95 protein-coding genes, 1 other RNA gene and 1 other annotated feature (2 of these 97 cut by a window edge) are annotated in these 115,343 nt (G+C 45.6%); of the genes, 26 read left to right on the top strand and 70 right to left on the bottom strand.

Annotation, left to right across the window (positions count from 1 at the left end; all coding sequences use genetic code 11):
- From KO531_RS00710 to malQ, 8 genes are all read right to left on the bottom strand, one after another.
- On the bottom strand, window positions 1-455 hold the 5' end (the start) of the coding sequence (locus tag KO531_RS00710; RefSeq protein WP_131522993.1) for a DEAD/DEAH box helicase. Its footprint begins 964 nt before the window's first position; 455 of the gene's 1,419 nt are visible here — the first part of the coding sequence; the start codon lies at window positions 453-455; its stop codon lies beyond the left edge, outside the window.
- A gap of 129 nt (window positions 456-584) precedes the next feature.
- Window positions 585-3,632 (bottom strand): EAL domain-containing protein, encoded by a 3,048-nt coding sequence (locus KO531_RS00705; protein ID WP_219250125.1) that lies wholly within the window; start codon window positions 3,630-3,632, stop codon window positions 585-587.
- Window positions 3,633-3,760: 128 nt separating this feature from the next.
- Window positions 3,761-5,380: a glycogen/starch synthase gene (locus KO531_RS00700; protein ID WP_219250124.1), complete on the bottom strand. Its 1,620-nt coding sequence runs from the start codon at window positions 5,378-5,380 to the stop codon at window positions 3,761-3,763.
- 120 nt (window positions 5,381-5,500) lie between these two features.
- On the bottom strand, window positions 5,501-6,763 hold the full coding sequence (gene glgC, locus KO531_RS00695; RefSeq protein WP_006085131.1) for a glucose-1-phosphate adenylyltransferase: 1,263 nt from the start codon (window positions 6,761-6,763) through the stop codon (window positions 5,501-5,503).
- A gap of 190 nt (window positions 6,764-6,953) precedes the next feature.
- The gene (locus tag KO531_RS00690; RefSeq protein ID WP_219250123.1) at window positions 6,954-9,488 is read right to left on the bottom strand and encodes a glycogen/starch/alpha-glucan phosphorylase; all 2,535 of its coding nucleotides are present in this window, start codon (window positions 9,486-9,488) and stop codon (window positions 6,954-6,956) included.
- A complete protein-coding gene (gene glgX / locus KO531_RS00685; protein ID WP_219250122.1) occupies window positions 9,481-11,697 on the bottom strand; it encodes a glycogen debranching protein GlgX in 2,217 nt (738 codons plus the stop codon). Before glgX ends, KO531_RS00690 begins: the two co-directional genes overlap by 8 nt.
- Window position 11,698: 1 nt before the next feature.
- Window positions 11,699-13,930: a 1,4-alpha-glucan branching protein GlgB gene (gene glgB / locus KO531_RS00680; protein ID WP_219250121.1), complete on the bottom strand. Its 2,232-nt coding sequence runs from the start codon at window positions 13,928-13,930 to the stop codon at window positions 11,699-11,701.
- Between the two features lie 131 nt (window positions 13,931-14,061).
- On the bottom strand, window positions 14,062-16,488 hold the full coding sequence (gene malQ / locus KO531_RS00675; protein WP_219250120.1) for a 4-alpha-glucanotransferase: 2,427 nt from the start codon (window positions 16,486-16,488) through the stop codon (window positions 14,062-14,064).
- Window positions 16,489-17,053: 565 nt separating this feature from the next.
- On the opposite strand from malQ, the gene KO531_RS00670 reads away from it, so the two are divergent.
- Window positions 17,054-17,683: a peptidylprolyl isomerase gene (locus tag KO531_RS00670; RefSeq protein WP_028760712.1), complete on the top strand. Its 630-nt coding sequence runs from the start codon at window positions 17,054-17,056 to the stop codon at window positions 17,681-17,683.
- 87 nt (window positions 17,684-17,770) lie between these two features.
- Here KO531_RS00670 and KO531_RS00665 read toward each other — a convergent pair whose 3' ends face one another.
- The 6 genes from KO531_RS00665 to betI form a co-directional block, all read right to left on the bottom strand.
- Window positions 17,771-18,247, bottom strand: a complete 477-nt coding sequence (locus KO531_RS00665; RefSeq protein WP_006080852.1) for a MarR family transcriptional regulator — start codon at window positions 18,245-18,247, stop codon at window positions 17,771-17,773.
- A 102-nt stretch (window positions 18,248-18,349) separates the two neighbouring features.
- Window positions 18,350-19,054, bottom strand: a complete 705-nt coding sequence (locus KO531_RS00660) for a TorF family putative porin (RefSeq protein WP_173246025.1) — start codon at window positions 19,052-19,054, stop codon at window positions 18,350-18,352.
- Between the two features lie 14 nt (window positions 19,055-19,068).
- The gene (locus tag KO531_RS00655; protein ID WP_219250119.1) at window positions 19,069-20,286 is read right to left on the bottom strand and encodes a BCCT family transporter; all 1,218 of its coding nucleotides are present in this window, start codon (window positions 20,284-20,286) and stop codon (window positions 19,069-19,071) included.
- 363 nt (window positions 20,287-20,649) lie between these two features.
- The gene (betA, locus tag KO531_RS00650; protein WP_219250118.1) at window positions 20,650-22,335 is read right to left on the bottom strand and encodes a choline dehydrogenase; all 1,686 of its coding nucleotides are present in this window, start codon (window positions 22,333-22,335) and stop codon (window positions 20,650-20,652) included.
- 9 nt (window positions 22,336-22,344) lie between these two features.
- A complete protein-coding gene (gene betB / locus KO531_RS00645; RefSeq protein WP_219250117.1) occupies window positions 22,345-23,808 on the bottom strand; it encodes a betaine-aldehyde dehydrogenase in 1,464 nt (487 codons plus the stop codon).
- The gene (betI, locus tag KO531_RS00640; protein WP_006080847.1) at window positions 23,799-24,404 is read right to left on the bottom strand and encodes a transcriptional regulator BetI; all 606 of its coding nucleotides are present in this window, start codon (window positions 24,402-24,404) and stop codon (window positions 23,799-23,801) included. Before betI ends, betB begins: the two co-directional genes overlap by 10 nt.
- A 599-nt stretch (window positions 24,405-25,003) precedes the next feature.
- On the opposite strand from betI, the gene yiaY reads away from it, so the two are divergent.
- The 3 genes from yiaY to KO531_RS00625 all read left to right on the top strand — a co-directional run bounded on the left by yiaY (window position 25,004) and on the right by KO531_RS00625 (window position 28,143).
- Window positions 25,004-26,152 (top strand): L-threonine dehydrogenase, encoded by a 1,149-nt coding sequence (yiaY, locus tag KO531_RS00635; protein WP_028760717.1) that lies wholly within the window; start codon window positions 25,004-25,006, stop codon window positions 26,150-26,152.
- 1,130 nt (window positions 26,153-27,282) lie between these two features.
- The gene (locus KO531_RS00630; protein ID WP_028760718.1) at window positions 27,283-27,648 is read left to right on the top strand and encodes a hypothetical protein; all 366 of its coding nucleotides are present in this window, start codon (window positions 27,283-27,285) and stop codon (window positions 27,646-27,648) included.
- A gap of 288 nt (window positions 27,649-27,936) precedes the next feature.
- The gene (locus KO531_RS00625; RefSeq protein ID WP_028760719.1) at window positions 27,937-28,143 is read left to right on the top strand and encodes a hypothetical protein; all 207 of its coding nucleotides are present in this window, start codon (window positions 27,937-27,939) and stop codon (window positions 28,141-28,143) included.
- Window positions 28,144-28,223: 80 nt separating this feature from the next.
- On the opposite strand, the gene KO531_RS00620 is transcribed toward KO531_RS00625, so the two are convergent.
- The 3 genes from KO531_RS00620 to aceB all read right to left on the bottom strand — a co-directional run bounded on the left by KO531_RS00620 (window position 28,224) and on the right by aceB (window position 32,244).
- Window positions 28,224-28,592: a hotdog domain-containing protein gene (locus tag KO531_RS00620; protein WP_006080843.1), complete on the bottom strand. Its 369-nt coding sequence runs from the start codon at window positions 28,590-28,592 to the stop codon at window positions 28,224-28,226.
- A gap of 536 nt (window positions 28,593-29,128) precedes the next feature.
- Window positions 29,129-30,454, bottom strand: coding sequence for an isocitrate lyase (gene aceA / locus KO531_RS00615; protein ID WP_006080842.1), 1,326 nt, complete (start codon window positions 30,452-30,454; stop codon window positions 29,129-29,131).
- Window positions 30,455-30,594: 140 nt separating this feature from the next.
- Window positions 30,595-32,244 (bottom strand): malate synthase A, encoded by a 1,650-nt coding sequence (gene aceB, locus KO531_RS00610; protein ID WP_012588216.1) that lies wholly within the window; start codon window positions 32,242-32,244, stop codon window positions 30,595-30,597.
- An 860-nt stretch (window positions 32,245-33,104) separates the two neighbouring features.
- Here aceB and KO531_RS00605 point away from each other — a divergent pair.
- The gene (locus KO531_RS00605; protein WP_219250116.1) at window positions 33,105-35,549 is read left to right on the top strand and encodes a TonB-dependent receptor; all 2,445 of its coding nucleotides are present in this window, start codon (window positions 33,105-33,107) and stop codon (window positions 35,547-35,549) included.
- Between the two features lie 92 nt (window positions 35,550-35,641).
- Here the strand turns inward: KO531_RS00605 and KO531_RS00600 are convergent, their stop codons facing one another.
- From KO531_RS00600 to KO531_RS00585, 4 genes are all read right to left on the bottom strand, one after another.
- Window positions 35,642-37,411 (bottom strand): monovalent cation:proton antiporter-2 (CPA2) family protein, encoded by a 1,770-nt coding sequence (locus KO531_RS00600; protein WP_219250115.1) that lies wholly within the window; start codon window positions 37,409-37,411, stop codon window positions 35,642-35,644.
- Between the two features lie 332 nt (window positions 37,412-37,743).
- Window positions 37,744-39,477: a GGDEF domain-containing protein gene (locus KO531_RS00595; protein WP_219250260.1), complete on the bottom strand. Its 1,734-nt coding sequence runs from the start codon at window positions 39,475-39,477 to the stop codon at window positions 37,744-37,746.
- Between the two features lie 63 nt (window positions 39,478-39,540).
- Window positions 39,541-39,753 carry a hypothetical protein gene (locus KO531_RS00590; RefSeq protein ID WP_219250114.1) on the bottom strand — a complete coding sequence of 71 codons (213 nt, stop codon included), beginning with the start codon at window positions 39,751-39,753 and terminating at the stop codon, window positions 39,541-39,543.
- Between the two features lie 58 nt (window positions 39,754-39,811).
- Window positions 39,812-40,603, bottom strand: a complete 792-nt coding sequence (locus KO531_RS00585) for an SAM-dependent methyltransferase (RefSeq protein WP_219250113.1) — start codon at window positions 40,601-40,603, stop codon at window positions 39,812-39,814.
- Window positions 40,604-41,031: 428 nt separating this feature from the next.
- Between KO531_RS00585 and bamE the strand changes: the two genes are divergently transcribed.
- The gene (bamE, locus tag KO531_RS00580; RefSeq protein WP_028760727.1) at window positions 41,032-41,523 is read left to right on the top strand and encodes an outer membrane protein assembly factor BamE; all 492 of its coding nucleotides are present in this window, start codon (window positions 41,032-41,034) and stop codon (window positions 41,521-41,523) included.
- 89 nt (window positions 41,524-41,612) lie between these two features.
- Here bamE and KO531_RS00575 read toward each other — a convergent pair whose 3' ends face one another.
- Both KO531_RS00575 and KO531_RS00570 read right to left on the bottom strand, forming a co-directional pair.
- Entirely contained in the window at window positions 41,613-41,945 is a 333-nt protein-coding gene (locus KO531_RS00575) for an RnfH family protein (RefSeq protein ID WP_106651167.1), read from the bottom strand.
- Window positions 41,935-42,372, bottom strand: coding sequence for a type II toxin-antitoxin system RatA family toxin (locus tag KO531_RS00570; RefSeq protein ID WP_028760728.1), 438 nt, complete (start codon window positions 42,370-42,372; stop codon window positions 41,935-41,937). The genes KO531_RS00575 and KO531_RS00570 overlap by 11 nt, the downstream gene beginning before the upstream one ends.
- A gap of 278 nt (window positions 42,373-42,650) precedes the next feature.
- Between KO531_RS00570 and smpB the strand changes: the two genes are divergently transcribed.
- Together smpB and ssrA are read left to right on the top strand one after the other, a co-directional pair.
- A complete protein-coding gene (gene smpB / locus KO531_RS00565; RefSeq protein WP_006080832.1) occupies window positions 42,651-43,142 on the top strand; it encodes an SsrA-binding protein SmpB in 492 nt (163 codons plus the stop codon).
- Between the two features lie 71 nt (window positions 43,143-43,213).
- Window positions 43,214-43,569: a transfer-messenger RNA gene (gene ssrA / locus KO531_RS00560) on the top strand.
- A gap of 178 nt (window positions 43,570-43,747) precedes the next feature.
- On the opposite strand, the gene KO531_RS00555 is transcribed toward ssrA, so the two are convergent.
- Together KO531_RS00555 and KO531_RS00550 are read right to left on the bottom strand one after the other, a co-directional pair.
- Window positions 43,748-44,986, bottom strand: coding sequence for a DEAD/DEAH box helicase (locus tag KO531_RS00555; protein ID WP_219250112.1), 1,239 nt, complete (start codon window positions 44,984-44,986; stop codon window positions 43,748-43,750).
- A gap of 99 nt (window positions 44,987-45,085) precedes the next feature.
- The gene (locus KO531_RS00550) at window positions 45,086-47,806 is read right to left on the bottom strand and encodes a bifunctional diguanylate cyclase/phosphodiesterase (protein ID WP_219250111.1); all 2,721 of its coding nucleotides are present in this window, start codon (window positions 47,804-47,806) and stop codon (window positions 45,086-45,088) included.
- Between the two features lie 519 nt (window positions 47,807-48,325).
- Here KO531_RS00550 and KO531_RS00545 point away from each other — a divergent pair.
- Window positions 48,326-50,743: an ATP-binding protein gene (locus KO531_RS00545; protein ID WP_219250110.1), complete on the top strand. Its 2,418-nt coding sequence runs from the start codon at window positions 48,326-48,328 to the stop codon at window positions 50,741-50,743.
- 70 nt (window positions 50,744-50,813) lie between these two features.
- Here the strand turns inward: KO531_RS00545 and KO531_RS00540 are convergent, their stop codons facing one another.
- Window positions 50,814-51,881, bottom strand: coding sequence for an alkene reductase (locus tag KO531_RS00540; RefSeq protein ID WP_219250109.1), 1,068 nt, complete (start codon window positions 51,879-51,881; stop codon window positions 50,814-50,816).
- Window positions 51,882-52,014: 133 nt separating this feature from the next.
- On the opposite strand from KO531_RS00540, the gene KO531_RS00535 reads away from it, so the two are divergent.
- Entirely contained in the window at window positions 52,015-52,596 is a 582-nt protein-coding gene (locus tag KO531_RS00535; RefSeq protein WP_219250108.1) for a TetR/AcrR family transcriptional regulator, read from the top strand.
- Window positions 52,597-52,772: 176 nt separating this feature from the next.
- On the opposite strand, the gene KO531_RS00530 is transcribed toward KO531_RS00535, so the two are convergent.
- A complete protein-coding gene (locus KO531_RS00530; protein ID WP_028760777.1) occupies window positions 52,773-52,997 on the bottom strand; it encodes a TIGR02922 family protein in 225 nt (74 codons plus the stop codon).
- 332 nt (window positions 52,998-53,329) lie between these two features.
- Window positions 53,330-54,898, bottom strand: a complete 1,569-nt coding sequence (locus tag KO531_RS00525; protein ID WP_219250107.1) for a methyl-accepting chemotaxis protein — start codon at window positions 54,896-54,898, stop codon at window positions 53,330-53,332.
- Window positions 54,899-55,333: 435 nt separating this feature from the next.
- Here KO531_RS00525 and KO531_RS00520 point away from each other — a divergent pair, with 435 nt between their 5' ends.
- Window positions 55,334-56,056: a YebC/PmpR family DNA-binding transcriptional regulator gene (locus KO531_RS00520; protein WP_219250106.1), complete on the top strand. Its 723-nt coding sequence runs from the start codon at window positions 55,334-55,336 to the stop codon at window positions 56,054-56,056.
- 62 nt (window positions 56,057-56,118) lie between these two features.
- Here KO531_RS00520 and KO531_RS00515 read toward each other — a convergent pair whose 3' ends face one another.
- The gene (locus KO531_RS00515; protein WP_219250105.1) at window positions 56,119-57,777 is read right to left on the bottom strand and encodes a carotenoid oxygenase family protein; all 1,659 of its coding nucleotides are present in this window, start codon (window positions 57,775-57,777) and stop codon (window positions 56,119-56,121) included.
- Window positions 57,778-57,792: 15 nt separating this feature from the next.
- Entirely contained in the window at window positions 57,793-58,299 is a 507-nt protein-coding gene (locus KO531_RS00510) for a DUF2141 domain-containing protein (RefSeq protein ID WP_219250104.1), read from the bottom strand.
- Between the two features lie 183 nt (window positions 58,300-58,482).
- Between KO531_RS00510 and KO531_RS00505 the strand changes: the two genes are divergently transcribed.
- The gene (locus tag KO531_RS00505) at window positions 58,483-59,661 is read left to right on the top strand and encodes a histidine kinase (protein ID WP_219250103.1); all 1,179 of its coding nucleotides are present in this window, start codon (window positions 58,483-58,485) and stop codon (window positions 59,659-59,661) included.
- Between the two features lie 29 nt (window positions 59,662-59,690).
- Entirely contained in the window at window positions 59,691-60,341 is a 651-nt protein-coding gene (locus KO531_RS00500; protein WP_219250102.1) for a response regulator transcription factor, read from the top strand.
- Window positions 60,342-60,433: 92 nt separating this feature from the next.
- On the opposite strand, the gene raiA (KO531_RS00495) is transcribed toward KO531_RS00500, so the two are convergent.
- On the bottom strand, window positions 60,434-60,790 hold the full coding sequence (raiA, locus tag KO531_RS00495) for a ribosome-associated translation inhibitor RaiA (RefSeq protein ID WP_028760784.1): 357 nt from the start codon (window positions 60,788-60,790) through the stop codon (window positions 60,434-60,436).
- Between the two features lie 248 nt (window positions 60,791-61,038).
- Complete coding sequence (locus KO531_RS00490; RefSeq protein ID WP_219250101.1) at window positions 61,039-62,607, bottom strand: PAS domain-containing methyl-accepting chemotaxis protein; 1,569 nt, start codon at window positions 62,605-62,607, stop codon at window positions 61,039-61,041.
- A 428-nt stretch (window positions 62,608-63,035) separates the two neighbouring features.
- Here KO531_RS00490 and KO531_RS00485 point away from each other — a divergent pair, with 428 nt between their 5' ends.
- The 5 genes from KO531_RS00485 (at window position 63,036) to KO531_RS00465 (ending at window position 66,618) form a co-directional block, all read left to right on the top strand.
- Complete coding sequence (locus KO531_RS00485) at window positions 63,036-63,410, top strand: DUF3649 domain-containing protein (RefSeq protein ID WP_105249833.1); 375 nt, start codon at window positions 63,036-63,038, stop codon at window positions 63,408-63,410.
- Window position 63,411: 1 nt separating this feature from the next.
- On the top strand, window positions 63,412-65,082 hold the full coding sequence (locus KO531_RS00480; protein ID WP_219250100.1) for a PepSY-associated TM helix domain-containing protein: 1,671 nt from the start codon (window positions 63,412-63,414) through the stop codon (window positions 65,080-65,082).
- Complete coding sequence (locus tag KO531_RS00475; RefSeq protein ID WP_131523018.1) at window positions 65,079-65,429, top strand: DUF3325 domain-containing protein; 351 nt, start codon at window positions 65,079-65,081, stop codon at window positions 65,427-65,429. The genes KO531_RS00480 and KO531_RS00475 overlap by 4 nt, the downstream gene beginning before the upstream one ends.
- A gap of 87 nt (window positions 65,430-65,516) precedes the next feature.
- Window positions 65,517-65,954, top strand: coding sequence for an OsmC family protein (locus KO531_RS00470; protein WP_131523019.1), 438 nt, complete (start codon window positions 65,517-65,519; stop codon window positions 65,952-65,954).
- 211 nt (window positions 65,955-66,165) lie between these two features.
- On the top strand, window positions 66,166-66,618 hold the full coding sequence (locus KO531_RS00465) for a hypothetical protein (protein WP_251068796.1): 453 nt from the start codon (window positions 66,166-66,168) through the stop codon (window positions 66,616-66,618).
- Window positions 66,619-66,724: 106 nt separating this feature from the next.
- Here the strand turns inward: KO531_RS00465 and KO531_RS00460 are convergent, their stop codons facing one another.
- The 6 genes from KO531_RS00460 to thrA form a co-directional block, all read right to left on the bottom strand.
- Window positions 66,725-70,009 carry a S41 family peptidase gene (locus KO531_RS00460; RefSeq protein ID WP_219250099.1) on the bottom strand — a complete coding sequence of 1,095 codons (3,285 nt, stop codon included), beginning with the start codon at window positions 70,007-70,009 and terminating at the stop codon, window positions 66,725-66,727.
- 345 nt (window positions 70,010-70,354) lie between these two features.
- Window positions 70,355-71,212 carry a transporter substrate-binding domain-containing protein gene (locus KO531_RS00455; RefSeq protein WP_219250098.1) on the bottom strand — a complete coding sequence of 286 codons (858 nt, stop codon included), beginning with the start codon at window positions 71,210-71,212 and terminating at the stop codon, window positions 70,355-70,357.
- Between the two features lie 281 nt (window positions 71,213-71,493).
- A complete protein-coding gene (locus KO531_RS00450) occupies window positions 71,494-71,787 on the bottom strand; it encodes a hypothetical protein (RefSeq protein ID WP_113940650.1) in 294 nt (97 codons plus the stop codon).
- Between the two features lie 284 nt (window positions 71,788-72,071).
- Window positions 72,072-73,355 (bottom strand): threonine synthase, encoded by a 1,284-nt coding sequence (thrC, locus tag KO531_RS00445; protein ID WP_219250097.1) that lies wholly within the window; start codon window positions 73,353-73,355, stop codon window positions 72,072-72,074.
- Between the two features lie 70 nt (window positions 73,356-73,425).
- Window positions 73,426-74,388, bottom strand: coding sequence for a homoserine kinase (thrB, locus tag KO531_RS00440; protein ID WP_219250096.1), 963 nt, complete (start codon window positions 74,386-74,388; stop codon window positions 73,426-73,428).
- Complete coding sequence (thrA, locus tag KO531_RS00435) at window positions 74,385-76,853, bottom strand: bifunctional aspartate kinase/homoserine dehydrogenase I (protein ID WP_219250095.1); 2,469 nt, start codon at window positions 76,851-76,853, stop codon at window positions 74,385-74,387. The genes thrB and thrA overlap by 4 nt, the downstream gene beginning before the upstream one ends.
- A gap of 641 nt (window positions 76,854-77,494) precedes the next feature.
- Between thrA and slyD the strand changes: the two genes are divergently transcribed.
- Together slyD and KO531_RS00425 are read left to right on the top strand one after the other, a co-directional pair.
- Window positions 77,495-78,154, top strand: a complete 660-nt coding sequence (slyD, locus tag KO531_RS00430) for a peptidylprolyl isomerase (protein WP_219250094.1) — start codon at window positions 77,495-77,497, stop codon at window positions 78,152-78,154.
- A 236-nt stretch (window positions 78,155-78,390) separates the two neighbouring features.
- The gene (locus KO531_RS00425) at window positions 78,391-78,762 is read left to right on the top strand and encodes a hypothetical protein (protein ID WP_028760798.1); all 372 of its coding nucleotides are present in this window, start codon (window positions 78,391-78,393) and stop codon (window positions 78,760-78,762) included.
- A 56-nt stretch (window positions 78,763-78,818) separates the two neighbouring features.
- Here KO531_RS00425 and trpR read toward each other — a convergent pair whose 3' ends face one another.
- The gene (gene trpR, locus KO531_RS00420; RefSeq protein WP_028760799.1) at window positions 78,819-79,094 is read right to left on the bottom strand and encodes a trp operon repressor; all 276 of its coding nucleotides are present in this window, start codon (window positions 79,092-79,094) and stop codon (window positions 78,819-78,821) included.
- Window positions 79,095-79,284: 190 nt separating this feature from the next.
- Here trpR and KO531_RS00415 point away from each other — a divergent pair, with 190 nt between their 5' ends.
- On the top strand, window positions 79,285-79,734 hold the full coding sequence (locus tag KO531_RS00415) for a cytochrome c (RefSeq protein WP_219250093.1): 450 nt from the start codon (window positions 79,285-79,287) through the stop codon (window positions 79,732-79,734).
- A 73-nt stretch (window positions 79,735-79,807) separates the two neighbouring features.
- Here the strand turns inward: KO531_RS00415 and KO531_RS00410 are convergent, their stop codons facing one another.
- Complete coding sequence (locus KO531_RS00410; RefSeq protein ID WP_219250092.1) at window positions 79,808-80,500, bottom strand: cytochrome b/b6 domain-containing protein; 693 nt, start codon at window positions 80,498-80,500, stop codon at window positions 79,808-79,810.
- Between the two features lie 299 nt (window positions 80,501-80,799).
- On the opposite strand from KO531_RS00410, the gene raiA (KO531_RS00405) reads away from it, so the two are divergent.
- Window positions 80,800-81,156, top strand: coding sequence for a ribosome-associated translation inhibitor RaiA (gene raiA / locus KO531_RS00405; RefSeq protein ID WP_028760802.1), 357 nt, complete (start codon window positions 80,800-80,802; stop codon window positions 81,154-81,156).
- Between the two features lie 1,610 nt (window positions 81,157-82,766).
- Window positions 82,767-82,883, top strand: a sequence feature (Phe leader region).
- Window positions 82,884-82,924: 41 nt separating this feature from the next.
- The gene (locus KO531_RS00400) at window positions 82,925-84,919 is read left to right on the top strand and encodes a chorismate mutase (RefSeq protein ID WP_219250091.1); all 1,995 of its coding nucleotides are present in this window, start codon (window positions 82,925-82,927) and stop codon (window positions 84,917-84,919) included.
- Between the two features lie 174 nt (window positions 84,920-85,093).
- On the opposite strand, the gene KO531_RS00395 is transcribed toward KO531_RS00400, so the two are convergent.
- The 11 genes from KO531_RS00395 to ffh form a co-directional block, all read right to left on the bottom strand.
- On the bottom strand, window positions 85,094-86,389 hold the full coding sequence (locus KO531_RS00395; protein WP_173246106.1) for a sodium:proton antiporter: 1,296 nt from the start codon (window positions 86,387-86,389) through the stop codon (window positions 85,094-85,096).
- A gap of 43 nt (window positions 86,390-86,432) precedes the next feature.
- On the bottom strand, window positions 86,433-86,768 hold the full coding sequence (locus KO531_RS00390; RefSeq protein WP_219250090.1) for a hypothetical protein: 336 nt from the start codon (window positions 86,766-86,768) through the stop codon (window positions 86,433-86,435).
- A 156-nt stretch (window positions 86,769-86,924) separates the two neighbouring features.
- On the bottom strand, window positions 86,925-88,100 hold the full coding sequence (locus KO531_RS00385) for a hybrid-cluster NAD(P)-dependent oxidoreductase (RefSeq protein ID WP_173246109.1): 1,176 nt from the start codon (window positions 88,098-88,100) through the stop codon (window positions 86,925-86,927).
- 74 nt (window positions 88,101-88,174) lie between these two features.
- The gene (hcp, locus tag KO531_RS00380; protein WP_113940658.1) at window positions 88,175-89,839 is read right to left on the bottom strand and encodes a hydroxylamine reductase; all 1,665 of its coding nucleotides are present in this window, start codon (window positions 89,837-89,839) and stop codon (window positions 88,175-88,177) included.
- Between the two features lie 216 nt (window positions 89,840-90,055).
- The gene (gene tyrA / locus KO531_RS00375; RefSeq protein ID WP_219250089.1) at window positions 90,056-91,195 is read right to left on the bottom strand and encodes a bifunctional chorismate mutase/prephenate dehydrogenase; all 1,140 of its coding nucleotides are present in this window, start codon (window positions 91,193-91,195) and stop codon (window positions 90,056-90,058) included.
- A 27-nt stretch (window positions 91,196-91,222) separates the two neighbouring features.
- Complete coding sequence (locus KO531_RS00370; protein WP_173246114.1) at window positions 91,223-92,314, bottom strand: 3-deoxy-7-phosphoheptulonate synthase; 1,092 nt, start codon at window positions 92,312-92,314, stop codon at window positions 91,223-91,225.
- 260 nt (window positions 92,315-92,574) lie between these two features.
- Entirely contained in the window at window positions 92,575-92,928 is a 354-nt protein-coding gene (gene rplS / locus KO531_RS00365) for a 50S ribosomal protein L19 (RefSeq protein WP_006080791.1), read from the bottom strand.
- Window positions 92,929-92,962: 34 nt separating this feature from the next.
- Window positions 92,963-93,709: a tRNA (guanosine(37)-N1)-methyltransferase TrmD gene (trmD, locus tag KO531_RS00360; RefSeq protein WP_028760810.1), complete on the bottom strand. Its 747-nt coding sequence runs from the start codon at window positions 93,707-93,709 to the stop codon at window positions 92,963-92,965.
- 15 nt (window positions 93,710-93,724) lie between these two features.
- Window positions 93,725-94,255 (bottom strand): ribosome maturation factor RimM, encoded by a 531-nt coding sequence (gene rimM / locus KO531_RS00355; RefSeq protein WP_006080789.1) that lies wholly within the window; start codon window positions 94,253-94,255, stop codon window positions 93,725-93,727.
- A 20-nt stretch (window positions 94,256-94,275) separates the two neighbouring features.
- A complete protein-coding gene (gene rpsP, locus KO531_RS00350; protein ID WP_006080788.1) occupies window positions 94,276-94,527 on the bottom strand; it encodes a 30S ribosomal protein S16 in 252 nt (83 codons plus the stop codon).
- Window positions 94,528-94,744: 217 nt separating this feature from the next.
- Window positions 94,745-96,118 carry a signal recognition particle protein gene (gene ffh / locus KO531_RS00345; protein WP_006080787.1) on the bottom strand — a complete coding sequence of 458 codons (1,374 nt, stop codon included), beginning with the start codon at window positions 96,116-96,118 and terminating at the stop codon, window positions 94,745-94,747.
- A gap of 289 nt (window positions 96,119-96,407) precedes the next feature.
- On the opposite strand from ffh, the gene ccsA reads away from it, so the two are divergent.
- Window positions 96,408-97,196 (top strand): cytochrome c biogenesis protein CcsA, encoded by a 789-nt coding sequence (ccsA, locus tag KO531_RS00340; RefSeq protein WP_028760813.1) that lies wholly within the window; start codon window positions 96,408-96,410, stop codon window positions 97,194-97,196.
- A gap of 99 nt (window positions 97,197-97,295) precedes the next feature.
- Entirely contained in the window at window positions 97,296-98,570 is a 1,275-nt protein-coding gene (locus KO531_RS00335; RefSeq protein WP_173246117.1) for a CNNM domain-containing protein, read from the top strand.
- A 130-nt stretch (window positions 98,571-98,700) separates the two neighbouring features.
- Here the strand turns inward: KO531_RS00335 and KO531_RS00330 are convergent, their stop codons facing one another.
- The 12 genes from KO531_RS00330 to rpoE form a co-directional block, all read right to left on the bottom strand.
- Window positions 98,701-99,225, bottom strand: a complete 525-nt coding sequence (locus tag KO531_RS00330) for an Mpo1-like protein (protein ID WP_173246121.1) — start codon at window positions 99,223-99,225, stop codon at window positions 98,701-98,703.
- 209 nt (window positions 99,226-99,434) lie between these two features.
- Entirely contained in the window at window positions 99,435-99,818 is a 384-nt protein-coding gene (gene acpS / locus KO531_RS00325) for a holo-ACP synthase (protein ID WP_028760816.1), read from the bottom strand.
- A complete protein-coding gene (gene pdxJ / locus KO531_RS00320; RefSeq protein WP_006080782.1) occupies window positions 99,818-100,555 on the bottom strand; it encodes a pyridoxine 5'-phosphate synthase in 738 nt (245 codons plus the stop codon). The genes acpS and pdxJ overlap by 1 nt, the downstream gene beginning before the upstream one ends.
- Window positions 100,556-100,625: 70 nt before the next feature.
- Window positions 100,626-101,336, bottom strand: coding sequence for a DNA repair protein RecO (gene recO / locus KO531_RS00315; protein WP_219250088.1), 711 nt, complete (start codon window positions 101,334-101,336; stop codon window positions 100,626-100,628).
- A gap of 28 nt (window positions 101,337-101,364) precedes the next feature.
- A complete protein-coding gene (era, locus tag KO531_RS00310) occupies window positions 101,365-102,381 on the bottom strand; it encodes a GTPase Era (RefSeq protein WP_028760819.1) in 1,017 nt (338 codons plus the stop codon).
- Window positions 102,378-103,058, bottom strand: a complete 681-nt coding sequence (gene rnc, locus KO531_RS00305; protein WP_012088603.1) for a ribonuclease III — start codon at window positions 103,056-103,058, stop codon at window positions 102,378-102,380. Before rnc ends, era begins: the two co-directional genes overlap by 4 nt.
- 1 nt (window position 103,059) lies before the next feature.
- On the bottom strand, window positions 103,060-103,977 hold the full coding sequence (gene lepB / locus KO531_RS00300) for a signal peptidase I (protein WP_113940664.1): 918 nt from the start codon (window positions 103,975-103,977) through the stop codon (window positions 103,060-103,062).
- A 183-nt stretch (window positions 103,978-104,160) separates the two neighbouring features.
- Window positions 104,161-105,951: a translation elongation factor 4 gene (gene lepA, locus KO531_RS00295; RefSeq protein WP_219250087.1), complete on the bottom strand. Its 1,791-nt coding sequence runs from the start codon at window positions 105,949-105,951 to the stop codon at window positions 104,161-104,163.
- Window positions 105,952-106,117: 166 nt separating this feature from the next.
- Window positions 106,118-106,591 carry a SoxR reducing system RseC family protein gene (locus KO531_RS00290; protein ID WP_105249858.1) on the bottom strand — a complete coding sequence of 158 codons (474 nt, stop codon included), beginning with the start codon at window positions 106,589-106,591 and terminating at the stop codon, window positions 106,118-106,120.
- Window positions 106,592-106,601: 10 nt separating this feature from the next.
- Window positions 106,602-107,534, bottom strand: coding sequence for a MucB/RseB C-terminal domain-containing protein (locus KO531_RS00285; protein ID WP_028760824.1), 933 nt, complete (start codon window positions 107,532-107,534; stop codon window positions 106,602-106,604).
- Window positions 107,535-107,546: 12 nt separating this feature from the next.
- A complete protein-coding gene (locus KO531_RS00280; protein WP_212599986.1) occupies window positions 107,547-108,173 on the bottom strand; it encodes an RseA family anti-sigma factor in 627 nt (208 codons plus the stop codon).
- A gap of 41 nt (window positions 108,174-108,214) precedes the next feature.
- A complete protein-coding gene (gene rpoE / locus KO531_RS00275) occupies window positions 108,215-108,793 on the bottom strand; it encodes an RNA polymerase sigma factor RpoE (protein WP_028760826.1) in 579 nt (192 codons plus the stop codon).
- A gap of 190 nt (window positions 108,794-108,983) precedes the next feature.
- On the opposite strand from rpoE, the gene nadB reads away from it, so the two are divergent.
- Window positions 108,984-110,597: an L-aspartate oxidase gene (gene nadB / locus KO531_RS00270; protein ID WP_028760827.1), complete on the top strand. Its 1,614-nt coding sequence runs from the start codon at window positions 108,984-108,986 to the stop codon at window positions 110,595-110,597.
- A gap of 34 nt (window positions 110,598-110,631) precedes the next feature.
- Here nadB and KO531_RS00265 read toward each other — a convergent pair whose 3' ends face one another.
- The 7 genes from KO531_RS00265 to lgt form a co-directional block, all read right to left on the bottom strand.
- Complete coding sequence (locus tag KO531_RS00265) at window positions 110,632-111,072, bottom strand: protein YgfX (protein WP_219250086.1); 441 nt, start codon at window positions 111,070-111,072, stop codon at window positions 110,632-110,634.
- Complete coding sequence (locus KO531_RS00260) at window positions 111,053-111,301, bottom strand: succinate dehydrogenase assembly factor 2 (protein ID WP_028760829.1); 249 nt, start codon at window positions 111,299-111,301, stop codon at window positions 111,053-111,055. The genes KO531_RS00265 and KO531_RS00260 overlap by 20 nt, the downstream gene beginning before the upstream one ends.
- Before the next feature lie 85 nt (window positions 111,302-111,386).
- Window positions 111,387-112,295 (bottom strand): transcriptional activator NhaR, encoded by a 909-nt coding sequence (nhaR, locus tag KO531_RS00255; RefSeq protein ID WP_028760830.1) that lies wholly within the window; start codon window positions 112,293-112,295, stop codon window positions 111,387-111,389.
- 115 nt (window positions 112,296-112,410) lie between these two features.
- On the bottom strand, window positions 112,411-112,797 hold the full coding sequence (locus KO531_RS00250; RefSeq protein ID WP_105249860.1) for a hypothetical protein: 387 nt from the start codon (window positions 112,795-112,797) through the stop codon (window positions 112,411-112,413).
- A 2-nt stretch (window positions 112,798-112,799) separates the two neighbouring features.
- Complete coding sequence (nhaA, locus tag KO531_RS00245; RefSeq protein WP_028760832.1) at window positions 112,800-113,969, bottom strand: Na+/H+ antiporter NhaA; 1,170 nt, start codon at window positions 113,967-113,969, stop codon at window positions 112,800-112,802.
- A gap of 117 nt (window positions 113,970-114,086) precedes the next feature.
- The gene (gene thyA, locus KO531_RS00240; RefSeq protein WP_219250085.1) at window positions 114,087-114,881 is read right to left on the bottom strand and encodes a thymidylate synthase; all 795 of its coding nucleotides are present in this window, start codon (window positions 114,879-114,881) and stop codon (window positions 114,087-114,089) included.
- Window positions 114,878-115,343, bottom strand: partial view of a prolipoprotein diacylglyceryl transferase gene (lgt, locus tag KO531_RS00235; RefSeq protein WP_219250084.1) — the 3' portion only. 344 nt of this gene lie beyond the right edge of the window; the window shows 466 of its 810 coding nt (coding positions 345-810); its start codon lies off the right edge, out of view; it ends in the stop codon at window positions 114,878-114,880. The genes thyA and lgt overlap by 4 nt, the downstream gene beginning before the upstream one ends.

Here is a 115,343-nt window from a genome sequence, read left to right as displayed (position 1 = left end):
ACGCTCGACAAATCTAACTGGAATTGGCCAATAATGTCGAATAAACGACCAGGAGTTGCCACCAAAATATCAACGCCCTGCTCTACCCCTTTACGCTGGGGATTCATGTTGGCGCCACCGTAAACCGCTAAGGTTTTCAGTGGTAGGAACTGGCTGTATTTTTGGATATTTTCGCAGACTTGAATCGCAAGTTCGCGGGTTGGCGTCATCACCAACGCGCGTAAAATCGGTTTATCATTGCTATCGCTTGTTAAAGACTCAGCCGCCAACTTTTCAAGTACAGGCAGAGCAAAGGAAGCCGTCTTACCTGTCCCCGTTTGGGCGCAGGCCATAATGTCTTTGCCTTCAAAGGCAAGCGGGATCACTTTCTCTTGCACTTGAGTGAGTTGCTGATAGCCACACTCAGTTATCGCATTCAAAATAGGAGAAGATAAACCGAGTGTTTCAAATTTCATAGGGACTCTTTAGCTAAGTAGTAAAACTTTGATGCGAGGTGATACTCAATGCCCCAACGCGGGGCCGCGGAGTCTAGCAAAATCCGCGGCGTTTTTATAGGCAATTATCGCCACTAAGTTAATATCTCCTCAGACATGGGAGACTAAAAGCGGATCCTGTAAGTATTTTTGGCTAAATTCACCCGCAGGCACAGGTCTTGAGAACAAGTAACCTTGGCCGTAGTCACAACCTGCAGCCAACAAGACTAGCCGCTGCGCATCGGTTTCGACACCTTCGGCAATCACCTTCATTCCCAACTTGTGGGCCATCACGATAATCGCCTCGCAGAGAATTTGATCGTTTGAATCGGTATCGATATGGCGGGTAAAAGATTGATCAATTTTAAGATAATCAATGTCAAACTTTTTCAGATAGGCGAGTGACGAATAGCCAGTACCAAAATCGTCCAGCGACACTTGCACACCCGCATCGCGGTAGGCCAGTAGTTTTTCGGTTACACCCATACTGGCATCCAATAACAAGCCTTCGGTAATTTCAACGCACACGCCCGCGCCTGTGATATTAAGATCTTGCAATAACTTCAACCAATCATTGAGCAGCGTGCCTTCATCACGAAATTGGATTGGGGATTTATTGACGCTGATTTGGATTTCAACCCCTAATTCATGACGCCACGCCGCACTCTGGCGAGCGGCTTGCTCGAACACCCAATTGCCGATTTCAACAATCAAGCCAGTATCCTCCGCCACAGGAATAAACTCAGCAGGCGACACAGCACCACGCTCTGCATGATGCCAGCGGATCAAGGCTTCAGCCTTGGTCACTTCACCCGTTGCTAAGGCTACAATCGGCTGATAATGCAGTTCAAATTCTTTATTCACGACCGCTTGACGTAAGTCTTGGATCAAGCGCATGCGATATTTAGCGTATTCCTGCATCGACGGGGTGAAATAGTTGAAGCGATTACGCCCTTGATCTTTCGCCGCATACATAGCCTGATCCGCATGCTTGAGAAGCCCTTCAATACTGGTAGAGTCATCGGGATACAAAGTAATCCCAATACTGACGCTGATATAAGCGGTTTCTTCCCCTAACACATAGGGTTCGGCAATTCGTCGCAAAATATTCTCAGCGACGCGCTCAATCCCCTTATGGTCTTCCATCGAACTTAACACCACAGTAAATTCATCGCCGCCAAGACGCGCCACGACGTCGGCATCACGCACACAGGATTTCAATCGACTCGCGGTTTCTATCAACAGTAAATCGCCCATGGCATGGCCTAAGGTGTCATTCACTTCTTTAAAGAAATCTAAGTCCAAGAACAATAAGGCAAAGTGGTTGCGATTGCGGTCGGCATTTTTCACTTCACTGCTTAAATACTCCAACAACATGCGCCGATTAGGCAACCCCGTCAGCGTATCGTAGTTAGCTTGTTTCCAAATCAGATGCTCATTTTGCTTCTTATCGGTAATGTCTGAGAACAGGGCAACACGTCGATAGGGATGGCCTTCTTTATCATTAATCGTATTGATAGTTAACCAGATGACATATTCTTCGCCATTTTTGCGCCGCTGCCACATTTCCCCCTGCCATTGACCTTTCTCGCGGATATCATTATTCATTTTGTTGTAAAAATCACGGCCATTGAGGTCACAATAAAGCAGCCGAATATGTTGGTCCCGCACTTCAAATTCACGATAACCCGTCATCACACTAAAGGCGGCATTGACGGTAATAATCACACCCTTTTCATCGAGGACACTCATGGCTTCAGAGCTGTTATCGTAAACCAGTGCCGACAACTTTAAGGATTCTTCGATAAGTTTTGCGTCGGTAATATCGGTATAGGTTCCACACATACGCAGAGCATTGTTGTTTGCATCTCTGCTCACGACTTTACCTGTATCAAGGATCCACCGCACCTTACGGTTTACGGTATTTAAGCGGTACTCCATCTTATGTTGCGCCGTTTCGCCACGAATATGGGCCTCAATCGAATGCAGCACTTTAGGCCTGTCTTCGGCGACTATCGCATCCATCCATTGGCGACTATTAGCGTTGAGCATATCAACATCGCAGCCAATAATATCGGCGCTGCGGGCGTTACGTTCGATACGATCATTGCGAATATCCCAATCCCACACCCCAAGATCGCTACTGCTCAGCACCAGTTCGAGTTGCTCACGACTAGCAAGTACCTCTTGGTCAGCAATGGCCTGTGAGGTGATATCTAAATATCCAGCAATAACAAGCAACACGGCATTATTACCACCACGCTTACAGGCGACTGTCATATGGGTGTAAACCACGCTGCCGTCTTTAACGATAAAACGTTTATCCATCTCGTAATTATCGATATCCCCCCGCAGCATAAGCTCAAATTTCAGGGCATCCGCTTCTAAATCATCGGGATGAGTAATTTGTGCCCACGTCATCCGTAGCAATTCAGCTTCTGAATATTTGAGCATTTGACATAACCGTGGATTCACCTTTATCCACTTTTGATCTATCCCCGTTATTGCAATACCAATATTGCCCGCGTTGAATTGGCTCCTAAAAAGAAAATCATCCTGTAGACGAATTTGTTCATCACGCTCTAATTCAAAACGTCGCGATAACAAGCGGCTCAATAGCCAAGTCGCAATCGGGAAAATGGTCAATACTGGGAGGGTCACTTTGGCGAGTAATGGCATTGCTATGCCATCGGGTAGAAATAAGAACCACAACAACATCACGATATGAACGGTATAGGCAAAGAGAAAAATTTCTCCACCTGAAATATTGGCTAACAGAGACTTACGATATTGACGCCAGATCACCCCGATTAAACCGGATGACACTATCACGCCGACGCCAATCCATATACCAGCGCCACCGATACTGATGCGATACAGCGCCGTCATCACGACAGCCACTAAGGTCGGTAAACCACCGAAAAATAGACCAGAAATACAGAGAATAACCGAACGGGTATCAAAGAAAACGCCAGGCAAATATACCCAAGGCGTACTCATAATAGTGATACCAATACCACCGATGAGCATCCCAATAATGATGCGCCACAGTAAAAAATACTGCCGCTGATGCTTTTTAGGAATCACGTCGTACAAAAAGACCAACGCCAGCAATAAAGCCGCATTTTGTACTAACGGAAAGAGAATACCTTTATCCATAACTCAGAGAGCGACTCCAAAAATGAGGGGGCTTGATACCATTTTAACATTCCCCCACAAGTGTAGCAGAATCACTTAGAAATCATGCGTTAATTCCCTTTGCCGCATCACACTTTGGACTTACCACATTACATTTTGCAATAGAGTTGTTGACGATATTGCTCTGCAATAGAATGCCAGTCAAAACGCTGTGCCATGGCCGCAGCACGCACATGTGGCCATGTTTTCCCCTCGAAACAAGCAATGGCTTGCACCAACCTTTGCAGAAACGCTTCGGCCTGCTCATTTAAGCTATTGCCGTTAAAAGCAAAACCATTAACGCCATCCTCAACGGTATCCTTTAAACCGCCTACACTATGCACTAAGCATGGCTGTCCCGCGCGCATGGCCAACATTTGACTGATGCCACAGGGCTCAAAGGAGCTTGGCATCAAAAATAGATCGCCATGCTGATACAGTGCTTCGGATAACGCCTCGTTGTATCCTTGCAAAAATAATAGGTTATCGTATTTAGCCCCTAACACTTGGAAGGACTTAGCAATAGATGCATCGCCACTGCCGAGTAAAATCAGCAGCGCCGTCGGTTTTGTCTGCTTCAATGCTTTAAGTAAGGTTTCAAGCACAGATAAACCCGAGGGCAATTGATGGCGCAGCAATAATACTTTTTGATCGGTCAAACGGCCCACCGAAGTCAATAACAGACTCGGTACTTGCTCCGCCATTGCTTGACGCCAATAGGCTTGGGTGCGGGCAAAAGCAATCATGTCCACGCCACTCACTTGCGTTTGATGCCCCTGCCATTGCACTAACGCAGTTTCAATCGCACTGAGCAATTGCTTGAACTCGGGTACTTGAATACGCGCAGGTGGCTTAGCGGGTAAATCCGATACTGACGAATATACACAGCCATTTAAAATCCCCACCACTTTTTCATCATTGGCCTTGGCCTGTAAGTCTTGCTCTAATCCTTCACCACCAAAAAATCCCGCTTCGGGTCTGGAGGGCTGCAACACTTCCTTGGCATAACTGGGTGAGACTAAATGCACTTTGTCGCTCAGCACTATGCCCATGCGCATAGGGTTAACACAGTAGGGATAACGGGGATCAGTAATTAACTGTTTTTGCCCCAGCGTCAAAGTGGCAAACAGCTCGGGAAACCAAGCCGCAAAGGAGGATGAGTCTTGGCTTAAGGGACGTATCCCCTGCAGTGCAAGATTGTGGATAGAGAACACACACTCAATTTCTTTGAGAACACTGAACTCAGGCACGAATGCTCTTAACATGGCTAAGCAGCCCGCATGCCAGTCATGTAAATGCAGCACAGTCGGCATAGGCACTCTACCAGTAACTAATGCTGTCGCGACGCTCGCGCAAAGGAAAGCAAACTTAGTCGCATCGTCGGCGAAAGGACGCTCGGCACTGCCTTGGCTATAAATCTGCCCAGGTACGGATTGCCATAATGCATGTTCGAGCAGATAAATCATCGCCTCTGGCACATGGGGATGGGGCATGGAAAACAAATGCACTCGCTCCAAGCGACCACCAAAGGCCACAGTTAACTCACCCAGATCTTGGGGGTGATTCGCTACCGCAGTTAAAAAGCCATAGCTTGGCATGATCACATCGGCGCACAAATCAACACCCGCCAAAGCGGCGGGTAAATCACGGATGACATCCGCCATACCGCCAACCTTGGCGCCCGCAAGGGCACCGTTTTCAGCCGCGACCATCAAAATGCGTTGTTTCAATTAATTGGATACTCCCGCTACTTCAACTGTGCAGCTTTTATTCAGCTGCCTATACCTAAGCCATTTTTACTTTAATGATCAATTTACTTTAATGATCAATTTACTTTAATGATCAAAGCACTATTCATAGCCTACAGGCAAACCTAGCATGTCACGGGTCACTAAAGTCACGCCTTTTTCGGACACCCTAAAGCCTTTAGCTCTATCGTGATCATGGTTATAACCTATCACCATGCCTTCGGGAATAATGCAGCCACGGTCAAGTATCGCATTCTTGATTTTGCAATGGCGCAGCACGACTACATCGGGTAGCACTACTGAATCTTCAACTAACGAATAAGAACAAACGCGCACTTCGTTAAACAATACACTACGGCGCACTGTCGCCCCCGAAATAATACAACCGCCCGAAACAATCGAGTCCAACGCCATACCGCGTCTATCATCGTCATCAAACACAAATTTAGCGGGTGGTAATTGTTCTTGGAAAGTCCAAATTGGCCATTTCGCATCGTACAAATTCAGTGCTGGCGTGGGCGATAACAGTTCCATATTCGCTTGCCAGAAAGAGTCTAGCGTACCCACATCGCGCCAATAGGCTTGCTCGTTCGGGAAAGCGCTCTTAAAGGGATAGGCGAACACATTATGTTTTTCGATGATCGCAGGAATAATATCCTTACCAAAATCGCGATCTGAGCTTTCGTTTAAGGCATCTTTCTTGAGCTGGTCAAACAAAAACTCTGTGTTAAACACATAGTTGCCCATAGATGCTAAACACATTTCAGGATTACCCGGAGAATGCTTAGGTTGCAGCGGCTTTTCTTCAAAGCCTAAAATGCGCATCTCTTCATCGACTTCCATCACCCCAAACGAACCCGCAGCTTCGGCAATCGGCACTTCAAGGCAAGAGACTGTCATATCTGCACCCGACTCGGCATGGGCGGCTAATAACCCAGCATAATCCATGCGATACACGTGATCGCCAGACAATACCATCACGTATTTAGGCAGCTCGTGGCGAATGATATCGATATTTTGAAATACCGCATCGGCCGTGCCTTGGTACCAGTTTTCCGAATAGCGTTGTGAAGCGGGTAAAATCTCCACCGACTCGCCGAGTTCCTTCTTAAAATGGCCCCAACCGCGCATCACATGGCGGATCAAGGAATGCGACTTGTACTGTGTGACCACACCCACGCGGCGAATACCTGAGTTGATGCAGTTAGACAGCGGGAAATCGATAATACGAAACTTACCACCGAAATACAGTGCAGGTTTAGCACGCCAATCCGTGAGTTCATGCAAGCGAGACCCGCGCCCACCAGCTAAAATCAACGCATAGGTTTCACGAGTTAAATTACTGATATAACGAACATTAGACATAGGCTCTTACTCCGAAATCGGCAAACTGATTGCCCATAAATGGCTTATCGATACGGCAGACACTGCCGTACTCCCCTGAGTATTTCTCACTTGCATTCCCCATTCCTTCCATTGATTGCTGCATTCCTTTCAAACACTTAACGCTTATACTCATCCGCTATAACAAGACTTATAACCCAGAGCACAGCCCTTACAGTTTCCAAATTTCATCGCGATAACCCGCGATCGTCACATCACTCGAAAAACGTCCACTGGCGGCGGTATTGCGAATACTCATCTGCGTCCACACCTGCGGATCTTTATAGGCCCGCGCCACGGCTTCTTGCACGACTCGGTAACTGTCAAAGTCGGCGGCCGTCATCCATTGATCGTCGCTACTTTCGATGGCGGCAATAATGGGATCGAAAATCCCCGGCTCCAGCAGATTGAAGTGACCACTTTTGAGTAACTTCATCACCTCAGATAACGCCGGTGAATCGTCAATAATGCTGCGTGGATGATAGTGACTACGTACCTGCGAGACCTGCTCCGCATTGAGTCCAAACAGGAAGAAGTTCTCAGAGCCCACTTCCTCTAACATCTCGATATTGGCGCCATCCATAGTGCCGATGGTCAGGGCGCCGTTCATCATGAACTTCATATTGCCCGTGCCCGATGCCTCTTTGCCCGCGGTTGAAATTTGCTCGGACAAGTCAGTCCCCGGACAGATTTTTTCCATGGCGCTGACGTTGTAGTTTGGTAAGAAAGCAAAGCGTAGGTAAGGCGTCACCATAGGATCGGAATTGACCATATGAGCAACATTGCTGGCGAGCTTGATGATCAACTTAGCCATAAAGTAACCGGGCGCCGCTTTACCGCCGATCAATACACAACGTGGCACCATGTTTTCGGTGTGGCCTTGCTGGATCTGATGATAGAGATGAATCACATGCAAGATATTGAGTAACTGACGTTTATATTCGTGAATACGCTTCACTTGCACGTCAAACAGCATAACCGGATCGAACTCAACCCCACATTCCTTAACAATCATCTTAGCCAACAAAGCCTTGTTGGCTTGCTTCACATCACGCCATTTTTGGATAAACGCATTGTCCTGTGTGAGGGCATTGAGCGCCGTTAACTGGCTTAAGTCTGTCACCCATTCTTGACCTAAATGGGCAGTCAGTAACTTAGCTAAGGCAGGGTTACAATGGGCAAGCCAACGCCTTGGCGTTACACCATTGGTACGGTTATTAAACTTATGCGGCCACAACTCATAGAAATCCTTAAACAACCCAGATTTGAGTAGTTGCGTGTGTAAACCCGCGACACCGTTGACCGAGAAACTCGCCACAATCGCCAAATACGCCATACGTACATGGGGATGTGGGCCATCTTGAATAATTGACATACTCGCCAATTTCTCACTATTTCCAGGCCAATGGTGGGCGACTATATCTAAGTAACGGGCGTTGATTTCATAAATGATTTCTAAGATGCGTGGCAACATTTGCGCCATCATACGCACGGGCCAACGCTCTAGTGCTTCAGGCAACAGGGTATGGTTAGTGTAAGCCATGGTCTGGCTGGTAATCGCCCATGCACTGTCCCATTCCAAACCGTATTCATCGATCAATAACCGCATCAACTCAGGCACGGCAATGCTAGGGTGAGTGTCATTCAACTGCATGACATTTTTAGCGGCAAACTGCGTAAAATCATGACCATGACGACTCACCCAACGTTTGAGTAAATCCTGCAAGCTAGCGGAGGATAAAAAGTATTGCTGACGTAATCGCAGCTCTTTGCCGTTCTCGCTCGCATCATTTGGATAGAGCACCATAGTGATCTGCTCGGCCAAGTTTTTACGGGCCACCGCTTCCGTGTAGTCGCCTTGGTTAAACTCAGCTAAATCAAAATCATCGGTGGCTTCAGCCTTCCACAATCTCAGGGTATTTACCCGCCCATTGCGATAACCGGGAACTGGCATGTCATAGGCGACGGCGAGCACATCTTGGGTTTCAACCCAAATAATGTGCCTACGGCCTTGTTTATCGACATAGGATTCGGTATGACCAAAAAATGGCACTATTACGTTGTGGGTAGGGACACGCACTTCCCACGGATTACCTTCGCGCAACCAACGGTCAGGGCGTTCAACTTGGTAACCGTCGACTATCTTCTGGGCGAACATGCCATATTCGTAACGTATGCCATAGCCTGTCACTGATAAGTCCATGCTGGCGCAGCTATCGAGGAAACACGCGGCTAATCGACCTAGGCCGCCGTTGCCTAAACCAGCATCATGTTCGGCCTCTTCTAACTCTTCTAGCGATACGGCATAGTTGCTCAAGGCATCACGGCTATCTTGTTGCAAATCTAAACTCAGTAGTGCATTACCTAGTGCTCGGCCCATCAAAAATTCGAGGGATAAATACGCCACTTGCTTGCGCTTAAAATGGCTGTCATCCACTCGAGTCTGACGCCAATTATCTAGCATCTGTTCTTTCACGCTGTAAGCTAACGCTTGAAATAATTCGCAGCTCACGCCTTCGCCACGGCTGAGTCCATAACGTAAATGGCGCTCAAAGGAAGCGGGCAAAGCATCGCAGGGTTCACAGGGCTCAGCGGCTTTAGACTTAGTCTGACGCTTAGCGGGCGCCTTCTTGCTCGCTGCTTTTGACTGAGCTAGTGTTACTGGTTTTTCGCTGGTATTGGGGCTCAGTTCGCTTTTGTCACTCATAGTTAATTCCTTCATTTCCTATAAAATCAGCATGAAAAAGCATGAGACTACGATCTTGCAGTAAGTATCGCGTCGCAGAGATCTGAGCATCCAGCGGCTCAGTTTGGGTATGAATAAGGCATTGCCACGGACTCAAGTGCTCGAAAGTCGGCAGGGTAAAAGCGAGAGGATTATCGTCGGCATTAACCATCAACAGCAAAGCTTGCTGCTTGCCTTGATCTTCTAAATCACCGGAAAGCACCACAGACAAACTGCGGCACATAGATTCGGTCCACAAGCTCTTGGTCATTTGTTCACCTTGGCGACTAAACCAATCTAATCGAGTACCAATATCGGCTAAGGACTCGGCCAATAACTGTTCGTGAATGAAGCGCTTAGCACATAACAGCGGGAAACGTTTCCGCAGGGCAATAAGCTGTTGAGTAAAGGCCAACAGATCAGTGTCCATGCCCTTTGCAGACCAATCAAACCAGTTCAATTCATTGTCTTGGCAATAGGCATTATTGTTGCCTTGCTGAGTGCGGCCTGTCTCATCGCCGCTCAACAACATAGGCACACCTTGGGATAAAAATAGCGTAGTCAATAAGTTACGTTGTTGACGACTGCGAAGTTCCAAAATTGCGCTATCTTCGGTTTCCCCTTCAATCCCATAATGATGGCTGAAGTTTTCTTGGTGACCATCGCGGTTATCCTCCCCATTTGCCAAGTTATGGCGCTGGGTATAACTCACCAAGTCTTTAAGGGTAAAACCGTCGTGACTGGTTAAAAAATTAAGACTAGTCGCAGGTGGACGGCCACTGTGCTCAAAAAAATCCCCCGAGCCGTGAAAACGCCGAGCAAATTCGGGCAACATGCTGTGATCGCCGCGCCAAAAGCGGCGCATAGTGTCTCTATATCTGTCGTTCCATTCACTAAAAGCCACGGGAAAATTGCCCAATTGATAACCACCGGGGCCGATATCCCAAGGCTCAGCAATTAATTTCACTCGGCACAAAACAGGGTCTTGCAACAGCGCATCGAAGAAACCTGAGCCGGGATCAAAACCATAGGCCTCGCGACCTAAGCAAGCCGCCAAGTCGAAGCGAAACCCATCGACGCCCATGATTTCTACCCAATAACGCAGCGAATCCAGCACTAGCTGTAACATGCGTGGATGATTGATATTTAAGGTGTTTCCGCAACCCGTATCATTAATATAAAAACGCTTATCATTCGGATGCAGACGGTAATAACTGAGATTATCTATGCCACGAAAACTAAAGGTCGGCCCAAGTCGACTCCCCTCTGCGCTGTGGTTATAGACCACATCGAGGATCACTTCGATACCTGCGCCGTGAAGTGCATCCACCATGGCCCGAAACTCACCAATATCGTCGGATGATAGATAACTCGGCTCAGGGGCAAAAAAGCCGATACTGTTGTAACCCCAATAGTTAGTGAGCTTTTTCTCGAGCAAAAATGGCTCAGTGAAAAAGGCCTGTACAGGAAGTAACTCGACACACGTCACCCCAAGTTCGGCCAAATAATCGATAGCTGGCTGAGTCGCTAAACCCGCAAAGGTGGCACGTTTATGGGGTTCAATCTCAGGATGCGCCGCCGTAAAGCCTTTAACATGCATCTCATAAATGATGCTGCGCTCAAGGGGTTTGGGCTGAAACCTCGTCGCAAGGGGCTGAATCGACTGCTTGGCAGCTATCTCGATTAATGGACGAATGTCCACGACCTTGCATTTTGGCACATAGGCAGCGTTATCTAACTTGCTGAAAGATAAGTCTTCATCCATGTGGTTCAGCTCGTAACCATAGTTAGACTCATGGTCGCGATATTCACCGACGAGCTGGCGCGCATAGGGGTCGAGCAATAATTTATTGGGGTTAAATCTGTGACCAAGCTGAGGCTCATAGGAGCCATAAACGCGATAACCGTAGAGTTGCCCCGCCTTAAGCCCTTGCACAAACACATGCCAGATTTGCTGGGTTTGTTCAGTTAACACAATACGCGCGACTTCTTGCTCGCCATTGTCATCAAATAAACATAACTCAACCGCTGTGGCGTTAGCTGAAAATAACGCAAAGTTGACGCCATCGCCCTCAACATTAGCACCGAGCGGAAAAGGCTCACCTACCCCTAACGCCCATTTTTCGCTTTGAAATGGGTGATTTTTAGCGTCAGGATTAAGCTTAATATCATCAGCCGTAGGCTTTTGCATGCTAGTTCGCCTCAGCCAATCCAGTTGCAGGCCCTATCACTAGGCAGCCCAAGGGCGGCACAGTGATCAGCGCGCTCTGCGCCATTCCTTGCCACGGCAGCGACTCAGCAACCACAGTGCTCGCATTACCTTGATTACTGCCACCATAAATCTGGCTATCGCTATTAAGATATTCGCGGTAATCCCCCGCCAAAGGCAAACCAATACGGAACCCAGTGTGTAATTGGGGCGTCATGTTGATGACAAACACTAACGGCGCATCACCCACTAACCCGTAACGCACAAAGGTAAAGATGCTGTCGCGGCTATTCTCACAATCTAGCCAACGAAATCCTGCGCCCTCGTAATCCTGAACCGATAAGGCTGGCATTTTTTGATATAAGTGATTGAGATCTTTAAGCCAACGCTGGACGCCTTGGTGCGGTTCATAGGCCAATAAGTGCCAATCTAAACTCTGGTTATGGTTCCACTCATTTCGCTGACCAAACTCGCAGCCCATAAAGAGTAATTTCTTACCTGGATGCCCCCACATAAAACCGTAATAGGCACGCAGAGTTGCAAATTTCTGCCAATCGTCACCGGGAATTTTATGCAGCAACGAACCCTTACCGTGGACCACTTCATCGTGACTCACGGACAACATAAATTGCTCGGTATAGGCGTACATTAAACTGAAGGTCAATTGATGATGATGGAACTGGCGGTAAAGCGGGTCACGGCCTAAGTAGCTTAAGCTGTCGTTCATCCAGCCCATATTCCACTTAAAACCAAAGCCGAGACCTTGCTGATCCGTCGGCTTAGTCACCCCCGCAAAAGCGGTGGACTCTTCGGCAATCATGCAAATGCCGGGGAAAGCTTGGTACAAGCGTTGATTCAAAATTTGTAAGAAACTGATGGCCTCGAGATTCTCCCGTCCACCATAGGCATTAGGCAGCCATTGGCCCGGCTCGCGGCTGTAATCGAGATACAACATAGAAGACACGGCATCGAGACGCAGGCCATCAAAGTGGAACTCCCGCAGCCAGTAACAGGCATTACTCAACAAGAAGCTGCGCACTTCACCGCGATCATAGTTATAAATTAGGGTATCCCAATCGGGATGTGTACCCTTGCGAGGATCTTCATGCTCATACAGACATGTGCCATCGAAACGCACTAAGCCGTGGGGATCCTTAGGGAAATGCGCCGACACCCAATCGAGGATAATACCAATCCCCGCCTGATGGCAGGCATCCACAAAGGCCTTTAACCCATTGGCATCGCCAAATCTGTGGGTCGGCGCATAGAGACCCACAGGCTGATATCCCCACGAACCATCAAAGGGAAACTCGCTGATCGGCATCAGTTCGATGTGGGTAAAGCCTTGCTCCTTCACATAGGGAATAAGCTGTTCAATCAAGTCTTGATAATCAAGATATTGCTCGCCTTGCTCTCCCTTACGACGCCACGAACCTAAGTGCACTTCGTAGGCCGACATGGGCGCTTTATGCCAAGCAGTCGCCGCTCGCTTACTCATCCAAGCGGTATCATTCCAGCTATGGTGGGCTTTTTTGGGCACGATAGAAGCATTGTGGGGCGCGCATTCCATTTGGGTTGCCATGGGATCGGATTTAGTATGGCGCTCACCATTTTGATAAACCAAATCAAACTTATAGTGTGCACCTTCAGCCACATTGGGTAAAAATAGCTCCCATAAACCATTGGCAATATGTTGGCGCATCACATGGCGAGTATCGTCCCAATGGTTAAAATCTCCCACCACAGAAACCCGCTTAGCATTGGGTGCCCACACACAAAAATGCACACCTTCAACGCCTTGGGTTTGACGCCAGTTGGCACCTAAAAATTCATAGGCTCGCTCGGCGCTGCCTTCACCAAACAGGTAAATATCGTCACTATTGAGCAGTGAATCAAACTGATAAGGGTCGACTATATCTAACTGACACAGGGGATATTCCACCCGTAGCAAGTAGAGAAACGGCTTGACGCGTCGTCCCAGAGTGCCGGCGAACAGTCCCTGCTCGTTGACTTTGTCCAGACTCGCCACTTTGCGGCCATCTTTAATGCTGATCACATCCACATTGAGGGCATTGCGAAAAAAACAACGAACAATTAATGCCTTACCCTCGTTGGCACTGTGCATACCTAAGAGCGAAAAAACATCAGTGTATTGACCATTAAGTAAGGCGACGTCGGCACCATCGTAGAAATAGGCATTGGCTTGAGTCATCATTTTTCTTCCGTTTATCAGTCAATTAAACTTGCAAATTGGCACTCTTTACCCACATAACACCCCCTAATAATCTAATCTTTAGGGATGGCATAATGTGGTGCGACTTAGGCAGCCTTTCGCTGGTGCTAGATTTAGCTCGGTAGCTGTCTCGCCACAGCGATATTTTGTAATCGCTGCAGTATCTCTGGCGAAGTCGATACTTGCGTTAAATTCAGCGGCAGGCGACGCTGCCAATTTGGATATTCGAGCCAAGTACCGGGAATGTTCACCGCATGGCGATCGGCTAATAAATCGCACAGTTGCACGCTGTATAGCGCACTATTACCGCGAGCTCCTAAGGTCATCCAAGCCGTGAGTAAGGTTTGAATATCGAGTTCGGCTATCGCCGCCTCGGCTAACAGACCTTGAGAGACTAACAGTGAAATGAGTTGCTGCTTTTCATGTTCACGCCCCGCGAGCGCCTCGCCTAGCTGGTCGTCAGTTTCAAACAGGGATAACTGTCGACGCAGGTGTAAATCGCTGCCACACCACCAAGCCACTAAAGTCGGCACATCGTGGTTCGCCAGCATCATTAAGCTTTGGGACTTATATTGATCCGGTGATTTAAAGCCTTGATGGTCTTTGCAGAAATAGAACAACTCGTTGGAATAAATGCCTGAAGTGTAGAGACGATGAATTATGTCAGGTGGCACCAGTCCTAAATCTTCGCCAATCACCACACAGCGAGCACGTTGGCTCTCAAGGCAAACGATGGCGAGCAAGGTTTCGACGGGATAATACACATAGGCACCGTGACCGAGTTGCTTATCCAGCGGCCACCACCAGAGTCGCAGTAAACCCATCACATGATCGATACGTAAGGCGCCACAGCTTTCCATATTGGCGCGGATCAAGGCGATAAAATGGCTGAAATGATGTTGTTTTAACTTCACCGGATCGAGTGGCGTTAAACCCCAATTTTGTCCTTGGGGTGCAAAGGGATCGGGCGGTGCACCTATGCTGGCATTCAAACAAAACTGCTCGGCATTGGCCTGTACTTCACTGCCCTGAAGCGCTGCACCAACGGCCAAATCACGGATCAATCCCAGCCCCATCCCAACCTCTTTAGCTTTTAGCTGACAGAGGTGTAACTGCTTTTCAGCCACAAATTGCAGGTAAAGATAGAAACCTTCCTCTTGCACAAACGCTTTAAGACTACGCAAATATTCCGCTTGAGCAAACTCTTGTAGCGCACTGCCCTGCTCACGCACAAACTCATGGAATCTTTGCGCTCTGGGCGTGTCGTTCGCCAGATGCGTGTCACAAAAAACGCGATATAACTGCTCAAAGGCACGGTATTTCAGCTCGCTCACTTTAGGATAATCGAGCCAATTATCACGATTCAGTAAGGCGATAGCCTCTACCCAAGTAGCGCTTGAAAATTCAGTGGCAAGAGCTTGGTATTCAGGAACGCTTTGTAATTGAATATAAAGAGGATTAAGTCTGCGGCGATCGCACGGACTATAAGGACTCGGATGCTCTGGCGCCGCAATATCGAGGGCATGCAAGGGATTGAGTTGAATAAAATCCGCGCCCTGCGCCGCCACCAGCCCGATCAGTTGTTCTAAATCACCAAAGTCGCCAATGCCCCATTGGCTCTCGCTGCGCAAACTGTAAAGTTGAACGCTGATCCCCCAAGGTTTATGGCGTTTACCTTGGGCGACAGCCGTGAGTACGCCTTGGTAAGCGGCCCGCGGCGCCACCATTAAGGTACCAGAGAACAAAGTACGAGTATCAGCCTCTGCCGTCACACAGCCCTCTAGCGCAGAGCTTGCCGCTTGTGTACTTGTCGATAGGGCATGTTTTAAGCTTAAGGCTATGCGATGAAAGCCCAAACCTAACACAGAGAAATCACTCGCATTTTTGTCTGCTACTTGCGCAAATGAGTCTTGGTTTTTTGTGAATGCAGGGTTGTTAGTGAACTCTTGGCTGCTCAGGAAATAGGACGCTAAATTCACCGCTTCAGTCTCGGCGGGCATTAAGTTGTCAGGGAAAGCTTGGGTCTTGGCCTCAGCTAAATCGAGGCGTGCGAATCCTAGTTGCGTAAGATCAAGGCGATAGTGAAGATAAAGCGTTTGTTCAATGCGGTAATCGCCAATGGACTTAAGCGCCGAGAAAGGCACATCAAATACGATAGACTCACCCTGTTCGCATTCAATCGCCACACTCAGATCTGAGGTATAGGTTTCCGGTAAACAAAGGCTTATCCAAGGTTCATCCACAAAACACCAATGGAATTCAGGTAGCACCTGAGTCCAAGGACGGGCATCCAGTAGATCAATTTGCGACGCGATCAGTGCTTCGGTCAATACCGCATCGACACAGGACAGCCCAGCATCACTCAATAACGCTTCTGTAGCAGGAGCATCAATGGCAGTCCCTGCCACGCTGTTTTTTTCCTGTAACATACAGGTCAAGATACCTTGCCTGTCTACCTCGGAAATATGGATATTTTGGCCAAAACAATCAGTAAATTCTGCTCCAACTCCCCGCAAATACAGCAACTTTTCCAGCCCCATATTTTGTCGCCCCCGCGACCGCTCATCCATAGCTTTAGATATACAGTAACCATGCCAACGAAAAGTAACAAGAAGATGACATAAATATTTCAGAGAAATAACAAAAAACTTTTTCAAAAAATCAGTAACTTACTAGAAGCACTCAGTTAAGTTGGCGCTCAGTAGCTATCAGGATATAAAGAGTGGAATGCACTAAATTGGGGCATGCGTTCAGCAAGAGGGCAAGCATGGCTCCTAAAGCATGCAATAAGTGAAGAGCAAAGGGATAGAAATAACATGACAAGCCTAAGTCATTTTTATGTCATTGCGTTCAGACTAATACTAACAAATACGTCAGGTGACATATTAACCACAGACATCAGTGCAACACTTTGTATCAATTGTGTTTTATAACTTGAACAGCCTATCTCTCCTCTGTCAACATCTCGTCTCGCTACAGCATAGAAACATAATAACAACATTAAATTCATGGAACCTGATATGCCCTCGCATATACGCCAGTGGCTCGAAGCCATGGAATGCTAAAGCAAAACACCCCAATGATGATTGAGAATAAGGATATGAAATGAAGAAGTTATCAGGATTACTATTTGTCGGCTGTATAGCCTTGACGGGTTGTGAAGGAAGTACAGATGGTGATTTAACGCCGACGCCACCGACGCCCGATCCCACTCCGCCAGCCTTAGCTGCGGATGTGTGTTATTTAATGAAAACGACGAAAGGCGATATCACACTTGCCATTGACTTAACTAACATGCCAATCACAGGTAAAAACTTTAAGCAGTATGTTGATAAGTCTTTCTATAACGGCACCTTATTCCATAGAACCATCAATAACTTTATGATCCAAGGCGGCGGTTTTACCACTGGTCTCAAAAGCAAACCGACCAGTGCCTCAATCAAGAATGAAGCCGCAGTCGGTATTAGCAACAAACGTGGCACTATTGCGATGGCAAGAGCAAATGCACCTGATACCGCTGCCTCTCAGTTCTTTATCAATGTATTAGATAATCCACATCTAGACGCGTCAGCGAGTAGTTATGGTTATGCCGTGTTTGGCAAAGTGGTTGACGGCATAGAGGTGGCAGATCAAATCAGCATAGTCCCAACAAAAAATATCGAAGGCTTCCAAGACACACCAGTACAAGAGATCCTCATCAATTCAGTAACAGAAACAAGCTGCCCTGCTGTCTAATCTAACGCTTAATCGGCTAAAAGCAAAAAAGCACTGAGAATTCAGTGCTTTTTTATCTTATAACTTTAGTCGTTGAAAAAACGAAACTTACTCATCCCCTTGGATCTTCCCCACCAAGAGCATAGGCGCCGCATCAATTTTATCGGCGTCCATCATAGTCGCGATACGCTCAACGGCTGAGAGCAATTGACTCTGCTCCCATTCTTCAAGATTCTGATAACGCTTAATAAAATGATCCTGTAGCGGTTTAGGAGAGTCCTGTAACAGTGCTCGGCCCGCATCGCTAAGGTATAAATGCACCTTACGTTTATCAGTCTCACTGCGTAGACGGATCACTAAACCACGGCCCTCGAGTCGATCGATAATGGTCGTCACTGTGGCAGGGCTGAGCGTAATTTCTTCCGCCACGGTTTTAGCCAATGGCGCATCCAATTGGGCGATTTTCTGCATCACCATCAATTGCGGCCCAGTTAAACCTGAGTGTTTGTTCAGCTGGCGAGAATGAATGTCGATAGCGCGTATCACTCGGCGCAGCGAAATGAGCAGTTGTTCGTACTTTTCCATCGTTCTTTTCATTCTCCCCATTCTAAGCAACGAGTGCACCTTACCAGAAAGCGCGACTGAACTCACCCACGGGAGGTGCTTTTATGGTAAAAGTCCCTTAGATTACAACATGAATTGACGCGATACCGACAACACGAGACGCTCGTCACTGGTATCTAAGTTCATGCTAGTATCTTCAGCGGCAAGGCTAAAATCAAAGCCACTCCAGCTGGTCAGATAGGCGATACGGAAATGATTAAAAGATTTGCCACCATCCCATGACCATTTATCCTCATCAAGTGATGTCGAGCGATCGACACTAAAGCGAATATCATGTCCTTCAGCGACACTGACAGTATGGCCAAGCAACATAGTGTAATGCTCACCACCCAAACCAAAGTAATCCCATGTGTAGGTTAACTTAGCTTCAGAGTGACCCAGTGAACTATCATATCCTAACTTGCTATATAGCTCAGGATAGTTGTACTCATCGGAAAACGACTCGCCGTGGTAAGTGTAATAAGCAAGTCCGACATCGAAACTCAGTTGCTCATTGAGCTGATAAAATTTACCCGCATAGGCATCGAGTTCCAACCAAGTACTGTCGTTCCCCCCAAAGTCGACGTTCGACGTAAAACCACCCACATACCAGCCCGAATCAAAACCGTAATCCAGACTGCCTTGCAGTGCTGGGCCACTGTCAGTTTGGCTGACACCATTAAAAGTGTAATCCGACGTCGCCGTCACAGTGGCCGATAATCCAGCATTGGCCGCAGTCGACATCAATAACAATCCACCAGCGACAAGATAAAAACATTTTGATTTCATTATCAATTTTTCCATTAGTTGGCTAGCTCAATTTTAGTAAAGTCGATTTTGTTCTCTTTTGGCGAGCGCTCAATGGCACGAACAGTTTGCAATTGCGTCATCATGATGTAACCAAAACAGCTAAAGATCAGGCTCAGTGCGATTGCACCAACCCATTGAATTTGAAGAAAGTCTAATTGAAAGAGTAATGTCAGACTGCAGAGCAAGACTAAGTTAAAGCTGACATATTTAAACTTGCCTAACCGCTCAATGGTCAAATTAAGATTATCTGTATACAGGCGCACCAGTGAGTCGAGTGAATTGATTACAAAGGTAATTCCCACAATCACCATCGCCAGATTATAGAAGCCCGAGGTATCTAAGCCATTGGCGCTGTAGTAATAAAGTACAGTGAACCAAATCGCGATGGGGATAGACGGAAACACCATCATGGCCAACAGCACTTGGTAGGTTTTCATGCCGCCGACAAAGCGTGAGGTAAATTGACCGATCATAATGCTCCACGCAAACCACCAGAATAGATAAAACTCATGGTAGTCGTTGATGGGTAACACAAAATGTTGAATATTGCCGAAGTAGTCACCCAGCATGGCAAAGGTCGTAAAGAACTCGCCCACACTCGAGTCAGCCGATAAAAATGCACTGGCCCACATCATGGCAATCAAGCCTAAAAACAACCAAGTGCTAGCCAGACTCAAGATACGCACATAACGTATGCTAGTGCTGGAATACACAGCCGCGGCGATCACCATAAATACGATTAAATAGAAGCTACCGACTATAGTTTCGCCATCGCCTAATTCGGGTAAATACCAAGGTAAATTGCTCAATAGCAAATAGGCGGTAAAGGCGCAGGTGCCAATAATTACGATATTATTGATGAACTTAACCCAAGGAATATCAAAAAACTTCACCCTAGGCTCGATGACACAAAAATAGAAACAGGTTAAAAAGTAGAAGCTCCAAATCAAGAAGGCCCAGAAGCCAAACTCAATCGCCAGTGGATTACTAAAGCCGTATTCAGGACTCGCCGCCACATTGGCGTAACCCGCAAACTCGGTGAGCGGAAACATGATCAAGCCGACATCAAGTCCTGAGGTAAACAGAATCGCGATAAAGGTAAAAGTACGCACAGGCGTCACCCCGATACAGCGAATATTGCCCCAGCGATAAATCACAAACGCAATCGCGGTAAAAGTGAACAGTATCCCTGCGGATAATAACCAAGTCATAATGAGCACTCAGTCCCAGTCGATACTGGGTGTAAGTCGGCATCTGGATATAAACCCATAAAATGTAACTCCATGTTTTATTTAATAATAAAAACTGAACCATTTTTAAAGGCAACGTTCTGCCCTCAAGCCTTAAATATCGCTACTTAAAAACACTCCGCGATAGTTAAACCCTGATAGATGATCAGTCGTGAAAGCGGTCATTTGCACACTCACTGCGGGCTGACCGACCCTTTAGATAAAATGAATCATGACCCTTTTGAGTCATCAATTAATGAGTCACTCTGAAGAGAGAAGCCGCCAGTCCGCCAATAAGACGGACCGAGCAGGCATGTTGTTCACTTATGGCGTTAACTTGCGCCGTTAACCTGTCGCAGTACTTCTTTGTGTGGTTTGCCAAGCGTCGGCAACCACAACGGCGGAATCTGCTGGCACTAACATCTCAGCCTCTAAAATCATATCCGCGGCGCGCTCGGCCAACATGATGGTCGGCGCGTTCAAATTGCCGTTCGGGATAGTCGGGAAAATAGAAGAATCCACCACCCGTAAATTCTGCAAGCCGTGCACGCGGGTTTCAGGATCCACCACCGCCATCGCATCTGTGCCCATCTTGCACGAGCAAGAAGGATGATAAGCACTCTCAACCGATTGGCGCACAAAGGCATCGATTTGTGCATCGGTTTGCACTTGTATGCCGGGTTGAATTTCCTCACCGCGATACTCATCGAATGGTGCCTGATTGATGATCTCACGAGTCAAACGCACGCAGGCCCTAAAGCCTTCAATATCATCGGGATGCTGTAAATAATTGAACTGAATTTTGGGCGGCACTTTTGGATCTGCCGACACTAAGGTCACGGCACCACGACTTTTAGGCTTGTTATGGCCCACATGCACCTGAAACCCATGACCCGCAAAGGCTTCTTTGCCATCGTAACGCATAGCCGCAGGTAAAAAGTGGTACTGTAAATCTGGCCATTCCAGACCCGCTTTTGAGCGAATAAAACCACAGGACTCGAAGTGATTCGTAGCCCCTAAACCGGATCTATCTAAAATCCACCGAGCACCGATTAAGAACTTGCTGAAAGGATCTAACTTGCCATTGAGTGAAATCGGTTTAAGGCATTTGAATTGGAAATAAAACTCTAAATGATCCTGTAAATTCTGACCAACACCGGGCAACTCATGTTGTAACTCGACCCCTGCATCGGCCAATACTTGGGGATCGCCAATGCCTGATAATTGCAGTAAATGCGGCGAACCTATTGAGCCAGCAGCTAAAATCACGTCTTTGTTACAACGAATATCTTCAACTTTACCTTTGTGTTCAATGCGAACGCCAACAGCCGTTTGTCCTTCCAATAACACTTTATGCACTAAAGCGTGGGTCACAACCGTGAGGTTACGTCTAGCCATCGCTGGGCGTAAATAGGCATTGGCGGTTGACCAGCGTACGCCTTTTTTGACCGTCATATGCATAGGGCCAAAACCTTCTTGCTGCGCGGCATTATAATCGGCGGTCGATAAATACCCCGCCGCAATGCCCGCATCCACAAAGGCTTGGTATAAGGGATTTTGCATCTGGTTGCCGTTATTCACGCCTAACGGTCCAGACTCGCCGCGATACTCATCACCACCAAAGGCCCAGGTTTCCGCCTTCTTAAAGTACGGTAAGCAGTGGCTATAATCCCAATCGGTCGCCCCTTGCGCCTGCCACTCATCAAAGTCCCTAGCATGACCACGAACGTATACCATGCCATTGATCGACGATGAACCGCCAAGCACCTTGCCCCGAGGACAATGCATCTTGCGATTATCTAAATACGGCTCAGGCTGCGTCTCAAACTGCCAAGCATATTTAGGGCTGTTCATCGGAATTGATAACGCCGTCGGCATTTGAATAAAGATACTCTTATCACTGCCTCCGGTTTCTAATAACAGCACTTCGTTTTTAGGATCCTTTGACAAGCGATTGGCGAGCACACAACCCGCTGAGCCTGCGCCAACTATGATGTAGTTATAATATTTTTGCTCTAATGACTGAGTCAAAATGCCTCCTTAAAATGGGCTTTCTAAGGGCTGTAGACCCACATAAACGGCTTTAACTTGGGTGTAATGCTTGAGTGTCTCGCTACCGTTTTCACGGCCAATGCCCGACAACTTATAACCTCCCACGGGCATTTCGGCTGGCGAGGCGCCATAGGCATTGATCCAGCAAATACCCGCCTGTAACTGATGAATGACCCTATGAGCACGGCTGATATCTTGGGTAAACACCCCAGCGGCCAAGCCCATAGCGGTATTGTTTGCTCGAGCAATCACTTCGGCTTCATCTTTAAAGGTAAGCACGGACATTACAGGGCCAAAGATTTCTTCTTTACAGATGCGCATCTCGTCGGTGCAATCGGTGAAAATCGTCGGGGCGACGAAGTAACCATTGGGAGCATTTTCAGGTGTTAATGCTGTGCCACCGGTGAGCAGCGTTGCGCCGTCATCGATACCTTGCTGAATATAATCGAGCACTTTTTGCTGGTGATCTTTGGAGATCAAGGCGCCAAAGTTAGTCTCTGGCGCCATAGGATCGCCCACCACAATATTGGTTTGAGTACGCATAAGCAGTTTTTCGATAAAGCGTGGATAAACTGACTCATGGACAAACACCCGCGTCCCATTAGTACAGACTTCACCTTGGGTATAGAAGTTACCGAGCATGGCACCTGAAACGGCATTATCGATATCGGCATCATCAAATACGATAAGCGGTGATTTACCACCGAGTTCCATAGTGACGTCTTTTAATGAACTTGCCGCCGCGGCCATGACTTTTTTACCAGTACCGACCTCCCCCGTGAAAGACACTTTGGCAATATCTGGATGCCCCGTTAACCAAGCGCCAACCTTGCCGTCACCCATCACGACGTTAAATACGCCATCGGGCAAACCCGCCTCACTTAAGAGTTGCGCCAATTTCAGTGCGCCAAGCGGCGTTTCTTCCGAAGGTTTAAAAATCATCACATTGCCGCTAGCTAAGGCAGGTGCGGCCTTCCAACAGGCGATTTGCAATGGATAATTCCACGCGCCAATGCCAGCACAAATGCCTAAGGGCTCGCGGCGAGTGTAATAAAAATCTCCACCGACTTGCTGCTGTGCGCCTTCAAGCCCTGGGGCAATATGGGCGAAAAACTCAATGGCATCAGCGCCTGTGACCACATCAACCACTGAGGCTTCTTGCCAAGGTTTACCTGTATCGCACACTTCGATTGCCGCGAGTTCATCATTACGAGCGCGCAATAATGCGACCGCGTTTAACAGAATACGGCTGCGTTCAGTAGCACTCATGGCAGACCAAATCGCAAAGCCTTTTTTGGCGCTCTCGATGGCCGCTTGCTGAATTTTTTCATCGGCCACTTGCACTCGGTACGCCAATTGCCCTGTGGCAGGATTGACGACGTCGAAGGTTTCGCCGCTATCGTTTGCGAGCAACTGACCCGCAATAAAGTTGTATTGTACTTCTACTGACATGTTTTGACTCCATGCTGCTTTATCACATTGTGGATAAAGGTTTTGCATAATTTTTCGGCCTGAACAAAATCTTGCTCAGGGGTTTCACTTAAGGCGCTGCGTAACCAAAATCCATCGATCATCGCCGCCGTTTGCTCAGCAGCCATCAGGGCAAACTCTTTAGGCAACACGTGCCGAAAGGAAAAATGTAAGTTGCTGTATAAGCGGCGACTATTGATATTCTGCAAACGGGCTAACTGGGGATCGTGGACGGCCTGTGCCCAAAAACTCAGCCAAGTGTGAGTGACATTTCGTGAGCGCTGTAACTCGGTAAAATTCGCTTCAACTATCATCATTAAGCGCTCTGTTGGCGCCAACACTTGTCCTTGGATTCGATTGAGCAACGCCTGCTTTAACTGCTCGAGCAAGTGGCGTAGCGTCGCTTGGATCAAGCCCTGCTTACCACTGAAATAATGACTGATGATCCCCGACGACATCCCCGCCAACTGACTAATGCTGTTGATGGTCGTGTGCTGCAATCCATGCAAGGCAACCGATGCTAATGTCGCATCGATAAGCTGCTGTCTGCGTATCAATTTCATTGCGGCTTTAGGCATAAATACTCAAGGAATAACCACTCTCTCAATACTCTGAACGACGTTAATTGAACGTTCAATTAACAATCATGATAATGATTAGTGATGTAACTATCAACCTAAAATAGCACAGTGACAAAGCTCACAAGTTAGTTATGTAAAAAATAATTAATGTGTAAAAACAAGATAAATGTATAGATTTCTTTGACTTGCGGCCCTACCACAACCACAGCAGTACGCATAATTAATATTAGATATCAAACTAATTAACTGAAGTTAATGCTACGAATGAGAGTATTAATGAGGTTTAACCTCTGTTAGATTTAACAATTGAGCCGTCAAACTCTGGATAAGAAAGTGGGATAAAAAGCAAACGAAAAATGCACAGAAATGATGCATCACCAGGGGCGCTAACAACGCTAAAAAACCATATCGTACGCCAACACTAATACCCGTCATAAAAGTCCGAAATTTAGTTACCTAGTTCCAACTTTAGTGGGAAATTACCCTCAGATAAGCGCCGAACTCGATCAAGCTCACACTTTCACTACCTCCAAATTGGTAGCTTGATCACCAGAAAAGAACACAACTTAATCTTTACAAGCAAATAGGTGGATTTTATGGCTGCTAAATTTTTTATTCCTTCTGTCAACGTATTAGGCCAAGGCGCAGTGGATGATGCTATCGGTGACATCAAAACCTTAGGCTTTAAACACGCACTCATAGTGACAGATAAACCCTTAGTCAAGATTGGCTTAGTGGGTGAAGTGGCCGAAAAACTCGGTCAAAATGGCATTACCTCCACCATCTATGATGGCGTACAACCTAACCCAACCGTGACGAACGTCGAAGCGGGTTTAGCCCTGTTAAAAGCCAACAAGTGTGACTTTGTGATTTCACTCGGCGGCGGATCACCCCATGATTGCGCCAAGGGTATCGCCCTTGTTGCCACCAATGGCGGCAGCATTAAGGATTACGAAGGGTTAGATCAATCCGCAAAACCTCAGTTGCCGTTAGTGGCCATTAATACAACAGCAGGCACAGCCAGTGAAATGACGCGCTTCTGTATCATTACCGACGAAGCCCGACACATTAAAATGGCGATTGTCGATAAACACACCACGCCTTTGCTGTCGGTCAACGACCCTGAGCTCATGCTGAAAAAGCCTGCGAGCCTAACTGCCGCAACCGGTATGGATGCACTGACTCACGCGGTTGAAGCCTATGTGTCTATTGCAGCTAACCCGATCACCGACGCCTGTGCGATCAAGGCCATGGAATTGATTCAAGCTAACTTAGTCAACGCAGTTGAAAACGGTCAAGACATCAACGCCCGTGAACAAATGGCCTATGCCCAGTTCTTAGCGGGTATGGCGTTTAACAATGCCAGCTTAGGTTATGTGCATGCGATGGCGCACCAATTAGGCGGTTTCTACGATCTGCCCCACGGCGTGTGTAACGCCCTGCTGCTGCCCCATGTGCAGGAATATAACGCCCAGGTCGTCCCTGCGCGCTTAAAAGACATTGCCAAGGCTATGGGCGTGGATGTGTCTGCGATGACAGATGAACAAGGTGCCAGTGCGGCGATAGCGGCAATCAAAAAACTGTCTGTTGCGGTTAAGATCCCTGAAAACCTGACCTTATTAGGCGTGAAAGCGGAAGATATTCCAACACTTGCGGATAACGCGTTAAAAGATGCCTGTGGATTCACCAATCCAAAACAAGCGACCCATGCGGAGATCTGTCAGATCTTCACTAATGCGCTGTAATTGTGCGCTGTAAGCGCCATACCTTACCAATCGCAAGTTAGCACACAACAATCGTGCGCTAACTTGCTGGATAACGACTTATTGTCCTGCTAGTGCGTAAACACGACTTCATCCTCCAATGAATTCGTTTTAGGCTCCAATAGTGCACAGATTATTGCTGCACTATTGGGGCCTTTTTTACACCTGTATCAACAAGATGGTGAGGTAATACCAATCGTCTTAAATATCTGTTCATTCAGCGGGAGTTCAACGCGCTTTAGACAAGGCGAAGGCTTGAAGGCATAGTGGTGCTCTGTCGAAAGCCTTAAACGCAGTATAAAGCGCGTTGCCATGTAGTGAACATCAGCCGCCCTTCGGGAGCCACACAGGCATCCCACTCCCGTGTTGCATTGACTTAAAAGGGAATAACCATTTCTGCGTCAATGCGCCTTGGATTGAGATGCCTGTGAGGCTCTGAACTGATTAGATATTTAATGTGATTGGTATAAGTTACTATCTTAAAAATTGAGTAACAAAAACCAACATAAAACTCAGTGTCTATGCACCTTTGCACTGACAAAACACTCACAAATCAGCATATTCAAGAAGAAAGGATCTGAACCTAAAATATTCATAGCAAAATGATATAAAAAACGTGATCTCTGTGGGTTACAGACTGTTACAGATCCGATAAGATGGCCCCAGTTCGCTTTTTCCCTGCAAAAGATGAAGCCAGCTGAGAGGCCCGTTCTAACGAATGGGCCTCTGTCCATTCTGCCTTCTGCGTTTCCTCTGCGACAACTTATGCTGCCAGTTACCCGTATAGCTCCCATCAAAGTTTAATTAACCTATTTACTCCGCTGTTAACTCTTTTTATCAATAAGACTTACTGACGACCAAGTTGTTGCTTTATTAATCAGTAATTCAGCAAAAGCGAAACTTCACCCAAAACTGAGATCTAGCACAAAGTTATTGGCATAAAACTCATGCTAAATAGAGACATGACAGATTAAGTAAATGGTTAATTTTCATGCAGTAACTATCCTTCTCCGTCAAAAAACATCAAGGCTATATAGACTTAATTAATGATTGACCGAATTCAAAAACGATGCCTATGATGGCAACAATATCCTCGAACAGGTAGGTACGCTATGACTGCAATCACCCATGTATATAACTACACAGTTAGATGTCCACATTACAAAGATCCTGAACATCCCGTTACTTGGTTAAATCATATTGAAATGAACCAGTCCTGTGAGATCGCGTTAAATCGCATCACTAAATGGCACGAGCTTTCTGGGGAAAAAACCTTCGAAACGAATAAGTTTGTGGTTCGTAAAGCCGAAAATGAAGATGCTTACTTCTCAATGCAGAGTGACAGACTCAAAAATGACGGCCATGCCTTAGTCACCTTTAAAATCTTTTTAGACGATTGCTGTGACGATGCGGCGCCAGAAGAAATTATGCAGCACCTGATTGAAGACTATCAACAACGCTTAGCCAAACTCGAATAATCTTTGCAGTATTATTTAGCGACCTTAGACGCCAGTGCGCAAAACGCCACTGGCGTTTTTATTTGTCGAGTTCGATAACTCAACCCACGACGTCATTTAATGCTCTTAGTTTCACTCACTCGGTTGATACTCGAACAGAAGCATTGCAACAGCGACTCAGCAGATAATGTCGCCATAGCGTGATTCAGCTCAAGATCTGTTATATTGTCCCGAATGTCATTTAGCACAGTAAAAATGGCAAGGCCCAGTAAATTGAGTTACGAACTTAAATTGAGGATTGGCATCACAATGAATAAAGCGACGCTCATTATTATTCCTTTATTACTCGCTACATCCGCCTGTGCGGATTTAAAGGACGCAGGCCGTGCCATCGGCACAACGACTAAAGAAGTCACCACTGAGATAGGCCACGCGACTCGAGACACGACAAAAGCCATAGGTCATGCTTCACGCGATGCGGTCAAATCGGTAAAAGAAGATTTAACCAAAGACTAATGACAGTGACGCCTAGGCGTCACTGCTCATTTTAAGCATCTTATACATTTAAGCATCACGCATTTTAAGCGCTACGCCCCTTAAGCCGCATTCGCCCGAATACCATGGGGCACGGGCAATCCTTGAGCATTCACATGCACAAACACCATCTTATCTATACTCACCACTGGCGCCTGCGTCATCTTATTGCGTACTTGACAGCTCACGGTAATAGAACTGTGGCCAAGACTCACCAGCTCCAGACCAAACTCGATCACATCCCCTTGATGCGCTGGCGTCATAAAGTTGATTTCAGAAATCAGCTTAGTCACATGGCTCGTGCTCTTCATCTGACAGGCAGCAAAGATGGCGGCCTCCTCGTCTATCCAACTGAGCAACTGACCGCCAAACAGGGTATTTGCTGGATTTAAATGTTCAGGTTTAACTAAACGGCGACTGTAATATTTCATGGCGGTGACCTCAATATGAATGCCAATAATCAGCTTTAATGCACTGTAACTTCCCGTGATATTCAGAGCATTATTCAGGCCACATTTGATAGCTATTAAATAACAATGAGATAGCAATAAGCTGCTGTAAAATAATCCGATTATTGCACCAAGCCGTATCAGAGTTGCACCATATTAATCAGCGCAATAGTGAACCAATAAGCAAAAAAATAGCGACTCATAGAGTCGCCAAGCTAAGGCAAGCAAAAACTTACTGGGTAGGAAGTTAAGTCACAAAATTTGACTTAAAAACCCGCACAGCACATGTAGGCGAACTGCACGGGGGACAACAGCTGCAGAGCAGCTAAACACAGGCTTACGGGTAACACTCTTTCATACTCAACTCGAGATTTAAGCTGCAAGCTCGGTAACTCATCACAGTCCGCCCTTGCCCTCTATTTCGAGTTTTTAACCACGCCTCACCACATATATCAATGTAAGGCGTGCTGAGGAGTGATCCACAATCACAATGGATCATCCTAAGCGCTGCTTACTGCTTAAAACTGCTCTTCTTCGGTAGACCCAGTCAGTGCAGTCACTGATGAATGGCCACCTTGAATAACCGTAGTCACTTGGTCGAAATAACCTGTGCCCACTTCCTGTTGATGCGCGACGAAGGTGTAACCTTTCTTCGCTGCAGCAAACTCAACTTCTTGAACTTTCTCAACATAATGCTTCATACCTTCGCCACGAGCATAGTCATAAGCGAGGTCGAACATGTTGTACCACATGTTGTGGATGCCGGCTAAAGTGATGAACTGGTACTTGTAGCCCATGTCTGATAATGCTTGTTGGAAGCGCGCGATAGTGGCGTCGTCCAGATTTTTCTTCCAGTTGAACGAAGGCGAACAGTTGTAAGCAAGCAGCTGATCTGGGTACTGAGCATGAATCGCTTCAGCAAAAACACGCGCTTCTTCAAGATCCGGTTTTGCGGTTTCACACCAAATCAAATCCGCATACGGAGCATAAGCCAGACCACGAGAAATCGCTTGGTCAAGACCGGCTTTAACACGGTAGAAACCTTCATTGGTGCGCTCGCCAGTCACGAAATCACGATCGTATGGGTCGCAATCTGAAGTTAACAAATCGGCCGCGTTAGCATCGGTACGTGCGATAACCAGCGTATCGACACCGCTCACATCCGCCGCTAAACGTGCAGCAACCAGCTTTTGTACCGCTTCTTGGGTTGGCACTAATACTTTGCCGCCCATGTGGCCACATTTTTTCACTGAAGCTAACTGATCTTCAAAGTGAACACCGGCAGCGCCCGCGTCGATCATCGACTTCATCAGTTCGAAGGCATTTAATACGCCGCCAAAACCCGCTTCTGCATCAGCAATAATTGGCAGAAAGTAATCAACAAATTTTTCATCTTCTGGATTTACGCCATTGCCCCACTGAATTTGGTCGGCGCGACGGAATGAGTTATTGATGCGTGACACCACAGCTGGCACTGAGTTGGCAGGGTATAAAGATTGATCTGGGTACATAGTGCCGGCTAAGTTAGCATCGGCTGCCACTTGCCAACCTGAAAGGTAAATCGCTTCGATACCCGCTTTCGCCTGTTGTACCGCTTGACCACCCGTTAACGCACCCAATGAATTCACATAGCCTTTTTTAGCGCCACCGTTAACCAATTCCCATAACTTAGCAGCACCGCGCTTAGCGATAGTATTCTCAGGCACGATTGAACCGCGAAGCGCAACCACTTCTTCTGCGGTATAAGGACGACGCACGTTTTTCCAACGTGGGTTTTCTGCCCAATCTCTCTTGATTGCATCAATCTGCTCTTGACGTGAAGTCTGAGTCGTTGCCTTAGTCATAGTGTCGCTCCTTTATCTTTGATGTTGTAGCTATCATGAAACTGCCCCCCAGTTTCACTCTGCTAAATTGTTTGGTTGACGGTAGCCCCGCCACAGCTAAATCTGGTTTACCTAAAACGGTTCAAGCAAATGAGTTCATTCTAAGCTGTCAGCATTTCGTAACCGGGTAAGGTTAAGAAATCGACCAGCTCGTCGGAAGTGGTAATGTCTTCGAGCAACACCGCCGCTTGAGTGAATTTGCCATGGGTGAATCTGTCGCTACCCACTTCTTTTTTCACGTTCGACAGCTCTTCAACCAACATGTCTTTAAAGAGTTGCTTGGTCACGAGTTTGCCGTTTGATAGCGACTTACCATGTTGGATCCATTGCCAAATTGAGGCTCTAGAAATCTCAGCCGTAGCCGCATCTTCCATTAAGCCGTAAATAGGTACGCAACCGTTGCCGCTGATCCAAGCCTCTAAATACTGCAGTGCGATACGAATGTTCAGACGCATCCCCTGTTCGGTGCGCTCACCGTCGCAGGTTTTAAGCAGTTCGCTAGCCAGAATAGGCGCATCGACATCACGGGTAATATGCAATTGATTACAGTGATCTTGGCCTATATATTCGTTGAAAATACCCATAGCGGTATCGGCAAGGCCAGGGTGCGCGACCCAAGTGCCATCGTGGCCGTTACGCGCCTCCAGTTCTTTATCTCGACGAACTCGCTGCAATACCGCTTCGTTCTGAACCGGATCTTTAGCTGGAATAAAGGCCGCCATGCCGCCCATCGCTAACGCACCGCGTTTGTGGCAGGTCTTAATCAAGAGTCTTGAATAAGCGCTTAAGAAAGGCGTATCCATAGTGACGGCTTGGCGATCCGGTAAGACTCGGTCGCTATGACGCTTTAATGTTTTGATATAGCTGAAGATGTAATCCCAGCGACCACAGTTCAGCGCGACGATATTGGAACGCAGCTCATAGAGGATTTCGTCCATTTCGAACACGGCCGGTAACGTCTCGATCAGGCAAGTACATTTAATCGTGCCCGCTTGCAGACAAAACCTTTCCTCAACAAAAGCAAATACTTTTGCCCACCAGCGCGCTTCAACATGACTTTCTAACTTAGGAATATAAAAGTATGGACCACTGCCCTTGGCCAAAAGTTGGCGATAGTTGTGGTAGAAATACAGTGCGAAATCAAACAGTGAGCCAGGAATCGCTTTGCCATTAAACTGTACGTGTTTTTCTTTAAGGTGCAGACCACGAACGCGGCAGATAAGCACTGCCGGATTTGGTCCTAATTTATAGTGCTTACCCGTGTCCGGTGCTGTGTACTCAATATCACCACGCACGGCATCACGTAGATTGATTTGACCTTCGACGACTTTTTCCCAGCTTGGTGCTAAGGAATCTTCAAAGTCGGCCATAAACACTTTGGCATTGGCGTTGAGTGCGTTAATCACCATCTTACGTTCAACGGGACCTGTGATTTCTACGCGGCGGTCAAGCAAGTCATCGGGAATACCGCGAATTTGCCATGCACCATCACGAATAGCTCGGGTTTCAGGCAGAAAGTCTGGTAATGATCCTTTATCGATACGCGCTTGCTTATCTTTACGTTTAGCGAGTAAGGCGGGTACTTCGTCGGCAAATTCACGACAAAGGGATTCGAGTAAGGCGACAGCCCCTTCGGTAAATATGACTTCTTGGCCTGGAATGTCACGACCCACAATATTAAGCGTGGCGTTTGCTGTAGCTTTACCCAGTGTCGAATTCAATTGCTGTTCACTCAAAGTGTGTTCCGTCATCTTGATGCCCTCCCAAGAGGCTCCACTATCACAGGCTTAGCGCTGACATATAAAGCAGTAGCATCCCCAATCACCACAGCTTATAAACTCACCAAAAAACCATCAAATGTTTGTTTCGAACTAAAACTTACCGACAAACGTTTGTATTTGCAACAGTCCAAGATTGACAAAAACATGCATTAACCTAAGTAAAAACCATGCTAAAATTGGTCTGACCAAGCAAGAAAATTAACGACAAATAACTGACAAATATGCAATTAAACATTTTAATCACATATGACAATTGCAGTTAAATGAAACTTGTCAGACAACTTTACCAATCAATACACAAAGTAATTAATTACGTAATTAAATAACTAAGAGTAAATTTATTATTACATCATTTTTACTCTATTAGACCTAAGTAGAAAATGCTCAATGTTTTGAACTAACCTAGAGGTAAGTCAGATAAATTCATATGAATCATAATGATAAAGACTGTTGCTATTGCTACAAATTAAAACGACCGTTTTATTTTGACGTTTACGTAAACGAAATAAGTGTCGTGTGCGATTCAAACTAAGTACCAGGTTGCGTTTCCCGATCAACAAGGTGGGATGTGATGGTTAACTCAAAAAATAAATCACTTTTTTATAAAAAAAATGAAACAAATTTGACATTACAGCGGGATGGAGCTTAGACGCGACTTTTTATGAAGCTTTTCTCCTGCGAGAACCCATACCTTACTTCCTCAAATACATGCCTTTTCGTAACACTTATTCGCAGCACTGCACATTTCAACCACGACATCTGAAACATATGTTGCCAACTTAAATGCAAATCATTACTATTCGCGACCTATTTATTTGGGGGAACCATTAATGAAATCATTTCGTTTGTCACTAACTGCACTCGCCTGCCTTTCCGTTTTATCGCAAACTGCATCCGCCGAAGCTAACTCGGTATCAGCAAATACTGAAGCCAACGTTGAGCGCATCACGGTTTATGGCAGACAAAACTCAGTGGTGAAAAATTCAGGGCTAGCGACTAAATCCGACATGTCTCTCATGGAAACACCCGCTGCAGTTGTAATTGTTGACCAAGAACTGATCGAAACCCAAGGTACAGATAATCTGCAAGACTTGATCCGTAACATCAGTGGTGTGACTCAAGCGGGTAATAACTATGGCATCGGTGACAACATAGTCATCCGTGGTTTAGGCGCAAATTACACCTATGACGGTATGTATGGCGGTGCTGGCCTTGGTAACACTTTCAACCCCACGCGCTCTTTAACCAACGTTGAATCCGTAGAAGTATTAAAAGGCCCAGCGACTGGACTCTATGGCATGGGGAGTGCTGGCGGCGTCATCAATTTAATTGAGAAAAAACCGCAATTCGAGTCAAAAAACAAATTTACCGCCGAAGTTGGGCAATGGGATACCTACTCCCTTGCTCTGGATAGCACGGGCGCCCTGAATGATGATGTCGCCTACCGTTTAGTGGCAAAATCCGGCCGCAGTGATGGGTATCGCGATATAGGTACAGACAGAGACGAAATCTATGGCGCCTTAAAATGGGTATTAAGTGATAGCCAAGATGTAATGCTTTCAGGTGCTTATATCAAAGATGCTATTGCCGTTGACTCTATTGGCCACCCGATTCGAATTTACAATGCCGATTCAGTCGGCGGTAAGAGCGCGGGAGAGGTCACTTGGCAGGATTTGATCAACGATCCAAGTGGTAAGGGTTTACAACTGACCGATGCACAGCGTCAGCAGCTAGCGGCCTCGTTGTCGGGCGCTGACGGCTTAAGGCCCTATTCGTTTGGTGATGCAGGGCTGATTTCACCCATGGCGAAGGACAATGAAGGCGAAGAGTTAAGATTTAAACTAACCCACAATATTTACTTCAACGATAGTCTGTTTCTTAATCAGCAATTACAGTATCGCGACTACACTTCAGGCTTCGCCCGCCAAACAGGTGCTTATAACTACGTCTACTGGAAACAAGGCAAAAACCCGATCAACACTGATCCCCGCGCGCCTTTAGTTGAAAACGGCGTGCTTTATCCTTTTGCTGCAAGACGTCAGGAATACCGTAAAGTGGATGCCGACGAGACTTCGTGGCAGTACTTTGCCGATTTACGTTATGACTTCCAAATTGGCAATATAGACAATGAATTATTGGTCAATGCCAACTATGAAGACCGTAATATTCGCTTCCAGCAATATTCTATCTACGATGCGGATCAAATCTTTAAAAACAAAGATGGCAAAATCATTTACCAAGGATCTCTGCCTTATATATACGACATCCGCAATCCTAATTGGGGCACAGGTAAATTCGAGGACTATGACCCACTCAAAACCGCTAACTATGACAAAAAAGTCAGCGCTTGGGGCGTAGGCTTACAACATGTCAGTTATCTGCCATACGGCTTTACCACGCGTATTGGTGTTGCCTTTAATGAGATTAAACAAGCCTATGAGCACTTTGGTGTTGATCCACGCTATAGCACTAGCCAATCCCAAGCGACACCAGAAGCCGATACCACAGATAACGGTATGACCTATAACCTAGGGTTAACCTACATGCCGATTGAGGATTTATCATTTTTCATCAACCATTCTAAAGGGCGAACCGCTTACAGTGTACTTGATGCAGTAAAAGATAATGCTACCGACCGAGATGATTCAGAATCAATTAGCAATGATCTAGGTATGCGCTTTAAAGCATTTGAGGATCAATTACTTGGCTCACTGGTATTCTTTAAAAGCTCGCGTACTAATGTCGCCTATAACAACCCTGATTATACCAATGGCATATTAACCCCTAATATTCCCGTGTATTTTTACGATGGCAGCGAAGATACTCAGGGGGTCGAACTCGATCTCAATGCCCACCTGAATGATCAATGGCGCGTTAACCTTAATGGCATGTACCAAGATGCAAGGGATAAGCAAAACCCGAATGACGTCGCAAATTACGACAGCCGTCAAAAAGGTGTGCCTTATGTCACTGCCAGTGCTTGGGTTACCTATGGCGCGGATTGGTTTAGATTATCAAGCCCAATCGAGCTGAGCCTTGGTGCAAAATTTGTCGATGATCGCAGTACGCACTCAAGCTCATTTGGTATTCCAGACGGTTACGTGCCTAGCTATACCGTCGTTGACTCGGCAGTGAGCTACAACGCGGATTCTTGGAAAATCCAGCTGAACATTAATAACCTTTTCAATAAAGACTATTACAGTAAAGCCATGTTCCTCGGAGGTATGCCGGGTGAAGAACGCAACGTCAAACTGCAATACAGCTATAGCTTTTAACACCTAAACATCAGCGTTAAATTTGATGTTGTAAACCAATAAAAAAGAGAGCATTTATGCTCTCTTTTTATATCCAAATCAGAGTGACAACATTAGCTCACATTCTCCCTATCGCCACGCATGAGGGATTCCAACTCTGCCTTACCCTTATTCGATAAATTGATTAACGTCGCTAAATCATTTTGATGAGCCGCACTCGCAATCACCAGTTTCTTATCATGTTCAGCAAAGATTTTTACCCGCTCGTTGGCTTGTACCTGCGATAAACCTAGGCCTTGGAGAATCTTCTCACTGGCCGATAGCGCCGAACCAAAGGTCTCACGAAACACATCCGTCACCCCAAGGCTCATCAAACGATAAGCATGGTTACGGTCCCTCGCCCGCGCGACTATGTTGATATGGGGAAAATGCGTTTTCACTTGCTGAGCAATTTCAATGGAATCCTCAACACTGTCAACGGCCAACAATAATAAACGCGAGCGCGCGATCCCCGCCGACATCAACATGTCTAAGCGTCTGGCATCACCAAAATACACTTCACCACCGTATTTACGAATAACCTCCACATGACTCGCATCCTTATCCAAGGCGACAAAAGGGATACCTGATGAGGCCAAAATACGCCCCGTGATCTGGCCTACTCGACCAAATCCAGCAATCACCACTTCAGATTCGGTGACATTAATCGTATCTGGCAGACGAGTATCCACCACTTTGGCTTTAGTTGCTCGGAACAAAGTAAACAATAGAGGCGTTACTGCCATAGACAAACCAATAGCAAGCACAAGGACTTGCGCAATTTTATCGCCGACAATACCAGATAGCTGCGCCTGAGATAAAAGCACAAAGGCAAATTCGCCCCCTTCAGCAAGGATCAAACCTAGTGCAATACTAGGCCGCCATTTGTGGTGCCGAATGCGACCCAACACCATAAGCACAAAGGTTTTAATCAGCAACATAGCCATTAAAATACCCAGAATAAGTAACGGATCAGATATCAATAATTTCAAATCCATACTCATACCGACAGCCATAAAAAACAGCCCAAGCAATAAGCCTTTAAAAGGTTCTATGTCAGTTTCGAGCTGGTGCCGATAACTTGAGTTAGCGAGCATAATACCCGCCAAAAATGCCCCCATGCCCGCAGAAAGTCCCAACCACTCCATTAACTCAGCGCTACCCATGACCAGCAATAATGCAAAAGCGGTGAGCACTTCACGCACCCCACTGCTTGCCACTAGTTTAAGGAATTTAGGCAGTAAATATTTCCCCACTAACACAAAACCAACGAGCGCAAGACACGTCCAGTACCAAGGCACGGCATGATGTTCAATCTGAGCAGAATTGGGCGCCAAATATGCTGTCAGCAGCAACATAGGGATAACCGCAAGATCTTGCATTAACAAGACCCCAAAAGCATCACGTCCAAGTGGGGTTGTAAGCAACCTATGCTCACTCATTAACTGCACGGCAAAGGCTGTCGATGATAAAGATAGCGCGGCGCCAACCACTAAAGCCGCCTCAATAGACAAGCCAAAGCCCCAAGCCAAACCTCCAATCGCAGCCCATGACAACAACAGCTGACCACTGCCTAAACCAAAGATAGCACTGCGAAGTTCCCATAATTTACTTGGATTCAATTCGAGTCCAAGTACAAACAGCATAAGTACCACACCTAACTCGGCAAAATGCAACACGGCTGCAGGATCAGAAACCAACGCCATACCACCTGGGCCTAAAATAATCCCTGCGGCCAAATAGGAAAGAATAGGGCCCGCGCCAAAACGTTTACCCAAGGGAACAAAAATAACCGCCGCCAATAAAAATAGCAGCACCGACGTGAGTAAACTCGACTGTTCCATGAAGGCTCCAACGGAAAAAGGAATGCGCATTGTTCTATGTAAGGACCCAGCAATAGCTAGGCAATTATCAGCTATGATATCCCATTTATTTATTAACAAGGTCAAGGCAATTCATTAAAAATAAGAAATTTTTGATACGAAAAACACTTAAGCGTGGGGGGAAATCAACTGGAGCAACAAAGCAGAGTAAAAGAGCGCTTAGAGACACCTTAGACTGTTATTGCATTTTAGTGAGTGGCTGCAAAATAAAAAACGAGCAATAAACTAAGGAAGGATAAAACCAGTAAGGGCTTGCCAACTCTGGATGAGACTAAATGCTCACTCGACTTGCATTACACAGAGGGCGATGCGATATGACGCCGTAAATCAGTTGCCTGCTTGTCACATTTTAATATGTCAGAATAGCGTACTACGGTGTTGCGGCCATTGGCCTTAGCGGCATAGAGCGCCATGTCGGCTCGGTGAAATAATGGATCCAAACTCAGATCATCAGCCATTAAACCGCTCACGCCAAAACTCGCCGTTATGACGAACTTATGCCCTGAATGTTGGGTATCAATGGCCTCGATACGAGCTCGACATTGCTCCGCCACTTCCATGCCTTTCTCTTCATCGGCATAGGGTAATAAAATTGCAAACTCCTCACCGCCGATACGAGCAAAAACATCACCATTTCGGATATGAGATTTAAGGGAGTCAACCACCTTTTTAAGCGCCCAATCGCCAGTTCCATGACCAAAAGAATCGTTGATGCGTTTGAAGAAATCTAAATCGAATAAAATGACACAGAAATCCCCGCTACGAGCCGTGGCTTGCACAAAAAGGTTTTCTCCCAACTCTTGCCCTGCACCACGATTCAATATGCCTGTTAAGGCATCCATTCTCGCCATACGCATAAACTTACGTTTCTGCATCTGACCTACGGCTAACAAAATCCCAAGAAAGAACAGCCCACCCACTAGAATAGTGATAAACATCAGCATATTGGTGTATTCCCGCTCTTTTACCATTTGCTGAGCGATGTAAAGTTCACGCTCTTTATTGAGTAAATTGATTTCACGCGACTGTTCATCAGCATTAAACTTAGCCGCCTGATAAGCGAGGGTTTTCATTCTAGATTGGTCAAAAATCAATTGATTATAATATTGTTCTTTTCTTTTGTATTCATAGGCTTGCTCAAATTGTTTATCCGCCACCATCAGTTCGGCAAATACCTTATATGCAATATGCTTATGTTCGATGTAGCTATTATCATCGGGGAATGAAAGCACTTTAACGGCGTGACTTTTCGCTTGAACCTGCTCACCCATGGCAAAGTAATTCTCGGCAAGTAGTGCATGCACATGGCTGATTTCTAACTGAAATTGAAAAGCTTCATACCCTTTTAAAGCTAATAGCAGAATCGCTCTCGCACCTAAAAAGTCGCCCCGCTCCTGCAAAACCATAGCTTTGCCTTTCATCGACATAGTCGCCAAAAGGGGGAATTGCTTCGCATCACAGTATTGACGGCTATCTTCGAAGGCATCGAAGGCGTCGGGATTTTTCACGCCGAGTAAATAAATAGCGCGCAGCAATTTAGCATGGCAAATATCGCGGACATCGGTTTCCTTTGCGAGTTGTAACACCTTATTGGCATAAAGGCCCATATCGCTATAAGCGTCCATTTCGGAATAAATATTGGCAATTCTTAGATATGAGTGCCGTTTAATCGTGACATCATCAATATTCACCACTAGGGCTAATGCTTGAGCGACTGCAGCCAAGGCTTTGTCATAGTCACGCAGACCTATATATATCGTGGCTTTGTAACTATAAACTGACGCTAATAAATCAGTATTTGTCACTAAGGTTTCGGCTTGGTGAAGATCATCTAACGCTTTAGTATATTCACCGATGAAAAAATAACCTATCGCTCTATCTATCCTCAGTCGTCCTTGTTGTATTGTAGTTAAACGACTGAATTCTTTCTCATATTCGGCAAGCTTTTTCTGCGCAGCACTAAGATCAGATTGCAGTAATACATCAAGCTCATTGAGTGCCTGATCAAAATCGAGAGAGTTAGCCATCAAAGCTGTCGAACACAAGGCGAAGATGGCTAATAGGGCACAACGTAACCGTTTCAAGATTAGTTAATTATTACCATGATTGACTAAAATAAATGTTTGATAATTTTGGTCGCCACTCAAAACTTTTAGTTTTGTCATATCCCCTGTCATTACAGCGCTAATTTCTTCATCAGTTAACCCATGGGCACGCATAATGGCCTCAGGGTCCTGTTGATACGCTTCCATCAGTTGTGCATCTTGGCCTAACTGGGTAAAAAAATCGGATAATGCAGACATACCTTTCCTTATTTATATAATGACTCCCGAATTCAGCTCAGAAGTACAGCACTCACAATTAGCCTAAATCTTCAGGTCTAATGCCTAATTTAGTTAAAATAGCATAGTTGTATTCGAGTTTTTTTGCTGGCGGGATCAGTAACGTACTGATCGGAGACAAGTTTGCCTCGGGTAGCTTACTCAACGGCAAATACTCAATTCTAGGGGCTTGAACTGGCAGATTAGCAGCTTCGTAGATCACCACTTGATGATCTCGCGGATACCATTGATTCAGTTGTTCAACCAAAATCTGCAGCCTGTCACTCGTAGTATGGAACTGAGTTAAGGTATGTTCACCAGCAATCGCAATTTGCCATAACAATAAATGGGTTGTCGGATCGGGCACATGATTAAAAAACATAAACTGGCTAGCTTCAAAACTTTGATGCCCAGAGCTACCGGGGTCAATACCCAGATCAGCCCATAAACACGCCTCGGCCGAAATCCCCGGCTCCATCTTCGCTGAAAACCCTTCTGCCCTCGCCCGCGTAATCGCCATATGGGAAACACAGGCAAAGACTCCAGGATGACCATAGAGCGCACAAACGGTTTTTTTGCCAGCCTTCACGGCCTCCAATATAGAATTAACCATTTGTTCGTAGGTTTCTCGGCGATTTTTAACTTCACCATTTTGTGCATAAAACGGCTGTAAATTGATGACATTGGGATTAATGTTCTGGATCCAACGCTGCGAAAAACCATCGGGCAAGAGTGAAAACACGACATCAGCGTGCTCAATATAACTACGACTAATCACACTGACCTGTCCGGCCAGTTGTAAACCCGTACCTACGCAAACTAAAGAACCCAATGCATCTATCCCACTATTTTATTTCGAAGACTGCAAACTCACGGTAAAAAGACACAGAACAAGAACACAATAAAAACATATCGGTAACTTTAATCTGATTTTAATGAGATTACTATGTTTATCGCCACACATACTGTCTATCGACTTGCTAACTAATTGTTTGGCTTTAAAGAAGAAATCGCTCACATTTACTCTTTTCCCAATCCAGCCAACAGTAAACCTGTACGACTTTGAAGCCTAAAATCATACTCATAGTCCCATATGAATTCAGCGAATAAATATCCTTAAAGATTGAGAACTAAAGCCGACATACTGGGTCGAAAAGTCACACAATTCGATCTATGACGGCAGCAAAGCCCGATTGCCCTTGTCATGAGGGGGAATGCTTGGGTATTATGGCCGCCAGATTTTCAGAAGTAGCGCATACAATGATCAATAAAAAGCAAAGTCTTACCCTACTGGGCGCTGTGGCGCTCTCTGTTTCGCTCAGTGCCTGTAGCGTGTTCGATTGGTTGATTTATAAGCCCGACATTCCACAGGGCAACTACATGGAACCGCAACAAGTTGAAAAGTTGCGCATTGACATGACCAAAGAACAAGCCGAATACATTCTCGGCCGTCCGGTATTACGAGATAGTTTTGCTGACGATACTTGGTACTATGTGTATCACTACAAGAGTGGGCGTGATGCCAGCATTACGCATAAAGAACTCATACTGCACTTTACGGGCGATAAACTTACCTCAGTGAAAGGCGATTATGAACTGAGCAAAGAATTTAGTACGCCGCTAGAACAAAGCAGCTTGCCAACAGGTAATAAAACTGAGCTAGTGCCACAAATTCCAGCACAGCGCGCCGATGAAAAGCCATTAGTGAAAGAAAATCAAGCTGAAGCGCAAGTTCAAAAACCAATTAAGTAATATCCTAAACTTTGCTTATGCTCTTCTCAGTCAATCAAATACAAAAAAGCGCCCAAGGGCGCTTTTTTATTGAGCAATGATGTCAGTATTTAAGCCCGTCCGCCCGTCACTTTATTCGCGCGGCCTTCATCTTTAGCTTTATCTGCTCGGCGACGACGCACATCCTTAGGATCAGCAATCAAAGGACGATAAATCTCAACCCTTTGCCCCGGTAAAATCACTTGGTCATGCTTAACCACATTACTAAACACACCGAGCTTAACCGTCTCTAAATCGATCTCAGGAAAAAAACTCACTATGTTACTTAAACGCACCACCTCAATCGCTGACGTGCCGGGATTCACATTCACCGAAATCACTTTTTGCTGTGTAGGCAAGGCATAAACCACATCAACTACAAACTTATCTGTCTCATTTGTCACTGTAAATCACCTTAGCGCGACTCGTAAATGCCGTCACCATTGATACCATAAGATCATTAAACACTTTACCAAAGGCCATATCGGCTAACGAACTTGAAAACTCAAAACTCAGCTCGAATTCTACCTTGCAGGCCTCTTCAGTCAGCTCAGTAAAACGCCACTGCCCCAATAAATGCTTAAAGGGCCCATTTTCCAATGTTAAATCAATACTCTTACCAGGAACCACTTGGTTGCGAGTCGTAAATGTCTTACGGATCCCCGCTTTACTCACATCAACAGATGCCAGCATAGTCTTGCCATCAAACTCTAATACTTTACCACCCACACAACCGGGTAAAAATTCCTTATACGACTCGACATCATTCACTAAGTCATACATTTGCATCGCACTAAAACGGACTAACACACTTCGAGAAATTTGCGGCATAGGACTTAGTACTCTTCACTAACGTATTCACAGCGACCTAAGCAAACTCAAACGCACGAAAATAACGCACGTGCAATAAACAACTTAGGCCAGCAATCAAAATTTGCACGGATTTTATCACGATACGTAAAAAACGCACCCCTTGTGCACTTAGGCTGATACTCAACCCCCTAATCACGTTCAAAAAACCAGCAATAACACGATAGAGGCTTGAAATTAACTAAATAAAACCTTATATCAATACCAAATTGATTCACCGTGCGTATAATGGCGCCACTATGGTAAAGAAAAATTCAAGCAAAGCCGCGCCTGCGACTATCGCACGTAATAAGCGCGCAACCTTCGAATACCGTTTCGAAGAGAAAATGGAAGCCGGCCTATCCCTTATGGGATGGGAAGTGAAATCTATCCGTATGGGTAAGGTCAACTTGTCCGACTGTTACGTATTCCTGAAAAATGGCGAAGCCTTTATGCATGGCTGCACCATTATTCCCTTGAATACGGCATCGACACACGTTGTCTGCGATCCCCTACGCTTGAAAAAGCTGCTACTCAGCCGTAAAGAGCTAGATAAACTAGCTGGCTTAGTTGAGCGCCAAGGCTACTCTATCATTCCTATCTCAATGTACTGGCGTAAAGGTGCATGGGTGAAAGTGGAAATTGGTCTAGGTAAAGGTAAGAAAGATCACGATAAGCGCGAAGATACTAAAGCGCGTGAATGGGAAGTTGAAAAAGCCCGCGTGATGAAAAAAGAAAAAACGCACGGATAATGAACAAACGATTGAACTTGAAGCAAATGATGCTAGGTGATCATAGTGCTACGGGTTACAATCAAATTCTTGGGGGCGATTCTGGATTCGACAGGATTCACGAAACCCTGGGAGCATGCCGAGGGGCGGTTGGCCTCGTAAAAAGCCGCACAGTTATAGTTGCAAACGACGATAACTACGCTCTAGCAGCTTAGGCTAGCTAGCCATCTGACACAGGTCTCTCAAATGGGCGGTGTATACAGATGGTCATCTTACATTTGATAGCGAGGGAACTCCGTCCGGGGGTGAACCGCGAAATAGTACCGGACTCGCCCGATGAAATCCTGTCTTTCGGAGTTTATTCGGGTTAATTAAAAGAGAGACTAAGCATGTAGTGCCTTGGATGTAGGTGTTCTGGACGCGGGTTCAAGTCCCGCCGCCTCCACCAATTTTACCAGAAGGGCTTAACCGCAAGGTTAAGCCCTTTTTGTTTGAACTTTCAGGCTATTTTGAGCTATAAATTCAAATGCGGCGGCGGGAACTGAACTGGCGTCGATAAATGAATCATGTCACCACTTGATCTAATATCTATTAGATTCAGCCATTCAGACGCCGCACCTAAAAACCTACCTTTTCCCCTTTCCACCCAAAGCCCGTTTCTTCGCTCTTTGCTTCTGAGCCGCTTTACCGTTACGTCTAGGTTCGGTATCCATCTTATTAAAGTCGGGTTCAAAGCCGGGTAACCATTGTTGTGGTAGACGCTTGTCGAGCACAACTTCAACTTCTTCCAGTAATAGGGCGTCCTCTTGGCTAAAGAGGGTGATGGCAAGCCCTGCACTACCCGCTCGGCCTGTGCGGCCAATACGATGAATATAATCTTCGGCGATAAAGGGTAGCTCAAAGTTGATCACATATTTTAGCTCGACGATATCTAGGCCTCTGGCGGCGACATCCGTTGCCACTAGCACTTGAATTTTGCCTTGTTTAAATTCCTGCAAAACTTTCTCGCGCGCGCCTTGGGACAAGTCACCGTGAAACGCCTGAGTGATAATATCGGCTTTATTGAGTTGCTGAACCAGTTTATCGACACCTTGCTTGGTGCGGCTAAAAATCAGCACTTGATGCCAGTTTTTACTGCGCACCAGATGGCTGACGAGTTCGGTTTTACGGTCGGCGTCGACGGCATAAACCACTTGTTCAATTTCAGCAGCGGTCGTATTGCGCTTGGCAACTTCAATCAACTTAGGATCGCGCAGTAAAGTTTTACTTAAGCTGAAGATAGCGGCATCTAAGGTGGCAGAAAATAACAGGGTTTGCCTATCACTCGGTACTTGCTTGAGCACGGCTTGGATCTCATCCATAAACCCCATGTCGAGCATACGGTCAGCTTCATCGAAAACAAGCACACTCAATTGCTTAAGATTTAATGCACCTTGTCTAAGGTGATCAAGTAAGCGACCCGGAGTTGCGATTAACACATCAATCCCTGCATTAAACACGGCGACCTGCGCATCGATACTCACGCCGCCGTAGGCGATGCCGATACGAATATCAGTCCCTTTAGCGTACTTAACAAAACTCTGCTGTACCTGCACTGCCAGTTCACGTGTCGGCACTAAGACTAATGCGCGTACGGGTCTCACAGCCGTTAACTCTTGCGAAGGGCTGAGTGTCATCAAATGATGCAAGATAGGCAAGGCGAACGCAGCGGTTTTGCCTGTACCCGTTTGGGCGCCAGCCATCACATCCCGTTTAGCTAAGATGGCAGGGATCGCTTCTAACTGGATAGGCGTTGGCGATTCATAGCCAAGAGCCGCTAGGGTATTCACTAACGTGGAGTTTAAGGATAAGGCACTAAAAGACATTGCGGTTAACCACTGAAAATAATGGCTAGAATTTTAGCAGACACAAACCCAAGCGACTAGCGGCATAGCGCTAGTCCTATTGTTATATGCAAACTTGTTTTACGATAAAAATGCGTCGAGATCTGCAGCTAGTTGCGGACGACTAAAAAGGTAACCTTGGGCTTGATCGCACTGGTTTTGTTGTAGGAAATCAGCTTGCTCTTTAGTTTCAACCCCTTCGGCGATAATTTCCAGCTTCAACGCATGTCCAAGCGCAATCACAGCCTTAGCGATAGCGGTATTGTTGGTATCGAAGGGAATGTCTCGCACAAAAGATTGATCAATTTTCAATTTATGAATAGGCAGTTTTTTCAAATAGTTGAGCGATGAATAGCCAGTACCAAAATCATCAACCGATAATTCGATACCCAGATCGCCAAGTCGCTTTAAGTCACGGATAGCAAGATCAGGGTTCTGCATCATCACACTTTCGGTCACTTCAAGCTCTAAATGCTTGGCGGGCAAACCCGTTTCAGCTAAGACACGTTTCACATCATCCACAAAGGAACTGCGCTGTAACTGTTGTCCTGCCACGTTCACGGCAATACGGCCAAAATGTTTGCCTTCACTAAGCCAGCGCATGCCTTGACGGCAAGCGGTTTCTAAAACCCATAAGCCAATTTCATGGATAAGACCTATTTTTTCTGCCACAGGAATAAATATCGCGGGAGAAATCAACCCCAGTAGAGGATCGTGCCAACGCAGTAATGCTTCAAATCCCACGGTTTGTCGAGTCACTAAATCAAGTTTTGGCTGGTACATTAAGTACAAAGCATTTTGCTCAATCGCGCCATAGAGGGCACTTTGCAGCTTAAGATGTTCAAAAGACTGTTGAGTTAAGGACTCAGTATAGAAAGCATAATTATTGCGGCCATCATTTTTGGCGCGATACATGGCTGCATCGGCGTTACGCAGTAAAGTGTCCGCATCGGTTCCATCATTCGGATACAAAGAAACGCCCATACTCGCCGTTAAACGTAAGTGGTCGCCCGTGCTCACAATAAAAGGTTGCTCAAACACTTGGCGCAATTGATTTATGGCAACTGCGGCATCTGCACTATTGTCGATCCCTGAAATCAATGCCACAAACTCATCGCCACCAATCCGTGATAACACATCCTGATCACCCACTTGACTGCGTAAACGCTTGGCAAGCTCGACCAACATCTCATCGCCTATACTGTGGCCAAAACTGTCGTTGATATGCTTGAACAGATCGACATCAATCATCACAGTCGCTAATTGCAAATTCAGCCGCTTAGCTTGTCGCACTTCTTGCTTAAGCTGCATCATGAACTTCATGCGATTGGGCAAATGCGTTAGCGGGTCAAAATACGCTAAGTGCGTGAGTTGCGCTTCATTCTCTTTCTGGGCTGAAATATCGGCAAATACAGCGACAAAATAACGCACATCTCCAACGTCATCATAAATAGTGCTTATGGTGATATTTTGCGGAAAAATCGTGCCATTTTTACGCCGATTCCAAATTTCGCCATTCCATTTACCTTGAGTAAGCAAGGCATTCCAGAGTTTATCGAAAAAATCTTTATCATGCCGACCCGAACTAAAAATCCGAGGATTCTGGCCGAGTAACTCTTCCCTCACATAACCTGTGATCTCAAAAAATGCACCGTTAACGTCGGTAATATTGCCATGCCGGTCGGTCACAACCACACCTTCAACCGAGTTTTTAAACACATTGGTCGCCAGTGTCAGTTGTTCTTCAACTGCTTTATGCTTGGAGATGTTGCGAGTCATACCGATAACGCCCACGAGCTCACCCAGGGCATTGAGTGTTGGGAGTTTTAGCGTTTCTAGCCAAAGATGATTTTTAGCTTCACTGCCATCTAAACACTCAGCGACAATGATAGGTGTACCAGACTCGATAGCGAGCCTATCACCCTCTAGAAAAATCTCTGCAATATCAGCACCAAAGAGTTCAACATCGGATTTACCAACAATCTCACTACGGGGCATTTCCCACGCATTCTCAACACTACGATTGCAAAGAGTGTAAATGCCAGCGGCATTTTTCATCCAAATATGTTCGTCAAAACTATCGATAAAAGTTTGTAAATCGACCGTATCGACACGACTCGATGAACCTCGGCTTAATGTTTCAGCCGCATTATGTTGGCTCAATATCTCGCCTAACTGGTGTTGAATGCTATCGCTGATAAGCTTAGTGAGTTGTAGCGTTTTTGAATCTACGCCGTGAGCCTCGTTATGATAGAAACATAAAAAGCCAAAATTAGCCCCAGATGGCCAAGCGAGAGACAAACAAATCACGCTGCCGACTAAGTTGCAAGTGTGCCAATCTGAGTGCTGCCGAGTATCCATAATTAACAGAGGCTCACGTACCTGCTCAGTTAGCTGTGATACAGATAATGCAGCCGTGATTTGATGACTGCCTAATCGGGGCAATGCTGAAATTGGCTCACTCAGGCAGGACAACTTAGCATTACTTAGAGGAGGAATAGTAGGTTTATCAATAACATCAAAGGGATTAGGAACGATTTTAGATGGTGTGACCATTGAGGGCATCACAACGGACTGGCTTATAACAGGCTGGGTGTTAGCCAAATGATTGCCACTTAGGTGGCTGAGTATTGCCTGTATTTCACTTTCAGCCGCAGAGTCTGAACTTAACATGCTGCTAAGTTCACCCGCAGCATTCCATGCTAATAACATTGCTTTACTGCTTGATATCTCAGCGACTAAATTTAAGTCACTCAACCAGTTATCCAGCTGTTGCTGCGTAATAGGTACATCTATCATCATCTTGCCAACTCAGATCTCGTTACTGCTCAATTGGCCTACGGCGAGAATACCGTAAGACCTTAAACACATGCCCAATATTGCTACAGAGGGAAAACGTTAACCAAGCAGTAAAATCTCATAAAATTTTACGTTTAACATCAAATCAATACATCTCAATTGGCACTAAGGTTGGATCTAAAACTTACTCCATCATATCCACCTTTTAGGGTGGTAGAGGTCAAACCATCAAAATTCACACTAACTTACTCACACTCAGCAGACTGCTTGCACGGGTAAATCCAACTAACATTGCATTTGCTACTTTAGCACAAAATTTTAGTGTCAGTATCGCGATAAGTTTATTGAGTAACAATTAGTTAGACTTAATCAATTAAGTCTTCCCCCGATAATTCAGCACTTTCTTAGCGAGAGAAAACCATCCCTAAAGACATATATCAGCAATAACAGAGTTTTGATTGACAAAAATGCTATCTTATTGTCTACAATGGAAATAATAAGGCTGAAAAACCAAGGATATTTATGCCCACTGACGTCGTATCAAGCCAAGCTACCCTGCTCAACAGTAAACAATTATATCGCATTTGCGAACTCGACCAATTAAGCACAGATTGCCAATCGACAGCAGAACTCACACCTCTCAATGATATTGTCGGCCAAGAACGCGCCCAGCAAGCAGTAGAGTTTGCAATGGGAATTAAAGAAAAGGGTTACAACATCTACGCCATAGGTCAGAACGGCCTCGGCAAACGAACTATGATGCTGCGTTACCTAAGCCGTCACGAGCCAAACGACCATACCCTGTACGATTGGTGCTATGTGGTTAATTTCGATGATACCCGTTGCCCTAAAGTGCTCAAACTGAGCGCAGGGACTGGGCTTGAATTTAAAAAAGCCGTCGAAAAGTTGATGCTTAAACTTGTCAAAGCTATGCCTTTAGCCTTTGATAATGAAATGTATTATGCCCGCACTGAAAAGCTCAAAAGCCAATTATCACAGAAACAAGAAGTCGCACTCACTGAATTAACCGAAGAAGCAAAACAAAAAGGCATCAGCCTCAGTTTAACCATGCAGGGCGACTATCAAATGGTAGCGCTCAATGGTGAAGAACCCCATGACGAAGCTTCATTCGAAGCATTGACAGAGACTGAACGTAGTCAATTTGAAAGTAATATCAATGGCCTAGAAGTTAAACTGCGCGGTATTATTCGCCAAATCACTGAATGGGAAGAAGAATTCAGCGACAAGCAGCAAGAACATGACGAACAAGTCGCCAAAGAAGTGTTAATTCATTTTATTAAGCCACTCAAAGATAAGTTCAAGCACCAGCTCGAAGCGCGGACTTTCTTAACCGGTATGCAGGCGGATATCTTAGACAATTTAGATATCTTTTTAGAAGAAAGTGAAGAACAACTGGGCCTAGCCTACGCTTCCCTTGAAAAGAAAATGCCCCGCCGCTACCAAGTTAACGTTTTGGTCGCTCAAGGGACTCAAAAATTCCCTATTGTCGTAGAAGAAAGCCCAAGTTATCACAGCCTATTTGGCTATGTGGAAAATGCTACCTTCAGGGGGACAGTGTTCACCGACTTCTCACTTATCCGCTCCGGCAGTCTGCACAAAGCTAACGGCGGCGTGTTATTGATGGATGCGGTAAAAGTGTTAGAACGCCCTTACGTGTGGGACGGGTTAAAACGCGCCCTGCGTTCACGCAAACTCGATTTAAGTTCGCTGGAGCGGGAAGTGTCACTGTCGGGCACGATTTCATTGGCGCCTGAGCCTATCCCCTTAGATGTGAAAATTATTCTGTTTGGCGATCACGAAACTTATCAGCTGTTACAGCACTATGATCCTGACTTCAGTGAGTTATTCCGCGTTACCGCCGATTTTGAAGATGTGATGGACAGAACCTCAACTTCTGAGGCGCACTATGCCCGCTTTATTTCGAGCATAGTTCACGACAACAACATGCTACATTGCGACCGTGCGGCTATAGCACGCATCATCGAATACAGCTCGCGTGAGGCCGAAGATCAACAAAAACTGTCGCTACACTCAGCCAATATTGCCAACCTGCTGCGGGAATCAAACTACTGCGCTAAATCTTCGGGTAGCCAGCAAATTTTAGTGCCGCACGTTGAGCAAGCACTGCGAAATCAAGAGCAAAGAGTCTCGCGTCTGCACGACAACATAATGCAAAGCTTTACCAACGGCACGACCTTGATTAGCACTCAGGGCAAAGTGGTTGGGCAAATCAATGCCTTATCCGTAATCTCGACCTCAGATCATCAGTTTGGTATGCCCAATCGCATCACAGCAACCACAGCGTTTGGTAAGGGTGAAGTGATGGATATCGAGCACAGAGTCAAACTTGGAGGCCGGATCCATTCTAAGGGCGTGTTGATCTTAACCGCTTATTTAGCCTCAGTTTTAGGTAAGACGGCGCAAATCCCGCTCACCACTTACCTCACCTTCGAACAATCATACAGCGGTGTGGACGGTGACAGCGCCTCAATGGCCGAATGTTGCGCGATTATCTCGGCCATTAGCGAGCAAGCACTAAGGCAAGATATTGCCATCACAGGTTCGATGAACCAATTTGGTGAGGCTCAACCCATTGGCGGCGTGAATGAAAAAATTGAAGGCTTCTTCGATGTTTGTAAAATAAAAGGCCGTACACCGGAGCAAGGGGTGATTATTCCGGCCTCGAACATGGCCAACCTTATGCTGCGCAAAGACATTGTCGATGCAGTGGCACAGGGGGAATTCCATATTTGGGCTATTACCCATGTGACTCAAGCAATGGAATTACTGCTCGGTAAAACCGCAGGAAGTTTGCCGCAAACGGCCGCACCTAGCCAAGGGCAATATTCTCCCGAGAGCATTTTCGGCATCGCTCAGCAAAAACTCACCGCACTCAGATCCTTAGTTAAAGCGGATTAAATAAAAACGAGAGACAAACGAAAAGGGTTAGCACATGCTAACCCTTTCTTTATAAAGCTATTAAGCGAAATTACACTAAGCTTGTAAGCATTTCATCGCTGTAAGGAACAAGTTCAACGCCATCACGCACGCGAGCAACATAGTCAGGATTGGCAATGAATGGGCGACCAATAGCAATCAAATCAAACTTATTCGCCGCAATCGCTTCACTGGCGGTTTCAGCGCTGTAGCTTCCAACTCCCACTAAGGTTTTGCCATAGTGTGCGCGCACATAGCTTGAAGCTCTGCCACCAAGATAATCGAATTCCATGCTGTCATCGAAAATCCCAATATGCACAAAAGCGATATCGCGGGATTCCAGCTCAGGCAAGAAGTAATCGAACACTTCGCGGTCACGACTATCTGCCGCCATATTGAAATAAGCCCCTGGAGAAATCCGTAAACCGGTTCTGTCTTTGCCGATACGAGCCACAACAGCATCGACAACCTCAAGCGCAAAACGGGACATATTGGCAGGTGTTCCACCGTATTCATCGGTGCGGCGATTGCTGTCATGGTGTAAGAAAGTGTCAATCAAATAACCATTTGCACCGTGGATCTCAACACCATCAAAGCCAGCTTCAATGGCATTTTCCGCCGCTTTGGCGTAATCACGCACTAGGCCTTGAATATCCTCAAGTGTGGCGGGTTTTGGCGTGACATAAGTCAGTTCGCGCATTCTTGGCACGCTGCCTTCAATCTTCTGCGCTGATGCCGCAAGCACATCACCACCACCGAAAAAGTGTGGATGAGCAACACGGCCCGTATGCCATAACTGCACAAAAATCTTACCGCCATTGGCATGTACAGCATCGGTCACTTTACGCCAGCCAGCAATTTGCGCTTGAGTAAAAATACCAGGGGTATTGGGATAACCTTGAGCATCGGGACGAATAATCGTCGCCTCTGTGATGATCAAACCCGCTTCGGCGCGGCGTGCATAATAGGCAACCATATCATCGTTCGGCACTAAATCGGCATCCGCCATACAACGGGTTAAAGGTGCCATTAAGATACGATTATTTAAGGTAATAGTGTCATTAAGTGAGTAGGTATCGAACAGATTTACCAATGAATTTGGCGTGGTTTGTGTGGTCATTTTCTCAGTTCCATTCTTGAATATGCATTCAAGATATTATTATTTGAACGATCATTCAAGTTCATTTTTGAATGTTTGTTCAAATTTAGGTAGAATCTGGCCTAAGCGTTTCTATACAAGTGAATTAAATTCGATGCGTAATGCAGAGTTCGACCGAGAACAGGTACTTCGCGGCGCTATGGCCGCCTTCATGCACAAAGGTTATACCAAAACGAGCATGCAAGATCTTACTCAAGCCACGGGATTACATCCGGGGTCGATTTACTGTGCCTTCACTAATAAACGCGGGTTATTAATCGCGGCCATTGAGCAATATCAACTCGACAGAAACGAGCAATTCAACAATCTATTCGGCAATGGCGAGAATGTGCTGACTAATTTGAAAACCTACTTAGATCATCTCGTTATTGAATGTCTGAGTTGCGATAGCGCCCAAGCTTGCTTACTGACAAAAGCGTTAAATGAAATTGCAGAGCAAGATGTTGAGATCCGGGACATCATCAATCAGTATCTACAATCTTGGCAGCAAGCACTCACACTACAATTTGCCACCGCAACGTTACAAGGACTCCTCCAAGGCGATCGCAGCAGCGAGCAAAGAGCCCAATATTTAATGATGGGAATTTATGGTTTAAGAACCTTCGCCCATACCCATCCTAATGCCGAAACCTTACAGTACCTTGCAGACCAATTATTGGCAGAAGTCTGCCATTAAAGTGCGTTAATTTGTGGGACAGTAAATATCTGAATGACTAACCGAATATGATTAGGCGAACAAGCCCTAACATTAATAGAAATAGATGGATTGAATAAAGTTTTTGCAGAAGATGTCGGGACGATAATTTAGCAAAGCGAATTATTCGTCCCAAGAATGACGATTAGTTTAAAATGTTAACCTATATTAGCTTGAGCAAACACTCGCTCACCTAATGAATTCAATATCTTACACTCACCTTCAAGTACAGCAATTATAGATTTTCCCTTGCGGAAACTTGCAGGTATCATCACACGCCCAGCTTCACTCACTGGCAAATTACCTAATACGGCGTTGTGCATAATTAACCCTACGGGCGCATCATAATATAAAACAGTTACAGTCGCTTGATTTGCTTGCATCACATTTAACTCACATTAAGCAGCATCTACTGCGTTATATTTACGTCGCAAGAGAGCTCCCTGTCCTCAACATTTTAAAATATCCAAAAAGATATTTTAAACATTTTAAATCAATTACTTAAGGTCTTATTCAAATTTTATGATTTTTTATTGGATACAATACTGTCTTATACTGTACACCTTGGGCTATTTAAGCACTTCGGCAAAAAGATGCCAATCTATTTCTATTATGTTAACCAACTACCCACCATCGATCACATATAAGACACAAATAAAGATGCGTTTTTATGCATTTTTTAGAGTAAATAACCTAAATTTGAGTTATCAGTAATCTACTTAGCTTTAAATCCCACTCGAAATCCGCCCCAATGTTTACCGTTTACAAAAATGGGCACCGACAAGTCGTGCATCACTTCGCCCGTATCGCGTTTATAAGTTTGCAATAGCACAGGTTCAGTATGGGTGCCGCAACGGATCCCTGTCGGATCATTAAACAAGCGTTTGGTTCGATTGTGCACCATATCAACCTCAACTTTGCCTGTCAGCGCTTGGCTAAAGCGTTTATTATGGGTCGGAAAATAACCTTTCCTATCAACGGCTCCCGCATAAATAATTTCGCTGTGTTTTGCCAGAATGGGCTCTTGAATTGTAGGAAAATGCTGATCGGTATAACGATCGAAAGCCGTGCTGTATTTCTGCGGCTGAGTATTGGTAATAGGTTGGTATTTAGGATTAAACAAATCAGCCTCGCTAAAACTGCCACTGGCTAAACCTTGTGCTAACTTGTCACCGCACGCTTTAGCGGCAACATTCGCCAATTGCAGAACCTGCTGATCGAAGGTTTGTGTATCCCATTTAGACAGCGCTTTAAAAATACCCTCAGTGGTCAAGGATAAAGTAAAGGCCTGCTCGGATACGCTATGACTCTGTTTACCCGTCGAATTTAACGAGTCACGTATTTGAGTCACCGAGCGGCTAATGTCGTTAGTAGTGTTGTTATATTGTTTGAGTGAATCTTCCATATCACCTAAGGCATGGGCCGATTGGGTCACAGAAGCCGAAATCTCAGTGAAGTGCGCGTCTAACTCGCCCATGGCGGCGACCACATCGGCTGTTTGCGTCACGACTCGCTCCATCAGCCCAGAAGTTTTATCCGTTTCACTGCGGATTTCTAATAGCATTTTGCCAATATCTTGGGTTGCACCCGCCGTTTTCCCCGCAAGGCTGCGTACTTCGTCAGCCACTACCGCAAAACCTCGACCCTGCTCTCCCGCACGAGCCGCTTCGATAGCCGCATTTAAGGCCAACAGATTCGTTTGCTCGGCAACGGAGTTAATCACCTCGGTAATTTTTTGGATTTCTTCGGCTCTTGATTTAAGCGCCTGCACTTGCTCAGCGGCGGTATCAATATCCGTACTCAGTGAACGAATGGCCGCAACACCTTTCTGAGCTTGACTTCGTCCCTGCACGCTAACGCGCTCAGCCTCTTGAGCTTGGCCTAAAATATCGGCGGCATTATCGCCAAGTTGGGCCGTAGTGTGACTCAATTGCCCCGCAGCAACCGCAATGGCACTGGCATGCTCGCCATTTGATTCAATTGATTTATTCAGTAAATCAATAAAATGCGACACCTCAGCCGAACCGATAGCCATTTTGCTGGTTTGCACACTAATGTCGTGGGCGGGGATGCTTTGCTCTTGTAATGCCTTAATGTTTGCCTCATCGGTGTCGAGCTTAGCCTTAGATGCGCGCAAACACACCCACACCACTAAGCCACAGGCAAGAACGCCCAAGATCACCGCCTGCACAATACTCGGAAGATGTAGTCCCTCAAGTAATAAACTCCCCAGAGTGACCAGCGTGAAACTGATGAAAATTAAAATTTTGTGCTGTATTTCCATATACTTCCCGTAACTGCGCAAGGTAAAAATGAAAGGGAAATGCTAAGAGTCGAATCATTAGCCTTCGTTCAGCTGCTATCAATTACAGCGGCTATTGCTTACAACTGACGAGGGAGGGCTAACTATGATAGCGCTCAAGATTTATAGTTTTAGTCTATTTCTCTGAATAAGCTAGATAATTTATCTCGCTAAATAAACAAAGTAGAAGTTAGCTATCATCAACAGTCTCACGAGCGTATGGCATTAGACATTAGTATTAATCTATCGCGATATAGTCCTAGCCTATCTAAAAGCGGATCTTCCTTGAGAAAACCAACTTTGCCCTGAAATGCGTGCCCCGTCGCCTTCTAGGTAATAAATCACATAGGGGCGACTGCACTTATGCCAAGAAAACTGCTAATATCGGCGCAATTTTTTTGAGCTAACGAGATCAAGATGGGCAGAGCATATCAAAACAAGAAAGAATCCATGGCGAAAACAGCCGGTCAAAAAACCCGCATTTATTCACGCTACGGTAAAGAGATTTACGTTGTCGCTAAGCAAGGCGGCGTTGAGCCCGATGGAAACTTATCACTGCGTCGCTTAATTGAACGCGCTAAGAAAGACCAAGTGCCCGCGCATGTTATTGAACGCGCAATTGAAAAAGCCAAAGGCGGCGGTGGTGAAGATTACGATACCGCCCGTTACGAAGGTTTTGGTCCTGGCAACTGCATGGTCATTGTTGACTGCTTAACCGATAATGTAAAACGTACCTTCACCGAAGTGCGTCAAGCCTTCGTGAAAAACGATGCCAAACTCGGCGGCCCAGGTACAGTTGGCCACATGTTTGATCATCAAGCCGTGTTCGTGTTTGCGGGTGATGACGAAGATGCGATTTTAGAACTGCTGATGATGGCTGACGTTGATGTAAGCGATGTTGAGCTGGAAGATGGCTTAATCACAGTATACGCGCCGCACACTGAATACTTTAAAGTCAAAACTGCGCTGACCGAAGCGATGCCAGAGATTAACTTTGAATTTGACAATATCACCTTCGTACCGCAGGACATGACTAAAGTTGAAGGTGAAGATGTTGCCATGTTTGAAAAGTTTATCGCCGCTTTAGAAGATTGTGACGACGTACAAAACGTCTATCACAATGCGGAAATTGAAGACTAAACACTGCTTTCGCCTGAAATAAAAAACGCAGCCCTTGGCTGCGTTTTTTATAGGTCAATATATTAAGCGTTAATGAAACAACCGTGAAACCCTAACGGCAATACCCTGTCCATCTGAGCCGAAGCGATGGGGCCCGCACTGATGTCACTGGCACGAAACAAAGACAAGCCAGATTGTGCATGATGGTAATCGAGCCAAGTCATCAGTAAATAGGCTTCGTGCTGCTCAGTGGCGGGGATATAGAGCGGCTCTTCGGCAATCTTGCCTTTGCCAAGATAAAACGCGCTATAGCTGGCGTCGCCAAGTTCATCCGTACCGTGCTGGCTGCTGTCTTTTGTATTATGAATACAATACAGAGTATTACTCAGTCCTGATTCAGATTCTGCTTCATATTTAAAGTTAGAGCTGGAGCCAGAGTTAACAGCTGAATCTGATCTTGCTCCAACGCCAAATAACGGGACAAATTCCGAAGCTCCACCCGTTTTCTCTGCAAGATTTTCGGTATTGCTCGTTTGCTGTGCAGACTCTTTGTTACTCATAGTGTGCTGCGCAAACTGGGGAAACTCCATCATCACGCCGCTGTGGTTAATACGTGTAGAGAAAGACAAGGTCTCCGCAAACTGCGCTTTGCTAGCTGCTGTGAGTGGTACTGTGATAGTCACTAACTCTGCATGGGGTGTCTTAGTTTTACGCTCCCCCGTCAGTAACCCCTTCATCCCTTGGGTTAAAATAGCTGAATTGGGGTAGAGGCAAAGCTGCACAGAAAGTTCGTCATTCTTCTCAATGGCTTGACCAAAGTGAAACACAAATCCCGCAGGCAGCGGGTGTAACTGCCGCGTTTTAAAGTCGGCTTTGTCGATAACCAGTAATTGCGATGGCAATTCGGGGCGCCATTTAAAGGCATCAATATAGGTTTCGCCCTCTTCATACACGCAGGATGAAATGTAAAACACCAGCTTATTCTCACTCTGCGCGAAGGCATGTAAATAGCTAGCTTGAGGTAATTCAATCACTTCCATTCTGGCAATGCTGTCATCGGGTGCCACTTGATACACAAGTAATTGCTTCTCACCACCGACATACCAGACGCCAAAATTCCATAGTCCACCTTGTCCGTCATCGAGCGGGTGAGCAGAAAAGGGCAAGCCCTTAAATTTGTCACCAAAGCTTTTCACGCCAAGCGTGGTTAAGCTCTGGGCATCAAGTCGATAGGGTGAACCCGCCTCCCATAAAGCGAGCAACTCGCCGTGGCGCGGCAATAAACTAGTATTGGCCACATTCAAGTCATCGTTATTTCGAATAGGTAAAGCATTGGGGATCACTGTGCCTGCGGTCGTGTACTTAAACGCGCCTGCGGCCTCTTCCACTTTAAACTTCTTTGTTTGGATAAACTTAGCCTGATGCTGAATTTGCCTATTGCTCACACTAAACTGCTGCACCATGCCATCGCCATCGAACCAATGCTGATATGCCTTACCTGCCCGAGACATTTTCGCTGGCCCATTACGATATAGATTGCCGCTCAACTGCGCTGGCCACTCGCCTGAAACCTGCATAGTCAGTGGCTGATAGTCAGCTTCAGCACCACTAAATCCAATCGCCCATGGCTCACGTGCGACCGTTTGTGCGTTATCCAGCGCCAGCAATTTATCCACTGAACTGGCCCAAACTGCACTCGTCATTAGGGCGGCTGAGCCTGCTAGAAATTGACGTCTATCCATGGTGCAGCGCCCCTCTTAGCGAATGTGTATAGTGATTTGCGCATCGGCCTGCAAACTAAAGCTGGCGTCTTTAAAGCTCGCAGGTCCAAAATTGCCGGCGTTATTGCTAAAACCATAGCCTTCACTCGGCACACCTAACATATTGGTATCTAAGCTGTGGTTGCCATTTTCATCGTGAAAGACCTTGACCGCATATTGGCCATCAGCGAGATCGCTAAATACCAGCCTATGCTCTGTCTTAGTGACGGGTTTTATCATAGACGCACTAGGATTGTGGCCTGCGGCGTAATCCTCGGCATTGGCGTAAAGCTCCACCATCAAGGCGCCGGTTTGTACTTGAATATTATCGATATCCACAGTCAGGGTATGTGTCTGGCTGCCTGTGGACATGGAGCCTGCCGACATACTTCCTGCAGACAAGAGTAAGCAAGCTAAGCCTGCGCCCCAAATCGCCGATAACGTCCTTTTCGTCTTATTAGCTTGGCGAACCTGTGTTGTCATAGCCGAGTTCACGTGTTTCATGTCTTACTCCTGTTATTTGCGCTGATAAGTGACTGCGATGGAGTTAGCTTAAAAAATCACAGGACGAAAAACAGGTGCCAAAAGTCATGAAACAAAAATTTAACAAGATGACTTTTGGCATAGTGACATCTGGCGCTGATACCTTAGAATGGTCGGCAGAATTGGATTAAGGAATCGTCATTCGTGCTAGAAAATCGATTAGCAAAAGAAGAGAACATTTTAATTGCCGCAGGAGTGCTCACTTGTGCATTAGTGGCTTGGGTTGGGATAAATCAAGCCGCATTACATACATGGCAAGGCATGCTCAATGCAACGCTTTATGGGTTGTATTTAGTGCAATTTATACTGATAGCTACCGATAAAGTTGCGCATAATAATATTCAACTTCGCCGCATAACCACGCTAGCGATGCCGTTAATCGTGTTGAGCTTAATGCTCACAGCAAACAACGCATTACTGCCTATCCTCTTCGTCATTTGGGCGTCACTGTTGCCTGAGTTTTTCAATCGCCGCCAAGCTATTTCACAGCTGCTGCTAGCCAACCTGGTTTATTACGCGCTGCTGAAATGGCAATTGCATGAACAAAGCAATGTGTTCAATATTTTGATTTATCTTGGCTTTCAACTCTTTGCCTACAGCAGTAGCCAAGCAAGGCTTTCTGAACGTAAATCACGTTTGATACAAGAACAGCTAAACCAACAGCTTATTGCCACTCGCGCCCTACTGAGCCAAGCCAGCGAACAGCAAGAAAGATTAAGGATATCACGCGATTTGCACGACATTCTCGGCCACCAACTCACAGCGCTTTCCCTGCAATTGGAAGTACTAAGCCATACCGCGCCCGAGGAGCTCAAACCTCAAGTTAACCAAAGTAAATCCTTAGCCAAAGAGCTACTTGAAAGTATTCGTGCCGTCGTCAGGGCGCAAAGAGTGCAAGTGGGATTGGATTTAGTCCCACCTTTAGAGGCACTGATGACCCGCTTACCCAGCGTCACTCTTAACTGCAAAGGGATGAAGCCACTGCAATCAGCCGAACTGACTCAGGCACTACTGTTAGTGCTGCAAGAAGGCATCAGCAACGCCGTACGTCACGGCAAGGCGAATCAACTGCAACTGAGCATGGAAGACTCCCAAAGCGCGCTGGTATTGCAACTAAGCGACAACGGCATGGGGCTAACACGGGGATCCGCGCGAAACGCATCAGCTAAAAGCGGCACAGGGCTAAACGGTACAGGACAGTTCGGTACTGGGCTCGGCGGCATGCAGGAAAGGCTACAACCCTTTAATGGCACCTTGGAGTTAAGAGCAAATGACTCGGCGCCCGGCTGCCAACTCACCCTCACACTCCCTGCACTCGCTTAACTTTTTATTAAAAACGCTTTGGGATCTCTATGGATACGCAAAACAACATTATCAGTGTCGGTTTAGTAGAAGATCAACAATTGGTTCGCCAAGGTATCGCTAGCCTGCTCGCCATTTCCGACAACATTCGCGTGTTATGGCAAGCCGAAGACGGTCAAGATGCACTCAAAAAGCTTGCCAGCAATCCCGTCGATGTACTGCTCAGTGATATCCGCATGCCAAATCTTGATGGTATCACCATGCTCAAACAGATACGCCAGAGTGCCAATAGTTTACCTATCATCATGTTAACCACCTTCGACGACAGTGAGTTATTCCTCAATAGTTTACAGGCGGGAGCCAACGGCTTTTTGCTCAAGGATGTGTCACTCGACAAGTTACTGCACGCCATCGAAACCGTCGCCAAAGGCGGCTACTTGATAGAGCCTTCGGTGCTCAAACAGATGAGTGAGCCTAAGCCCACACCTAACATTGTGGTAACTAGAAATGAATTACTGTCGGAACGGGAGCGGGAAATTCTCAGTTTTATGGCGGGTGGCTTCTCCAATAAAGAAATCGCCAATGCGGTATTTTTAGCCGAGGGAACAGTAAAGAATCATGTCTCTAACATACTCACTAAACTCGATTGCAGAGACCGTACCCAAGCTGTGCTCAAAGGATTGCAACTGGCATTGATTTAACCCATTAGCATTAAACCAAACCCGATTGCCAACAAAAAGGGCCATTTAAGGCCCTTTTGTGCTCATCTAAAGCGATGAGTTATGACTAAAACCTAACGAAGATCCATCTCTTGGATAATTTCATGGGCAATAGCGGGCGTTGTACAGCTCGGGGTTTCATGCAAATCCGCTTTTAGCTGACCTTTACGGTGCTTAAGTGCTGCATCTAATTTTTTCGATGCAGCTTTGATTGCTGGGTACATAACCTCATCGGTACCTGAAGCAGAAATACGGCTTCCTTCATAATTCGTACGAAGCTCAACCTGATACTCGCCATGCTCTTTCGCAATAATAATGTCCAGTGCGATCAGAGAGGGGAAATGGGTGGCGATTTTTGCAAATTTTTCGTTAACATCTTCTCTAATAGAATCAGTAACATCGACGTGGTGACCAGAAATATTTATTTTCATAGGTTGTCCCTTTTAGTGTCATTACTTTTATTTTTGCTTCACTAATAGAGCTTGGGGCATGCAGGATAAAACACAAGGGTTATTGGCAAATATTTCGGTCAACTCAGGTATTAGCATCTCCTAAATGTGACCTCCATCAAGAAGTCAAAAATAAAACAGCGAGAAAAACATGATTAAGTGATTGATTTATAAACAGGCATTAATAATAAATCAATCACAAAATGCAATACGACATAAGGTAAATACGCTTAATATTTACGTTGCACACTCTGCTGCCAAAACTGTTGGGACAAATGATGCGTCTTGGTCGATAAACGCGACACTTGATCACCCCGCGCTGCCGCATCGAGCGTCTGCTCTAAACTCTGCTGAGCCAAGTCGCTGATCACATGGATGGCTCGGCTAATTTCTGCGGCCACCGAAGTCTGCTGCGTCATCGCCGCCGCATTATCATCACTCAAAGAATTAATTCGCGAAATAGATGAAAGCAACTCGCCAAAAGCCACACTCGCATCTTGCGCTAAGCTAACCGAACGTTTTACCTGTTCCTGCCCCGCCATCATGGTCGAGGTCGCCCTTTGAGTGCTTTCCCTAAAACGGCTAACAATTAACTCAATTTGCGAGGTGGATTGGCTAGTACGGCTCGATAACTGCCTGACCTCATCGGCCACCACGGCAAAACCACGACCACTCTCCCCAGCCCGCGCCGCTTCAATTGCCGCATTTAAGGCTAATAAGTTAGTTTGGTCGGCAATGGCACGTATGACTTCGAGCACTTGGTGAATCGCACTGCTATCTTGTTCAATAGCTTGTACAACATCGGAAAAGTGGCTCACTTGCACACTTAACTGATGTATTGCATCAATAACCGTTTCTAAACGAGAATGCCCGCGTTGAGCCGCCTCATGGCTCGACACCATTTCCGAGGCAGTGCGATGAATGTTTCCCGTTACTTCAGCAAAACTGGCACTCATCTGCTCCATCGCAGTCGCAGCTTGCGTGGTTTGTTCACTCTGACTATCGGCATGCTCCCAAGTGTTTGTAATGGTTTGTTTAAGGCTGACACTTTGTGCTTGGATCTCACTGGCAGAATCAGCCATACGGCCAACAACGCCACCAATTTCAGTGATCAAAAAACGTAGGGCGAGGTCTAATTTACCGATCTCATCTTGGCGGCCGGTGTACACGCCCGTAGCGACGGGATCGTCAATAATGTTGGTTGCCATAGACACAAGCTTTTGCAGCGGCTGCATCAGGTAATACCATGCTAGGCACGCGAGACTCATTCCCACCATCGCGGCAACTATGGGGGAATAACTGGCAATCATCGCCGTAGCCGTAATCGAAACCAACATGGCCAGCAGTATTTTACCACTGAAACCTAACCTATCTTTACGCAATACTTTAGGTTGCTTGCCCTGATTAATAGCACTGTAAATACTCTCAGCGGCTTTAATCTGCTCAGGGGTAGCTTGGCGACGAACAGATTGATACTCATGAACTTTACCATCTTCATACACAGGCGCGACGTAGGCATTCACCCAATAATAGCCGCCCGTTTTGGTGCGATTTTTAACTATCCCCATCCAAGGCTTACCCTGCTTAATTCGCTCCCAGAGGATCTTAAATGCAGCCGCAGGCATATCTTGATGGCGCACTATGTTATGTGGATTCCCTTGCAACTCAGTAACACTAAACCCACTGATCTGCGAAAAGGTCTGATTCACATATTTAATGTTTCCCTTCAGATCCGTCGTTGATAGTAAAATCGCATTATCTGACAGGTGTGTTTCACCATTTGTAGAATTTTTATGCATAGGGTTATCAGGCTAGGTCTCGGTAAAAAAGATAACGCATTCTGCCAAAACCGTCGTCTATCAAAATTGATAAAGCTCACATTGGCAGCATAAAAATTAACCTAACGCTAAACAAGCAGTAACCACTAAACACATATCAACAAATAAAAACAAACAATTGTGACAGGGCGCTCGTTACGCTACATACGTTAAACTCGTCACCCTACACTCGCTAAAGCAGATTAGCTTAAGATCACAAATTCACATTCGAATCTAAATGATATCGTTTATCATTTGAATTAACTAAGTTATACTTCTCGCGGTTAGCTATCTACTGCTATAGAAATGCATTCGTCGTTAAGCCAAAAAGCTCAAGCACACTTTGCAGAATCAACAGTAGCGGATAGCCATAACAGACCCATATTGGCTCGAAATGAGAAGTGGCACTTATGTCTAATACACCCGCGTTTGAAACCTCAACGCAATCTTCTACAACTCAAATGCGCTCGATCTCGCTGATTTCGCGGGGAATTGTGCAATGGTTTAAGCAAGAGCAATCGCAGTTTGCCTTCAAAGTCTTTGCGCGTGCGAGTGCCGCTCTAGTGGCGGGTTATGTTGCGGCAGCAACCTTGGCTTGCCTGCTGACATTAGTGCTACCTATGCCGCGCTTTGAAAGCACGATAACGGCCAATATGTTAGCTTTCCTGTTTTATGCCATTGCTATTATTTATGCCTTTTGTGTGCGTAAAACCTGGCATGCGTGGCGAGATTTAGGCTTAGTGAGTTTGTTATGTTTTGGATTGATCAAGGTATGTGGGCAATAAGATGAAAGAGACATTTTTTAGAACTTTATCTTGGCTACATACCTGGGCAGGCTTGCTGGTATGTTGGGTATTATTATTGATCTTTTTTGCGGGTAGCTTGAGTTATTTTCGCCATGAGATCAGCCTTTGGAATGAACCCGAATTACACAAAGGGGTTTATCAAGACTACCGAGCCGATACCCTCGAAAACCAATTAGATAAAGGTCAAAGTTACATAGAAGCGCATTCGCCGGCAACAGCGCAGCGCTGGATGATAGGTTTTCCAACTGAACGAACCCCCTTTCAAAGCGTTAGCTGGCAACTGCCACCAGAAAAAGGTCAGCGTCGTGGCAAGACTGAAGAACATGTAGCCTTAGCAGATGGCAGCGGCATGATCTCAGAAGTGCGTGAGAGTCGCGGCGGTGATTTCTTCTATCGTCTGCACTTTGACTTGCACTATATGTCTGCTATTACAGCCCGCTATATCGTCGGCGTTTGCACTATGTTTATGCTGATCGCCCTTATCAGTGGCATAGTGATCCACAAACGGATCTTCAAAGATTTGTTCAGTTTTAGACGGGATAAAGGCGCTCGCTCTTGGCTAGACGCGCACAATGTGAGCTCTGTCATCGCCCTGCCCTACCATTTGATGATCACTTATACAGGGCTTATTACCCTAATGCTTATCTATATCCCATGGACGGTTAATACCGCCTATTCGGGTGATAACCAAACTTTTTTAAAAGAACTTAATCCCGCCAGACAAACCGAGAAAGCCGCGGGGATTAGTGCGCCACAGGTGCAACTGAGCCAATTACTACCTCAAGTGAAAGCCGCATGGGGCGATGCGCCAATTAAGCAAGTGATAGTGTCATACCCTAAAGATCAAAATAGCCAAGTGACCTTTTACCAAAACACAGGTAAAGATGTGACCGATGAAGCCAATATTTTGATATTCAACGGGGTAAATGGTGAGCTTAAATATGCCAGCCCGCACGAAGCCTCTGGAGCATCCGCGACTTACGATACTATGATGTCGCTGCACACAGCACGTTTTGCGGCACCGCTGCTAAGATTTTTATTCTTTTTCTGCGGTTTATTAGGCTGCGCTATGATCGCGACAGGCACTTTGATGTGGGCCATTCGTCTACGTCAAAAACAGCAAAAATTGATCGATAAAGGCGAGAAACCAAGCTTTGGATTACGTTTAGTTGAAGGGTTAAACTTCATGTTTATCTTAGGATTACCCTTAGGCACTGTAGCCTTCTTTTACGCCAATCGTCTCTTATCGACAAGTTTTGCAAGCCGCTCTGAATGGGAAGTTCACAGTTTCTTTATCGCGTTAGCGGCAATGGGAGTTTGGGCTTTCTTGGGTCGTTCACGTCGCCAGTGGCAAACCGCATTACGACTCACAGGGATTTTGTGCTGTGCGCTGCCTGTGCTCAATGCCTTCACATCACCAAGCAATATCATCGACAATATCCAATCCCATCAATGGGCTTTAGTCGGATTTGACGTGCTCGCAGTGCTACTTGGTAGCGCTATGCTATTTGCCAGTAAAAGAGTGACTTTGATTGCTAAGGCCCCCGCTAAACGCCCAGCAAAAGCAAAAAATGCACGTAGAAGCGAATCCCAAACATCCCTTGCCAGCGACCTTAGCTCGTCATCTTCATTGGAGGAAGCCAAATCATGATGCCAGAATTTATCCCCCTACTTGGGATCTTAGGTTTGAGTTATCTTTCCCTCGCCCTGTTTGCTTTAGCTAAATTTGGTCACTTCAAGGATGTGTTCAATCGTCCACCAGCACAATGGCAAAGTCATTTGCTAACCTTGTTTGCTTGGTTACTACTGGCGTTTAGCTTAAGTGCCTGTGCGAGCGATCAGGGCTGGGCCTACGGGAGCATTTTGTTTATGGGAATAATTTCCCTCGCGGCAATGCTGGTCATCCTAACGTTAAGCTACAGCCCGCGCCATTTACCGATAGGAATCGTCACTGGCAGCGTGCTCACTGGCACTCTATTACTGAGTGCTGGGATCTAATGTCCAGCTAACACTGGCATGGCGATCATGGCTAAGTGAGCACCGCTAGGCTATAGTGCCCTGATGTCCTTCAGATAGGAGAAAATAATGGGCTTTAACTTAACGGTTAACTGGCAAACCTCGCCCGCCGAAGAAGGCGAATTTTGTCGAGACCACAGTATTACCTTTGGCAGCGGCCAGACGATTCAAGCCTCGTCGGCACCGGAATACAAAGGCAATGGGCAAAATGTCAATCCAGAGGAAAGCCTGTTGGCTGCATTATCCTCATGCCATATGTTGACCTTTCTAGCAATTGCACATCTTAAGCGCTTACCTGTAACCTCTTATGTGGATAATGCCACTGCAGAGCTAGGTAAAAACGATGCGGGCAAGTTGGCCGTGACAAAGATGGTGCTTAATCCTAAGGTCATTTTTGCTGAAGGGGTCGAAGTCAGCCAAGAAACCCTTGAGAAAATTCACGAGAAAGCACATGCAAATTGCTTTATCGCTAATAGTTTAGCAACAGATATTCAAATCAAGTTTTAGGATTTGAGCAGATCTTTATGGCCCGCTGATGGTTTTCTTAAGCGGGCTTTTTTATTGCCGCACCGTAACTTAATAGCTGTCTGAATCATTGCTATCATCGAATTATCCGCACCACCTAACCATCCACATAGTTTAACTTTTCACCATTATTCAGCTCAGGTCCAGCTTTTAAACAGTACGATAGAAGCCAATCTTAGCTTGGTATCATCTGTTGGAGTTAAAAGATGCACATTCAACCACTGCGAAATTCCCCGTCTGTCACCCACAAAAAAATGTCTCCACTGCTGAATTCACACAAGTTAACAATGCCGTTCAAACCAGCGCACCCGCGTCAACTGATACAGTAACGCTTTCTAACGATGCAAAACAATTGGCGGCGAATGCGCAAAAACCAGCAGAAATGCCAGCACTGAGGGATAACATAGAAACCTTAGTCGAATTGAAACACGCGAAGATGAAGTATCAAGTGATCGCCGACATGACCAATTTAGCGACAGGAACGAGCCAAGGGATTTCAGCGCCAACGGCCTATTATCTAAGCCATAACGAAGACGCGAGAGCAATGACAGTTAATCACCTTGCCCAACAACAGCAAGTGAACACTATGCAAACCTATGCGGAAACAAGTAAAAATGGGAATAGAAGTATTAATGAATGGGCATAAAAATGGGTGTTGTCTCGGGAACCAAGAGACAACACCCTAACTTTGTACGCGGACATGCTAGCCGAGATACCTTAAATTTCGGTTAAATACTGAATTTAAATATCAATTACTTAGCTTTAATATCCTGTGCCATACCTTTTACAGGCAAAGGTTGCACTTTTAAGGCTGGGATTGGCTGTTTAACCAACTCATCCTTTAAATAACTTATTGCAGTTTCAAGCTGCGCATCTTTTCCATTAAAGGTAGCAAAAGGTAAGTTATCGACTTCAATATCCGGCGTTACGCCATGGCCTTCAAGCACCCAGCGGCCATCCATTGCATACTGTGGATACTCGGCCACCCGCGCCATCCCTTTATCAGTCAACGCATTTCGCCCAGATAACCACACGCCCGCCCCTGCCGTTTGCTTACCAATTAAGGGCGCAATACCGAGTGCTTTAATCCCTGCGGAGAAGGTTTCGCCGTCGGAATAGGTCAGTTCATCGGTTAACACCACTAAATGACCGCGGAAGGTTTGCTGCATATTGGTGTTTGGCGTGCCATGGGTGGGTTGCCAAAACGCCCAAGCGCGGCGTAGTAACTTTTCGATAATCCAACTGTCAATATTGCCACCGCGGTTACGGCGAACATCGATAATCAAACCCTCTTTATCGTAGTTGGCATAAAACTCACGGGCGAAACTTTCAATATCACCACCGCCCATGGCATATAAGTGCAAATACCCCATCTTGCCCTGACTTGCATCCTCGACCACTGCCGCGTTATGGCTCACCCAATCTAAGTAACGTAATTGACTGTCCACCACAGCGCTAACGGGCATGACGATAGTTTTATGGGTTTGGCTACCACGCTTAAGCTGTAGTAATACTTGCTTATCCTGTTGATTGCGCAGAAGACGCGTGACGTCGGCCACATTCACCACTGGCGTGCCATTAATAGCCAACAGCATATCGCCTTCTTTAGCATCGACTTCGATACGATTTAACGGTGAAGCATTAGCCGGTAACTCAGGATCGTTACTGTAAATGTGCGCAATTTTAACGCCATCTGCAGTTTGTTGTAGGCGCGCGCCAAGACTTGCCGATTTAGCCGCATCGGGATCTTGAGGTATGTCACCACCGCGCACCTGTGAGTGCAAAGAATCTAACTCACCCATCATTTGCATGAAGATGTCATTCAGTTCGTTACGATCGGTCAGGCGGTCGAGCAAAGGCTGATACTTAGCCTTGGTCGCTTGCCAATCGAGGCCACGCATCTTCTTGTCGAAGAAGGATTCCCTGTGCATCAACCACGCATCTTCAAACATTTGTTGCCATTCAAGCTGCGGAGAAATCGCTAACTGCCATTGTTCCGTTTGCACTTTGGCATTATCCGTATCGCCTAATTTATCGCCGCCATCAACAATCAGGAGTGATTTCTCATTACTGTGCTTACGTAGCATCAGCTTTTTACCATCGGCAGAAACCTCATATTGGCCAATGTCCTCGGCAAAAACCTCGGCTTTGGGGCTTAATCGGTCAAATTTGATGGTCATTAAATTAGGAGCGACATCGTCGCCAATAGCTTGATCTAACAAATAAAGTCTATCATCGACGACGCGCAGCTTACTGTAATTTCCTGAATCGACAGGCACCTGCCATAAACGCTGGGAGATCCCTGCCCAATCGATTTTCACTGAACTCGGTTTATCCTTAGCATCGGTTTTTTCAACTTGATTAGATTCGAGTTCATTGGGTTTACTAAAGGGGAATTTGGCATTTTTGACCAGTGCGATGGCAAAAATTTGGCTGCGTTTATCAAACACAGGACCCATGTTTCTATCGCCCCAAGGTGAACTTGGTGTTGCGCTGAATTGGCGGTTTGACAGGAAATATAGCCACTGGCCGTCACTGCTAAAGGTTGGCGAATAGGACTCGTATTTGTCGCTTGTGAGCGTCTCTGCCTTATTTTCATCCACAGAATACAGGACGATTTGCGGTCTTTGTTTACCGATTTCCGACTTAGTTAATGCAATAAAACGGCTATCACCGGACCAGCGGATATCGGCGTAAGGCCCAAGTCCCTCGCCGTTAGTGATGATTTTTTGATTGGTATTTTTCTTTAAGTCGAGCAGCCAAACGTTACCATCGTTATCGTCATGGGCGATAAATCGACCGTCACTGGACAAATTAAGACTCATTCTTAAAGTATGGCCGTCTTTGGTTAACTGTTTAGCGCCACTGCTGCCATCAGCAGGGAATTGCCAAATTTCCTGCTGACCTGTCATGTCGCTAATCGCATAAACCGACTTGCCATCTTGGCTCAACACAGCTTCCCTTACGCGATAAGTCCCCGGCAGTGCAACTTGAACTAAACGCGAGCCATCAATACCCGCGATCGCCACGTGGCTGCGGGCGGTAATCACCACTTTATCGCCAGCGGGGGCCAAATTAGTCGAAGAAGCGTAATCCATAGGATCTTTTACCCAATGCTCACGGCGCTCGGCAAAATCGGAAGTGAGTTCAATATTGAGTAACGAGTCTTTAGCGGCCGCAATATCAAACACATGGATATCCGCACCTAACTGGAATACCACTTTGCCTTGGTCCATCCGCGCACCGCGGACTTGCCAATCTTTAAATTGAGTCAACTGTTTTGCATCTGAACCATCGAGCGCACTCGACCAGAGGTTGTCGTTGCCATCGCTGTCGCTAATAAAATAGAGTCTGTCCTGCCATAGCATAGGTTGGCGCACTGAGCCGTCGTGTTGGCCGCTGAGCAACTGTGCTTCGGTTTTGCTGCCGAGTTTAAAGCGCCATAATTCACCTTTTGCGCCGCCACGGTACACTTTGGCATTATCGCCAGTCACTTGCAGACCAAAGCGGGTGAAGTACACGTATTCGTTGCGATCATCAATCACACCTTCAACTGCATCGGCTAAGGGTAAATCTGTGGTGGTGAGGGTTTGAGGATCGACGCTGCGCAGCATCCAATTATTAGCAGGACCAAAGCCCGTGTCGGTGGAATATAAAATCTCGCCTATGGCAGTCCAGCCCTGAACTCGTACACGGCTATTCTCAAAAGTCACCCGTTTAGCAACACCGCCCGTAATGGGGATCACATACACTTCGCTCGCGCCTTCATAGTTGGCAACATAAGCAACCCACTTACCGTCGGCCGAAATAGTCGCCCCTAGCTCTTCCGCAGGTAAACTCGTTAAGCGAGTAGCCGCTTTTTGACCTAAGGTCTGAGTCCATAAATCCCCTTCTGCAGTAAAGACTAAGGTTTGATCGTGCAACGCGGGCGCACGGTAATACCCATGATTGCTCACCGCATCGGCAGCGATGGTTTGGAACGCTGTTAATGTGCCTAGGGCAAGCATACAGCAGGCGACAGAATGGCGAAGTTTCATGTATGACCTCTATCCTATTGTTATTTTTAGCAATAGACTCTTTACTACGAGATTTTGCTAGCAGATTTAGCGAAGAAATTCTTGCCATGGGCTTTTGTAAAAACCACAATCAAGTCCAAAGCATGACAATTGAGCCCAACAAGCTAGCAGAATTTGATAGAGAGTTCAGTAACTTCGAGTCAGAGAAGTTTTAGCAAATGTGTCACATCTTAAATCGCGGAGGAGCAACTGAATAAAAGACAGGATTCATTAGAGGAAAACATCAAAGATCATAGCGTTACCATATTGCACTAGGATAAAAATATACCAGAGTCGGACATGAGTGGCTAACGTGAAGGGCTAATGTTAAGGGCTGACATACAGCGTCTTTAGCGGACTGTTTAGGCGGCTCATATTAGACTGTTTCGCCAGTGTCATTTGTTGCCATTTATTGATCACTCGTGCAATTTCACCGTTATCCATCAATGCCTTAATCGCATGATTAAACTGCTCTAACTGACTTGTCTTGATACTCGCTTTACTGAACATTAAATGAATATGGTTTTGATCTAACACTAACTTAAGTGGCACTAGCTTGATGCGTTGATGCTGGCTGGCAATATAGGGCATGGCTAAGGTATCTCCGACGATCATATCTCCTCTACCGTAGATAAGCATTTGCACAGACTTATCTGAGTCGGGACTTAATACTAACAAGTGCTCCTGCTCTAATCGATATTGAGATTCTTGATAATCTGCACCATACCAACCGCTAGAAGGGACAAGTAGACGCAATTTTTTGGTAAAAATGTCCTCCCATTTATCGATATTAATCTGATCTTTTTGCTCATCGAGTACAAATAAGCGCAGCTCTTCATCCCGGTAATAGGTTGAAAAAAGAGCATAGTTTTGACGTTCATCCGTCATAGTCGCTCCCATCAACACATCTAACTGTCCTGCTCGCAACATCTGATGCGAGCGCTTAGCGGGCACATTAATAAAATGAACTTCACAACCAAGATACACTGCAAATGCCCGCATCAGATCCACATCTAAGCCTTGGGCTTCTCCTTGAGGATCTTGCCAAGCATAGGGAGGCCAATCGTTGTAACCGACTTTAATCGTGTTCTTACAAGGTAAAGGGCTATTGACCTGCGACGCACTTACAGCGGGCAAGACTAAAAAAAGCATAAATAAGACAGGAACGTATTTAAACCATGGCATAGGCTAAGTTACTTGCCTCTTAAGTTGATGATCCTCTCTTGATTAAGATGAAGTATAACGATTCAGCGTCAGACTTCCGCGAGGGGGTTCTACCTCAGTAAGCGTAGTTGTCACTTAGATAGCGCGCCATAAACACCGACGAGATCACAGTCAATTAGCCTAAAAAAGGGCGAGGAATAATAACAAAAAAGCACAACAGCCAAGAGTGAGATCTAAACGACTCACTATACTGCAATAAAGGCTAAGCCTGAACGCAGGAGATAAAATAAAGTTTTATAAATTTAAATCAGACACTTATAAATAATAGCAACAACTTTAGTGGGATCCCCCATATCGACTTGTAACCAAACTATGTGTGTTCCCCCCAATTCCTCACCCTGAGCCGTGGCGGACTCTTTAGCTTCATCAAGCTGGTTTTCATGGCGGCTCACCCCAGTGACTAAAGCAAAACTATCGCAGTGGGTGACTTCAAAATCGTAGGCCACGTTAATGCGACGATATAGTTCATGCTGCTTGGTCGCACATCCAGATATTAAAACGCAAAAACATGTACTTAACAGAAAAAATTTAGACAAATCAATTAACCCACAGATTAAACACGCGGGTGAACATAACTAATTGCAACCGATAAAATTGTGAACAATGTCACATATAAGAAACCAAGGATAATACAGAAAGTTACAAATATTAATTAAATATCATGTAGTTAACTAAGGGTTGTTTTATGTTCGCTGGTAACACAAGCTCATCAATTCCCCACCATAAAACTCACACTTGTAAAAAAAGGGAGCCAAGCTCCCTTCCTGCTTTTACGCCATGTTATTCCACTGCTAGGCAGACATCAGTAGGGCTAAAGCCCTTAAGCTAATATTTTGAATAAATGCACTTTTAATGCAGCAAAATCTGCCGCTAATTCCGCGGATAAGATGGGCTTACTCGCAACAGCTTCAAGCTCAGGCGGCAAGGGTAAGTTAAGCGTTAATTCTCTATCCACAACATCCTTAAATTTAGCGGGATGCGCCGTCCCCAAGAATATGCCCACTTCATCGGGCACTAAAGTTAAAGATAAGGCCTTAGCCGCAATCGCCGCGTGGGGCTCAGACACATAACCTTGAGCGTGTAATTCGGCCAGTGCCTGTGACGTTTGTTCCTCCGATAAACGAATACCCACTAAGCTACTCAGTGGCCAAGCTAATTTCTCACAAATGGCTTCCACACGCGGCCAGTTACTGGGTTCACTCACATCCATGGCATTGGACATAGTCGCTTGAGTCGGATTGGGCTGCCATTGGCCATTGTCTAAATAACGCGGCACTGTATCGTTGGCATTGGTCGCGGCAATAAAGCGTTTAACTGGTAATCCCATCGCTTTAGCGAATAAACCTGCGGTGAGGTTGCCAAAGTTACCACTTGGCACTGAAATCACAGGATCGGCTTCATGGCGTTGTTTAGACTGGGCAACCGCTTCAAAGTAATAGCAAATTTGCGCTAGTAAGCGGCTGATGTTGATAGAATTTGCCGAGTTTAAGCTCAACCCATCGCGGACTTCGGGATCATCAAAGGCGCGCTTAACCAGATCTTGGCAGGCATCGAAATCGGACGAGACGGCAACTGTATGGATATTCTTGCCCAAAGTCGTGAACATCTTTTCCTGTAGTTCACTGATCTTGCCCTTAGGATAGAGCACCACCACATTGACTTTCTCAAGCCCATAAAAAGCATCGGCAACCGCGGCGCCAGTGTCGCCCGAGGTCGCGGTTAAAATGGTTAAACGCGTGTCACCCACAAAGGCATTAACGCATTGCGCCATAAAACGCGCCCCAAAATCTTTAAACGCCAGTGTTGGACCGTGGAATAATTCGAGGCAAGCGCGCTGCTCATCGACGGCAACCAAAGGTAAATCAAAGTTAAAGGCACGCTCAACTAATTCATCGACCGCATCTTGGCCTAACTCAGAGGCAAGCCATGCGCCGAGTACTTTTTTACTGCGCTCAACGAATGGCAACGCCAGCAGCCCTTCAATATCGTCTAGTACGGGTATTTGACTAGGAAAGAACAAACCTCTGTCTTTACCTAACCCCAGTTGTACCGCTTCTTTAAAGCTCACTTTCTGCGAAGGGTATTTTAAATTATATAGTTCCATGCTCACTCAACCTTTTGATGCTAAACCTTAAATGCTAATTTGGGGTACTTAGTCTTAGCTAAATTAACTATTAATCGACTCTACGCGTACCTTGCTCATCGAGGCGACACACGTGGGCAAAGCCACCCACCTCGGTGAGATAATGCTGTTCTAACCAGGCTTTAGCGGTATTTGCCGTGGCTAAATCATCGGTAATCGAAAACAGCGTTGGGCCGCTGCCCGAAATCCCCGTAGTCAACATGCCTAAATCGGCTAAAGCGGCTCTGGCCTTGCCGTAACCCGGAATCGCGGCGGCGCGATAGGGCTCGGCTAACACATCCTTTAATACGCTGATCGCAAGCTTGGCATTCTGCTGGTATGACGCATGAACAAAAGCGCTTAAATAACGGCCAAAATCGATAGTGACACTTTTATCATATTGATCCGGCATGAGTTTGCGCATCATTGCCGTTGAAAGTGAAATCCCTGGATAGGCCACAACCCAATACCATTCTTTAAAACTCGGTATCGCTTCGCAAACTGTGCCCGGCACATTGAGCATCAATTGCATGCCGCCCAAATAACAGGGGGCAACATTGTCATAGTGCACACTACCGCTGATCTTCCCTTCAAACTCGCCCATCAGTTCAAGCAGTGCTTGCTCGTTATAGGGTCTATCAAAATGTTCATTCAGGGCATATAACGCCGCCACGACAGAGCTTGCACTCGAACCTAAACCACTGCCGACGGGCAGGTTCTTTTCCAGTGTCAGCGCTACGCCTCCATCTGCTTTACCCTGCGCAGTTAAAAACTCCTTACTCATGGCTGTTAAGAAGAATTCGGCACATTGGTACACAATATTGTCTTGCGGATTATCAGGTAGTTTATGGGCCCAAGCGCCGGTCTGTATCAGACTCACACCCGACGCTGCCGCGGCGATAGTCACTCTATCGCCCAGTAAACTGCCATCAATCGGCGCCAAAGCAGCGCCAAGTAAATCAAATCCGACTCCTACGTTACCCATAGAGGCTGGAGCGTAAACGGTCAAACTCATACACTCACCTCACGAGTCCAATTCAAGGTTCTTAATACATCGGCAAAGGCACCAGCAGCGGTCACTTCAGTCCCTGCGCCATAGCCGCGTAGCACAAAGGGAATGGGCTGATAATAGCGGCTATAGAACGCTAAGGCATTTTCACCGCCTTTAACGCTATAAAGCGGATCCTGTGTATCCACTTCGGCGATACGCACACGGCACACACCATCCTCAATTTGCCCAACATAACGCAGCACTTTACCTTGGGCTTTGGCCTGCGCCACTTTTGCGGCAATTGCGACATCAACTTGCGGTAATCGTGCCATAAAGCTTTCAACATCACCTGAATCATCAAACTCGGCTGGCAATACAGATTCAACCTGCACATCACTGAGCTCTAACTTTAGTCCCACTTCACGGGCAAGAATGAGCACTTTACGCGCCACATCCATACCACTCAAATCATCACGGGGATCGGGCTCAGTAAAACATTTTTCCCGCGCAAGACCAGTCGCCTCGGAAAGCGTCATACCTTCATCGAGCATACCGAAGATAAAGGATAAAGAGCCCGATAAAATACCGTTAAACTTATGCAGTTTATCACCCGCAAATAACAGTTTTTTCAGGTTGTCGATCACAGGTAAACCCGCACCAACTGTGGTTTCGTATAAGAATTGGCGACGCTGTTTTAATGCCGTTTGGCGCAGTGCTTGGTAATAAGCATAATCGCGAGTGTTCGACTTTTTGTTCGGCGTGACCACATGCAAACCTGAGTTCATCACATCCAAATACAGATCCGATACTTGCTCGCTCGAGGTGCAATCCACCAGCACAGGATTAAGCAATTGTTGCTCTTTCACCCATGCAAGTAACGCTGGAATATCACAGGCTTGCTGACTATCGGAAAGCAAACTAGACCAGTTGCTTAAATCGATGCCCGCACTGTCGAGTAACATCTTGTTCGAATTCACTATGCCGCAAACACGGATACTGATGTGCTGCTCTTTGAGCATGGCAGACTGTTGTTTTATCTGCTCGAGCAGGCCTGCCCCTACATTGCCGCAACCCACTAAAAACACATCTAAATACTGCTGCACATCGAAAAAGCCTTGATGACAAGCCGCCACCGCATGCTTAGTCTTACGCTGCTCGATCACAGTCGAAATCGACCGCTCGGATGATCCTTGGGCAATGGCGATAATGTTCACGCTCGCCTGCGCTAACGCTTGGAAGAAACGCGCTGCCACGCCTTTGTGGGTGCGCATGCCATCACCAATCAAAGACACAATTGCCAGCTCATGACGCATAGCAATAGGTTCAAGCAAGTCACTTTTTATTTCTAATTCAAACTCTTGCTCTAAGGCCCATTTCACTTTGGCCGAGTCAGACGTCGCCACACAGAAGCTAATACTGTATTCAGAGGAGCTTTGGGTGATTAAAGACACAGACACGCCGCTGCGGGAAATCGCCGCGAGAGTACGGCTTGCCATGCCAACCATGCCTTTCATGCCTGGGCCTGATATATCGAACATGGTCTGGTTATCTAAATTGGAGATAGCTTTAACCTGTAAGCCCGTTTCATCGGCTTGGTTTGATACCAGAGTGCCGGGCGCATCGGGGTTAAAACTATTTTTGATATAACAGGGAATATGGAACTGAGCTATGGGCGCAATCGTCTTAGGATGCAGCACTTTAGCGCCAAAATAGGAGAGTTCCATCGCCTCTTGATAGCTGAGTTGTGACAACAGCTTAGCGTCGGCAACCACACGGGGATCAGTATTATAAACGCCGTCAACATCGGTCCAGATTTCACAACTTGACGCATCTAAACAGGCGGCGAGCACGGCAGCAGAATAGTCAGAACCATTACGGCCTAACGTCACCACTTTGCCCTGTTCATCGGCGGCGGTGAATCCCGGCATTACCCATACACGCTTTTCACCTAATGCCAACGCACGAAACCTTGGCTTACTCACAGCGATATCTACCACGGATTCTAACGGCCGACCACGACCCAGAAACAAGGCACGCGGATCGAGTTGAGCAGACGTGATCCCCTTAGATAGCATCACTTGTTCCATCAAGGCTGCAGATAAACGCTCACCTGCCACCACGATTTCAGCACGTATGCCATCGGGACACTCTTGCAGTAAGCTAATGCCACGTAATCTATCCTGCCAAATCACCAGCTGCGCATTAAATCCAGAAAAGAGCTGTTCACTCTGCTCACTCGACAACATTGAAGTAACAGCATCTTGGTATAGCGAGGTAAATACCCGCTCAACATGCTGCAGCACAGACGAATAATCTTCACCTTTAACGGCTACATCAACCATTTCTATTAACGCATTTGTCACAGTCGCCGGGGCCGATAGCACAGTGGCTATGGGTTCAAGCTTAGATGACTTAGCAACGATATCCGCCGCCATCGAGAATCGCTGCCAATTTGCAAGCGAGGTACCACCAAATTTCATTACTTTCATCTTGTTCTCCTGTACCGCGCCCGACTTAGAAATAAGAGCTAGAAACAAAAAAGCCCGCTTCTTTGTGGGAAGCGGGCTCATCGTTAAAATTCTTTAGGGTGTATCAGCCCGCCCCCACTGTTGTTGTAGTGGTGGTTGTAATAATGGTAGTTACTACGAAACCTAGGCTATGCATGTGTTTGGGCTAATCCATGTTAATTTCTTGATAAACAGAATTGCTTTTTTTACCCGCGCTTGTCAACCCCTAAAATGGATTATTTATAGGCAAATATTAACGCTCGATAAAATACTGCATCAAGATTCGTTAATATGAAGTTTTCTAGGGGTGAAAATGCGATTTACGCAACAGATAACTGTTGACGTCAACGTAATACGGTACGAAAAACATTAGATAATCACTTGTTTTACATCTGATTATTTATAATGCATTTTAAAATAATGCGTTATTTGTTCTACCTCATCACTCAGGCTAAATTAACAGGCTAACGAGCAAAAAACACATTACTCATCCTTTCTACCGTAAAGCACCGACAAATTTGCCTAAAAAAAACCTGTGCGATATCTAACATAAGCCACTTCAAATTATCGCCAGCACTAAAAAAGCACGTTATTATGCGCGCACATTACGAATTGGAGGCGATATGAAGATCACTCAACACAGCGCGGTAACCATTCATTACCGTTTATCAGATCAAGAAGGCAGACTATTAGAAGACTCTTTCGACTCTGAACCTATGCTATATCTACACGGCACTGAAAACCTGATCCCAGGTTTAGAAGCCGCATTAGATGGTAAAAGCAAAGGCGAAAAACTCGATGTCACTATTAGTGCCGAAGAAGCCTATGGCCCTTATCACGATGGCCTACGTCAAGCAGTGCCATTAGAAGCCTTTGGTGATATCGAAGATATCGTCCCAGGTATGCGCTTCATCGCTGAAACTGAAATGGGTCAGCGCCCAGTTCAAGTCATGGAAGTGAAAGACGATGTGGTTATCGTCGATGGCAACCATCCTTTAGCGGGCCAATCGCTCAATTTCAGCGTCGAAATCGTTGACGTTCGTGAAGCCTCAGCCGAAGAAATCGCTCATGGCCACATTCATGCCCAAGGCGGTTGTGGAAGCCATGGACATGATCACGACCACGGCGGTGGATGCTGTGGCGGTTCAGGCAAACAAGAAGCGGGCGGCTGTTGTGGTGGTGGTTCAGACCACGATCATGAACACCACCATGAAGAACACGAAGCCTGCGACACACCTAAAACAGGCTGTGACGGTAATGGCGGCTGTGGTTGCCGCGGCTAAACAAAGCCTGATACCAGAAGTTAAACGAGAAGTTGTTTATCCGTAAGTGATTAAACTGCCATTGTTTAACCTTTTAAAATGCACGCCCTTAATTTAAGGTCGTGCATTTTTTATACACAAGCGTTTATAATATTCGTAATAGATAAATAACTAACTGGTAAATTGAAGTATTCAAATTTTATATGAATAGTTCAATTAGATATTGATATCAACCTAAGTTAAGCGACGGAGTGCTTATGTTAACCAAACCCCTTTACGAAATTTTGCCTTTTGGCTACATGGCGCTCGGTAGTTCGAGTTTTATTGCACTCGACATCAACTATGCCTTGATAGCGGCAACTGTGGTATTTGTATTAGGTGCGAGGATCTACGTTATGCGTTCTCAAAACCGTCGAACAGACTCGGCTAAGCGGCGTAAATCGGGTTATCTTCCCGAGATAATTTATAACTTCCTACCTTTTATCTATCTCTTAGCAGCGCTGGCTATCTTTAAATTCCTTCCCAAGGATCTTTACCCAATTCTGGCTATCTGTTTACTCAGCTACGGCTTATACATTCTGGTTCGTCGTTCCCTCTATCGTCGTCATAAGCTTCCCATCACGCCTTAAGGCTTAGTTCTATTCACCACAATAAGAGCATCACAAGAGTTGTATCCAGGTAAACACTAACCAATTAATTTTTGAACTTTCGCCCTATGCTCAGAAGACATATTCTTCAAATAATTAGAACAACGTGTAATCGTTGCAATACTGACTTCATATTCCGCAGCGATATGCCTTTGACTCATTTCCCCGTCTAGCAGCAATTGAAAGACCTTCAAACGTCCGGCAACGGCACTACGTTCTTCTTCGGTTAACAGTAAATGAAACAACACAGAAAGATCTTCATAATTGCTGTGGCTCAAAATTTTTTCTAATACTAGATCCCAGTTAGCTCGCATAATCACCCTCATAAGTACTGTTCAAGCATTACATTAGCAGTCTAACAGATTTAGCCTACTTACAAATAAATTGTTACGTTTAGCCGTCTTATCCAGACAAAAACTGACAAAATTGCTTCTAGTACATCAAGTTAATTTGTGTACAATAGGCGTGCAATGTCACACTTCGACGCTAATTTGTGAGAATACGATGAAAAAATTACTACTTACTCTCGTTGCCAGTACCTTATTGGCTTCAACTGCACAAGCACACAATTTCGAAGACTCTAAAGATGCAATTGAATACCGCCAATCTGCATTTGGTCTTATTGCTTATAACTTCGGCGATATGGCTGCCATGATGAAAGGTAAAAAACCTTTCGAAGCAGAAACCTTCGCAATGCGCGCAACGAATGTTGCTGCATTATCCAAACTTCCTTTCGAAGGTTTTATTGATGGCTCAGACAAAGGTGATACCGAAGCCCTAGCCAAAGTTTGGCAAGACAGAGCTGATTTTGATGCAAAAATGAAAACCTTCCAAGAGAATGCTGCCATTCTGGCTACTGTAGCTCAAAAAGGTAATCAAGCTGAAATCAAACAAGCCTTTATGGACACAGGAAAAAGCTGTAAAAGTTGTCACGACATTTATAAGAAAGATTAATTTGACGTTGTTTTTCCCATCAAAAAGCCTGCTAAATAGCAGGCTTTTTGATGTTCCCAAACTGAGTATAAATCTACAGAACTTGCACTATTGGCCACATTAAATAGCCAAATACCACTGCCGCGCATACTGTGAACAGCACTAAAGCAAGCCACTCAGACTTGAATCGAAGCTCGCTCTTCGCACTTGATGAAAAAGCAACCTTCGAGACTTTCTTGTAACCACTGATCATAGCACCAACTAACTTATCCCCTTTCATGGCATGAATAATCACAGCCAGTACATGAATGACACTCAGCAAGAGAATAAGGTTAAAGTTCGTTTTGTGTAACCAAGTCAAAAAACCACTGGTATCTGAACTGACATAGCTATATAGCGGACCTTCGGTAAAAATATCATCGGTCGCAAAAAGGCCTGTTACTAATTGAAGGCTAATGATCCCAATCAACGCGATGACCATATAGCCACCGATAGGATTGTGTCCAAGTACCACAGACATCCCTTTAGTTCGAATCGATCTCAAGTAATCGAGTACAACTTTGGGGTGATGAACAAAGTGGCTAAACCTTGCCGTATCGCTACCAATGAGCCCCCAGAGGATCCTAAATCCAATAAGGATCAGCAAACTATAAGCAAAAATTTGATGCCACTGCATTTCGCCCGCATCGGCACTCCACCATAAAAGTGCCAACAGACACACCATGCCCCAATGGAAAATTCGCGTGGGTAAATCCCAGACCTTAATTTTAACATGTTCAGTATTCATAAAATGGGCAAACTCAAAGTGACCGAATGGAATAAGTAGAGGTATTTTATCGGGATTCGGGATGAAACTTAAAGTAAATATAAGTAAATAAGGGCAAAGACTGCGGAGTTATCCCATCGAATATGACCCCATTTAGCTGGCAATACAAGGCTTTTGGGCCAAGAATTATTGATATTTGTCTAAGTGATCAAATATCCAACGAACAGTATCTAATGGACATAAAAACGTGATCTACATCTCGTTTTATAGTGCGAACCTTGGTAATCTGAAATCCAAGGAAACAACAGAAGGTTCGAAATATGCTAAAGATTACTAGCAAGCAACTTGAAGTCACATCTCCTATTCGCGAACGTATTGAAAGCCGTTTTGAAAAACTTTCAAGGCATGATGTGCAAATGATAAATCCCCATGTAATCATTACGGAGGAGAAACCTGGTTTCAAAATTGAAGCATCGGTTGGCATCCCAAATGGAGAACTCTTCGCTCAAGCAAAACATGAAAATTTATATACTGCGATTAACGCTATGGGCCAAAAATTAGAGAAGCAGCTCAATCGCATAACACACAAACCTGAAGCTCAACGCTCCACATCACTAACACCGACTAATAATGTTATTGAAATTGACGACGAGTATGAGGAGGAAGATGCGGCATAATTTAAATCTGGTGAGTGCGAGAAACGCATCACTTTGAGAGCAATAAAGTAGAAATATTTAATCAGATCACAGTTTTTACAAAAGCTTAGTGCAATCATTTTAATGATGAAAAAAACAGTTCTTTTGACTAAATACCTACTACACTTTACAAAGTGACAGCAAGAATCGAAGTGGTGCGGATTTAAATCGTTTCAAATGTTGATTTACTTTAAATTTTGATTTACAAATATTGATTAACAGATCTTAAGTTCTAAGTAACGTTACTGGATATAACTAAGGAGCACTACTAATCTAAGCTATATAGTTTTAAGTACTAAGGTTTACTGTTAATGATTAATTTTACTTATAATTTCTACGTTTAAAAGTTCAACTTTTATTTTCAACTAGGTTCCACTTTCAATAGCAAGTTTGGAAAGGAGGCAACACAAGAGCGAACAATTTGATTTTAGAAACAATCAAGTATGTTGGCATTCACTAAAAGCAGTACTCAATTTTGACCCAATATCAGGATGACCACCAGAAACAGGCGGCATTGCTGAATACCAGAGTTAACATAAGGAGCCGAGTACATTAGCAAAACCTTTAACTATCAAATTTTTTATATCCACAATGGAGGTTCAGGTAAACATAAACAAAAGTCACATTAAAAAAAGCTACATGAATAAAAGCGTTTATTGTAAAACGGTTCAGCACCAATACGTGCTAAACACTGAGATAAATGAGGTAACAACTGTCACGTTTAGTTAGATGTAGATTAGTTATATGAAGAGAGTCATATTTACACTGATATGTTAGTTAGCGTTTTTAGCGTGTGATTTAATGTAAGTGTTTAATGTAAGTGCAATACGTTGGTTTCATTAAAATTCATTAGTTTACTTAGTGTTATTTTTATAGTAAAAACTGCAAATCGTATAAATGTTTATTTATGTAATGTGTTAACGTTTACCATTAGTTGAGTTTTGATATTTATAGGCACCTTAAATAATGTTTACTTATCAACTAAAAAGGAGGAAATCTAGACTTGACGAAAATTGTAATAACAGTAAATGAGAGCTTTTTATACGCTCAATGTATTAACATGTTAGGTTTTAAAGTAAAAAACAATAATGGTAATAATGTAAGTAGCAAGACCTAAACGCGTGACAAGGCTAAGCTGTTCTTACAGCAAAATGTACCTAGTACAACCAATGAGCCGTAAATCGTTTATTTTTAAATGTTCGTTTTGTTAGTGTTAGTTTTTAATGTTATAGCTCCATGCAAGTGTTAATTGTTAAAATATAAGTGCAAGACATGTCAACATAAGTTCGCTGGTACTGCAAACTGCATAGTTTCAAGGTTATACGCTATGCTGCATAAAGTACTTGTTAATGTTCATTGTAAATGCAAGTCGTTATCTAGTGAGTTGTCAACGTTTTACTGTTACACGTAAATGTAAGATAAACGAATGTGTTACCTTGTCCCACACTGACCATAAGGAGGATAAACTCGCTTGACCATATATACATACTTGAACCAAACCAGCGCACCCTCGGGTGCGCTTTTTTTAGATTACCTTTAAGAAAGTTTTGATTGACAGCTAAGCCCTAGCCCTTTAGTTTTAAGACCATGAAAATGATAACAGCAGCTTTTTTTACTTTCTTTTTTACACCCCCACTCTAGGAGGCGGATTTACTGTGTAAAAACGAAAGTAAAAATCCAAAGCCTCCCAACTGGGAGGCTTTTTTGTCTTAAACGATTGATAAAATACATGGCGGCAATTGAGGTCAGAATGCATACACCACAGCCTTTAAATCAAACCCGAGAGCAGATCACCCATCTGGATAATGAACTGCTGGCATTACTCGCTGAGCGCCGTCGCTTAAGTTTAGAAGTAGCCCGTAGCAAAGAAGTAGATGTCAGACCCATCAGAGATACTCAAAGGGAAAAAGAACTGCTCGCTCGACTCGTGAAAGAAGGCAGAGAGAAAGGATTAGATGCCCACTATGTTATCTCCCTTTACCAGAGCATCATTGAAGATTCAGTATTAAATCAACAAGCTTACCTTCACGGCCGCGCCAATCCAGAGACACAAAAACAACAGTATTGTATCGCTTACCTCGGTGCTAGAGGTTCATACTCTTATCTCGCAGCTACACGCTATTGCCAACGTCGCCAAGTTGAAATGCTGGACTTAGGTTGCCAAAGTTTCGATGAAATAGTGCAAGCCGTTGAGTCTGGACATGCTGATTATGGTTTCCTGCCGATTGAGAACACATCTTCAGGTTCAATCAACGAAGTCTACGACGTGCTACAGCACACCAGTCTGTCGATTGTTGGCGAAACGACGATTGAAGTCAGCCATTGCCTACTAGGAAAAGCTGGCAGTAAATTAGCTGAGATCAAAACTGTCTATGCCCACCCTCAGCCTATTAGCCAATGCAGCAGATATTTAACTCAACACAAAGACTTGAGACTGGAATACTGCTCAAGCAGCGCAGAAGCAATGGAAAAGGTAAACCAAAGTCCAGATAACAGTGCAGCAGCGATTGGCAGCGCCGAAGGTGGTGCACTCTATCAACTTGAGTCCATAGAAGCAGATTTAGCTAATCAGAAGATCAACCAAAGTCGCTTTATCGTTGTTGCTCGCAAAGCCGTTGCCGTACCAGAGCAGTTACCCGCTAAGACTACATTGATCATGGCAACAGGCCAAAAAGCCGGTGCTTTAGTGGAAGCCTTACTGGTTCTAAAAGCGCATCAGTTAAACATGAGCAAATTAGAGTCACGCCCGATTCCAGGAACACCTTGGGAAGAAATGTTCTATTTAGATATCGACGCAAATATCTCCAGTGAATCTATGCTGGCAGGTTTAAAGCAACTAGAGCGGATCACCCGTTTTATCAAAGTATTAGGCTGTTATCCTTGTGAAACAGTCAAGCCCACACAGCTGAGCAACAGCCAGCTACTGATTGAGCCCAGCACCTCTAAGGATCAAGTCATCAGCGAAAATGGTGCTAATGCCAGTCCAGTTCGATATAGCAAAGCCTATAAAGAGCAAGCCAGTGAAATCAACTGCGGCGCAATGACAATCGGTGCAGGGCATGTCTGTGCCATAGCCCAAATCACACTGAATAATGACATTTCACATTTAGCATTATCGGCTTTCGAGCAACAAGTGAAGCAGCTTAAAGAAGCGGGATTCCAAGCCGTTTTGCTCAGCTCTGTTAATCAACTGACTATGGCAGAAGTTACTCTCGCTAAACTACGCCAAATCCTGCATCAATATGGCCTAGTGTGCATTATTGCCATAGCGCAAGAAGCTGATATGCCATTAGCAGTCCAGCACGCCGATATGTTATTCCTCGCAGGCAAGCAGATGTTTAACCAAACTTTACTGACTCAAGTAGGAACCCTACCGGTACCTTTAATACTTGAGCGTAACGATATGGCAAGTTTTGAAGAATTACTCACGGCAACAGAAGTCATTTTAAGCCAAGGCAATCAGCAACTGGTTCTGTGTGACTCAGGCATTAGAACCTTAAATAACGCCAATCTACCTTCACTCGATTTAGCGAGTCTGATCCAGATTAAAGCCACGAGCCATTTGCCGATTTTGATCAACCCAAGTTATGCCGTATCAGATGATGCCCTATTGGTTCAAACACAAGGTATTAAACAGCTTAAAGTGGATGGATTGATACTCAATTGTCCACTAGCTAGCCATGATGACCATGAGTCGCTTAACTTAATAAGCGCTGTGGTACGGGAATTATATCGGGCGAACTAAAGCTTTGATCTTGATTGATTTAATTTAAAGTGAAATGTGGTTAGTTCGAAGTGTGTTAAGGGATAAATAAGACATCTTTTATCCCTAATTGACTCAGACAAGCTTGCTAGCCAGTGTGATGACTAGCAGGCTTAATATTGTTTAGTATTGCAGCGCAGTGAGCCTTTATGCATTTTAAGAAGAGCCAACAGCACTCGATGGTTCAGTAACGGCATTACTCCTACGGATAAGCCCTGTCATAGTAGAGCCCTGCACTAGAATCGAAAATACGACGACGGCATAGGTCATCACTAACAACAACTCCCGCAGCTCCACACCACCAATAGCATCTATGACGATACCCTCTGGCAAACTCATCGCCATAGCGAGGGCTAATCCTCCCCTTAAGCCACCCCAAATCAAAATCGTCTCTGCATAGGGGTTGTATGACTTAAACAATCGAAAGCCTAAATAAGGTAATAACACACTCATTGCACGCGCCAACAAGACTATTGGTATAGCCACAAACATAAACCACCATAATGGCGCTTTGAAAGTGACTAACAAAAGTAATAAACCAAGCAATAGGAAGAGTAAGGCATTAAAGAAGGATTCAATCAGCGACCAAAAAGTAAATAGTTTCACTCGCTCGTTGCGAGCAAAAAACTTAGGCACACTGAAATTTCCTATGATGATCCCCGCACTCACCATAGCTAAAGGACCTGAAACACCAAGCACATCCGCCATGACATATCCCGCGGTTGGGATCAGCAGGGTAACCAGCATTAATTGCGTTTCTTCCTCGCAGTAGCGGAAAAAATGATGCAGCAGAAAACCAAGCACGCTACCGTAAATAACCCCACCTACCGCCTCACGAATAAATAACTCAGAGATATGGATAAACGTCAGTGGCTCGGTGGAGAAAGCCAATTGCGATATTGCCACAAAAATCACTAACCCTATGCCATCGTTAAATAAAGATTCACCTTCTACTTGAATAGCAATATCTTCCGGCGCACCCATTTTCTTTAAAATAGCCAAAACAGCGATAGGATCGGTGGGCGAAATCAAGGCGCCGAACAGTAAGCAGTGGCTGAATTGTAGCGGGAGACCCAGCATAGGCGCGAACCAAAATAACAGCCCACCTATAATAAATGTCGACAATAAGGTGCTTATAAAAGCAAGGATTAGGATCTCCCACTTTTGATGCCTCAGTATTTTTAAGCGGATTTGTAATGCGCCGGCAAAGAGTAAAAAACCAAGCATGCCATTGAGCAGTAAAGCTTGAAAATCGAGTTTCTCTAAGCCAGAGACAAAATAAACATAAACGTCCCCACCTAAAGCCTTCCCCCCAAGGAGCAACAACAAACTCATTCCTAGGGCAATAGCAGTAATTGCCACAGTTTCCTGCAGTTTATGGACGCGAGAGGAGATAACCGAAGTCACTAGCGCCAACGCGCAGAGGACACACAGAATTTGGTAGCTGGACATAAGAGCCTCTAAAAATCATCAATTTAGAGACTCTAGCACAAGTTTAGATTTCTAAACCATCCAATAGACTTAACCACCCTTTAATGATCCTGTGGCAAAACCAAATGATCCCAAAGAGATAAATCGAAAGACTGAGCCAAGTCAGTGGAACGCAATAGCCGAGCACTAGCAAGCCAAGAAAGGCGAGATTAGAATGCCGTTGCCAACGCAAATGCGACGCCAATAATGGATTACCATGGAATTGGCGTTGGGAAAGATTAATGAACAAACTTAGCAGCACAGGAAGTAATAATAAGGGAAAACCCGACATCAAGGCGTACAACAAATGTCCCACAGTACGGTCTTCAATTTTTGCGGCATAAGTGGTTGTCATTGTCATTGAGAGACTCCAGCCAGACTAATAGACTGGGCGCAAACATCATACGCCCTTGTCATTAACCTTACGTTCTCACTGAGATAAGCGCAACTAAGGATTAGAAATATTTCCATCCATTTAAAAATAAGTCACAAGTAAATGACGCTAATTAGCAGCACGTTAAAGTTTAAGTATCACGTCGGATGCTAATGTTGTGGAGCAAGCGAGTACAAAACCGGCCTCAATTTCTGCAGCAGTCAGTGTCATCATGCTTGTCGATACCGTTTCTCCCTCCAAGACTTGACACTTACACGCGCCGCAAACGCCCGAACGACAGGCCGCAATAATCGGCAAACCTTCGGCCTCAATTCCCTCCAGCAGACTTTGCCCTTGATTTAGCGTCGTGCTTCGATCGCCAATAGACAAGGCGAAAGCCACTTCTGGTGTGTTTTCACTCGTTCCATCTGACGAGTTTGCTTGCATAAGCTGACTGCGAGCAACTTTCTCGGCCGTGGCAAAACTCTCATGGTATAACCGACTCATATCAAAATTGAGTTCGACTAATAAGGTTTTTACCGCTTGCATATAAGGTTCTGGCCCACAAAGGTAGATAGTACGCTCTGCAAAATCAGGTACTAAGGTTTGTAGCATCTGTGCACTTAACCGCCCGAAATCGAATGCTATCTTTGGTGAACACCCCAGTGTTTCAGTGACAGTCTCAAGTACGTATCTGAGCTTAAATGCATTAAAACGGTTGGCCATAGTCGCCAATGATGACTTAAAAATAATATCATTCTCTGATCGCGCACTGTGCACAAAGGCAATATCGGCATCAATTTGCGTATCAGTCAGATAACGCAACATAGAGTACATGGGGGTAATACCGCAACCAGCACTCAAAAAAAGGTATTTCTGCGCCGTTATAGCTAACAGATTAGCATCTAACTTTTCAGTCTCTGGCTGTTTATGGCTTAGCCGAGCAATATCAAACAGATTAAATTGCCCCGCGGGCGGTAGCACTCGCACACTCTGGCCGAGTAATAGATTGTCGATAAGATAATTAGATACGAGTCCACCCGCAACACGCTTAATCGTCACCATCAAGGAATAGGGCCTAGATGGCGATGATGACAAGGTATAACTGCGGCACACTTGCTCGCCATTAATCTCAAGCACAAAGGTCATAAACTGACCGGGTTTATAGTCAAACTTCATCGGCTCGCCCGCTTGAAAACGAAAACTCACGACATCCGAGGTTTCATTCCAGCGTTCGACGCACACTAATTGATTAACACTTCCGGGTTTATGGGGCGAAACCGATAATGCCCGCGCTCCCGCTATCACACTCATGTTCATAGCATTTACCCACAAAACACTGCGGCCTCAGTAAACAAGCCAAAACCGCAGTTCAGCAACAATTCTTGGTTGATTTAAGCCACGTTTAACATATTTTTTAAATCGGCTTCGACTGTCGTGGTATTACGCAAGCCAAACTTATCTTCTAAAATTTTGGCTAAATTGGCCGTCAGGAACGCAGGTGGCGTCGGGCCTGTTCGAATATTTTTAACGCCAAGTGACAACAGCGTCAGCAGTACTACAATGGCTTTTTGCTCAAACCAAGAAAGCACTAAGCTCAGAGGTAATTCATTGATATCACATTCAAACACTTCAGCTAATGCAATCGCCAACTGAATCGCTGAATAGGCATCGTTACATTGGCCCACATCGAGCAAACGTGGAATACCGTTAATGTCACCAAATTCGAGCTTATTGAATTTGTACTTACCACAGCCTAGCGTCAGGATTATTGAATCCTTAGGTGTGGATTTAGCAAGTTCAGTGAAGTAGCTTCTGTCGGCTTTGTCGCCATCGCAACCGCCAACAAGGAAGAAATGCTTAATCGCACCACTTTTCACATTTTCAACCACGGCGGGCGCTGCGGCCATCAAGGCATTGCGGGCAAAACCAATAGTGATAGTGTGTGGGATTTCATCATAGATAAAGCCTTCTAAGGCTAACGCTTTATCAATGACAGCCGAGAAATCATCTCCTTCGATATGCACCACACCAGGCCAGCCCACTATGCTGCGAGTAAAGATACGATCACTATAACTACCCACATTTGGATCGATAATACAGTTAGATGTCATCACTACAGCGCCAGGGAAATTGGCAAATTCTTGCTGTTGATTCTGCCAAGCACTGCCGTAATTTCCGACAAGATGTGCATATTTTTTAAAGGCTGGATACGCTAGTGCAGGAAGCATTTCACCGTGGGTAAACACATTGATACCCTTGCCTACAGTCTGCTCGAGAATAAGCTCTAAATCCTTCATGTCATGGCCAGAGACTAGTATGGCTTTGCCCTTAACTGACTTAGTGTTGACCACAGTTGGCTCAGGATGACCAAAGGCTTGAGTTTCCCCCGCATCCAGCATTGCCATTATGCGGTAGTTCAACTGACCTATGTCCATAGCAGTAGTAAACAGCTTATCGCCATCAACACTCGGCTCACCTAAGAAAGACATGATTTCATGGAAGCGCCCTGCCACATCAGCATCAGTCTGACCCAACACGCGAGCATGCTCCATATAAGCAGCCGCACCCTTAAGGCCATATAAACACAATAACCTCAATCCCATGATGTCTTCATGAACTTCATGCTTATCTTTATTCAGCAGTGCAATCGGCGCCTGCGCTAGCATTTCAATCTTACTGGTCCCCAGCACTAACTGAGCGACTTGCGGCACTTGCTCAGCAGCAATACCGGCTTGTTCACAAGCCGCTTCGTAAGAAGCTTTTAACTGAGCACGATACTTAGCCGCCTGCTGGGTATAGGCCATAATGCGCTCATCATCGAAGTTGACGTTGGTGAGGGTCGCGAAAAAGGCTTTAGGCACAAAACTATCAATTTCAGCATCGATAATGCCCAGCTCGCGAGCTTTAACCGCATATACAGACACGCCTTGTAGCATGTAAATCAGCAAGTCTTGCAGATCGGACGTTGCCGCCAACTTGCCACACATACCTTGGGAATAACTACAACCATTGCCAGCGGGTGTACGAATGGTTTGCTCACACTGAATACAGAACATGGATAGACTCCTAATTTAAATTCATGCTTTATTTTTACATGTTTAAAACTAGTCTACCTAAACGTGCCATAAGCGACAGTCATTTCTAAAGTGAGATGCTAAATGTTAGAGAAAGATCACCTTAAGCAATTGCTAATTAATACAATGTGACCTGTTAAAAATCCATAAAAAAACGCCCATCTATGATGGGCGTTTTAAAGAGTAACTGTTTATTTATTAATTGGTTTTCATATCATTTACCGATTGCAGCATAATACGACTCTCGCGCTGGAATTGAGGGGCAAAATCCCCAAACCATTTGGCGACACTTTGGAACTGCTTAATAAACTCGTTCCTGTCACCCCGTTTTAGCAGTTCTAACGCTTCACGGTAGTTATCTAAATAATCACCAATAGCATGCTGGCTATCTTGCTGTGCAAAAATAATATCGGCGTAAAGCTCTGGGCTTTGGGCGAATAAGCGCCCTACCATAGCTAATTCTAATCGGTAAATCGGCGAGCTAAATTGCAGTAAAGTATCAATATCGGCCTCTTCCTTACACAGATTCAAACCATACACAAAGGTCGAGAAGTGACGCATTGCCTGCACTAGCTGCATCGCATTGTCGTGACGCTCTGGTTCTGCTTCGACAATCCGCGCTCCCCAAATGGCGATCTGCTCAAGCAACCACTGGTATTTTTCCGGCGAGCGACCATGACACACCACCACGACTTGCTTCGCCAGACTGCCCACATCAGGACCAAACATAGGATGAAAACCAACGACGGGACCAGAATGCGCCTCAAGCATGGCTTTAACTGGCTCAGTCTTGATGGAGGTCAAATCCGCCAGAATGCAGTCGGCTGGTAATTGGGTCAGCTTTTCACGAATAAGCTCGCAAGTAATCGCAATCGGCACAGTCACTAACACCATGCCCGCATCGGAAAATAGGTTATCCGCTTGCTGCCAATCGTCTTTATCGAGCAAATTCACTTGGTAGCCGGATAAAGTCAGCATTTGTGAAAATAGTCCACCGAGTTGCCCTTTACCGCCGATAATCACCACTGAGCCAAGATCTTTTTTAACTTGCTTAAAACCAACATCTTTTTCATTGAGGTAAGACTCACGCATCAAGCGACGCAAAATATCTTCGATCAACTGCGGCTCGATCCCCATAGTTTTTGCTTCTTCACGGCGTTTAGCCAGCATGGCTGCTTCACGCTGAGGCGCATAAATAGGTAAACCGGCGCCGTGTTTCACCGTGCCTACTTGCGCCACGAGATCCAAGCGCTTACGCAGTAAGTGTAGTAATTGCTGATCAACACCATCAATCAGGCCGCGAAGGTGTTCTAATTCGGCCGTTGTTTTTTCATTCATACCTGAGTCCATTAAGCTGTAACTAATTTAAGCGTTAGCTACTTTAAGCATATTGAAACGCGTTGGAAGTATTGAAGATAACTTCGCTGCGCCTTCCCGTAAAATGGTTTCTGTTTTTTCCCAATTAATACAAGAATCTGTTACAGAAACACCGTAAGCTAGCTCGCTTAATGGCCTATCACAACTTTGATTGCCTTCATTTAAATGACTTTCTAGCATGACGCCAATAATCGACTTATTGCCGTTATAAATCTGCTCGAACACATCTTCACACACAGGCTTTTGGCGGCTGTAGTCTTTGGATGAATTGCCGTGGCTGCAATCGATAATCAAACGTGCATTGAGTTTGGCTTTATGAAGCTGCGCCTCACACTCTGCCACACTCGCCGCATCATAGTTGGGCGTTGCACCTCCACGTAAAATCACATGACCATCGGGATTACCTGCAGTTTGCAATAATGCGACTTGGCCCTGTTGGTTTATGCCCATAAATCTGTGGCTACTGGCCGCCGATTTTAGCGCATTAATCGCTACATCGAGCTTACCATCGGTGCCATTTTTAAAGCCCACCGGCATAGAAAGACCCGATGCCATTTCCCTATGAGTCTGCGATTCAGTGGTGCGAGCACCAATGGCAGACCAAGTGACAAGCTCAGAAATGTACTGAGGACTGATAGGATCGAGTGCTTCGGTTGCAACAGGCAGTCCTAACTCGGCCAACCAAATCATTAGCTCACGGGCCATTTTCAGGCCTTTTTCGACATCGAAGGATTCATCCATATCGGGATCGTTGATCATGCCCTTCCAACCTACCGTGGTACGCGGCTTTTCAAAGTACACTCGCATTAAGATATAAAACTCATCACTGAGTTCATCGTGCAGGGTTTTAAGCCTTAAAGCGTATTCCTTAGCAGCGGCGATATCATGGATGGAGCAAGGACCAGTGACAATCAATACTCGATTGTCGCGCTTATGAACAATATCAGCCACGGTTTTGCGAGCATTGAGGATATAGCGATAAGCATGCTCAGAGAGTGGCAAGGCATTTTTAAGCTCTTGCGGCGTGATTAAGACTTTCTCTGAACTGATGTGTACGTTGTTAATCGTATCTTGTTGCATGCTTACCACCTAAGACTTAGTGTTTAACCCAGTTGTCGAAGCAGGACTTCAAGTCAGCTTGGGCATTCATTTCGGATATAAAATAGCGTAAATCTATCGCAATGTACTTTTGTAATGCTACACCATTACAATTAGGCGACCACTATGCCTGTTCATTCTCTTTAGATCAAGTATAAATACTCAAAAAACAGCAACAAAAAACCGCCACTAGGGCGGTTTTCTGTGCGAACACTACGTCTTGTTTTCTGTAGCGGTAACTATTACTTAGTTGCCAGCTTCTCACGGATACGTGCAGATTTACCTGAACGATCACGCAGATAGTACAGTTTGGCGCGACGAACGCGACCACGACGCTTAACTTCAATGCTAGCGATCAGTGGGCTGTGCGTTTGGAAAGCACGCTCAACACCTTCGCCATTAGAGATTTTACGTACTGTGAATGCAGAGTGCAGACCACGGTTACGCTTAGCAATTACAACGCCTTCAAAAGCCTGTAAACGCTCTTTATCGCCTTCTTTAACACGAACCTGAACGACTACTGTATCACCAGCACCAAACGCAGGTACGTCTTGTTTCATTTGCTCATCGTTGAGCATTTTAATGATGTTGTTCATAACTTACTCCGTTCTAGAATTAACTGAGCTACGACTAAGCATGCTTGTTCATTGCTTCAACGAACTGCGCTAATAGAGTCGTTTGTTCGTCAGTCAGAGCTAGATTTTGCAATAATTCTGGCCGTCTAAGTAAAGTCCTACCAAGGCTTTGCTGTAAACGCCAGAGTCTAATTTGTTCGTGGTTGCCACTTAGCAGCACTGCCGGTACGTCAAGACCATCCAAGCTTTCAGGGCGAGTGTAATGTGGACAATCCAGTAAACCGTCGGAGAAAGAATCTTGCTCCGCCGAAGCTTGTTTTCCTAGCACGCCAGGAACCAATCTCGATACTGAATCTATCAGAGTCATCGCCGGTAATTCGCCGCCCGAAAGCACGTAATCCCCTATCGACCACTCTTCATCCACTTCCGTTTGAATGATGCGTTCATCAATACCTTCGTATCGACCACAGACCAAAATCAAACGTGATGATTGAGCCAACTCAGTGACGCCTTGCTGATCCAGCTTACGTCCTTGAGGTGACAAATAAATCACCTTCGCACCTTCACCCGCTGCGGCTTTCGCTGCATGGATGGCATCGCGCAAGGGTTGCACCATCATCAACATTCCGGGACCACCGCCGTAAGGCCTGTCATCTACCGTATTATGTCTATCATGGGTGAAATCACGGGGATTCCACGTGTGCAACTCGAGCAGGCCGTTTTTCACGGCTCGACCCGTAACTCCAAAGTCTGTCACGGCACGGAACATCTCTGGGAACAGGGTTATTACCCCTAACCACATCTGTTGTACCTCGACTTAGAAGTCAGGATCCCAATCCACTAAAATCTGTTTACCTTGCAGATCCACCGTTTTGATGAACTGCTCAGGGACAAAGGGGATCATACGTTCCACTTTGCCGAAACTATCTTTAGCGTTGGCTTTAACGAGTAATACGTCGTTCGATCCTGTTTCCACGATCTGATCGACAATCCCCATGTTATAGCCTGTTGTATTGACCACTTCGCAACCGATGAGATCACGCCAGTAGAATTCATCTGCTGGCAAATCGTTCATCTGTTCCGGCAAAATCGCAATCTCACAATTTGTGAGCATTTGCGCTTGCTCCCGTGTTTCTACGCCATCAAGTAAGGCAACAACGGCCTTGCCTTGATAACGCCACTGGGTGACCTTTATTTCGCGCCATTCACCATTTTCTTTAATAAGCCAAGGTGAATAGTCAAAGATACCTTCAACAGAATCGGTATAGGCGGTGATTTTCAGCCAACCTTTAATGCCATGACAGGAGCCTAATTTCCCCAGTACGACTGGCTGTTGGTTACTGCTCATCAATCTATACCTTAACGCTATTAAGCTGTTGCTTTACGAGCGTCTTTGATCAGTTTTGCTACACGTTCTGTAGCAGCTGCACCGTTAGAAACCCAGTGCTCAACGCGAGCTAGGTCTAAACGTAAAGTTTCTTCTTGGCCACGGGCCAATGGGTTGAAGAAACCAACACGCTCGATGAAACGACCGTCACGAGCGTTACGGCTATCAGCAACAACGATGTTGTAAAATGGACGCTTTTTTGCGCCGCCACGAGCTAAACGAATGGTAACCATGCGTTTTCAATCCTCTAATGATTTGCTTGAAGCAAAAATAAAAACTGGAACCCCGTGTTCGCGAAGAGTCCCAGATAGAAAGCCGGAAGATTTTACCTGACTTTCCAACGAATGCAACCAAAGATGGCGATTATTACGCCTGCGCCCTCAGTAAGCGGTTCATTGTTGCCAGAGTCAACCGACTGATAAAGTGCTAAGTTTAACTAAAAATGCCCGATTAACGTCCCGGAAATTTCATTCCTGGCGGCATCATGCCACGCATTCCGCGCATCATTTTTTGCATGCCGCCCTTAGCAGACATTTTTTTCATCATCTTTTGCATTTGAGTAAACTGTTTCAATAAACGGTTTACATCTTGAATTTGCGTGCCAGAACCGGCAGCGATGCGACGTTTGCGTGAGCCCTTGATTAAATCAGGGTTCTTACGCTCCTTGGAAGTCATCGAATTAATGATGGCTTCCATTTGACCTGTCATCTTGCCGTCTTGGATTTGCGCTAAGGCTTCTGGGGGCAATTGACCGACACCGGGCAGTTTTTCCAGCATGTTCATCATGCCGCCCATGTTTTTCATTTGCTGTAACTGCTCACGGAAATCTTCTAAATCGAAACTGCCACCTTGCTTCACTTTCGAAGCCAGCTTCATGGCCTTTTCTTTATCGACGCCACGCTCAACTTCTTCGATAAGCGATAACACATCGCCCATGCCCAAAATGCGTGAGGCGATACGATCGGGATGAAACGGTTCTAGCGCGTCTGTCTTTTCACCGACACCGAGGAATTTGATCGGCTTGCCCGTAATGTGGCGAATCGATAACGCCGCACCACCGCGCGCATCACCATCGACTTTGGTTAAGATCACCCCTGTCAGTGGTAAAGCTTCGTTAAACGCCTTAGCGGTGTTTGCCGCATCTTGACCTGTCATTGCATCGACCACGAACAAGGTTTCGATAGGCTTGACCGCTGCGTGTAAGCCTTTGATCTCGTCCATCATGGCTTCGTCGACATGCAGACGACCCGCGGTATCGAGAATCACCACATCGATAAACTTTAATTTAGCGTGGGCAATCGCCGCTTTCGCAATGTCGATTGGCTTTTGGCTAACGTCCGATGGGAAAAACTCCACCGCCACTTCTTGCGCTAACGTCTCAAGCTGTTTGATCGCCGCAGGGCGATAAACGTCAGCACTGACGACTAATACCGATTTTTTATGGCGTTCGCGTAAAAATTTACCCAGTTTTGCCACACTGGTGGTTTTACCCGCACCTTGCAGACCCGCCATCATAATCACAGCTGGCGGCTGAGTGGCTAAATCTAGGGCTTCATTCGCCTCGCCCATGGATTTTTCAAGTTCACTTTGAACTATCTTAATAAAGGCTTGGCCTGGACTTAAGCTTTTAGAGACTTCTTGGCCAACGGCACGTTCTTTTACATTATTAACGAATTCGCGCACCACAGGCAGGGCAACATCGGCCTCCAGCAGTGCCATACGCACTTCGCGCAGGGTTTCCTTAACGTTTTCTTCAGTTAAGCGACCACGGCCACTGATATTTTTCAGTGTGCGTGACAGTCTGTCGGTTAGGTTCTCAAACATCGTCCTGTTCTATACCTTTAAGAATCTCGATTGATGGGCTGTATTATAACGATGCATACGCATTATGCTACTGCTGCACCCATCTTGATTGTGGTTAAGTGTTTTACTTGCGCTGAGTCATGTTTTATTGTCGTCGACACACTATTTAACCCTAACAATAAGAATCTGCTAAATTTTGCAACTCATGTCACTGCCCATTTGCCGACAGCTCATGTTATTCTAGGGAAAATATTGATCTGTATGCCCCGTTTTTAAGGCACCTTTAACTACACAAATAGGTTAATTACCCATGGTCATCTTTTCTGCCTCAGCCATGTTTTTTTATTGCATTGCATTGGTACTAGTGACGAGTAGATTGTTTCACCCAGACGGTCCGAATCGCCGTGCTGTCGCAGGCTTTGCCGCTATTGCGGTTATTTTGCATGCTGCAGCATTATCACAAGTGATTTTCACCACAGATGGCCAAAACTTTAGCCTGACGAATGTGATTTCCTTAGTGAACTGGATTATCGCTTTTACTTTTACGATATTGATGTTCAGGCTGAAAGTCATCGTCGTCGTGCCCGTGGTTTACGCCTGCTCAGTGCTTTCGGTTGCCCTACTCTGGTTATTGCCGCCTAAATTCATCACGCATTTTGAGCTTTATCCTGAAGTATTAGCCCACGTCGTATTGTCACTCATGGCCTACAGCGCCCTGATGATTGCCGCCCTGTATGCGATACAACTGGCGATGATCCAAAATAAACTGAAGAAAAAACAATTTATGCTGAGCCCTGGCATTCCGCCGCTGATGACAGTTGAAAAACAACTGTATCACCTAGTGATTATCGGCGTTATCTTGCTCAGTTTGTCGCTCGCGACTGGTTTTATCTTCCTTGAAGATATGTTCGCCGATGGTAAAGGTCATAAGGCAATTCTGTCGATAATGGCTTGGTTTGTATACATTACTATGCTGTGGCAACAGTATTGGGTCGGTTGTAAAATTCGTACCGCAGTCATTTATACTCTGACTGGCGCATCCTTACTTTCGCTCGCATATTTTGGCGCGCGCATTGTCAAAGAATTAATCCTCAACTAAACATTTAAGTCGGCTGGGGCAGTTATTGCTGCGGCCGACTTGACACTTTTTTTAAATGTCGGTATTTACTTAAGTTTACTGGCCACATTGGAGCCTTTTTTGGACGCTATATCGACAAGCGCACTCCTGATCGTTTTACTAGTGCTTATCCTATTCTCTGCCTATTTTTCAGGCTCAGAAACCGCAATGATGACTCTCAACCGTTACCGTTTACGCCACTTAGCCAACAATGGCCATAAAGGGGCGATTAGAGCCTTGAAGTTACTTGAGCGTCCTGACCGTTTGATTGGATTGATCTTAATTGGCAATAACTTAGTCAATATTTCCGCATCTGCTATTGCGACTATCATTGGTATGCGTCTTTGGGGTGACTTAGGGGTCGCTGTTGCAACTGGCGTGCTTACATTAGTCGTGCTCGTTTTTGCTGAAGTCACGCCAAAAACCATCGCAGCATTAAATCCTGAGCGTATTGCTTTTCCCTCTAGCATACTGCTACTTATATTTTCCTCTACCTTTGCCTATGTTGTCTCAAGCGTTAATTTGATAACCACAGGTATCTTACGTTTGATGGGGATAAAAACCGTTAATAGTAGCGATGCACTAAGCCAAGAAGAGTTGCGCACAGTGGTACATGAGGCAGGGGCACTCATCCCCCGACGCCACCAAGAAATGCTGTTATCTATCTTGGATTTAGAGAAAGTCACCGTTGAAGATATTATGGTGCCACGCTCAGATATCTACGGAATTAACGTCAATGACGAATTTAAGGTTATCAATCGTCAGGTGATCCAAAGTCCACATACCCGAGTGTTAGTGTATCGCGACACCATAGACGATGCAGTGGGCTTTATTCATTTACGCGATGCCCTGCGCCTCCAATCTAAAGAGCAATTTAGCAAGTCATCTTTGCTACGCGCAGTGAAAGAACTCTACTTTGTGCCAGAAGGTACGCCACTCAATGTGCAACTAGCTAACTTCCAACAAAATAAAGAGCGCATCGGCTTAGTCGTTGATGAATATGGTGATATTCAAGGTCTAGTAACACTCGAAGATATTCTCGAAGAGATTGTCGGCGACTTTACCACTTCTATGTTGACCACCCCGAGTGAAGACATTAAGGTCCAGCAAGATGGCAGCTACTTAGTCGATGCGGGCATTACGATCCGCGATTTGAATAAAGAAATGAAGTGGAACTTTCCCACCGATGGCCCTAAAACCCTCAATGGTCTGATTCTGGAGTATCTGGAGGAAATTCCTTCTGCGAATACCAGTTTACGTTTAGCAGGTTATCCATTAGAGATAATTGATGTGTCAGAGAATATGATTAATACAGTGAGAATTATCCCGCTGTATTATCATCCCCCCAGAGTTTAATCCTCAATTTTGAGCATAAAAATTGGCCGAACCACACAAGTTAAGATGTGGTCCGGCCGACGATTTCCTCCAAGCGATGATGCTCCCCCGAGCTATAAATCTATCTACTCTAATTCACTATCTAGCCAAGCTATGCAGATTTTTTCGCCTCAAGTATACGACGCTTCTCAAGCGCCATTGGCGTTATCTGGGCATTCAGCGCCTTTTCTAAGCCCAACATAAAATACACTTCCGCCATTAAGAAAAATGGCCCAATTAATAGCTGATTTAAGTCATCCACAAAGGCAGGCTTGGCTTTTTCATATTGATGGCCGATTAGCTGGAACACCCAGCCCACCACAAATACTCCTAGGGCAAGCCAAGTGGCACCGGCGATATGCGCCGCCCACTCAGTAGTGAGCAGCACAGGTACCATGAATAATATGAGCCCCATTGAAAGCCTTAAGTGTAAACGGACATAATAGGCCAACACGAGCATACCGACTATCATTGCTAAACTTGTCTCCCCCATACTGCCCAGCGGAATACGCACTGTGGCCAGCAACAGGAAAGCAGACCAAATAATCAGTGGGATGCCAATAAAATGGGTCTGAATATTACGCTGATTTAAGTGCACACTTTTGTAGGTCGATAACTGCTCTGCGGCGGATTTCATGTCGGGTTCCTCTTCATTTGCCCCTGCTTTTAACTGCGCCAAATTGAGCGACGCGAAAGCCATAAACTAACGTAAAACAATTAAACTGAACAGTAAAAGTAAATAAATTGTTGCATTCACTGATTTTGCATTTATTTAGATACCCATCCAGAAATGAAAAAAGGAACCCTAAGGTTCCTTTTTTACCACCAACAGACGCAAACTCGGGTTTATTGAGACTCTATGATTACCGTCGCAATCGCATAGGATTTTTCATCGGCAATAGAGATATGCCCAACCGTCGCTTTAAGCTGCTGTAAACGCGTCAGCGCCCCCTCGGTAAAGTGAATCGTCGGTGCACCATCCTCATTGTTGCCAATGTGAATATGCTGAAACGACACACCGCGGCCAATACCCGTACCGAGAGCTTTGGCTGCGGCCTCTTTTGCCGCAAAACGCTTGGCAAGATAACGACTTGGCTGACTATGGGCAGTATAAATGGCCAACTCAGACTCGGTCAGCACTCGTTTAGCGAGCTTGTCACCTGCGCGCGCCACATGCACCTGAATACGCTCAATCTCGACGATATCTGTGCCTAGGCCGACAATCGCCATTATTCGCCTCGACGACCTTCAAGCATTAACACTTTCATGTCTTTCACTGCTGTCGCTAAACCATCAATAGCGGCACGTGCGACAATCGCATGGCCGATATTAAGTTCATATAACTCAGGAATCGCCGCGATGGGTTTCACGTTGTGATAATGCAAACCATGACCCGCGTTAACCACTAAACCTTTGCCATGGGCGTATTTTGCCATTTCGCTAATACGCGCTAACTCAGTGGCTTCTTCTGCTTCAGTTTTAGCATCGGCATAACAGCCTGTATGAATTTCAATAAGCGGTGCGCCTGATGCAACGGCGGCATCAATTTGGGTTTTATCGGCATCGATAAATAAGGAGACTTGAATGCCCTCAGCGGCTAAACGAGTCACTGCGGCAGTGATTTTATCTAACTGCCCCGCCACATCTAAACCGCCTTCAGTGGTGACTTCTTGACGTTTTTCTGGCACTAAACAGACATAGGTCGGTTTAATTTCACAGGCGATGTTAAGCATTTCTTCGGTCACCGCACATTCGAAATTCATGCGGGTTTTCAAGGTTTTTGCCAACAAATATACATCGCGGTCTATGATGTGGCGTCTGTCTTCACGCAAATGGATAGTGATGCCATCGGCACCAGCATGTTCAGCAACGGCAGCAGCATGCACAGGATCAGGATAACTGGTGCCACGGGCTTGGCGCAGAGTAGCAATATGGTCGATATTCACGCCCAATAAGATACGGCTCATCGGGAACTCCTTAATGTTTAACGCTGATATTGCGGCCTATTGTACTTAGGCTCACGCTAAAAAACAGGAGCTAGGGCGAATTATTCCCATCAATCTTAGTTGGTACGGCAGTGCTGACGAACAATTGTCGACTCAACAAAGGTTTAGTCCCGAGTAATGGCGTTAACAGGGAGCGCATCAACAACTTAGCGCTCAAAAAATGTGCGTCGGTGAGCTGGTTATCGTTAAGCGCCGTCAACATTGCCCCTTGATAGGCATTGCGAGCACGGGAGTTGAGTACAAATTGAAAACCTAACTCAGGCACGAGCTGGTAATAATAGTCAGGCACGAGGGGTTCACCTTGAGTATCGCGGCTAAGAGAAGGCATAAAACCTAATTCCCGCAGCAAGGCAAGCTCAATATAACGCAGTTGGGATTGGCAAAACTTCGCGGCAAGGCCGACTAAGGCTTGATGATAAATGAGGAACAACTCTTCGGCATTGTGCTGTACAGACAAAGTGCGAACCAATAACTCATTGATATACATGCCAGCAAACAAGCTTTGACCAGAAAGAGGCACAGCAGGCGCAGCGGCTTCGACTTGAGTTAAGGTTTTTAATTCAGACTTACCGCTAAATTCGAAGATCAGCGGTTGAAAGGGCTGGAGAATACTCTTGATAGAGCGCTTACCGCTGCCGGTTCGGGCAACCACATCAACCCGTCCAATGCCGTCAACTAAGAGGTTAACTAAGACACTGGACTCTCGATATGGGCGATGATGTAAAACGTAACCACGTTTCATCGGTAAGCGCGCTCGCTGAAATTAATGCTTAATCGTCGCCGTAACCTAAGCTACGCAAGGCGCGTTCATCATCGGCCCAACCGGATTTCACTTTCACCCACACTTCGAGGAAAACTTTATTATCAAACAAGGTCTCCATGTCTAAGCGAGCTTGAGTTGCGATAGTACGAATACGTTCGCCCTTGCTACCAATCACCATACGTTTTTGACCTTCACGCTCAACAAGGATCAAGGCATTGATTTGATAAACACCATTTTCCATCATCTTGAACTGTTCAATCTCAACTGTCGCATCATAGGGTAATTCATCACCTAAGAAGCGCATCAGTTTTTCACGCACAATTTCCGACGCCATAAAACGTTGCGAACGATCGGTAACATAGTCTTCAGGGAAGAAGAAAGGTCCTTCAGGAATAGACGCCGCCGCTAGCTCTAAAATGCGCTTAACGTTGGTACCTTTACTGGCTGAAATCGGCAAAATTTCATCGAAAGGATATTTTTTGGCGACTTCTTCCAAATACGGGAACAGCGATTCTTTGTCTTTGATATTGTCGACTTTGTTAATCGCCAGAATTGTCTGACGCTCTTCACCGCCACGGCGTAATTTACTCAACACCATCTCATCATCGGCGGTCCACGTCATGCCATCGACCACAAAAATCACCATAGCTACATCGGCAAGCGAACTGGCTGCTGCGCGGTTCATCAGGCGGTTAATCGCCCGCTGCTCTTCTATGTGTAAACCTGGTGTATCGATGAACACGATTTGCTTCGGACCATCGGTATGAATACCCATGATACGGTGACGCGTTGTTTGTGGCTTTTTAGAAGTAATACTCACCTTCTGACCAAGCAAACGGTTGATTAACGTTGATTTACCGACGTTAGGGCGACCAATGATCGCCACCATGCCGCAATAAGTGACATCGTATTGGGCCGACGGAGTTGGCGCGGCCGCATTCATCCTTGCCAGTAATTCATCTAAACTCGGCTCAGTTGCCGCTTTTGCAGCATCGATACCTGACAAGTCTGTTTTTTTGGTCATTTCTTTAGTAACTCCAATACTTGAGCGGCCGCGATTTGCTCGGCTTTACGGCGTGAACTCGCCACACCAATGACGCTTTGGCTCAAGTCTTCAATACGACATTCAACGGTAAATGTCTGATCGTGGGCATCGCCTTCTATGTTGATTACTTGGTAATCAGGCAGCGGCTTTTTAAACCCTTGTAAATGTTCTTGCAGTAATGTCTTAGCATCTTTCTGGCTGATCCCAGGTTGGATTTCGGCCAAACGCTCGGCATACCATTTCAACAGTAATGCACGGCAAACTTCGAGATCGGAATCAAGGTAAACGGCGCCAATAATGGCTTCAACCGCATCGGCAAGAATCGACTCGCGTCTAAATCCGCCACTTTTCAACTCGCCAGGACCGAGATATAAATAATCGCCGAGCTTAAACTCTTGGGCGATGATAGTTAAGGTATCACCGCGAACTAAAGTGGCACGCATCCGGCTTAAATCGCCTTCGGTTGCCTTCGGAAACTGATGATACAAAGCATCAGAAATCACAATAGATAAAATTGAATCACCTAAAAACTCTAAGCGTTCATTGTGTTTATTTGCCGCACTTCTGTGGGTCAGCGCTTGAGTCAAAAGCTCAATATTCTTGAACTCATAACCTAAAGTACGACACAAACGTGGCAAATTTTTAATCGGTTCCATGCTATTTAATTCCACCTACACGCTCAAAACGTACACCACTTGGCACCCAAGTTGGGAGGAAGTCGGCTTTTGAACGGTCAAATTCAAAACTAATCCAAATCGCAACCGCTTTACCGACCAGGTTTTCTTCTGGCACAAAGCCCCAGAAACGACTGTCGGTACTGTTATCGCGGTTATCACCCATGGCAAAGTAATGGCCTTCTGGCACTAAAAACTCACCCGCGGGTAAATTACCTTCGCGCTTAAAATATCCCAGCATGTCGGGACGACTTGGGTTGATCAAAATATCGTGGGCGACCTCGCCCAGTTGCTCCGTGTAACGCAGTAATGGCACGCCATCTTGGCTGTAATCACCACGACTGATCTCTGTGCGGGCGATAACTTGTGGTTCTGGGCAAGCTGTTTGCTCAACGCCACAGGCCTTCTGGATCATCAACTGCTTGTTACGGTAAATAATTCTATCACCCGGTAAACCGACAACACGCTTAATGTAGTCAATTTGCGGATTTTCAGGATACTTAAATACCACCACATCACCGCGTTTGGGCTCGCCAGTTTCAACCAACTTGGTTCGCCATACGGGATCTTTAAGCCCATAACTAAATTTTTCCACCAGAATGAAGTCGCCCACTAAGAGGGTAGGCATCATAGAACCCGATGGTATTTGAAATGGCTCATAAATGAATGAACGTAGGATCAACACAAAGGCAATCACAGGGAAGATAGAGTGCGCGGTTTCGACTATGGTCGACTCACGAATGATTTGGTACTCAGCTTCTTCAGTTAAATTCGCTTGTGATGCCTTTGCTAACGCTAAACTCTCACGACGCTTTGGCGCGAAAACGAGCACATCGACTAACCATATAAGTCCTGAGATCAGGGTGATTAGCACTAGAATAATGGAAAAATACGCTGCCATTGCTTATTGAACTCCTGCCTTAAAAATAATTAAAGGTGCCTAACTCAGCGAATATCATACTTTAGTTAACTTACCGTATTCGACCTTGGTAAACCAAAGTGATAAACCAATGCGATAACCTAACTAAAGCGCCGCAAACAGCGGCGCAATAGTCAACTAAATTGTCACTTCTTATGCTAACGATTACTCGTTTAGCTTAAGTACCGCTAAGAATGCTTCTTGTGGCACCTCAACGTTACCCACTTGCTTCATCCGTTTCTTACCCTCTTTTTGTTTATTTAAGAGTTTTTTCTTACGAGAAACGTCGCCGCCATAACACTTAGCCGTTACGTCTTTACGCAGGGCTTTCACGGTTGAACGGGCAATAATTTGACTGCCCACCGCCGCTTGAATCGCAATATCAAACATCTGACGTGGAATAAGTTCTTTCATCTTATCCACTAAAGCTAAACCACGGTGACGAATGTTTGATCTATGGATAACCATAGCCAAGGCGTCGACTCGGTCGCCGTTGATGAGAATATCTAAACGCACCATGTCTGCAGGATCGAAACGAATAAAGTTATATTCGAGGGATGCATAGCCACGGCTAGTGGATTTCAAACGGTCGAAGAAGTCCATGACCACTTCCGCCATTGGCAGATGGTAAGTTACAGCCACTTGGTTACCGTGGTAAACCATGTTCACTTGGGTGCCACGTTTTTCAATACACAGGGTAATCACGTTACCTAAGTATTCTTTTGGCACTAAAATGTTGGCCTCAACAATCGGCTCACGCATTTCTTCAATGTTGTTAATCGCAGGCAGATCAGACGGGTTATCAACGTAAATCGTTTCACCGCTGGTCATGACGACTTCGTACACTACGGTTGGCGCAGTGGTGATCAACTCTAGGTTGTATTCACGCTCTAAACGCTCTTGTACGATTTCCATGTGGAGCAGGCCTAAATAGCCAATGCGGAAACCAAAACCGAGTGCAGATGAACTTTCAGGTTCAAAGAATAATGACGCATCGTTCAGGCTGAGTTTGTTCAGCGCATCACGGAAGTTTTCATATTCGTCGGTCGAAATTGGGAATACGCCAGCGTATACCTGTGGCTTCACTTTCTTAAAACCAGGTAACGGCTTTTCAGCACCATTTTTGGCTAAAGTTAACGTATCGCCCACGGGCGCGCCGTGAATTTCCTTCAGACCCGCAATCACAAAGCCGACTTCACCGGTTTTAAGTTCGGTTTTATCAGTTTGTTTTGGGGTGAAAATACCGACGCGATCCGCAGTGTGGTTTTGCCCTGTAGACATGACCTTAAACTTGTCACCTTTTTTCAGGCTACCGTGTTTAATTCGCACTAACGACACTACGCCTAAGTAGTTATCAAACCAAGAATCGATGATCAAGGCTTGCAATGGTGCGTCAGGATCGCCTTCTGGCGGTGGAATTTTGGCAACAATGACTTCTAAAACCTCGTCGACACCGACACCGGTTTTAGCCGAACAACGCACAGCATCCATCGCATCAATACCAACGATATCTTCAATCTCGGCAGCAACACGTTCTGGATCGGCTTGTGGTAAGTCAATCTTGTTTAAAATGGGTACCACATCTAGATTCATATCCAGCGCGGTATAACAGTTTGCCAGTGTCTGAGCTTCAACGCCCTGACCCGCATCAACCACCAGCAAAGCACCTTCACAGGCAGCTAATGAGCGCGAGACCTCGTAGGAGAAGTCAACGTGACCTGGGGTATCAATAAAGTTGAGTTGATAGATAAGGCCATCTTTGGCTTTATAATCCAAAGTGACACTTTGTGCCTTAATCGTAATACCACGCTCACGTTCTAGATCCATAGAATCTAAAACTTGAGAATCCATTTCACGGTCGGTTAAACCGCCACAAACCTGAATAAGACGATCTGATAGCGTCGATTTACCATGGTCGATATGGGCAATAATTGAGAAGTTTCTAATTTGTTTCATTATGCTGCAATGACTAATACTGAAAATGGATACGGTTCAAAGGAGCGAAATTGTACCTGATTGCGGTTTCAATACCAATCACATTCACTCCTACTTAAGACAGGCCGATAAAACAACGCCCAAAACCGCAGTTAGCTGCTATTTGATAAAAAATAACACATTGAAATTATTGAGCTAATTCGTTTAAATTGATGCTCCTACCTAAATAGGCTAAAATCACAGGCTGAGCATCAACTTCTAAACGTTTAGCCTGTTGCTTACCAAAAGACCACGCAATCAAGGCACCAACGGCCGCAAAGCCCATGGCACCTAGGTTAGGATTAAACTCAAGCAACTGGCCTAAAAATTGGCCTAACGCCGCGCCGACAAACAGGCCAAACAGCGGCATTAAATAGATTAGTGCCGCGGCTTTGAGGATCACGCTCTCGGGAAGGCCTAATTTGAGTAATTCACCAGCCTCACAGCGGCGGTCACTCTGAATAGAAAATTGCTGGGTTTTCGAGGAAAAAGCCTGAGCGACAGCAGAGGTCCCGCAAGACTCACTGTTACTGCAGCTCTTGCAGGTACTCTTAAGTTCCACTTCAACCGTCAACCAGCCTTGACTATCACTGGAGACGACTCTGGCAATTTCTTCCATCATAATCGGCGTCCTATTCTAGCGTCAGACTTTTAGCAATGCGCGTTAAGGTTTCTGTCGGCACTTTACCCACAGCAACCACTTCGGCATTACCGACTTTTTCTGAGACTAATGACAAGCCATTACGGGTAATTAATTCTTCAGGCAATGGACTCGTGCCCGCACGCGCCACATAAACAGAAATATTTGCCAGTCCATCGGTCAGTGCTATGTATTCCACCGCTTCGTGACTGCCAATTAATCTATGGTGGTCGCGCACTACCACAGTAAAACCTGCGGGTAACCAAGCAAATTGCCAGTTTTGACCGTCTTGGCGCTCGGCTTGATCGATAACTGCCGGCCACTCTTGCTTATAGGCCTCTTGCAAAATGGCTGGCGGCTCGCTGAATTCAATGAGTTCAATCACCATGATCTGCTCAAGTAATTGCTTATCTTGAGTCAGCATGTCGTATCTCAGCGGCAGATAGGTTTCCATATCAAGCCAAATTTGAAAGCCATAACGGAATTCATCATTAGGCAACAGGCGGATCATCTGCCCCGGACGCCCAGCGATACGGGTACGGCCACCGAGTACAAACTGATAACCCACTTCTAAGTCCGCCATATTGGCAGAGAAAGCAGCAGGCCAGACACCTTGAATATGATTAGAAACGATACTATACGCAGGCTCATCGTGCTCAATAAAGGTGACACGATTACCGACACGCACTGCATTTTTAGGTGGACCGTTAAGGTATTCTAGAAAGGCAACTTCTTGATTATTCACCTTACCATGCAGGTAAACCAAAGGCCGAATATGATCGGCCTGAAGTTGAATAATCGATGCTTTAAACTCTTTCTCTCGTAAAGCCTGACTCATTTTCTCGAGCCAAGCTTTGGCAGGCATGTCTTCCTGCGCGGTTGCAGGAAAGACCAAGGCTAATAAAGCCAACAGGATTAGACGCAAGCTAACTCCTCGTTATTGATTGACCGGAACAGGTACGACCTCGGTATTGTCCTCTACAACCGCACCAGTATTCAATCGTTGTTGCAACATATGATCTTGGATATAAGTATTAATTCGGCGACGTTGCTCATTTACCTGATCATTGGTATAGCCTTGATTCTGTTGTACAGGACCGGTTTGTAGGCTCACAGGTGATGCGCTACCAATCAGCGGCCTTGTAATTAACACGGGCGATGGTGACGCGGCATCATCGGCGGTTTGATTGTAATTCTGCACACCTACAATCGCAAACATAGCAACCGTCGCAGCAATGGCATATTGACCAAATTGCTTAAATAAAGGTATGACGCGGCTTTGCTCCGAATTGGCGGCAATTTGTGGCGTTACAGGTGCAGTAACTTTAGACGCATGATGCTTAGGCGCAACTATCGCTGGCTCAAGTTCAATGGCGGCAGCAATGCTAGCAGAGAGATCTAACACAATAGTCTGCGGCAATTCGCCACGCATGGCATCGCCTATCATATGATAGTTATGCCATTTATCATGTGAATGTGTATCAGCAGATAACTCTGCCATGGTCTGTTCATCAGTCTCTCCATCGACTGCGGCAGATACCCATTCTTGACCTAATTTATCCATTTTTCACCTGTCTAAATATAAGGGTTTCTTAAAATAAGAATTTAGGCTTCCAGCAAAGGCTGGAGCTTTTTATCGATTGCCTCTCGAGCTCGGAAGATACGCGATCTTACGGTCCCGACAGGACAATCCATGACTATGGCAATATCTTCGTAACTCATACCATCAAGTTCACGCAATGAGATGGCCATTCGTAATTCTTCAGGCAAGGTCTCTAATGTATCGAAAATCACTTTTTTGATTTCATCCGATAACATTAGCCGTTCTGGGGAGGCAAACTCCTTCAGCGCGTCACTGCCTTCGTAATATTCGGCATCTTCTGCATCAACATCATTCGCAGGCGTTCTACGCCCCTGTGATACGAGATAATTCTTCGCAGTGTTTACTGCGATGCGGTACAACCAAGTATAAAATGCACTTTCACCGCGAAAGTTTGGCAAAGCTCTGTAAGCTTTGATAAACGCTTCCTGTGCCACATCAGCAACGTCCGCTTGGTTCCGTACATAACGGGATATCAAGCTAATGACTTTACTTTGATATTTAAGCACTAACAGGTTAAAAGCGTTTTTATCACCTTGTTGTACGCGCTCAACTAATTGTTGATCACTTAATTGTCCACTCATCCGAGCCGACTTCTCCTAAATCTAAAATGCTGATTTCTCAGTCGCTCGAATCATATTCACTTATGTAGACTCGCGGGCTTTGAAAAAGTTCTAAAAATTATACAAAAAAAGTAAGGTAAAAAGGAAAGTACCCATAATCGGTGAGTTGGTTTACCATAGATGGCACTCTTCAGTCACATCATGATACCCGATGAAACAAGTAGTTGAACACCAATCTGACATATTAGTCATAGGTAGCGGTGCCGCAGGTCTGACACTAGCTTTGCATCTTGCTGAAAAAGCAAAAGTAATTCTGCTTTCAAAAGGCCCACTCTCGGAAGGGTCGACTTACTACGCCCAAGGCGGTATCGCCTCCGTCTTCGACGAAAGTGACACTATCGAATCCCATGTTGCAGACACCTTAATCGCAGGTGCGGGTTTATGCGACAAAGACGTCGTCACTTTTACCGCTGAAAATGCTAAGAGTGCGATGCAATGGCTTATCGAATGTGGCGTTGCCTTCGATAAAGAAGAAACCACAGACGGCAACGCAAAAGATGCACCTTACCATTTAACCCGTGAAGGCGGCCATAGCCACAGACGTATTCTGCACGCTGCCGATGCCACAGGCAAAGAAGTGCAAACCACACTGCAAGAGCGCGCACTCGCCCACCCCAATATTCAAGTTTTAGAACGCTATAACGCCATCGACCTCATCACCACCCGTAAATTAAATCGCCCAGGTAACCGTGTGTTAGGCGCTTATGTGTGGAATCGCAATGAAGAGCACGTCGAAACCGTTAAGGCCAAGTTTGTTGCGTTAGCAACAGGCGGTAGCTCTAAGGTTTATCAATATACCTCAAACCCCGATGTCGCTAGTGGTGATGGTATTGCCATGGCATGGCGTGCAGGTTGCCGCGTGGCGAATATGGAGTTCAACCAATTCCATCCGACGTGTTTGTACCACGCAGATGCGCGCAACTTCTTACTCACCGAAGCCCTGCGTGGTGAAGGTGCTTATCTGCGTCGTCCTGATGGCAGCCGCTTTATGCCGGACTTTGATGAACGCGCTGAGCTCGCTCCCCGTGACATCGTTGCCCGCGCCATCGATTATGAGATGAAACGTCTGGGTGCCGACTGTGTGTATCTGGATATCAGCCATAAAGATGCTGACTTTGTGATGAAGCATTTTCCGACCATCTATAGCCGTTGCTTAGATCTGGGAATTGATATCACTAAGGATGCAATCCCTGTCGTGCCTGCTGCTCACTATACCTGCGGTGGAGTAATGACAGATATGCACGGTCAAACGGATCTCAATGGTCTCTATGCTATTGGTGAAGTCGCCTATACGGGCTTACATGGCGCCAATCGTCTGGCGAGTAACTCGTTACTCGAATGTTTAGTGTTTGCCCGTGCGGCGTCACAGGACATAGAAAGCCAACTGCATAAAATTCAAATCCCGGGACAAATTCCAGCATGGGATGAAAGTAAAGTGTCGAACTCGGATGAGGAAGTGGTCATCGCCCATAACTGGCACGAACTGCGGTTATTCATGTGGGACTACGTCGGAATTGTACGCTCTGATAAACGTCTGGAGCGAGCACTGCGCCGCTGCCTGATGTTACAGCAAGAAATTCAGGAATATTACAGTAACTTCAGGGTTAGCAATAACTTGCTCGAATTACGTAACTTAGTGCAAGTGGCCGAATTAATTATTCGCTGTGCCATGGAGCGTAAAGAAAGCCGTGGGCTGCATTTTAATATCGATCATCCAGAGAAATTAGACGCGCCTCGCCCAACAATTTTACTACCAGAAAAGTAACCGCATACGCATAGGTGACTTCATCATAAACAGACTAAATCTCAGAATGAGGTTTAGTCTTTTGCATTTTAGCCCGCAGCAACAGCCGACATAAATGTCGATAGTCAGTATCATTTAACATATCAGCCCAAACCAGCAAGAGCCGCAGCTGAGTATCCACTTCGATATAAATCAAGCAAACAAAGGGCGTGACCCAAGTGCGTTTTAGTACCTGAAAGTGCTCCCCCGTTGACAAACGTCCCTCGCCTTTATCACTCAGCACAAAATCTAAACGCCAATGCTGCAGTCGCCACAACTGCAACAGCAAGAAAATACTGACAAGTACGATAAACAAATATTTAAGCAGAGATAAGGCGATAATCTCGCTTTGGGGCCAAAGCAGAAATGAGCTAGAACAGACACCAATAAAAACGACCAACGAGAGTCGTTGGTCGAAAGAGGCTTTTACGCTGAAACTATGGTGCCGGTCTTCCACGGACTTTCACTATCATACGAGCCAGTTCAGTGTCAGGGCACACTTCATGGCCCATAAACCAAGCAAACAATTCTGGATCTTCACATTCCAACAAACGGATAAACACGGTTTTATCTTCATCGGACATTTCTTGATAGAAGTTTTCAACAAAAGGTTGAAGCAAGACGTCTAATTCCAGCATCCCACGGCGACATGCCCAGCGAACCCTTGCGATGTTCATTAATTCCAAGGTATTTCTCCCAACACAGATTTGGCATTAGTCTATCAGTTCACTGACTAAAGTGTCGATTAACCCTTCATATTGGCTCACAAAATTAGCATTGTTGTACTTGCGTATCGAGCCCCTCAAAGAGATCGCTAAAATCTGTATCCAATAATCGCTTTACCGCAGGATGTTGGATCATACGTTCGGCAAACATCACATGGTATTCCTCTTTCACATCGGTGGTTTCACCGAGCAAATTCATACCATGGGAAATCACTTCTTGGCGATAAATCGACGGAGTGACAAAAATACCTCGTTTAAGGTAACCAAAGGCTTTCATCATGGCCGCATCATCGAACTCGCCCAAAATACTGACTTTAAGATTTTGCTCGTCAAACCAGCGATATAGCTGTTGTCCGAGTGAAGTTCTACGGCCGGGGATTAATAGCTGGCCTTGTTCTAAACAGGCAGGAAAATCAGCGCTATAAGTCTCAGCGGAGAAAAAACTCACGCCACACTCGCCTAATTTTTTAGATAAAATTTCAGGGTATTTCAGTGACTCACCTGCACAATCCGAAAGGATCATATCCAGTTTATGCTCACGTAAACGCGCCATTAGGCTCTCGTGAGTCGCCTCATAGCAGGCTAAGTGCATAGAATTGTCATTAGGCACTACGGATAATAACACTCGGCTGACTAAAGCTTTAGATAAGGCATCGGCAATACCCACCTCGAATAACATGGCATCCGCTTTTTGATAGTTAAGTAAATCGAGCATTTCATAGCTAAGGCTAAACATCTTATCGGCGTAGCGAAACACCAATTCACCTAATTCTGTCGCCTCCAATGTCCGCCCGACTCGCTTGAACAGACTGCCGTTTAACCTATCTTCTAAGGCACGAATTTGCCCAGTTATCGTTTGCGGCGTTAAACAGAGGGCTTCGGCCGCCTTCGCGACTGAGCCCTTTTTCTTAATCATCCAAAAATAATACAAGTGGTTATAATTCAAGTGCAGCATGCTAACCCGCTGTTAATGCTCCCTCAAACGCCAAGGCGCTGAGGGGGGGACTGTGTTATTTTAAACTCGATAGTTTAAAATCAGATGATTAAAAACCTGATGATTCCCAGTCAAGTTACTTTAAACGCTGGCAGTCGAGTAAGTTAGTAACTATGCCTTGTAACTGCTCCAAATCGGCAGCATTCCCCAGACTTACCGCTTCAGTGACTCCTGAAACTAAAACGTTACGTTCAGGAATACGTTCGGCGCAATAGGTTCGATTCGCTTCTTGGAAACGTTTACCACCGCGATACTTAAGTGCCCTCGATTCATAACCATTAGTTTCTAATCTCGCCCCTAAGGAATCAGATTTAAACATCAAAGCGCCATCCACTATTCCTTCAAGATAGCTTTGGCAAGTCTGCGAGTTTGCATCTTGATTACAGGCCGATATTTGCGATGCCGTCGCGGTTGTTGATAAACATAAGAGCGTTGCTATTCCCATTAATTTCAACTTTATCATAGTTATACTCCTTTATTAGGTAACACTTTTGATAACCAGAAATACCCGACTAACGCTGCCATAATCGAACCGATTAAGGTCCCTAGGCGTGCTAAGTCACCGTACATAGGGTCTGCATGTTCAAAGGCTAACGACGCAATAAACATAGACATAGTAAAACCAATACCGCACATGGCCGCGACGGGGGCAATTTGCTTCCAACCTACGCCATCGGGCAATTGCGCTAATTTTAGTTTCACCGCAATAAAGCTAAATAACATTACACCGATTGGCTTACCTAACATCAGGCCCAATGCAATACCAACTGGAACAGGAGAAATTAACGTCTCCAAATTCATATTGCCGACATAAACGCCCGCATTGGCAAAAGCAAACACTGGCAAAATGAGGAAAGTACTCCAGGGATGCAAACTATGCTCTAAGCCTTCTGAGGGTGAACTGCCATCCTTTGCCCGCAATGGAATACAAAAAGCAATGATGACGCCAGCCAGAGTCGCATGCACTCCAGACTTAAGTACGGCAACCCAAAGGATTAACCCTAAGATGCCATAGGGTAAAAGTGAGGTAACCCCTTTGCGGTTTAACCCAACCAAGCCCGCAATCGCTAAACTGGCAATCACTAAACTGATGGTTGATAAGTCAGTACTGTAAAACAGCGCGATAATCACTATGACGCCTAAATCATCGATGATAGCTAAAGCAAGTAAGAAGACTTTCAGTGAAACAGGAACGCGGCTTCCGAGCAGCGCCATAATACCTAAAGCAAAGGCAATATCGGTCGCGGCAGGAATCGCCCAGCCCGCTTGTGTGACAGGATCACCATAGTTAAACAGTAAGTACACGCCAGCAGGGACTAGCATGCCGCCAATGGCGGCAAAGGTAGGCAGGGAAGCTTGAGCGACACTCGATAAGGCGCCTTCAAGTAACTCACGTTTCACTTCTAAACCAATCAGCAAAAAGAATATGGCCATCAAGCCATCGTTTATCCACAGGATGAGTGGCTTGTGTATGTTGAGCTCGCCAATTTTGACTTGAACGTCAGTGCCTAAAAAGCCTTGATAAAGTCCAGATAAAGGGGAATTGGCCATCAGCATGGCTAAGGCAACAGCAACCAATAACAGGATACCGCCAGCCGACTCTTGGCTCAGAAAATTTCTAATTGCTTTTTCCATCTTGCACTCCTAAAAATCATAATGAATTGAGTGTAGACGAATTGTAATAACAAATATAATCGTAAGTTTCTCCCTAACACCTCGGTTATTCCGAAGTGTTAGGCCAAAAAACATACATCACACAGCAACAGGGGCTTTGATATGAGGGTGTGGAGCGTAGTTTATTAATTCAAAATCATCAAATTGATAGTCAAAAATCGACTCAGGTCTGCGTACAATAGTCATGGTCGGCAACGGTTTTGGATCACGACTTAACTGCAGTGCCGTCTGTTCCATATGATTAGAATATAAATGGGTATCACCACCCGTCCACACAAAATCACCTAAGGCCAAGTCACATTGCTGGGCGACCATCATAGTTAACAAAGCATAACTGGCAATATTAAATGGCAAACCAAGAAACACATCACAACTACGCTGATACAGCTGACAAGATAATTTACCATCGGCTACATAGAACTGAAAAAACGCGTGGCACGGTGCCAAAGCCATTTTATCCAGTTCGCCCACGTTCCACGCAGAAACGATAAGACGGCGAGAATCTGGTTGAGATTTTATCTGGGCGATAACTTGCGAAATCTGGTCGATAGCATCACCACTCTGGGTTGGCCAACTGCGCCACTGGGCACCATAAACTGGGCCCAAATCGCCATTATCATCGGCCCATTCGTCCCAAATACTGACCTTATTTTCGCGTAAATAGGCAACGTTAGTTTCACCCTTCAGAAACCACAGCAATTCATGAATGATAGAGCGCATATGGCATTTTTTGGTGCTCACCAAAGGAAAACCTTTGCTCAAATCGAAGCGCATTTGATAGCCAAATACCGAGCGAGTCCCAGTACCTGTGCGATCCGATTTATCCACGCCTTCGGCTAATATATGCTTCATTAAGTCTAAATACTGTTTCATTGCTGCTTACCTTGCTTACGAAAAATCAAGTACAAACCGATTAACACCATAGGCACAGAGAGTATCTGCCCCATAGTCATAAATCCCCAGTAGAGTCCCAACTGTGTGTCGGGTTGCCTCACAGTTTCAACCATAATACGGAACATACCGTAACCGACTAAGAACATACCAGAGACTGCACCGACTTTATCGGTACGTTTGCTAAACCAGTAAAGTAATAGGAATAATGCTACGCCTTCAAGGGCGAACTGATACAACTGGGATGGATGACGTGGGTCAGGCCCACCAGTTGGAAACACCATAGCCCAAGGCAGATCAGTGGTTCGTCCCCAAAGCTCGCCGTTGATAAAGTTACCAATACGACCAGCGCCTAAACCAATAGGCACAACAGGTGCCACCATATCGGCGATAGCAAAAAAAGTACGTTTTTGTTTCCACGCGATATAGAGCATCGCCGTAATC

Origin of the sequence: Shewanella sp. NKUCC06_TVS (genome assembly GCF_019345515.1) — a bacterium.
GTDB classification, from domain to species: Bacteria; Pseudomonadota; Gammaproteobacteria; order Enterobacterales; family Shewanellaceae; genus Shewanella; species Shewanella oncorhynchi.
This window is presented reverse-complemented; position numbering and strand designations above follow the sequence as displayed.

Bases quoted from the DNA above. Each gene is read 5' to 3' on its own strand.
- rnc (WP_012088603.1), bottom strand. From the start codon at position 103,058: ATGGAACCGATTAAAAATTTGCCACGTTTGTGTCGTACTTTAGGTTAT.
- KO531_RS00390 (WP_219250090.1), bottom strand. From the start codon at position 86,768: ATGACAATGACAACCACTTATGCCGCAAAAATTGAAGACCGTACTGTG.
- KO531_RS00590 (WP_219250114.1), bottom strand. From the start codon at position 39,753: ATGTCTGCATTATCCGATTTTTTTACCCAGTTAGGCCAAGATGCACAA.
- rimM (WP_006080789.1), bottom strand. From the start codon at position 94,255: ATGAGCAGTAACCAACAGCCAGTCGTACTGGGGAAATTAGGCTCCTGT.
- pdxJ (WP_006080782.1), bottom strand. From the start codon at position 100,555: ATGAGCCGTATCTTATTGGGCGTGAATATCGACCATATTGCTACTCTG.
- KO531_RS00370 (WP_173246114.1), bottom strand. From the start codon at position 92,314: ATGCAACAAGATACGATTAACAACGTACACATCAGTTCAGAGAAAGTC.
- KO531_RS00705 (WP_219250125.1), bottom strand. From the start codon at position 3,632: ATGGATAAAGGTATTCTCTTTCCGTTAGTACAAAATGCGGCTTTATTG.
- KO531_RS00410 (WP_219250092.1), bottom strand. From the start codon at position 80,500: ATGAATACTGAACATGTTAAAATTAAGGTCTGGGATTTACCCACGCGA.
- thrA (WP_219250095.1), bottom strand. From the start codon at position 76,853: ATGAAAGTAATGAAATTTGGTGGTACCTCGCTTGCAAATTGGCAGCGA.
- bamE (WP_028760727.1), top strand. From the start codon at position 41,032: ATGATCAATAAAAAGCAAAGTCTTACCCTACTGGGCGCTGTGGCGCTC.
- KO531_RS00480 (WP_219250100.1), top strand. From the start codon at position 63,412: ATGAAAGAGACATTTTTTAGAACTTTATCTTGGCTACATACCTGGGCA.
- KO531_RS00670 (WP_028760712.1), top strand. From the start codon at position 17,054: ATGAAGAAGTTATCAGGATTACTATTTGTCGGCTGTATAGCCTTGACG.
- KO531_RS00385 (WP_173246109.1), bottom strand. From the start codon at position 88,100: ATGAACATGAGTGTGATAGCGGGAGCGCGGGCATTATCGGTTTCGCCC.
- slyD (WP_219250094.1), top strand. From the start codon at position 77,495: ATGAAGATCACTCAACACAGCGCGGTAACCATTCATTACCGTTTATCA.
- KO531_RS00690 (WP_219250123.1), bottom strand. From the start codon at position 9,488: ATGAGTGACAAAAGCGAACTGAGCCCCAATACCAGCGAAAAACCAGTA.
- trmD (WP_028760810.1), bottom strand. From the start codon at position 93,709: ATGTGGTTAGGGGTAATAACCCTGTTCCCAGAGATGTTCCGTGCCGTG.
- KO531_RS00545 (WP_219250110.1), top strand. From the start codon at position 48,326: ATGCCCACTGACGTCGTATCAAGCCAAGCTACCCTGCTCAACAGTAAA.
- rpoE (WP_028760826.1), bottom strand. From the start codon at position 108,793: ATGAGTGGACAATTAAGTGATCAACAATTAGTTGAGCGCGTACAACAA.
- KO531_RS00550 (WP_219250111.1), bottom strand. From the start codon at position 47,806: ATGATGATAGATGTACCTATTACGCAGCAACAGCTGGATAACTGGTTG.
- KO531_RS00490 (WP_219250101.1), bottom strand. From the start codon at position 62,607: ATGCATAAAAATTCTACAAATGGTGAAACACACCTGTCAGATAATGCG.
- era (WP_028760819.1), bottom strand. From the start codon at position 102,381: ATGACCAAAAAAACAGACTTGTCAGGTATCGATGCTGCAAAAGCGGCA.
- smpB (WP_006080832.1), top strand. From the start codon at position 42,651: ATGGTAAAGAAAAATTCAAGCAAAGCCGCGCCTGCGACTATCGCACGT.
- nhaR (WP_028760830.1), bottom strand. From the start codon at position 112,295: ATGCTGCACTTGAATTATAACCACTTGTATTATTTTTGGATGATTAAG.
- acpS (WP_028760816.1), bottom strand. From the start codon at position 99,818: ATGGCGATTGTCGGCCTAGGCACAGATATCGTCGAGATTGAGCGTATT.
- KO531_RS00250 (WP_105249860.1), bottom strand. From the start codon at position 112,797: ATGATAAAGTTGAAATTAATGGGAATAGCAACGCTCTTATGTTTATCA.
- ffh (WP_006080787.1), bottom strand. From the start codon at position 96,118: ATGTTTGAGAACCTAACCGACAGACTGTCACGCACACTGAAAAATATC.
- ccsA (WP_028760813.1), top strand. From the start codon at position 96,408: ATGGTCATCTTTTCTGCCTCAGCCATGTTTTTTTATTGCATTGCATTG.
- KO531_RS00470 (WP_131523019.1), top strand. From the start codon at position 65,517: ATGGGCTTTAACTTAACGGTTAACTGGCAAACCTCGCCCGCCGAAGAA.
- raiA (WP_028760802.1), top strand. From the start codon at position 80,800: ATGCTAAAGATTACTAGCAAGCAACTTGAAGTCACATCTCCTATTCGC.
- KO531_RS00500 (WP_219250102.1), top strand. From the start codon at position 59,691: ATGGATACGCAAAACAACATTATCAGTGTCGGTTTAGTAGAAGATCAA.
- lepB (WP_113940664.1), bottom strand. From the start codon at position 103,977: ATGGCAGCGTATTTTTCCATTATTCTAGTGCTAATCACCCTGATCTCA.
- KO531_RS00455 (WP_219250098.1), bottom strand. From the start codon at position 71,212: ATGCCATGGTTTAAATACGTTCCTGTCTTATTTATGCTTTTTTTAGTC.
- KO531_RS00485 (WP_105249833.1), top strand. From the start codon at position 63,036: ATGTCTAATACACCCGCGTTTGAAACCTCAACGCAATCTTCTACAACT.
- KO531_RS00595 (WP_219250260.1), bottom strand. From the start codon at position 39,477: ATGGCTAACTCTCTCGATTTTGATCAGGCACTCAATGAGCTTGATGTA.
- aceA (WP_006080842.1), bottom strand. From the start codon at position 30,454: ATGACTAAGGCAACGACTCAGACTTCACGTCAAGAGCAGATTGATGCA.
- KO531_RS00525 (WP_219250107.1), bottom strand. From the start codon at position 54,898: ATGGAAATACAGCACAAAATTTTAATTTTCATCAGTTTCACGCTGGTC.
- thrB (WP_219250096.1), bottom strand. From the start codon at position 74,388: ATGAGTTTGACCGTTTACGCTCCAGCCTCTATGGGTAACGTAGGAGTC.
- nhaA (WP_028760832.1), bottom strand. From the start codon at position 113,969: ATGGAAAAAGCAATTAGAAATTTTCTGAGCCAAGAGTCGGCTGGCGGT.
- KO531_RS00605 (WP_219250116.1), top strand. From the start codon at position 33,105: ATGAAATCATTTCGTTTGTCACTAACTGCACTCGCCTGCCTTTCCGTT.
- KO531_RS00625 (WP_028760719.1), top strand. From the start codon at position 27,937: ATGAATAAAGCGACGCTCATTATTATTCCTTTATTACTCGCTACATCC.
- KO531_RS00280 (WP_212599986.1), bottom strand. From the start codon at position 108,173: ATGGATAAATTAGGTCAAGAATGGGTATCTGCCGCAGTCGATGGAGAG.
- KO531_RS00600 (WP_219250115.1), bottom strand. From the start codon at position 37,411: ATGGAACAGTCGAGTTTACTCACGTCGGTGCTGCTATTTTTATTGGCG.
- yiaY (WP_028760717.1), top strand. From the start codon at position 25,004: ATGGCTGCTAAATTTTTTATTCCTTCTGTCAACGTATTAGGCCAAGGC.
- KO531_RS00630 (WP_028760718.1), top strand. From the start codon at position 27,283: ATGACTGCAATCACCCATGTATATAACTACACAGTTAGATGTCCACAT.
- hcp (WP_113940658.1), bottom strand. From the start codon at position 89,839: ATGTTCTGTATTCAGTGTGAGCAAACCATTCGTACACCCGCTGGCAAT.
- rpsP (WP_006080788.1), bottom strand. From the start codon at position 94,527: ATGGTTACCATTCGTTTAGCTCGTGGCGGCGCAAAAAAGCGTCCATTT.
- KO531_RS00415 (WP_219250093.1), top strand. From the start codon at position 79,285: ATGAAAAAATTACTACTTACTCTCGTTGCCAGTACCTTATTGGCTTCA.
- KO531_RS00535 (WP_219250108.1), top strand. From the start codon at position 52,015: ATGCGTAATGCAGAGTTCGACCGAGAACAGGTACTTCGCGGCGCTATG.
- KO531_RS00555 (WP_219250112.1), bottom strand. From the start codon at position 44,986: ATGTCTTTTAGTGCCTTATCCTTAAACTCCACGTTAGTGAATACCCTA.
- glgB (WP_219250121.1), bottom strand. From the start codon at position 13,930: ATGATGACTCAAGCCAATGCCTATTTCTACGATGGTGCCGACGTCGCC.
- KO531_RS00660 (WP_173246025.1), bottom strand. From the start codon at position 19,054: ATGAAATCAAAATGTTTTTATCTTGTCGCTGGTGGATTGTTATTGATG.
- raiA (WP_028760784.1), bottom strand. From the start codon at position 60,790: ATGAAAATAAATATTTCTGGTCACCACGTCGATGTTACTGATTCTATT.
- KO531_RS00620 (WP_006080843.1), bottom strand. From the start codon at position 28,592: ATGAAATATTACAGTCGCCGTTTAGTTAAACCTGAACATTTAAATCCA.
- KO531_RS00395 (WP_173246106.1), bottom strand. From the start codon at position 86,389: ATGTCCAGCTACCAAATTCTGTGTGTCCTCTGCGCGTTGGCGCTAGTG.
- KO531_RS00460 (WP_219250099.1), bottom strand. From the start codon at position 70,009: ATGAAACTTCGCCATTCTGTCGCCTGCTGTATGCTTGCCCTAGGCACA.
- betI (WP_006080847.1), bottom strand. From the start codon at position 24,404: ATGCCTAAAGCCGCAATGAAATTGATACGCAGACAGCAGCTTATCGAT.
- KO531_RS00570 (WP_028760728.1), bottom strand. From the start codon at position 42,372: ATGCCGCAAATTTCTCGAAGTGTGTTAGTCCGTTTTAGTGCGATGCAA.
- KO531_RS00665 (WP_006080852.1), bottom strand. From the start codon at position 18,247: ATGGAAAAGTACGAACAACTGCTCATTTCGCTGCGCCGAGTGATACGC.
- glgC (WP_006085131.1), bottom strand. From the start codon at position 6,763: ATGTCTAATGTTCGTTATATCAGTAATTTAACTCGTGAAACCTATGCG.
- glgX (WP_219250122.1), bottom strand. From the start codon at position 11,697: ATGCAAAAGCCTACGGCTGATGATATTAAGCTTAATCCTGACGCTAAA.
- lepA (WP_219250087.1), bottom strand. From the start codon at position 105,951: ATGAAACAAATTAGAAACTTCTCAATTATTGCCCATATCGACCATGGT.
- KO531_RS00655 (WP_219250119.1), bottom strand. From the start codon at position 20,286: ATGACTTGGTTATTATCCGCAGGGATACTGTTCACTTTTACCGCGATT.
- KO531_RS00540 (WP_219250109.1), bottom strand. From the start codon at position 51,881: ATGACCACACAAACCACGCCAAATTCATTGGTAAATCTGTTCGATACC.
- thrC (WP_219250097.1), bottom strand. From the start codon at position 73,355: ATGGAACTATATAATTTAAAATACCCTTCGCAGAAAGTGAGCTTTAAA.
- tyrA (WP_219250089.1), bottom strand. From the start codon at position 91,195: ATGAATGAAAAAACAACGGCCGAATTAGAACACCTTCGCGGCCTGATT.
- recO (WP_219250088.1), bottom strand. From the start codon at position 101,336: ATGAAACGTGGTTACGTTTTACATCATCGCCCATATCGAGAGTCCAGT.
- betB (WP_219250117.1), bottom strand. From the start codon at position 23,808: ATGTCAGTAGAAGTACAATACAACTTTATTGCGGGTCAGTTGCTCGCA.
- KO531_RS00400 (WP_219250091.1), top strand. From the start codon at position 82,925: ATGCATACACCACAGCCTTTAAATCAAACCCGAGAGCAGATCACCCAT.
- nadB (WP_028760827.1), top strand. From the start codon at position 108,984: ATGAAACAAGTAGTTGAACACCAATCTGACATATTAGTCATAGGTAGC.
- trpR (WP_028760799.1), bottom strand. From the start codon at position 79,094: ATGCGAGCTAACTGGGATCTAGTATTAGAAAAAATTTTGAGCCACAGC.
- KO531_RS00290 (WP_105249858.1), bottom strand. From the start codon at position 106,591: ATGATGGAAGAAATTGCCAGAGTCGTCTCCAGTGATAGTCAAGGCTGG.
- aceB (WP_012588216.1), bottom strand. From the start codon at position 32,244: ATGACGGAACACACTTTGAGTGAACAGCAATTGAATTCGACACTGGGT.
- KO531_RS00425 (WP_028760798.1), top strand. From the start codon at position 78,391: ATGTTAACCAAACCCCTTTACGAAATTTTGCCTTTTGGCTACATGGCG.
- KO531_RS00515 (WP_219250105.1), bottom strand. From the start codon at position 57,777: ATGGATAGACGTCAATTTCTAGCAGGCTCAGCCGCCCTAATGACGAGT.
- thyA (WP_219250085.1), bottom strand. From the start codon at position 114,881: ATGAAACAGTATTTAGACTTAATGAAGCATATATTAGCCGAAGGCGTG.
- malQ (WP_219250120.1), bottom strand. From the start codon at position 16,488: ATGGGGCTGGAAAAGTTGCTGTATTTGCGGGGAGTTGGAGCAGAATTT.
- KO531_RS00520 (WP_219250106.1), top strand. From the start codon at position 55,334: ATGGGCAGAGCATATCAAAACAAGAAAGAATCCATGGCGAAAACAGCC.
- rplS (WP_006080791.1), bottom strand. From the start codon at position 92,928: ATGAACAACATCATTAAAATGCTCAACGATGAGCAAATGAAACAAGAC.
- KO531_RS00510 (WP_219250104.1), bottom strand. From the start codon at position 58,299: ATGAAACACGTGAACTCGGCTATGACAACACAGGTTCGCCAAGCTAAT.
- KO531_RS00475 (WP_131523018.1), top strand. From the start codon at position 65,079: ATGATGCCAGAATTTATCCCCCTACTTGGGATCTTAGGTTTGAGTTAT.
- KO531_RS00330 (WP_173246121.1), bottom strand. From the start codon at position 99,225: ATGAAATCCGCCGCAGAGCAGTTATCGACCTACAAAAGTGTGCACTTA.
- KO531_RS00530 (WP_028760777.1), bottom strand. From the start codon at position 52,997: ATGCAAGCAAATCAAGCGACTGTAACTGTTTTATATTATGATGCGCCC.